We start from the raw sequence: 115,343 nt of genomic DNA on the forward strand, positions 1-115,343 counted from the left end.
TGCTGCTCCTGAGACGTGAGCGTATAGGGGTCCGTCGGGTCGACGGTGGGGAAGTCGTTGGTCGTGAGCGGCCACACGCTGCCGTCGGCGAGCGTGACCGTGCCGGTGTCGTGGTCGATCTTGTCGAGTAGCAGGCGGTCGGTCATATCGAACTCGGGGTGGCGCTGGATAATCTGACCCTCGAGCTTAAAGAGCAGAACGTTGATGGCCTTGATCAGCGGGGTGATGGACTCACCGGCGGTGTAGGTGGCATCAGCAAAGGCGACAAGTTCACGCAGCGAGATGCCGTAGTCGTTCTCGAGGATCTCGTAGTTGTCGTAGCGTAGGTTGTTGCGCAGCACCGTGGCGATGCAGGCAGGTTCACCGGCCGCAGCGCCCATCCACAGCAGGTCGTGGTTGCCCCACTGGATGTCGAGTGAATGGTAGGTGAGCAGGCGGTCCATAATCTTGGCCGCGCCGCCGCCGCGGTCGAAGATGTCGCCCACCAGGTGCAGGTGGTCGACGGCCAGGCGCTTGATAAGCGAGGCGAGCGACTCGATAAAATCGTCGGCGCTTGCGGTCTCCAGGATGGACTCCACGATGCGCTCGTGATAGCGCACGCGATAGTTGTTCTCGTCCGGGTGCGTGTGCAACAACTCGTCGATGATATAGGCGTAATCGCGCGGGATGGCCTTACGCACCTTGGAGCGCGTGTAGCGGCTTGAAAGCGAACGCGCGACCATGATGAGCTGGTCAAGCATCGTCTTGTACCAGGTGGGCGAGTCCTCGCGCCGGCTGCGGACCAGGTCGATCTTCTCGCGCGGATAGTAGATGAGCGTGCACAGCTCGCCCTTCTCGTCAAAGGAGAGCGTGTCGCCAAAGATCTCGTCGACATGCTCGCGCACGACGCCCGAGCAGTTGTTGAGGATGTGCATAAAGGCTTCGTACTCGCCGTGCACGTCGCTCATAAAATGCTCGGTGCCCTTTGGCAGATTGAGGATGGCCGAGAGATTGATAATCTCGGTAAACGCGGATTGTTCGGTGGGAAATTGTCTCGACAGCAGGCGCAGATACTTAAAGTCTTGCGGGTTGCGATCGAATGCGACCATGAAACACCTTCCGATGGGGCTGGTAAAACTGATAAACAGCGTCAAACGTTTATCAGTATGCGCCGCTTTTGTTTCGATTTTGCGCCAGCGGCTGAATTGTCGGCTGAACGGTTTGGTAAATCGATTTAGTGAAGGTAGATATGGCGGTTGGGTGGAGACGATAGAGGGTGTTTTCTCAGATATTTATGCGTGGGGTCGGTGGAAACGATGGTGGTAAAGATGTTCGCTATTTTTGGTTCGATTTGGTAAATAGTGGACATATGTACCGTATGTAGGCTCACTGTGCGATAATTTGCGCAGCAATGAGTAAGGAGCCTCATATGAGTGATTTTGTCCTGACCTGTGAATCCGCCGCCGATCGAACTCGGGAGTTCTTTGAATCGCGCAATATCCCTGTCGTGTGTTTTCATTACGAGATCGACGATGTTGTCTATACGGACGATCTGTATCAGTCGATTACGCCGGACGAGTTTTTTGCCCAGATTGCCGCAGGCGCCATGTCCAAGACGTCTCAGGTGAGCGTGGGTGAGTACGAGGAGTTTTGGGAGCCGCTTGTTGCCGAGGGTAAAGACGTGCTGCACCTGACGTTGTCGTCGGGTATTTCGGGTACGTATGGCTCGGCTTGCGTTGCGGCGCAGATGCTCGCGGATCGCTATCCCCAGGGCGGCAAGGTGCGCGTCATCGATTCGCTGGCGGCGTCTTCGGGCTTTGGCCTGCTGGCGGAATGTGCCGCCGACGTGCGCGATAGCGGGGCTTCACTCGACGAGACGGCTGCCTGGATCGAGGAGCACAAGCTCAACCTGCACCACTGGTTCTTCTCGACCGATCTGTCGAGCTACCTGCGCGGCGGTCGCATTTCGGCTGCGAGCGCGATCATCGGCACGGCGCTTAAGATTTGCCCGCTTATGACAGTCGATTGCGAAGGTGGGCTGTCGCCACGTGAGAAGATTCGCACTAAGAAGCGCGCGATTTCCGAGATGGCTAAGACCATGATGGCACACGTGCAGGACGGTGCGGATTATTCGGGTAAGTGCGTCATGTCGCACTCGGCGTGCCGCGAGGATGCCGAGGCAGTTGCGGCGCTGATCGAGGAACAGATTCCGCAGCTTAAAGGCAAGATTGAGATCAATAACATCGGTACTCTGATTGGCTCGCATACCGGACCTGGTACGGTGGCGCTCTTCTTTATGGGCGACAAGCGCGTGAATTAGTTTGCCCCATCACATCGCTGCATGATTGCTCAAACGAAAACGGCCCGCCTCACGTTTGTGGGGCGGGCCTTGCTGTTGGGGTTAGCGTTTCTTTCCGCGGAAGAAGAAGCCGTGCAGTGACGGCTTGAGGCCGCGGTTGGCGCGATGCTCCTCGACGCGCTCGTGGATCGAAGCGACGCGCTCGATGACTTCGTCGGGAATCGGCACGTCGGGATTCATGTTCTCGACTTGGCTGACCTCGGCGGCGGAGACCTGGTCGATAATGGGCACATCGTCGTGCGAGATGACAGGTGTGGCGTCTTCCTTCATCTTGCGATAACGCTGCATCATGTCGGTCTGCAGCTGCTGGGCCGAAGGCGGCGTCCAGATGATGGCGTTGGCGCCGGCGGCGATGGTTTCACGGATGCTCTCGGGCGTCTTGCCGCCCGGCGCGATGAGCGGCAGGTTGGGATAGTGCTTGCGCAGCTCGCGTAGGACCTGGGGCGTGTTCTTGCCGGCGGCGATGTTGAGAATCTTGGCTCCAGCGCGCACCTTGGCGTGGGCATCGTCGTCGCAGCGAACGACCGTAGCGATGACGGGGATGTCGGCGATGTTGGTGATGTGCTCGACCATCTCGGCGGTGGCGGGGGAGTTGACCACACAGCCCGCCGCGCCCTGCATCTCGGAGACGGCTGCCATCTGAACGGAGCGCTTGCCGGTGGTGGTGCCACCGCCCACGCCTACGAAGACCGGGCACTCGGCGACGGTCAGCAGCGCCTGCGTAATGGCGGGCTGCGGCGTGAAGGGGTAAACGGCAAAGACGGCATCGGCGTTGGAGTTGCGGATGACCGCGACGTCGGTGGTGTAGATGAGCGATTTGATACGACGGCCGAAGAGCGTGAAGCCGCTGGCCTCCTCAATCTCGTCAGGCATGCGAAGGGCCGCCTTGCGCAGGCGCCCGTCGATGGGCAGCGGCTCCATGGGAAGCAGTCCGTTGGGGGTCACGGCTACCTGGGGTTCGGTGAACTCGTCTGCGAGCTCGACCTCGGAGAAATCGACCGAGGCGACGATGTCCTCGTGAACCTCGGCGGGCACATCGATGGGGGCTTGGTCGTTTGCCGCGGCAGGCGTGTCGAAGGAGCTGGTGCCGACGAAGGCGTCGACGCGCTCATTTAGATCGTTGAGGGTATCCATGGAAGCTCGATTCTATGTGATGACGGCCGGCGCGATGCAGCCGGAATTGCGAATGCTAAATCGTTTGACGAGTTGATTTTTCCCCGCCGCGCCATCCGTTAGACCGAAGGGCCGGCGAACGTGAAGGAGCTGTGGTGGCGGGTATTGAGGTGCTATCTTGAATGTCCCGTTTAAAAGAGAGGTGACGCGGTATGGAATTGACAGCAATGTTTAGCTCGATTGGCCTGTGCGTGGGCGCAATCGTTGCCGCCGCGGTCATCTACTTTGTGGTCACGGCCATTAAGGGCAAAAGGGCCGAACGCAAGGAGCGCGCGACGCTTAAACAGCATCGCGACCAGCAGAGCAAACGCGCACGGAGATAGCTTGTTGAGTTTTGGATCCGTGCGCTAGCTGCGTTTTCGGATCAGGGCAATGTAGAAGCCCTCAAAGTCGCGGCTAGGCGGAATGGTGAGCGTGCCGGGCAGGCCGTTGGCGATGGCCGATACCTGACCCGCGGCAATGGCCTCGGTCAGGGCGTTGGACTCGATGCGCGGCTCCTCGCCAGCTTCCTGGGCGCGGCGTGCCTCACTTTCGCTTGGCGTGCCGTCGAGGGGGATGAGCTCGCAGTCCATATGCTTGTCGAGGGCCTTTTGCAGGGCGTCCTCGTTTTCCTGCGGCAAGATCGAACAAGTCGAATAGACGAGCGTGCCGCCCGGTTTGAGGGCTCCCATGGCGCGGTCCAGAAGCGCACGCTGCGAGCGGGCACACTTGCTCAGCAACTGCTCGGTCAGGCCGCGCAGGCTTTTCTCGTTGCCGCTGATAACGGTGCCCGTGCCGGTGCAGGGAGCGTCGAGCAGGATGCGGTCAAAGCGGAAGAACTCGTCGAGCTCGCGTGCGTCGGTGCGCATGACGGGCACGTTTTTTGCGCCTTGGCGGTGGAGGTTGGCTTCGAGCTTCTCGGCGCGGGGAATGCTCATCTCGCAGGCGGTAAGGTGCGCCTGCCCCTGCGTGAGGGCGGCGATCTGCGTCGTCTTGCCGCCAGGGGCTGCGCACATGTCCAGGATGTCCTCGCCTGCCTGGGCGCCCAGGACCAACGGCGGCATCATAGACGACAGACTTTGCAAGTAGATCTTGCCGTCGCGGTAGATGTCGAGGTCCCATAGGTCGGAAACCTGTGCTTCGGGCAGGATGAAGGCGTCTGGGTACCAGGTGACGGGGTTGTGAGCGATGCCGGCGGCATCGAGCGCCGCAGCGATGTCCTCGGCGGTTGCCTTGAGCGTGTTTGCGCGCAGCGTGACCGGGCGTGTGGCCGCGGCGCCGAAGCCCTCGATCATGAGCTCGGCATCGGCGGGCGCATAGGCGCCGGCGACCGTGTCGACCATAAAGCGCGGCAGGTCGGCGGCGGAGTGTTGGGCGGCAAGCTGGTCGGAAAGCTCGGTAGCAGCAAACTGCCTGAGCTTGAGCTCGGCCTTGACCTGCTTTTTCTGCTTACGACGACGCGGCTTGGACATCCGTCTTTCCTTCCCATTCCATTACATGTCGAGTGTTTAGTACTGGCTCTCGTGCTTGCTAAAGAAGTCGAAGCGCGGGGGCAGCGGCTTCACGCGGTGCTCGCCGGGCTTCTCGCCCAGGCTCTCCACAAACTCGTCCGTGGAGGCAAAGATGTTATCCCAGCTAAAGAACGCGACCGGGTCGACGTCAAAGTACTCGCAGATGAGCTCGCAGCCGGCCGGCACAATACCGTGCATGAGCACGGTCGCCACGCGCAGCTCGGTAAAGGCGTCGACCAGGGCCTGCGTCATCGCGGCGTTGGCTGGCTCGCCCTCGAGCTTGTTGGCGGCCTTGGAGGCGTCGCTCCAGCGCTTGTTGGCGGCGCGCAGGTAGTCGTCGCACACAGCGAGTGCGCGGTGCGTCTCGAACTTGTACATGGCCTGCTCAAAGGCGAGGGCAGCCTGCTCGGCGGCCTCGACCACGGCGGCAGAAGCCGCGCCGGCGGGGATACAGCCGTTGCGATAGGGGCTCTCGTCGCCCTCCTTGACGGCGACGCCGTAGAAGCAGCTGCGGGCCAGACGGTTGAACACGCCGGTCAAAAGGGCGCTCTCCTTAAGGGCCGGATCGATGACGCGCTTGTCGTCGCAGGCGCGCACCTCGTTGCCGTCCTTGTCCTTGCCAGTCACACGCGTGTCGTATGCCTTGGGGCTAAAGCTCACTGGCTTCTCGGACAGGCCGAGCGACAGCCAGTGCGCGCGCATCTGCTCGCAGGTGTAGTGGTTGAGCAGGTCGTCTGCCGGCGGGGGAGGCGTCTGCGAGGACGAGCTGGCCTTTTTGCCCATGTAGAGCAGGTGGTAGCAGGCGCTGACGGTGCTCTGCGTGAGGTCCCAGCCCAGGGCCTCCCACATGGCGGTCTGCGCGATGCAGTAGAAGTAGATGTTGTCCTGACCGATAAACTGGTAGATCTGTGCGTCGTCCGAGCACCACCAGTCGCGCCAGTCGAGCGAGCTGTGCTGGTAGGTGGGCGCGGGCACCTGCGTGGAGTCGGCAGCGGGCTCGCCCATGAGGGCGGCGTCCTGGGCGGCGACGCCCTCGGTCACGCCGGCGGCCTTGGCATCGCGCGCGAGCACGGTACGCGTATAGCTGATGGGCGCCCACAGGCTCTCGGGCCAGCACCAGCAGGTGACGTCCGAGACGCCATCGACCTCGGGCACCGGAACGCCCCAGTCGATGTTGCCGGTGATGCGGAAGGGCACGAGTGCCTTGCCGCTGCGGAAGCGCACGCCACCGTTGGCGAGCACCGCGTGGGCGTCGTCGCGCTCCTTCCAGCTGGGGAAGGTGACGGTAAAGCTGCTTTTGTTGCCCTCGGGCTCCAGCACGGTGTGCTCGGGGAGCTGGTCCTCGACGGCATCGAAGGCCTCGCGGAACTTGTTCTGGATGTAGAGCTGAGCCGGCAGCAGCCACTCCTCCATGGTCTTGGAGACTACGGAGCGAACCTGCGGGTTCTGGGCGAGCTTGGCGGTATAGGTCTTCATAAAGTCGAGGTAGGCCGGCAGGTCGAAGTAGAGGTTGTCGACCGGGCGCAGCTCGGGCACCTCGCCGGTGAGCTGGCTTTTGGGCGCGATGAGCTCCTCGGGCTCAAACTGGTGGCCCAGGTCGCACTCGTCGGCATAGGCCTTCTCGGACTTGCAGCCCTGGATGGGGCAGCGGCCGATCACCTGACGGCCGTTGAGGAACGTGCCGGCCTTGGCATCGTAGAACTGCAGCGTGGAGCGCTTGGAGATGGTGCCCCGCTCGTGCAGGCGCTTGATAATCTCGGCGGTCACCTCGTTGTGAATCTGCGCAGCCGGCTCAAGGCCCGAGCCGCCGTAGATGTCGCAGCTGATGTTGTAGTTGTTGAGGGTCGCGGCCTGGCGGGAGTGATTGGACTCGACATACTCGCCGATGGACTTGTCGTAGCCTTCGTTCTCCTTGAGCTTGCGGTAGCTCTCCATGATGGGCGAGCCGTAGCAGTCGGTGCCCGAGGTGAAGATGACGTTCTCGCGGCCCAGGCGGTCGCGCAGGAAGCGGGCGAAGAAGTCGGCCGGGACAAAGACGCCGCCAACGTGGCCAAAGTGAAGGCCCTTGTTGCCATAGGGCTCGCCGGCGGTAACGATGGCGCGGCGAGGCCAGCTGGGACGGTCGTTCATGGAGTATTTGGATGCCATGGGACTCCTTCGCATATGGTGGGAGCGCAGCCGGGCGTGGGGCTCGGCGACGCGGTGGTCAATTCGTGCATATCGTTCGACATTATCGCACATGCGGACGGGTACGTGGCAGGGGCGCTATCCTAAGATGCTATGAATGAGATTTCCAACATACATGCGTTTGAGGACGAGGATTTTCTGCACGCTTGCTTCGTGTGGGGGATGGCCGTGCTTGTGGTGTTTGCCGTGTGCCTGGTGCCGGTGTTTATGCTGCTGGGCGGGCCTGCAGACTTGGATGCGGCTGACGCGGGCGGCTGGATGGCTGTTGTGGGCTGGATAGTCGGCTTGACTGCGGTTTCGGCGGCTTCATTTGCCGTGCACGAGCTGGTGCACGGTGTGTTTTTTAAGCTGCTGGCGCCTGCGGGCGCGAAGGTGACCTTTGGGGCGAATCGCGAGAAGGCGATGATCTATGCCTGCGCCGAAGGCGTTGTGTATTCGCACCGGCGCTACATGGCGGTTTGCCTGGCGCCGACGGTTGTTGTGACGACAACGCTTGCCCTGGGGTTTGCGTTTTCGGGCTATCCGCTGCTGTGCTATCTGGCTGCCGGCTTGCATTTGTCGGGCTGTGTAGGCGACTGGTATTACGTGCGGACCATTTTGCGCGACCGCCGCATTGTCGCCTGCGAGGATACGTCCTTTGGCGTGCGCTTTTTTGGGTGAGGAGATGTCGATGAAGCCGTTGTTGCTGCATGCGTGCTGTGCACCATGCTCGCTTGAGCCGGTTCGCCTGCTGCGCGAGGAGGGGTTTGAGCCCACGATTTGCTGGACCAACCCCAATATTCAACCGCGCGATGAATGGCAGCGCCGCTTGGACGAGCTGCGCCGGTGGTGTGCCGATGGCGACATCGAGCTCATCGAGGCAGGGGAGGACCGTGAGCGCTGGGAGACCGGCGTGGCACCGCTGGGCGCCGATCGGCCTCGTCGCTGTCGCGCGTGCTATGCCCTGCGCTTGGCCGAGGCATGCCGCGTGGCCCAGGAGCGCGGGTTTGAGTTTGTGGGCACGACGCTCGCCGTCTCGCCGTACCAGCTGTTCGATACCTGCAATGACGTGCTTGAGCGCTTGGCGGCGGCACATGGGCTCACCCCGGTGATTCGCGATTTTCGCCCGTATTACCCCGAGGCGACACGCCGTTCGCGCGAGCTTGGCATGTATCGGCAGAACTACTGTGGTTGCCGCTTCTCGGCTGTCGAGGCGGCCATGGACCGCGCCCGCATCCGCGACGAGCGCAAAGCGTCCAAAAAGTAGTTCTTTTGGGCTGGCAGCCTGCTAGGATGTAGGGCGGACTTTAGCTATATAAGGAGTATCCGACGTGTCTATGCGTACCGATGATTTTGACTATAACCTGCCCGAAGAGCTCATCGCTCAGGCGCCTGCCGAGCCGCGTGACTCCTGCCGCCTGCTGGTGGTTGATCGCAAAGGTTCCGAGGCGGGGACGCCGCTGGAGCACGGCGGTACCGTTGAGCACCGCATCTTCCGCGACGTCATCGACTATATCGAGCCGGGCGACGTGCTCGTCATCAACCAGACGCGCGTGATGCCGGCCCGCCTAATTGGCCGCAAGGCAGGCTCGGGCGGCGTGGTCGAGACGCTGCTGCTCAAGCGCCGCGAGGATGTTGACCCGCTGGGTCACGTTTGGGAGTGCCTGGTCAAGCCGGGCAAGCGCCTGAAGCCCGGTGCTCAGATTGAGTATCGTGCGGGCGGCGCTCATGCGCCCGAGGGGGCTCCCGTGGTGCTGACGGCCGAGGTCATCGACTTTGTCGCCGATAGCCGCGGTGGCCGTCTGGTGCGTTTTGAGCCGGCCGGTTGCAATGCCGCGGGCGATCCGCGCACGCTCGACGAGGCCATCCACGCTGCCGGCCACGTGCCGCTACCGCCCTACATTACCGATTATGAGGGCGATCCCGAGAAGTACCAGACCGTCTACGCCATGAAGGAGGAGCACTCGGCTGCCGCTCCTACGGCTGGTCTGCACTTTACTCCCGAGCTCATGGCCGCTATCGAGGCCAAGGGTGCCAAGTTTGCCGCCGTCGAGCTCGAGGTGGGCATCGATACCTTCCGCTTGGTGGAGGAGGACGACCCTACGCAGCACGTCATGCACACCGAGCGCTACCACGTGTCGCAGGAGGTTGTCGACGCCGTGCATAAGGCCAAGGCCGAGGGCCATCGTGTGATCGCCGTCGGCACTACCGCGGTGCGCTCGCTCGAGAGCGCGTTTGACGCGGACGCGCCGGTGTCCGATCCGGCCGTGACGGCGCGCTATTTTGAAGGCCGCGAGGACGGGGCCGATACGCTTGGCCGCGGCGACATCGTGGTGCGCGAGAACGCCACGACGCAGCTTTACCTCATGCCCGGCTCGACCTATCACGTGGTCGATGCGCTGATCACGAACTTCCACGTGCCGCGCTCCACGCTCATGATGCTCGTGAGCGCGCTTGCCACCCGCGACCAGATCATGGATGCCTACGCCGCCGCCATCGAGGAGCGCTACCGCTTCTTCAGCTTTGGTGACGCGATGCTCATTTGTTAGTTACGCGGTTCTACGAACCGCGTAACTACTCGACGCTGCGCGGGCCGCATTTGGACAATCTGACGTTCAACTTCAAGGGCGCGACCAGAAGGTCAGCGCCCTTTCGTTTCACGTCACCTTGTCTCAAATGCGGCCCGCTCGCTGACTCTGCCATAACATCGGCATTTCTTTGGTTGTCAAGAGATTGGTGCAAAGGGGTCAGGTTACTTTGCACCAGGTTGGTGCATGTTAACCTGACCCCTTTGTAGTCATTGGGGACGTTCTTAAACGACTACTTGCTTGCGAACAGCCAGATTGCGATGATCACCAGGATTGCGGCGACGATGCAGACGATGGCGCCGGTGAATTTGATGCGTGAGTCGCGGGTACGCTCGCGCACCGCGTCCTCGGTGGCCTCGAGCTGGGCGACTTCTCGCTCGGTCTCGGCGTGTTCGGCTTTGTCTCGGGCCAAGGATCCTGCAAGCGACTCAGTGATCTCTGGGTGGTCGTGTACTTCGGTCGCCTGTTCGATGATCGACTGCGCATGTGCGGCATCTGCTTGGGCGTTGGCGATGGTCTGCTCCTGGTCGCGGCGTGCCTTGTCCTCGGCAGCGATCTTCTCGCGCAGTTCGCGCTGACGAGTCGCGGCGGCAGTCTTAGCCGTCTGCAGCTCGTCGCGCGCGGCATCGGCTTCGGTCGTCACGGCTTGGTGCGCGCGTTTTGCGTCGGCGATAGGGGCTTGAGCCTGCTCGACGGCCTGCTCGGCTGCGGCAAGTGAATGCTCAAGGTCGGCGGTGATGCGCGGGACATCTTCTTCGGCTTTACGCAGGGCATCTGCCGTGTCGGAAATTTGCATCGAGAGCTCGCTGGTGCGCACCGTATAGTTGGCGGGATTTGCCGAGGGATTGCGTTGCAGCTCGGCATACTCATGACGCAGCGTCTCGAGCTGGGCGCGCGTGGCGTCGACGGTTTGTTGTGCGGCGGCAATGCCGGCGTCTCGCTCTGCCTTCACCTTGTCGCGGATGCGCTTGGAATCCTCAAGACGTCGAACGAGGCGGTTGCCGGTCTCGCGCGAGCTCGCCTCGCGGGCCTCCACGGCATCGAGCGCGGCCTTCAGACGGAGCTCAGTCGCGTCATCCTCTGTCTTCATTTGTTCGAGCTGACCCTTGAGCTCTGTCGCTTTGGAGGCGTGGGCATCACGGTCAATCTCGGCGGCCGCTGCAGTCTTTTGGGCCGTGGCAATCGCCTGGCGCTGGTCGGCGACAATCTGGTCGTAGCGGCCTGCGATATCCTGGCGCGTCTCGAGTTCCTCGGTCTGGTCAGCAATGCGCTGCTCAAGTTCGGCCAGGTGGGCACGGGCATCGGCAAGTGCCTTTTTCGCGGCGTTCATCTCGCGCATGGCTGAGGCGCCCTGGGCGATAAAGGTGCCCACGGCGTTCGCGGTGTTCGAGACGGCGGTCCCCAGATCGCGGCTCGCGGCGGGGGAGTGCGGGGCGGTCGGGCGAGCGGTGTCGGCAGCGTCCGCATCGGCAGCCTGCGGCACGGCGATATTGCCGGTACCGCCCTCGATCACAGAAAAGCCTGCTGCGTGCGGGTCGACCGCATCGGTGCCAATCGTGGGGTGCTCGAGCTGCAGAAACGAGGGCATGGTGCTGCCCTGGTCGGCAACCGGAGTCTCGCCGGGTACAAAGCTCGAGGCCGCCTCGGCGGCCTCCTCTTCCTCGGCGTCAACGTCAGCGTCGGCCACGGCGTCTTTCATCGCTTTGACGGCATCCATCATGGAGTCCATGACGGCGTCGAGCTCTTCTTCCGAAGACACCTCGATAGGGCCCGCAGCTTGCGGAGCGGCATCCTGTACGGGGTCGTCGTCCTGAGCGGGCGCATCGTCGTTTTGCTCGCCTGCATCTTCGGCGCCAGGGGTTCCCGCCGTAGCGCTTTCGTCCAAGATGGGGTCGTCGAGGCCAATATCATCGCAGGTCACAGCGTCAGCATCTGCGGTGACGTCTGCGGAATCATCAATATGCTGTTGAGTCTGGGGGTCCAGCTCGTCTGTCATAGGCATGTGCTCCTCATCGTTGTTCGTCACCCTATGATAAAGTCTCGCGTCGACATCCCGCGCGCTGCAGCAAAGTTTCAAAACGTGTTCGATGGCTCGCGTCGATAGCAAAAACTCGGCCACTTTATCCAGTTTGTACTTGACAATCCCTTCGCCGAAAGACGTTATGCCGTTCGCCTGCCGAGGCCTTTTCTTTTCACTTGAACCCGTTAAAGTTGCATTCCAGCTTTTGTCGCGTTTATTTGGATGCGCGCAGTCGGCGGGTGCGCCCGTCGCGATTTGAAAGGACTTTATATGGGACTTTTCACTGGTAAGACCGTGATCGTCACCGGCGGCGGCAAGGCCACGCTCAAGGACGGCTCCGCTGGCTCCATCGGCTACGGTATCGATATCGCTTTTGCCAAGGAGGGCGCAAACCTCGTCATTACCGGCCGCAACGTTGCCAAGCTCGAGGCTGCCAAGGAATCCCTCGAGGCCGAGTACGGCGTCAAGGTTCTGCCTGTTCAGGCCGATGTCTCGGCTGGTCAGGACAACGAGGCCGTCGTGCAGAACGTTATCGACAAGGCGATTGAGGAGTTCGGTCGCATCGACGCCGTCGTCAACAATGCTCAGGCCAGCGCTTCGGGCGTGACGATCGCCGATCACACCATGGACCAGTTCAACCTCGCCATTTACTCCGGTCTGTATGCCACCTACCTGTACATGCAGAAGGCCTACCCGCACCTGAAGGAGACCAAGGGCTCCGTGGTCAACTTTGCTTCGGGCGCCGGCCTGTTTGGCAACTATGGCCAGTGCAGCTACGCCGCTGCCAAGGAGGGCATCCGCGGTCTGACCCGCGTCGCTGCCAACGAGTGGGGCAAGGACGGCATCAACGTCAATATCGTTTGCCCGCTTGCTTGGACCGCTGCGCTCGAGAACTTCCAGGATGCCTATCCCGAGGCGTTCAAGGCCAACGTCCACATGCCGCCGGCTGGCCACTACGGCGACGTCGAGAAGGAAATCGGCCGCGTTGTCGTTCAGCTCTGCGGTCCCGACTTTAAGTATATGAACGGCGAGACCGTCACCCTCGAGGGTGGCATGGGCCAGCGTCCCTAAGAGTTACGGCGTTTTACCAAACGCCGTAACGGGCCGACGCTGCAAACCCGCCAGAGCGGCAATCTGCCTTTCAACTTCGGCGGCATGATCAAAAGATCAATGCCGCCTTGTTTCAAGGCACCTTGCTCGCTCTGGCGGGTTTTCGCTCATATGACCCAATCCGCTGTCAAGAGCCACAATGGCCCCGCCGACCGCTTGCAATCGGTCGGCGGGGCCTGCCGTTAACCCGTCCCGGTCCGCCCCCGGCATGTCATCGACGCCTTCGGCTCAGTCTCATATCCGCGGATACCGTTCTGTCGGCCCGCACTCCATTCCTTCGGCGGGGTTCCCCAAGTCTGTCGAGGCGCATGCGGAGGGCTCCGCGCGCACAGCGAAATAGGGGGTATCCCCGAAGGCCGCCCGGCTCGCCGGGACGGGGGCTATGTCTATTCCGCGCCCTCCCGGCACATCATCCCGAGGGCCCAGAGCCACCTCACGAGCTCGGCCGCGGTGGCCGCGTTGGCCTTCGCCGCGGGCATGCCGCGGGCGAGCATCTCCTCGCGCCGCCGCAGGAGCCGCTCGGACCCCTTCCTCCCGTGCACCCTTATCTCGAGGGGCACGCCCGTGTCCCTCGGCATGAGCTTCGGCTGGTGCCGTGCCGCGGCGTAGCACCATGAACCCTCAACGGCCAGCTTCCTCACGAGCGCGTTGCCCGCACCGCTGATGCCTCCGAGCCGGACGGAGTCGCCGCTCGACCTCTGGCTCGGCGCGAGGCCGAAATAGGCCGTGACCTGCCTTCCGGAGCGGAACCTCGCGAAGTCGCCGACCTCGGCCGAGAAGGCCGCGGCCAGCGCGAAGGCGCAGCCCTTGATCGACTGGAGGGCGGCCACCTCCGCGGCGATCGGGCTGGCATCCACGGCCGCCCTGTACTCGGAGAGCAGGTCCGCCCGGGCCTCCGCCGCGGCCTCGACCTCGTTCCTCAGGGCGGCGAGCGTCCGAGCCCCGCCATCGTCCTCCGGCCTGACCTTGTCGAGCCACCTCAGGAAGTCGTAGGTCCAGTACTTCCTCGGGTTGCCGGCGGGCGTGGTGCCGCCGTAGACGAACCCCCGCCTTGCGAGGAAGGCGAGCAGCCGCTGCTTGGCGGTCGCCAGGCGCGCGGTCGCCCCGTCGTAGGCGCCGGCGAGGTCCCTGATGCCTTCGACCTCGGGGGAGGGGACCCATACGGGGGAGATGTCGTGGGCGAGTATCGCCTTGGCCATCCTGGCGGCGTCGTTCCTGTCGTTCTTGGAGGCCGAGTCGGCGGCCGACCTGGGGATCTTCGAGACCGCGGCGACGACGCACTCGACGCCGAGCCCGGCGAGCTCCCTTTGCGGGGCGAAGCCGAGGTAGCCGCTCTCGTAGGCCGCGAGCGACGGCCCGGGGAACCCATCCATCCACCCGGCGATCTCGCCCCAGGGGTTGCCGGGGAACCTCCTCGTCACGGCCTCGCCGGTGTCCGCGTCGAGGGCGCAGACGGTGGTCGACCTCAGGTGGACGTCCATCCCGAACGCGGTAGAATACTTTGGCATGGGAGCCTCCCAACCTCGTTGCGGCGCGGCTGCGCCTATGGCACTTCAACATCATTGTCGCAGCCCCGACCCGCGGTCACGAGCGGGGGCTCCTATCTTTTCAGTGCCCTTGGATTGGGTCATAGTGTCTGTCGGTGCCATAGCATCGGCGTTGCTGTGGCTGTCGGAAATGATCCGTTGGGGACGGAGGAAAACGGATCATTTTTATCCTGGTGCATTGGTGCAAGTGGGCAGGTTTCCTTTGCGCCAGTTTCTGTCGAGTCGGTGCTTCTTGCGGGTTGCCCGTATAATGGTTTGCGTATGAACCGCAACCAAGGAGTTCCAGTTTATGGACCAGAGCCTTTTTAAATTCGACCTGATCGCCGAGGACCCGACGACGCATGCGCGTGCCGGCGTGCTGCACACCCCGCACGGCGACATCGAGACACCGATCTTCATGCCCGTGGGCACCAAGGCAAACGTCAAGGGCATTCCTACCGAGACCGTCAAACAGCTCGGCGCCCAGATCGTGCTTGCCAATACCTATCACCTGTCCATGCGTCCCGGCGAGGACACCATCGCCGAGCTGGGCGGCCTGCACAAGTTTATGAACTGGCACGGCCCTATCCTCACCGACTCGGGCGGTTTCCAGGTCTTCAGTCACAACGATGCCGTCAAGCTCACTGACGAGGGCGTGCGCTTTATCGTCAACGATTACGACGGCCGCCACGTGTTCTGGACACCCGAGGACAACATGGAGATCGCCATGAAGCTCGGCTCCGACATCTGCATGCAGCTGGACCAGTGCCCGGGCTATCCCGCCACGCGCGCCTACGTTGAGCGCGCCGTTGAGCTGTCGAGCATGTGGGCCGAGCGCTGCTATAAGGCGCATACCCGCGACGACCAGGCACTCTTTGGCATCGTTCAGGGCGGCATGCACCTGGACCTGCGCTTGCGCTCGCTGCGCCATCTGGAGGAGTGCGGCGACTTCCCCGGTTACGGCATCGGCGGCTACTCGGTGGGCGAGGACCACGAGACCATGTTCGAGACCCTGGCACCGCTCGTAAGCGAGTACATGCCCAAGCACAAGCCGCGCTACCTGATGGGCGTCGGCAACCCCACCACCCTCGTGCGCGGTGTGGGTGTGGGCATCGACATGTTCGACTGCGTGCTGCCGACGCGCACCGGCCGCATGGGCACGGCATTCTCCAGCGAGGGTCGCCTCAACTTCCGCAACGCGCGCTTTGCGCACGACGACGGTCCCATCGATCCCACCTGCACCTGTCCGGTGTGCACGGGTGGCTACAGCCGCGCGCTCATCCGCCACATGGTCACGCAGAAGGAGATGCTCGGCGGCATTCTGCTGTCAATGCACAACATCTACTACCTGCTCAACCTTATGCAGCGTGCCCGCCAGGCCATTATCGAGGGCCGTTACGGCGCGTTTGTGAGCGATTGGATGAACAGCCCTGCGGCGGTGGATTACTAAGAGCTGCAGGCGAGCTTGCGGGGCGTATGCGGCCGGCGCTGAGCGTCGTATTCGCTAACGCCGCCTGCACGACCGCTGACCGATAGCTTGCAAGCACTTGATGCATCGTGGGTACCATACCGAATAGTTGATGTTCGGGCGGGTGTTTGGCGCATGGCGTCGACCCCGCCCGTTTTTCTTTTTCTCGATAGGAGTACCCATGATTAAGAACGAGAATGTCGAGGGCGAGCTTGCCTACGACGAGACGTACCGCCGTGGTCCCGTGGTCATGCGCGGCCCCATGATTCCTAAGGACAACACCTACGCCAACCTGCTGGCGCCCGAGGAGTCGACCGACTGGCTGCATGCCGATCCTTGGCGCGTACTGCGCATCCAGGCCGAGTTTGTCGATGGCTTTGGCGCACTTGCCGAGTTAGGGCCTGCGGTGACCATCTTCGGTAGTGCCCGTACGCCCAAGACCGATCCGCTCTACAAGGCGGCGCGTGCCGTCGGGCGCAAGATCGCGCAACGTGGCGTGGCGGTCATCACCGGTGGCGGCCCCGGCATCATGGAAGCGGCCAACAAGGGAGCGGCGAGCGTCAACGGCAAGTCAGTCGGCCTGGGTATCGAGCTTCCGCACGAGCATGGGCTCAACAAATACGTGAACCTCGGTATGGACTTCCGCTACTTCTTTGTGCGCAAGACCATGTTCGTCAAATACAGCTCGGGCGCCATCGTGTTTCCCGGTGGTTTTGGCACGCTCGACGAGATGTTCGAGGTGCTCACGCTGGTGCAGACGCACAAGGTCAAGCGCATGCCGCTCGTGCTGGTGGGCAGCGAGTACTGGCAGGGCCTATTCGATTGGCTTAACGGTCCGGTGATGGGCGCCGGCATGATCAGCCCGCTCGATCCGGATCTGGTACACATTACCGACGACCTCAACGAGGCCGTCGACATCGCCCTGAGCGGGCTGATGTAGATCAATCGTGCCCACGCGACATGAATATGCATGGCAATCTGATGTTATTTAACATCAGATTGCCATTTATATTGGGTATACTGGTGTAAAAGACGAGAGCGAGGAGGTCGCAAATGTCTACAGCAACAGTTAAGCCTACGACGGTTCGAATCGAAGAGGGGCTCAAGGAGCAGGCGACTGAGTTCTTGGATTCGGTCGGCCTCAGCCTCAATTCCTATCTCAATCTTGCCGTTCGGCAGCTGGTAAATCAGCGAAAGATTCCTTTTGAGATTGTAGGAAGGGCGGAGGTGCCCAACGAGGCGACGAGACGCGCCATGGTGATCGCCGAGGCTCATGAGTTGGGGATTTTGCCGGACGACAGCCCGTCATTCAATAACGCTGGTGAGCTTATATCGTTCCTCGATGAGGACTAGCGATGTTTGAGATTAAAGTCGAGGCTCAGTTTAAGGTGGATTACAAACGGACGATGCGCATCCATCCGCAGCTAAAGAGCGAGTTTAAAGCGGCGGTTGCAGAGCTTGTGGCCCATGGGTCGCTTCCAGCGGAGTACGGCGCCCACGAGCTCTCAAACCCGGGCGGAAACTACAACGGCCACATTGATTTCCACCTATCCGATGGCTTGGTCGATGTGGTCGTTCTTTATCTTCCCCATAAGACTAATCCTGTGATCCGACTGGTCAGAATGGGCTCGCATGAGGAACTGTTCCAGGGCCCACTGAGCTAGCCACTCGCTTTTAACTTGCGGTGGAATAGGGATTGATTGGCGGCTGATACGCCAAAAAACAGTCCCTATTCCACCGCAAATGGTGGGGATGTCCTGCCTGTTGACGTGGCATCTGGCTTTCCCTTGTGGTTGATTTCGTCTAAGAGCTCCGCTGCGATCTCGCTGTTTTTGAACCTGATGCTGCAGTCTTCTTTCTTGGGGAAAGCTAGTAGCGGGATCGTTCCGTACCAGATAGTTTCTTCGTCAATTATCGCTGCACACAAACGTCCTTCTGCTCTAATGGCATGCTCGACGTTCATTTCTGCCAAAGTCTCGCTTGCATCTTCGCGCGGAGTCGAGGCAATGAAAAACTCAAGAGCAATCCCTCGGGCAGTGGCAGCTTTGATTGCGTCGCCGAGCTTTGCGAGGCAGGCGGCGGATGCGTAGGGCGCGGCAATGAAGATACTCTTGGCGGCGCCAACGATGTCTTCAACCAGAGTCTCTACGGCATTAGCCGGTTCTATGAGAATGTTTTGATCGGACTGCTCGCTGCCTCCGGTCACGTAGACTTCGTACCCGAGCTTGGCGTAGGTCTTGAGTCTCTTCTGGTACATGCGGGCGAGCATGGGTATAGATAAATCAACGTAGTCGAATATCTCAACCCGTCGCTTGCCCTCGTGGCTTCTATGGAGCCTGCCCGCCTGCTGTGTGATGCTGCCGTCCCACGATATCGGCGTGGCAATGAGTAGAGTGTCAAGGTAGGACAGATCGAAGCCCTCGCCCAAAAGGCTTTCGGTGGCGACGATGATTCGATGTTCATGCTCGAAGCGGGGAAGACTGCTCAGTATCGTTTTTCTTTCTTTGGCGTCGATTTCCCCGGTCAGGAGAACGGGTTCGTGTCCTTGGTTTTTGAGCATCCCGAACAGCTCCTCGGCATGCTTTTTCCTTTTAGTCAGCACGAGCGGATGCCGGCCGTTTGACGCAGCTTCAATAGCGTCGTTGACAATCAATTCGTTTCTAGCTGCATGCGTGCACAGCAGGTCGAGAATCTGATTGAAGTTTGCACCTGGCTCGTAGGCGGGTAGTCGAATTCCAGTAAAACGAGGCCGTACGATGCGCTGGATGCCCTGCTGAATCGCTTGCGCTTTTGGATCGATAACATAACGGAGCGGGCCGCAGAGCATGGAGAGCGCCCGCGTAAGGCCGTCGGATCGTTCTGGCGTCGCAGAAAGGCCGTATACGTATTTGGCCGGGGCGGACTTGAGAATAAGCTCGAGCTGTGGTGCGGCGGCATGGTGGCATTCGTCGCAGATAATGAGGCCGTAATTACGAACAAGGCCCTTAACTATCGGCTCTCCGGTTTGGCGGTCTTTGCCAGATAACGACTGGAACGAAGCGATGTCGACGAGGCCGCTTACGGCCATTTTGCCTCCTCCTATTTGTCCGATGACCGGAGGCTGCCTTTTGCTGATTCGTCCTTTTGGGGTTCGGACGGGCTCCCTGTTGTCCGTAATGTCGATAAATCGCTCGAGCTGGGATTTCCATTGGGTTATGAGTGCGGTTTTGGGAACGATGACGAGCGTTGGAAGACCAATGGATGCAATAAGATAAGCTCCGACGACTGTTTTACCGAAGCCTGTCGGTGCGGACATGATTCCGTCTTCGTATATGAGCATCTGATCAGCGGCGATTTGCTGCTCAGGGCGAAGGACTCCTTTAAATGCCATAACAATCGGATTACCCGATTTGCGCTCGTCTGAATAGTGGGCGGTAACGCCGGTCTCTTGAACTAGCTGCTCAAGTTGAGTTTTGCAGCCCCGGGGAATTGCAACATGACCATCTCTCAGTTCGCTAAGGTCTATGAGTCGCGGTTTGCCGAATACTGATTGATGCATGGACTGCGCGCGATAGAATGCCGGATTGGCAAATGTCGCAAGTCCGCGGATTTCCATTTGAGCTGCTGGACTCAGAGACTTCTCGGGAATGTACAGCATATCGGCTTGAATAACGGGCAGCGATGAGGGAAAGTCCCGCGATGTGAGTGGTAGTCGCTTTCGTGGTCTTTGGGCATACCGTTTGCCCTTGTTTGCCACCGTAGTTGTTGCTGGTCCGTGTGGGTTGTTTCCAGGGGCCTCAATCAGATCTTGCACCGTCGAGCGCGGAATCAGCTGGACTTGTGATAGATAGAGCCATTGGTCGGGAAAGGGCTTGAATTGTTCGTCTACAAATACACTATTTCCTTCACGTTGCGCCTTGCCTTGAAAGGGGAGTGCGATGAGGTTTCCGAAGCCTCCATCGGGAATAGTGGCCTGAGCGGGTAGCATTCGATCAAAGGCCTCGAACGTGATTGTCTTATTATGCGCCGCAGCTTCGGTTATGAGGCAACTTCCAAACTCTCGGGCAGCCTTTGCGCTGATTGGCTCGAGGAAGAAAAACCAGATGTGGGCGCCGTTGCCGGACCTTGAGCGCTCAACGGCGGCGTTAATGCCCCGTCGCATTGCAACAAGCCGTACGGCATTTGTTGCCTCTTTCCAGTCCGCTTTGTCAAAATCGATGACGAGAACTTTCGTGTTGCAGTTCCTATCGAGAACATATTGCCCGAGGACATCGCGGAACCGGTCATCGTTGCCTTTAAAGTGAGCAATGATTGCGGCATCGCTTAATTCCGGGAAGACGCGATTGCTGCATTCTACACATTTAACTCTTTGATGGGCTGCTTTGGGGCAAATTCCTGGCTCCCACTCATTAGCACAAGCAGGCGTATAGCCAATGCCCCCGTCCTTTCTGCGATATCCATGAGCGTAAACATCTTTGCGCCCGGTAAAGAGACTGCGAAAGAGCTCGAGTTTATCGCGTGCTGGGCTCGCGCTGGTGACGATGCCCTCGATTTGCGCTCGTTCATCGAACAAAGCGCCAGCTTCTTCCCACTCTTCTAGCGTTGCGTAGCGTACGTCTGAACCGTTGTTGCAAATGACGATTTGTCGGTGTTGGTCCGATATATGTGTGATCGTCTGATCGTATTTAAATTGTGCGGTCCCAAAGAGGGCGTATTGATGCATGGCGTTGCCCATTTGAATGCCGTCCTTGTATTGGAGTTGTTGAGACGAGGGTACGGCATTACGGCTTTTTGGGATATGTAATTTCGATTCAAGTTTGCTAATGGCAAGGGATTATTCTGCGAGCGGCTTTCGTTCGATACCAAGGCGCGCGACGGCCCTTGATAATCAGGGTTTGCGGTCATATGGGTAGCCGGAGGCGTAAAGAGCGGACATTCAGACCCGGTGGGCAAAAATGGCAAATATGAGTACTGTTGCTCGGTTAGTCTCATATCATTTGAGAAGTATCTAAGACCAATTGACTGAGTTTTAGTATATTCACCCCCCCCTAAACACGACAATTCGGGGCTTTATGGAGCTTGAAATCGGTGGGAGCGGGCAATTCAGCGAAATTTTGCTGTTACTAAATTTATGACAGTACTCATATTTGCCATTTTTTGCCCACCTGGTACCGCTAGGGGCTAGTCGAAGCTCCCCCAAACAGCTGGGAATGCGCCGATCGTCTGCATATCTTGTATATGGATGGCTCAGCAAAAGAAGTTGCGGTGAAATAGGGATTGATTTGTGGCCATACGCCAAATACAGTCCCTATTCCACCGCAACTGATGTGGGCGTCCCTAGTGAGTTGGCTGGTAGCGGGGGCAGTAGCTGATGGCGATGGCGTCGACGCCTACGTGGGTGGCGATGGTGCAGCCGATGGGGCCGGTGCCGGCGTCTACGTAATCCTGACCCGCGAGTGCCTCGTTGACAAGCTCCTGCTCCTCGGCGGCGCCGGTCGTGAGCACGCGCACGCTTGAGCCCGGGTGCTCGTCCAAAAACGCGAGGCAATCTGCCATGGTGTTGGCGACGATGCGCTTGGCGCCGCGGCCCTTTTTGATTGCCTTGATCTCGCCCGATTTCCACTCCGGCGAAACGGCCAGGCGAATGTTGAGCATTTGCGTGAGCTGGCCGGCGAGCTTGGGCGCGCGGCCGTTCTTAACGAGATTCTCGAGCGTGCGGGGAATCAGCAGCAGGTGGGCGTCGGGCAGCGTCGCGCGGATCTGCACCTCGGTCTCGTCCAGGCTGCGGCCATCTTCGCGCATGGCCCGCGCGTACTCCACCAGCAGGCCCTCGGCGCCCGAGCCAGTGCGCGAATCGATGCAGCGCACGTCGAGCTCGTGGGTCTCGGCGACCAGGCATGCGTTGGAATAGCAGGCGGACCATTCGCTGCACAGCGAGATAAAGATCGCGCTGTCGTGGCCGTCAGCACGCACGCGGTCAAAGAGTGCCTTGAACTCGCCGGCACTCGGCTGCGAGGTGTGCGGCAGCTGCTCGGAGCCGGCCATGCGCGCGACGTACTCCTGGGCGGTAATCTGTACCTGGTCGAGCAGGTCCTCGCCCTCGATAATCACATGCAGCGGAATCACGTAAATGCCGAGTTCTTGAGCGCGGGCGGGGGAGATGTCCGACGTGGAGTCGGTTATGATGGCAAAAGACATAATTGCACCTTTCGTTGGGGCGCTTGCGCGCCGCCTTCTTAGAGCAAAGTGCGACAAGTATAGTTGAGTTGCTCTACATTGCTAGGTTCAATTGTTGAATAGTCAACAGTTTGAAGTGACGGTGTGGAAATCATCAACTGGGGAAGAGGGATGCCGATGGCGGCATTACAGCTATGCGAGCGGCCGATTGTGTTGTTCGATTTTGACGGCACGGTGGCCGATACGGGTCGGGCGGTGATGACCTCGACGCGCAAGGTGTTGGCCGCGCGCGGGTTTTCGGAGGCGCAGATGGGTGACCTGCGCCGCATGATCGGGCCGCCCCTGTGGAAGAGCTTTCACGACTTTTATGGCTTTTCCCGCGAGGAGTCGCTTGTGGTGGCCGACGAGTACCGTGCCTTTTTTGATGAGCTGGGACCGGAAGAGTATCCCGTGTTCGATGGAATCCCCGAGCTGCTCGATGGCCTTGTCGCGCAGGGGCATCGCTTGGCCGTGGCGACGTCACGCATGGAGGCAAAGTGCATTGACATGGTGGGCGAGCTGGGGCTTTCACAGTTTGAGGCGGTGGTTGGCATGAATCCACCGCAGGGGCGCGAGACCAAGGCCGATTCGGTCCGCGATGCCCTGGCGGCGCTCGGCGCGACGGCCGACGATGCCGTGATGATCGGCGATCGCTTTAACGATGTGGATGGCGCGCACGCAATGGGCGTACCGTGCATTGGTATCTATTCGGGCGCGGCGGCGCCGGGCGAGCACGAGGCGGCGGGTGCCGATGCAGTGGTGCACTCGGTGGCCGAGCTTGCTAAACTTTTCGCTATATAAGTACTTGATGTGAGGGGCGGCACACTTGCCCCTCATTGGTAAGGAGGTCGTCCATGAATCAGGTGGAGCAGAGCGTTACCGAGTATGTCGACGAGGTCTGGGAGGATGTCGTCGCCGATATCGAGCAGCTGGTGAGTTATCCGTCCGTGGCAGTTTCTGCCAATGCGGAGCCTAGCGCGCCGTTTGGCCGCCCGGTTCGTGATGCGCTCGATTGCGCGCTCGGCATTGCGCAAAAGCTCGGCTACCAGACGAGCGACGACGAGGGCTATGTGGGAATCGCCGATATCCCGGGTCGCGGCGACAAGCAGCTCGCGACCATCTGCCACGTGGACGTGGTGCCCGCCGGCCCCGGCTGGAACACCGACCCGTTTGCGATGGAGCGTCGCGAGGGCTGGCTGCTCGGCCGCGGCGTGATCGACGACAAGGGTCCGGCGGTGTTGTCGCTCTACGCCGGCGCCTACCTGCTCAAGCACGGCATTGTGCCGCGCTATACCTTCCGCGCGTTGCTGGGCTGCGATGAGGAAGTGGGCATGTCCGACGTTCACCATTATCTGGAGGACCACGCAGACCCCGACTTTTTGTTTACGCCCGATGCCGAGTTCCCGGTCTGCAATGCTGAGAAGGGCCAGTTTGGGGCGACGTTTGTGAGCCCCAAGATCGACGGCGGGCGCATTGTGTCCTGGAGCGGTGCCGAGGCGAGCAACGCCATTCCGTCGCAGTCCATCTGCGAGCTCGCGATTGCCGCCGATGAGCTGCCGGCGCCCGTTGAGAACGCCGACCGCCTGGAGATCACGGCGCTCGATAACGGGCACGCGCAGATTTTTGCCCATGGCATTGGCGGTCATGCCTCGATGCCCGAGGGAACGATTAACGCCGTCGGCCTGATCGTGGCGTATCTGCGCGAGGCCGAGGACGCGTTTGGTGCACGCGACGAGCGCCTGCTGACGCCTGCCGAGCACGAGTTCGTCAAGTTCCTGGCCTTTGTGCATGCGGATGCCTATGGCCGCGGCCTGGGTATCGATGCGACGAGTCCGGCGTTTGGCCCGCTTACCTGCAACGCTGGCGTCATCCGCGTGGCGGATGGCCATATTGAGCAGGTCATCGACGTCCGCTTCCCCGATAGCACCAGTGCCGATACCATCCGCGAGCAGCTCGACCCGCTCGTGGGCCGTTTTGGCGTGACGTGCCAGCTGGGTCGGGCTAAGGTGCCGTTCTCGGTGTCTGCCGACGATCCGGCCGTGAAGGCGCTTATTGATACCTATAACGAGTTTACGGGCAAGCATGCTGAGCCCTTTGCCATGGGCGGTGGCACCTATGCGCGCAACTTTGCCCGCGCCGTCTCGTTTGGCCCCGAAGAGACCGGCCTGGAGCTGCCCGCGTGGGGCGGCCAGATGCACGGCCCCAACGAGTGTGCCAGCGAAGAACAGCTCAAGCAGGCGCTCAAGATTTATATCGTGGCGATCCTTCGTTTGAATGAATTAGAGCTTTAAGGTTTCGCGGTTTCCCAATCTAAGTTGCGGTGGAATAGTTCCTAGAATGGGCCATTTGATGGCCAAACAGGAACTATTTCACCGCAACTTTGTTTTTATTGGTGTAAAAGGTGCGCCATGTTCGGCGCTGGATTGTTATCCGTTTGTAAAGGCTGGGCAGAGCTTGCGGTAAGGGTCTATCAAATGACCGTAAGAAACCGCAGTTGGCGCGGGCACTGCCCGATCGAGGCCGTATCTTTCCAAACAGCAAAGCGGGCAGGGTGCCCGCGAATCGCATGTATGAAAGGAAGATCATGCTCGATCAGGCTTATTCTCGTCGTCAGTTCCTCGGCCTCGCTGGTGGTCTTGCCAGCATCGTCGGTCTCGGTCTCGTTGGGTGCGGCGGCTCCGGCGCATCCGATGCCGCCGACAAGGGTAGCGCCGCTGCTGCCGAGTCCGTCTCCGGCGAGGTGACCTACGACGGTGCCTCTTCGTTCCAGGCTCTCGTCGAGGCCGCTGCCGAGAAGTTCATGGACGCCAACCCCGACGTCTCCGTCTCCGGCTCGGGTAACGGTTCGGGCAAGGGCCTGACCGCTGTTGCCGCCGGCACCGTCACCATCGGCAACTCCGACGTCTTCGCCGAGACCAAGCTTGAGGCCGATCAAGTCAAGAACCTCGTCGACCACGAGGTCGCCGTCGTGGGCATGGGCCCCGTCGTCTCCAAGAACGTCAAGGTCGACGACCTGTCCCTCGAGCAGCTCAAGGGTATCTTCTCCGGTCAGATTACCAACTGGAAGGAGGTCGGCGGCGACGACGCCACCATCGTCGTCCTCAACCGCAAGGCCGGCTCCGGTACCCGCGCCACCTTCGAGGCCGCCGTCTTTGGCGACGAGACCGTCGACTTTAAGGGCGACGCCGAGCTCGACAAGTCCGGCGACGTCCAGACTCAGATGGGCAGCACCGACAACGCCATCTCCTACCTCGATTTCTCGCACTTTGATGACTCCAAGTTCAACGCCATCAAGGTCGAGGGCGTCGAGCCCAAGAGCAAGAATGTCACCGACGACTCCTTCAAGATCTGGGCTACCGAGCACATGTACTGCGCTAAGGATGCCGACGAGGCCACCAAGGCCTTCCTGGAGTTCATGCTTTCCGATGACGTCCAGGGCAAGCTCGTCGAGGAGCAGGGCTTTATCCCCGTCTCTGCCATGAAGGTCGTCAAGGACGCCAGCGGCAAGGTCTCCGCTAAATAAGTAATCGCCCCGGAAAGGTTTGCAATGGCAAAACAGCTGCCAAAGCGCGACCTTGAGAACGTGGGCCTGGGCGTCACGGGCGCGTGCGTTGCGCTCGTGACGCTTGTCGTTGCCGCGCTCATCTTTATGGTCGCCCAAAAGGGCCTCTCGGCTTTTCTCAAGGACGGCGTTTCGGTCGTCGAGTTCTTCACCGGCACCAAGTGGGACCTGGCCAACACAGCCGAAAGCGGCCTGCCCTACACCGGCGCCCTGCCCCTGATTGTCACCTCGTTTGCGGTCATGGTGCTCTCCACGCTCATCGCGCTGCCCATCGCCATCGGCTCTGCCATCTTTGCGGTCGAGATTCAGCCTAAGTTTGGTTCCAAGGTCTTTCAGCCGCTTATTGAGCTTTTGACCGGCATTCCCTCGGTCGTCTTTGGCCTGATCGGCTTTCACGTTGTCGTCGGCCTTATGAAGAGCGTTTTCCGTGTGAGCACGGGCCTGGGCATCTTGCCCGGCTCCATCGTTCTGGCCGTCATGATCCTGCCGACGATGACCACGCTTTCGGTCGATGGCCTGCGCGCCGTGCCCGACAGCTACCGTCAGGGCTCGCTTGCGCTGGGCTACACCCGCTGGCAGACCATCTGGCACGTGGTGCTCAAGTCCGCCATGCCGTCGCTCATGACCGCAGTCATCCTTGGCATGACCCGCGCCTTTGGCGAGACGCTCGCCGTGCGCATGGTTATCGGCGGCATCGAGGCCATGCCGACGTCGCTGCTGTCGCCGGCCTCGACCATCACCACCACACTCACCACGTCCATGGCGGTCTATGCCGAGGGCTCGGCCCAGGACGATGTTCTGTGGGCGCTCGGTCTGCTGCTGATGGGCATGAGCCTCATCTTCATCCTGATCATCCACCTCATTGGCCGCAAGGGGGCGAAGGCTCGTGGCTAGCACGCACATCCATATCGACGAGGCGAGACTCGAGCGCGTCCAAAAACAGGACCGCATCGCTACGGGCGTGTTGACGGCAATCGTCGCTATCGTCATGCTCATCGTCATCTCCATGGTGGCCTATATCCTGTTCGAGGGGGTCTCGACGCTGTTCCAGCCGGGCTTTCTCACGCAACCCGCGCGCGCCAACGGGATCCAGGGCGGCGTACTCTACCAGCTATTCGACTCGTTCTATCTGCTACTGATCACCCTAGTCATCTCGGTGCCCATCAGCTTGGGTGGCGCGGTCTTCCTGGTCGAGTACGCGCCGGACGGACCCATCCGCGATATCGCCTCCACCGCCATCGAGACGCTGTCCTCGCTGCCTTCCATCGTCGTCGGCATGTTCGGCTTTCTGGTGTTCTCGGTGCAGCTGGGCTGGAAGTACTCCATCATCTCCGGTGCCGTCGCGCTCACCATGTTTAACATTCCCATCCTGGTGCGCGTGATTCAGCAGGCGCTCGAGGACGTGCCACAGGCCCAGCGCGATGCGTGCCTGGCCATGGGCCTTACCCGCTGGGAGGCCACACTGCATATCCTGGTCCCCGAGGCCATGCCTGCCATCGTGACCGGCATCGTGCTTTCGGCCGGCCGTGTGTTTGGCGAGGCCGCGGCGCTGCTCTTTACCTCGGGCATGAGCTCGCCGGTGCGTCTGAACTTTTTGAGCTTTAACCTGTCGAGCCCCACCTGCGCCTGGAACGTGTTCCGCCCCGGCGAGTCGCTTGCCGTGCACATCTACAAGATTTACGGCGAGGGCAGCCCCGAGGCACAGCAAATCGTCTGGGGCACCGCGGCACTGCTGATGATTTGCGTGCTGTTGTTTAACGTAGTCGCCCGTATCGTGGGCAAGCAACTGGCAAGGAAGATGACGGCCGAATGAGCGAGATGAATGCAACGCCCGCAACCGAAGTGGCATCGTCCGAGACCCAGGACTTTCTGTCGAGCGTGGGGGAGAGCGAAAAGCGCGTGCGCGTGAGCGGCAAGGCCGTGAGCGACGAGGTCGTGCTCTCCACCAAGGACGTCAACGTGTACTATGGCGACCACCATGCGCTGCACGATACGTCGCTCGACTTTCACAAGGGTGAGATCACGGCACTCATCGGGCCTTCGGGCTGCGGTAAGTCGACCTTCTTGCGCAGCCTCAACCTGATGAATCGAGAGATTCGCGGCTGCCGCGTGGAGGGTGAGATCAACTACCGCGGGCGCAACGTGAACACCAAGGCCGAGAACACCTATGAGCTGCGTCGCTCCATTGGCATGGTGTTCCAGCAGCCCAACCCGTTCCGCAAGTCCATTCGCGACAACATCACGTTTGCGCCTAAGCGCCACGGCATCACCGACTGTGACGAGCTCGACCGCATGGTCGAGGAGAGCCTGCGCGGCGCGGCGCTGTGGGACGAGGTCAAGGACAAGCTCGACAAGAGTGCCTATGCGCTTTCGGGCGGTCAGCAGCAGCGCCTGTGCATTGCACGCACGCTGGCGCTCAACCCCGACGTGATTCTGTTCGACGAGCCCTGCTCGGCGCTTGACCCCATCTCGACGCTGGCGATCGAGGACCTTATGTCGTCGCTTGTGGCAGAGCGCGCCATCGTCATCGTGACGCACAACATGGAGCAGGCGTCGCGTGTGTCCAACCGCACGGCGTTCTTCTACATGGGTGATATGGTCGAGTACGACGAGACCGACGAGATTTTCCAGCGGCCCAAGGATAAGCGGCTGAACGATTACCTCACCGGCATGTTCTCCTAGTCCGGGACATGCTTGAGGCCCGCGGCGGCCACGGTCGCCACGGGACTGATTGGAGAGGCGGGTCATCTCTTATGGGAGATGGCCCGCCTTTTTGTGTCGTGTGCGGCCTGCCTTTTCGCTGCTATCATGGACAACGTTGAATTTCTACGAAGGAGCAGGGCATATGGCGATTCTTTTGGGATGCGATTCCGTCAGCCTAGAGTTTCCCACCAAGCATATTTTCGATAGCGTGACGCTCGGCGTGGGCGAGGGCGACCGCATTGGTATTGTCGGTAAAAACGGCGACGGCAAGTCGACGCTGCTGAGCGTGCTCGCCGGCACGCTGGAGCCCGACGACGGCCGCGTGACACATCGCCGCGGCACCACGATCGGTCTGCTCGGCCAAAAGGACAACCTGGCCGATACCGACACCGTGCATCATGCCGTCGTGGGCGACACGCCCGAGTACGAGTGGGCCTCGAGCCCTCGCACGCGCCAGATCCTTGCGGGCCTCATTAGCGATGTGCCCTGGGAGGGCACGGTGGGCGAGCTTTCGGGCGGCCAGCGCCGCCGCGTGGACCTCGCGCGCCTGCTGATCGGCGACTACGACGTGCTCATGCTCGACGAGCCCACCAACCACCTGGACATGCGCACCATCAACTGGCTCGCGCGCCATCTTAAGGCCCGCTGGCAGCGCGGCCAGGGCGCCATGCTCGTGGTCACGCACGACCGCTGGTTCTTGGACGAGGTCTGCACCAGCATGTGGGAGGTCCACGACGGCCAGGTCGATCCCTTCGAGGGCGGCTACTCGGCATACATCCTGCAGCGCGTGGAGCGCGACCGAATGGCCGCCGTCACCGAGGAGCGCCGTCGCAACATGGCGCGCAAGGAGCTCGCATGGCTGAGCCGCGGCGCCCAGGCCCGCTCCACCAAGCCCAAGTTTCGCGTGGAGGCCGCCCGCGAGCTGATTGCAGACGTGCCGCCCGTGCGCGACGAGCTGGAGCTCAAGCGCCTCGCCGTGAGCCGCCTGGGCAAGCAGGTCATCGACGTCATTGGCGTGGACGCCGGCTATGCGGACACCGACGGCACGCCCAAGCAGGTGCTCTCCGACGTGACCTGGCTTATCGGCGCGGGCGACCGCTATGGTCTGCTGGGTGAGAACGGCGCCGGCAAGTCCACGCTGCTCGATGTGATCCAGGGCAAGATCGCACCCCTGCGCGGCCGCGTGAAGATTGGCCAGACGGTGCGCTTTGGCGTGCTGTCGCAGCAGCTCGAGGAGCTCGAGCCCTTTATGGGTGACACGATTCGCGAGGTGCTCAGCAACTACAAGAAGTACTACGTCATCGACGGCAAGGAGACCTCGCCCGAGAAGCTCTGCGAGCGCCTGGGCTTTACGACGCAGCAGCTCTGGAGCCGCATCGGTGACCTTTCGGGCGGGCAACGCCGTCGCCTGTCGCTGTTGCTGACGATCCTGGACGAGCCCAACGTGCTCATCCTGGACGAGCCCGGTAACGACCTGGATACCGATATGCTCGCGATTGTCGAGGATCTGCTGGACGGCTGGCCCGGCACGCTGATCCTGGTGACGCACGACCGTTTCCTCATGGAGCGCGTGACCGACCAACAGTGGGCACTGCTTGACGGCCACCTGACGCATATGCCCGGCGGCGTCGATCAGTACCTGCGCCTGTGCAACGCCACCGCCGAGGGCGAGCCCGTGGGCGCGCCGAGTGCCAAGACCGGCACGTTCGACACCGGTGCCGCAGCGGTTGCGGCCGAAAAGCCTAAGACGAGCGGGCAGCCCAATGGCCTTTCCAACGCCGAACGCCAGAAGCTCCGCCGCGAGGTGAGCTCGCTCGAGCGCAAGATGGAGACGCAGCGCGCTCGCGTGGAGGAGGCCGAGGCCGCCATGGCCCAGGTCGATCCCACCAACTACACGGCGCTCGGCGAGCAGCAGGCAAAGATCGACGAGGCCCACGCCGCCATGGACGAGCTGGAGATGGCGTGGCTCGAGGCGAGCGAGAAGCTCGAGGGCGAGGAGTAGGCGAGGATGATCAAGGCCGCGTTTTTCGATATCGACGGCACGCTGCTGAGCTTTAAGACGCACCGGATTCCGGCGTCGGCGCAGCAGGTGCTCGACAGCTTTCGCGAGCAGGGGATTGCGTGCGTGATCGCCACGGGTCGCCCGACCTACCAGATGCCCGATTGGCTGCTCGACTTGGGCTGGGATGCGTACATTACGCTTTCGGGCCAGCACTGCTTTGATGCTGAGGGCGTTTACCGTAGCTGCCCGATCGATCCGGACGACGTCGCGGTGATTGTGGACCAGGTGGCGCAGGGGCGCTATGATTCGCTGTGTATGCAGGGCGAGAACTCGTTTGTGAACCGCCTGTCCGAGCGCGTGGTGACGGCTGGCAGCAACGCGGGAATCGTCTACCACGAGGAGCCGTTTGAGCACGCCTTTGACGCACCGGTCTACCAGTTTTGCGCCTTTGTGGACCCGGCCTACGAACATATCGTGACCGACGCCGTGTCGCATTCGCTCACCACGCGCTGGTGCGACCTGTTCTGCGACATTATTCCCGCTAACGGCGGCAAGGACCTGGGCGTGGCGGCGACGCTCGAGCGGCTTGGTATCGACGCGAGCGAGGCGATTGCCTTTGGCGACGGCGAGAACGACCTGTCGATGTTTGCCGCCGTGGGCACGAGCGTGGCCATGGGCAACGCACAGGACACGGTGAAAGCTGCGGCGACCTATGTGACGACTGCCGTGGACGACGACGGCATCTACAACGCCGCGAAGCACTTTGGATTGATGTAACTGCGGGTCGGCACCCGGCGCCTGGGGACACTCCTTGTGGGGCGTCCCCATTTTGTTTTCGTCCCGCACGTTTTGTGAAACACGGCTAACTTTTAGACAAAGTAGTAAGACATGGGCAACTTTTGCGGTAAAGTTAGCCGTGGAAAGTATCCAAAGGCTAACTAGCAATCATCGCGAAAGGCGGCCCATGGCCCTACGTGAATCTGGAGAAGACTATCTCGAATCGATCTACGTTCTGTCGCAGCGCCAAGGCACGGTGCGCTCAATCGACGTCGCCGAATACCTGGGCGTAACCAAGGCAAGCGTCTCTAAAGCTATGGCGGCCTTGGAGAACAACGGCTACGTGGAGATGGACAAACGCGATGTGCATCTGACGGAACGCGGTCTAGAAGTTGCCCGTCAAATGTGGGAGCGCCATTGCTTTTTTGTGGGGCTGCTAGAGGACGCCGGCGTAGCGCCCGAGGTTGCCTCGCAAGAGGGCTGCCACATGGAGCATTGCCTGAGCGAGGAGAGCTTCGAGAAGCTGAGATCGATGCTGAGACGGGACAGCGACCGGGACCAGTAGACCCGCCAACTAAGTCCAACTCAGACAAGGAACCCTGCCAGCAAGTGATGCCCAAGAACCGCCAGCTGTGTCGCCGCAGGCCGGGGCCGGGCTTGGTTTTGAAAACATTCCGCAGACCAGAAGCGCCCCCGTTCGTAGCTCCGAAGGAGCAGAACGGGGGCGCTTCATTGGTCGAGGACGTTTTCAAAACCAAGCCCGGTCCCGGCCGGACAGCCCACGAACGCTACAGGTTCTTGACACCCATCGCGCGCATGGCATTCAGGATGGCGATAATCGCCACGCCTACGTCGCCGAACACGGCAAGCCACATGTTGGCGATGCCCAGTGCCGCAAGCACCAGAATCAGCAACTTAATGCCCAGCGCAAAGATGATGTTCTGCCAAACAATCGACATGGTCTTGCGCGCCACGCGGATCGCGCGGGAGATGTTGGACGGCTTGTCATCCATGAGCACGACGTCCGCCGCCTCAATTGCGGCGTCCGAGCCCATAGCGCCCATGGCGATGCCAACGTCTGCGCGGGTAAGCACGGGTGCGTCGTTGATACCGTCGCCGACAAAAGCGAGCTTGCCCTTGCCGCTTTCGCCCGCGAGCAATGCCTCGACGCGCTCGACCTTGTCGCCCGGCAGCAGCTGCGCGTGGAACTCGTCGAGCCCCAGCTGCTTAGCCACAGACGCCGCAACCTCCTCGCGGTCGCCCGTGAGCATGACGGTGCGCTTGACGCCGGCGGCGTGCAGGTCGCGGATCGTCTGCTCGGCGTCGGCCTTAACGGTGTCTGCAATCACGATGTGGCCGGCGTAAACGCCGTCAACGAGCACATGGAGGATCGTGCCGACAACCTCGCAATTGGGAGCGTCGATACCGGCCGCAGCAAGCATCTTGGCATTGCCAACGACGACGTGCTTGCCGTCGATGGTCGCCGATACGCCGTGGCCCGCGTTATTAGCGGAATCCGTCACGCGCTTGGGGTCGAGCTCACCCTGGTAGGCGGCGCGCACCGACTGCGCGATAGGGTGATCGGAGAACGACTCGGCAAGGGCGGCGATTTCGAGCAACGACTGCTCGGTATGGCCGGCCTCGGGGTGCACCGCGACGACCGAGAACGTGCCGTTGGTGAGGGTGCCCGTTTTGTCGAAAACGACGGTGTCCACGTCCGCGAGCGTCTCGAGGTAGTTGGAGCCCTTGATGAGAACGCCCAGCTTGGACGCGCCGCCGATGCCGCCAAAGAAGCTCAACGGTACGCTGATCACGAGGGCGCACGGGCAGCTGACGACCAGGAAGGTCAGCCCGCGCAGAATCCAGTCGGACCAGGCGCCGGTGACCAGGCCGCCGCCGAGCGCGAGCACCGCAGCCGCGCCGGTGACGGCAGGTGTGTAGACGCGGGCGAAGCGCGTGATGAAGTTCTCGGTGCGCGCCTTCTTTTCGCTGGCATTCTCCACGAGCTCCAGGACGCGCGCGACGGTGGACTCGCCAAACGGCTTGGTGGTGCGCACGTGGATGAGGCCCGTCATGTTGATGCAACCGCTGATGATATCGTCGCCGGACTTGGCGGGGCGGGGGACTGACTCGCCCGTGAGCGCGGCGGTGTCGAGCTGGGTTTTGCCTTCGACGATGACGCCGTCGATAGGCACGCGCTCGCCGGGCTTGACCACGATCACGGTGCCGACGGCGATGTCATCGGGAAAGACCTGTTCGAGCGTTCCGTCGGCTTGCTCGACGTTAGCGTAGTCGGGCGCGATGTCCATCATGGCACTGATCGACTTGCGGCTCTTGCCCACGGCGTATGCCTGGAATAGCTCGCCGATCTGGTAGAACAGCATGACGGCGGCGCCTTCGGCCATGTGCGGGTCGGTATCGGGGAAGAGCACCATGGCAAACGCGCCGATGGTCGCGACTGCCATAAGGAAACTCTCGTCGAAGGCCTTGCCGCGGCGGATGTTATTGAATGCCTTTTGCAGTACGTCGTAGCCGGCAATCAAAAACGGCACGAGGAACAGCACGAAGCTGGCGTAGATGTCGCCCGGGGTGCCGAATGCGGCGGCGAGGACGCCGAGCTCATCGAGGGCGTACACCACGGCAAAAATGCCCAGCGCTACCAAGATGCGGTTGCGCTTATGCTCGAGCGACTCTTTTTTCTTGCGCTTTTTCTTTTTCTTCTTGGGGTCGGCGGTGGCCATGACTCGTTTCCTCCCATTTGAATGTATGAACACTCGCTCATATAATTTCGCGAGCAAAGGCCGCGTCAAGCGCGGCCTTGCAGGTTGGCGTAAACCTGGGCTAGAGAATGATCTCGCAGTCCGGCTCGGCGTCGGCCGTAAACTCTACAACGCGGTTGAGCACCTCGTCGAACTCGGCGTCATCGGCCTCGAGCGTCAGCTTCTGGGTCATAAAGTTGACGGACACGGATTTGACGCCCTCGAGCTTGGCCAGCTCGTCCTGAAGCTCGCGCGCGCAGTTGGCGCAGTCGATCTCGTCGAGCTTAAACTGCTTTTTCATGGTGGGTTCCTTTCCCTGTATTTGCGGCTTGGGTGCAGGCCGCGCTGGTACCGTGGTTGGTTGCTATTCGCAGATATGGCTCATGCCCTGGTTGAGCATGGTGTAGACGTGATCGTCGGCAAGCGAGTAGAGGATGTTGCGGCCGTCGCGGCGGAACTTGACCAGGTGCGACTGCTTAAGCGTGCGCAGCTGGTGCGACACCGCGGACTGCGAGGTCTCGGTCGCTTCGGCGATGTCTGCCACGCAGAGCTCGCGGCCCATGAGGGCGTAGAGAATCTTGATGCGCGTGGTGTCGCTGAAGACCTTGAACAGGTCGGCAAGGTCGTACAGCAGCTCCTCGTCGGGAAGGTCCTCGGGCGAGCAGGTGGTGGGAACGATCGGCTCGGTGGCCTCGATGCCAGTCTTTGTTTCATCAGCGTGGTCGCTCATTGCACCATCCTTTCATATGAACATTCGCTCATATAACTTAATTCCGATTATATGAGCGCATGTTCATATGTCAATATAATTCGTGAAATATTTTGCTATCGAATGACCCTTGTGGCGGCTAAGGGCATCGGTGGGTGCGGATAAGGTCGCCGATGCCAACGTGGGTACCTTGGCGACGTGCAAAAACGGGCCGATATCCACTTGGATATCGGCCCGCATTGCGTCGCTTGAAAAGGACGCCTCGGCGTATTGCTTTTGCACAGGCGCTATGGCTCGGAAGGTATTGCTCGCGAATGGCGCCTCTGCTTGGCAATCTACTTGGCAAACAGGTTCTTGAGGTTGAACTCGGCCTGAACCGTGCGGAGCATGAGATCGGTGTCGTCCAGGCCCAGATGCTGCTCGTTGGCGTCGGCAGCGAGGGTGCCGCGGCGGCGGGCCCAGTTCTCGAGCGCGGCGGGCGCGGATTCGCGGGGGAGCGAGCGGACGTCGGCATCCAGGCTGCGGCAGATCTGGCGTGAATCGATGATGATGATCTTGCCGGCGCGGCGTGCCTCGGCGTAGCCGTCCAGGTGGATCTTGAACCAACTGTCCTCAAAGGCGGCGTTGTGCGCCATGTACGGGTACTTCTTCATAAGCTTGAGCAGCTGCTTCTGCAGTTCCTTGTTCTCGCGGAATGGCTTTTTGCCGTCGATGTCGTCCCAGGTGATGTGGTGGATATTCGACAACGGCACATCCTCGCCGCGGTAGATGTCGGGCAGACCGCAGTAGTGCGCCTCGGCGTCGTGCGGGACGGCGTCGCTGGTGAGCTCCATGATTTCCCAACCCACATTGATGATATAACCGCGCTCGGGTGCACGGCCGGTGGTCTCGATGTCGATACCGAGCACGGTGCCCTGGATGGGCTTGCGGGCGTAGGCCACGCCGAGCGCGTCGCGGTCGCCGCGGATCTCGCGCATGACCGACGCGGCGGTGCGCTTTTGCATCTTGCCGATGGCGGCGCAGGTGTCGGCATCGGACAGGCCGCGCGAAAGCGTCGCGGGCGTCACGTTGCGCAGGCGCGCCTCGCCAATCTGGTCGCACAGGTCGCGGTTGCGGTCAGCCAGGTCGCGCACGGTGGCAAAGTCGAAGCTGGGGTCGCCCTCGGCGGTAAAGTACTCGGTTTCGAGCACCTTAAGGGCCTCCTCGCCCTTCTGGCGCTCGGACTCCATGGCGCCGTGATCGCCATAGATAAACATGGGAATAAACGGCTGGCGCTCGTATTCGAGTGCTTGTGAAACGTTCATATAACTGCTCCTTGGACGGGCCGTGTCGCGCGGCTCGGTGGCATTGAGTTATGGCGAGATGATAGTTTACCATGGGCAACTATTGGCATCGCGCCTAGGACAACTACAATACCCTAGTTGACCGCTAGGACTTTTACAATGCTGCCGAAAGACATGAAAGGTTCCATCCGTCATGGATTTGCTGATTGATATTCTGCTCGACGCCGGCAAGGACACGCTCTCGCTGGCGCCGTTTTTGTTGGTGACGTATCTTGCTCTCGAGACACTTGAGCACGTTGCGGGCGACCGCGTCAACGGCGCTATCAAGCGCGCCGGCGCTGCGGGTCCCGTGGCTGGCTCGCTGCTGGGCATTGTGCCGCAGTGCGGATTTTCGGCCATGGCAGCAACGCTGTACGCCGGCCGTGTCGTGACGCTGGGCACGCTGGTCGCCGTGTTCCTCTCGACCTCCGATGAGATGCTGCCGCTGTTGCTCGCCGAGCAGGTGCCCGTGCAGACCATGGCGATGCTTTTGGCTTCGAAGGCACTGATCGCGCTGGTCACGGGCTTTATCGTGGACGCGGCTATCCGCGGCCTTCGTCGTAATTCCCGCGCGCATGCGGCGATTCGCCGTACCGTGCTGGGGACCGCTGCCAATCCGGCTCATGTGAACTGCGCGCACGACGACCATACCGGGGGCGACATCATTGATGAAGTGGCCGAGGCGGGCGTGAGCGCCGACCACATCCACGAGTTGTGCGAGCGCGACCATTGCGGTTGCGATGATGATGAAGATGAACACGAGCGCGACCACGGACACAGCCATGACCACGGTCACGCAGGCGAGCATGAGCACCACCACGGCCATGGGCACGACCACGGTCACTCCCACGAAGGTGCGCCCGTCCTGTCGATTATCCGCAGCGCGATCTCGCACACCGTGCAGGTTTCGGTTTTTATTTTCCTGGTGACGCTGATTCTAGTTGCCGTGCTCGAGACCTTCGGAGAGTCCGCGATCGAGCAGTTCCTGCGTGGCAACGAGACGCTCGCCGTCTTGGGCTCGGCACTCGTCGGCCTGATCCCCAACTGCTCGGCCAGCGTGGTCATTACGCAGCTGTACCTGGAGGGCGCGCTACAGCTGGCGCCGATGCTCGCCGGCACGCTCATTTCCGCCGGCGTGGGCTATCTTGTCCTGTTCCGCACCAACCGCAGCGCTCGTGAAAACGCCGTGTTCCTGGTCATGATGTACGTCATCGGCGCCGGCTGGGGCCTTATCCTATCCGCCTTCGGCCTCTAAGTAGGCCTAAAAAATGGGCTTCAAATAGCCATGCTCGGCGCCTGCGCAATGCGGCGACGCATGGCATTTTGAAGCCCGTTTTTTGTTGAGCCATGGATTCCGAGCGCTCACACCGCGCAAAACAAAAAGGTAGATTTCCGGGCATGTCCCGAAAATCTACCTTGGTTAGCGCAGCAGCTCGGTGAGGTTGCGCTTAAAGCGGGCCCGGTCTTCGCTGGTAAATGCCGCCGGACCGCGAGTGCGACCGCCGGCGCGGCGCACCTTCTTTTCCTCGTGGCGAATAAACAGTTGCATGTCGATGGTCGCCTTATCGTAGACGCGCCCGCGCACGCCGATGGCGGCGGCATCGCGCCCGAGCACCATGCTCGCCAAGCCAATGTCCTGCGTCACGACTACATCGCCCGCCTGCAGGCGTTCGACAATGGCAAAGTCGGCGCTGTCGGCGCCCACGCTCACATCGAGCGTCGTGACCCAAAATCCGCGTCGCGCATGCTCGACGTCGCGCGGATCGTCGCGGCGAATGTGGCGTTCCAGGTTCTGTGTGCTGTTGCCGGCGATAACGACGGCGACGCCCGCCCGCCGCGCGCAGTCAATCGACTCGCGCGTGACCGGGCAGGCGTCTGCATCAATAAAGAGCGTTCGCGGCATCTAGTGCACCAGTTTGCCAAATTGAATAGCGCGAACAATCAGCGTTACGCCAAACACCAGCAGTGCGGCGCCGCTAAAGATGACGAGCATCTTGGCCGACCACAGCGGATAGATAAACACGAACATGCCGGCGATGATGGAGAGCGCGCCGCTCAGGATGGCGAGGGCACGGTTGGACGAAAGCTCGGACTCCAGAATGGACATGACACCTTCGACGATCCAGCCAAAGCCGGCCACGATAACCACCATCGTGGTGAGCGTCGCGGTCGAGAAGGCCTGGTTGCGCAGGATTATGACGCCGCCCAAGATAATGAGTAGGTTGGAGATGATGCTCGTCACGCGCCAGCCGGTGGGCAGCAGTGGCTCAAAAATGGCAGTGAACAGTCTGATGGCAGCAGTGATTACAAAGTAAAAACCCAGGACAGTCGTCAAAAAGACGAGGGACTTGGCGGGTGCAAAAAGCAGCGCGATACCAGCAATGAGCGCTAAGACGCCCGTGATGGCGTAAATCCAGCGTACGGCCTTGACGGCTTTGCCCGCCATGCTTTTCTCGTCAAATCCAAACTGGCTCGATTTTTGGTCATCGTTCTTAAAGATGCCCATAATGTCTCCTTTCCGTGCGGCGTAAGCCTTGATCATTACGACCAGTATCGCCTAAAGGCGCTGGCGTATGGGTCGGGGAGGGCGGAACGTAACCCAAAGGCCCCGAATTGTTTCCGTTGTTCCCCACGTCGCGATTTTCTATTCAACAGGTGTAGAACATTGCAGCCCTGTTCGTTATTGCCTACGTTTTAGGTTAGATTTTCCTAAGAACAATTGCCCGAAATTGGGGGTCCCTATGAACGAAGCAGTTCCCGCAGCGCCGGTAAGCGCTGAGTCGATGGCAAAGCAGGGTTGCGAAAAGCTCGGCTTGGACGCGTTTGATGCGTTGGTTCGCTGCGCCCGCACGTGCCGTCGCTTTGACGAGTCCATGCGCGTGCCGCGTGAGCTTTTGCTTGAGCTGGCGGAGCTGGCGCACCTGACTCCCTGTGGTGCCAATGCTCAGCGTCTGCGTTTTCATGTGGTAAGCGGTGCAGAGGACTGCGCGCGTGTATTTGACGAGCTTGCATGGGCCGGTGCGCTCAAGGATTGGCCGGGTCCCGATGAGGGCGAGCGCCCGACCGGCTACATCGCGATTCTTGCCGAGCGCGCCGTTCCGGGTAAGCCCGCCGCTCCTATTACTGAGGTCGACACGGGCATTGCCGCGCAGACGATGATGCTCGCCGCCCGCAGCGCCACGCCCGAGGTGGCTGCCTGCATGTTCAAGGCCTTTACGCCCCACGCGATCGATGCCATGGGGCTCGATAGCGACAAGTATGAGCTCAAGCTGATCATGGCGTTTGGCGTTCCGGCCGAGACGCAGGTGATCGATGCGATCGATTCCAACCCCGACGGCTCAATTAATTACTGGCGCGACGAGGCGCAGGTGCACCACGTACCCAAGCGCCCGCTTGCCGACGTACTGGTGTAGCTGAGCGTCACCGCGGTGTGATCCGGCGGTAAACCACCACAAAGGTACCTGTCCCCTTTGCGGTGGTGCGAGGGGAGGACGTGTGGCAGATTTGTATTTGGTGCGGCATGGGCAGACTGAGCTCAATGTGCAGAACATTTTGCAGGGTGGGCACGATTCGCCGCTTACGGCGCGCGGGCGCGAGCAGGCGCTGGCGACGCGCGCGGCGTTTGAGGCGCGTGGCGTGACCTTTGACCGTGTGTATTCCTCGCCGTTGGGCCGGGCGCGGCATACGGCTGAGCTAATTGCTGGTGAGGGCCGCTCGATAGAGCTGGTCGATGACCTGCGCGAGTGGCATTTGGGCTCGCTGGAGGGTACATCAAATCGCGAGATGCCGCCGCAGCCCTGGGGTGATTATCCGGTGGCCTTTGGTGGCGAGTCTGAAGGCGAGCTCCAGTCGCGCATGGTCGCGGCGCTGTCCCACATCATGGCCAGGCCGCAGCACGACTGTGTGCTGGCAGTCTCCCACGGCTCTTCCTGCCAGGAGTTTCTTGAGTATGTGACTGGCAGGGGAGAGCTACCCGACAACGGTGCCGTGCTTCATTTTGGCTATTGCGACGGTGCGTTTTCGCTCCTTGATTGGTAACGAACGAAAGGACCCCTATGAATAAAGACCTGTATCTGGTTCGTCATGGGCAGACAATATTCAACCTTAAGCGCATTATTCAGGGTTGGAGTGACTCGCCGCTCACGCAGCTGGGATGCGACCAGGCGGCGCGTGCCGGCATGTTCTTACGTGCGCGCGGCATTGAACCCGATCATGCCTACACCTCCACACTTCATCGCACCGAGCAGACTATCGCCAACCTGTGGCCGGGCTTGGCGTACGAGCGCCTGGACGGTCTGCGTGAGTGGTTCTTTGGCGACTTTGAGGCCGAGCGCGTGATGCTTATGCCCGAGCGCCCGTGGCGAGATTTCTATCGTCAGTTTGGCGGCGAGGGCCAGATGCAGGTGCGCGAGCGCATGGCGGCGACGATAACCGATCTTATGCGACGTCCGGACCACGAGTGCGTGCTCGCGGTGAGCCACGGTTCGGCTATCAAGGAGTTTTTGGACCACGTGCGGGGCGCGGCGGCCGACGAGCGCGAACGCGTGCCGGGCAACTGCTCAGTGCTGCATTTTGCGTTTGACGATGCGGCCGATACGTTTGAACTGGTCGAAGTCTTTACGCAGGAAGACTACGCGCGCGAGCTGGGGCTTGAACCGCTCGTGGCTACTGCGGGTCCGCAGCGCGGATAACGCGAGCGCGGCGGCACGGGTCGTCGGCATAACTTCTCGACGCAAAAGGGGCGGAGATGCATGTACCTGCTGCATCTCCGCCCCCTGTTTGTTGGGCTGCCGATTTTTGTGCTGGACGGTCTGGTCTTGCTAGAACCGCGCGACCTGGTGCGTGAGCAGACCCGTCGGAACCTGCGCCGCGCCGCCGCTGACCTGCGCGGCGGGGAAGAGCGCAGCTACGGCAAAGTTGAACGGCTCTTTGCCCGTGTAGGTGCCGGCGGCACGTGCATCGTCGGCCAGGAGCTGTGATGCCTCGACTAGTGCGACAGCGTAGGCAGGGTCGTCGGCCAGTGCCGGCTCCGGCGCCTGGTCGAGCATGGCGCGGATGGCCCCGACGGCGTCCTCGCGCTTGACCTCCCACACGCGGTGCGTAATGCCGGCGGGGTCGGTGACGGCATAGAGTGAAGCGCCCTCTTTTGCGGCGCCGAGGATGATATCCATGACGGGAGAGGCTTCGTAGACAAGCGTTACGGGACGGGGCTGTACCTTGAGGTCGGCGATTGCGCGCGCAGCGGCGGTCGTATCGGCGGCAACCGCGTCGCCGCCCGCCAGCGCACCAACCGGGCAGATCGCCACGACACCCGTCACACGTCCCGGCTCGCCCGAGCATTCGTACACGTAATACGCCGCACCCGGGTCCTTGAGCATCAGACCATCGGCAAGGGCTCCGCGCAGAGCATCGTTGCCGCTCAGGATGCTGCCCATTGCAGGCAGCGCCTCGAGCACGCGGTCCTGAGCCGGGCGGATGCAGGGAAACGGAAGTGCTTTCATGGGCGGTCCTAACGCACGAGTCGGTTTGTTCGCGGCTTATTATGCCCCAACTTGGCCGCTCGCGTCCCAGAGCACGTTATCGGCGAGCGCGATTAGCACCTGCTGACAACGAACGATATCGGCGTGGGGCACATATTCGTTGGGCTTGTGCGCGAGCGCGAGCGACCCGGGACCGTAGCTCATGCAATTGCGGTTACCTGTCTTGCCGGCAATGACGGCGGTGTCGGTGTAGCCGGTAAAGAAGCCGACGGTCGTGTCCGCGTCCGTCACGTCATCGGCGGCACGCTTGAGCGCTGCTAGAAGGGGAGAGTTCGGGTCGCGCTCGATGGCGGGGCGGTCGCCCGTCACGGTGTAGCTGCCATGGCAACCGGGGACCGCGGCTTCGGCGCCGGCGATGGCCAGCTCTACCATGCGCTTCGCGGCGGCCGTATCGGTCGGAGGCGTCAGACGCATGTCGACCCAGACTTTGGCGCGGTCGGGCACGACATGGGGGCGATATCCGCCCTCGATTTGGCCAAACGTGATGGTCGAAGGCCCCAGCTCATTATGCACGGGCAGCGCCGCAAATGCGCGGCGAAGCGAGCACACGGCCTCGGCCATGGCGGCGACGGCATCCGCGCCCTTCCAGGGCTGGCTCGCATGCGCCGTCACGCCAGCCATTTCAATCTCGAACCACGTACGCCCCTTGTGCGCCACCTGGATCTGTCCGTCGGTGGGCTCGGTGTCCAGCATCCATTCGCGCGAGCCGACCCAGCCAGCATCGATCGCGGCCTCTGAGCCGCGCATAAAATCTTCCTCGTCGACCGAGCAGATGAGCGAAAAGCCGCGACGCGGCAGCGCGCCATCCGCCACCACGCGCTCGAGCGTATGGACCAGCGCGGCAATGGCGCAGGCCAGGCCACCCTTCATATCGCAGGCACCACGGCCGTAGAGCTTATCGTTGCGCACGATCGCTCCGAGCGGCGGAATGTCCGCGTCCCAGCCATCGCCCAAGGTGACGGTATCCAAATGGCAGATGTAGACGAGCCGTGGCTCGTCGCTTTGGCCCGGCACGGTGACCATTAGATTGCGGCGTCCGGGGAGTACTTCGTGCTCTGCAATCTGCACGGCATCGAGTACCGGATAGCTCAGCTGCGCCAACCGTTCCTCAACCAACGCTTTGATATAGCGCTCAATCTCGTCCTCATACGCACCCGGGTCTGAACTGTCGATCCGCACGAGCCCTTGCGTAAGCCGCCAAGCAAAATCTGTATCAACCATAGGCACCTCACAGATAGTTAGGTCAACATACAGATTGTATGCCAAGAAGCGGCTCAGTGCATTTAATGGAGCGCTCACAAAAATGGGGGCGCCTCTCGTGCGAAAGGCGCCCCCGCGGGCATTCAATGTCAGCGACGGGCAGGCCACATGGGGAACTGCCCGTCAGGTCAGTCGGCGCTACTTGATCACGCGCACGCGATACATCGACGGAATCTGCTTGAGCGCCTCGATGGTGCTGCTGTCTAGGTGTTCGTCGGTGTCGAACATGGTGTAGGCGTTCTCGCCGGCGGACTCGTTGGTCATACGCTGCACGTTGGCGTTGTCCTTGGCCAGGATGGCCGTGATCTGGCCGATCATGTTGGGCACGTTGGCATGCAGGCAGGCAATGCGGCTTGCAGCGCGCGCCTTGCCCATGCTGCAGGCGGGGTAGTTGACGCTGTGTGCGATGTTGCCGTTCTCCAGGTAATCCTTGAGCTCGCTGATGGCCATGTCGGCGCAGTTGGCCTCGGCCTCGCCGGTGCCGGCGCCCGAGTGCGTGGTGATAAACGTATTGGGCATCTTGACCGTCTTGGGCGTGGCGAAGTCGCAGCTAAACCAGCTGAGCTTGCCCTCGCGCAGGGCGGCGTCGACGGCGTCCTCGTCAATGATGGTTTCGCGCGCGTAGTTGATGAGCACGGCGTCCGGTGCCAGCAGGTTAATCTGTTCGGTGCTGATCATGCCGATGGTGTCGGCCTTGCTGGGCACGTGCACGGTGAGGTAGTCGCAGCCGCGGCAGAGATCCTCGAGCGTGCCCACGCGCTGCACCTCGCGGCTCAGCACCCACGCGTGCTCGACGGAAATGAACGGGTCGTAGCCGTAAACGTCCATGCCCAGATCGACGCAGGCGTTGGCGACCTTGGAGCCCACGTTGCCCAGGCCGATGACACCGATGCGCTTGCCCTTGAGCTCGCGGCCCACAAAGGCCTTCTTGGCCTTTTCGGCATCGACCTGAATCTCGGGGTCGTCGGCGTTGTCACGCACCCAGTTCATTGATTGCACCACGCCGCGGCTCGAGAGCACCAGCATGCCTAGGACGAGCTCCTTAACGGCGTTGCTGTTGGCGCCGGGGGAGTTAAAGACGACGACGCCCTTCTTGGCGTACTCCTCGACGGGGATGTTGTTGACGCCGGCGCCGCAGCGGGCGATGGCGCGGATGCCCTCGGGCAGCTCGTAGCCGTGCAGGTCGGTCGAGCGCATCAGAATGGCGTCGGCCTCTTCGGCGGTGCTCACAAACTCGTAGCCCTCACCAAACTCGACCTTGCCGTCTTTGGTGATGTCGTCGATGGTTTTGATCTTGCGCATGAAAAACTCCTTAGCAGGTTTGGTTTAAACAGGTGGTTTGAAGTGGCTGGTCGGCCCGCGGGTTGCGGGCTAGTTAGATCGCGGGCTCAAACTACGCTGCGTTTCGAAGTCCTTCATGTACGAGGTCAGTGCCTGCACATCTTCCATGGTTACGGCGTTGTAGACGCTGGCGCGCATGCCGCCCACCAGGCGATGGCCCTTGACGTTTTGAATCTGGTGCTCGGCCGCGCCTGCGACAAAGGCGGCGTCGAGGTCGGCATCGCCGGTACGGAACGTGACGTTGGCGATGGAGCGGCTGTCCTCCTGCGTGGTGCCGTGGAACAGCTCGCTGTGCTCGAGCAGGTCGTAGAGCAGGTTGGCCTTGGCCCAGTTGCGCTCGGCCATGGCGGCAAGTCCGCCGGTCTCCTCGACCCAATGGAACACCTTGCCGCACACGTAGATGCCAAAGGTGTTGGGCGTGTTGAGCATGGAGCCCTTGGCGGCCTGGGCCTTAAGGTCCATGTACTGCGGTGTCTGCGCAAAGGCGGGGCCGTCGGCGATGAGGTCGTCGCGCACGATAACCACGGTCACGCCCGCGGCGCCGGCGTTTTTCTGAGCGCCGGCGTAGATGAGCCCGTAGCGCTCGACGTCGAGCGGCTGCGACAGAAAGCAGCTCGAGACATCTGCGACCAGCGGTACGTCGCCGCAAGCGGGCAGCTCGTGGTACATGGTGCCAAAGATGGTGTTGTTCTGGCAGATGTAAACGTAGTCGAGCCCGTCGCCCGCGGCCTCGGCGGCAATGCGCGCGTTGATGTCGGCCATGTCGGGGATGCGGTCGAAGTTGGTGTCCTCGGAGCTCGCGAGCAGCACGGCCTCGCCGTACTTGTCGGCTTCTTTGTATGCCTTGTTGGCAAAGTTGCCGGTCACGACGTAGCCGGCGCGGCCGCGGCGCATGAGGTTCATCGGGATGCCCGCAAACTGTAGCGTGGCGCCGCCCTGCAAAAATAGGACGTGGTAGTTGTTCGGGATGCTCAGCAGGCGACGCAGGGTTGCCTCGGCGTCGTCGATGATCTGCTGGTACATGCTAGATCGATGGCTCATCTCGAGCACGGACATGCCGCAACCGCGGTAGTCCATCATCTCGTCGGCGATCTCGGCGAGCACGCTTGTGGGCAGTGCGGCCGGGCCAGCTGAGAAGTTGTGCACACGTGCCATCTTCTAGTCTCCCTCGTAGTCGTTTGAACGTTCGGGATACTTTAGCACAGTGGAGCGCCAGGCGCGACCGCATCACGGTAAAACTCGACTGCGCCGCTATGATTTACAGTATGGTTACATGGGAGAGGGGCGACCTTACTCCTCAGGCAAATCCAAATCTGCGAGCGAAGACATGAGGTTCTCTAGGCGCTTGATCTCTTCGTCCTAAATTAGCTACCTCCTAGTTAGTACGATGCTAGCGTGGCGATGACGACTTCGTCGCCGGCGTATATTAGGGTGTTGCCGTCGGGGATGATCGTTTGGCCTTCGCGCTTGAGCATCACCACAATAAACGGATGCTTGCCTTGTGGCACATCGCGCAGGCGCTGGCCGGCCAGGCGACCGTGGGGCGTCACGGTGACCTCGCGCAGCGTAACCTCGGCACGCTCTTCGAACGTTGGGGCGGCCATCACCAGCAGATCGCCTTCCTGGATCACGGTATCGCCGTTGGGCAGCACCGGATGGGCGCCGTCACGCAGCACCAAGACCACCAGCATGTCCGTTGCGCTGCCAATGTCGGCGAGCGAGCGTCCGGCAAACGGATGTCCAGCGCCTACTTTGAGCTTGACGAACGACATGCCGTCTTCGTCGCGGTAGTCGTTAAAGGTGCGACGCACGTCGCCGGTCGCATCGATCATATCGAGCTTCTTCGCCACCGCCGGCAGCAGCGAGCCCTGCACCACAATGCTCGACACGGCAATCACAAACACCAGGTCAAACAGGTCGTGTCCGCCGGGAACGCCGGCCACCACGGCAAAGAGGCTAAACACGACCGAAGCTGCTCCGCGCAGGCCCGCCCAGCTTACGAGCGCGACCTGGCGGGGGTTCGTCTTAAAGGGCGCCAGGAGCACGCCGACGGCGATGGGGCGGCTCACGTAGAGCATAAACGCCATGAGCGCCAGGCCCGGCAGCAGCATCTGTGGTAGGCGTGCGGGCGTGACGAGCAGGCCGAGCAAGAAGAAGATCGTCATCTCGGCCATCTCGGTGAGGGTGTCAAAGAAGTGCGCCATCTCGACCTTGCCGGTGATGTCGCTCGCACCCAGCACAATGCCGGCCAGGTATACAGCCAAAAAGCCGTTGCCGCCCAGGTAGCTCGGCAGCGCGTAGGCGACGATGGCCACGGCGAACAAAAAGATGGTCTGCGCGTCCTTGGCCGTTGCGTGCGCGCGTTCAATCAGGCGGCCCGCCGCCCAGCCGATGGCAAGGCCCAGGCCCACGCCCAGGATAATCTGCTTGGTCAGCAGTGCGGGAATGTTGATGTCGCCGCCGGCCGCTAGTGTGGCGAGCACGGCGGTGAGCATGTAGGCGACGGGGTCGTTGGAGCCCGATTCGACCTCGAGCAGCGAGTCGGTGCCACCTCTCAGCGACAGGCTGTGCTCACGCAGTACGCTAAAGACGCTTGCCGCGTCGGTGGATGCCACGACCGATCCCAGCAGCAGGCCACCGATCCAGTCGAACCCCAGCGCGAAGTGGGCGAACACGCCGGTGATGCCGGCAGTGATGACGACGCCGAGCGTGCTCAGCAGCACCGCCGGCGCAGCGACGGGCTTGGCGCGGTCGATATTGGTGTTAAAGCCGCCGTAGAACATGATGAACAGCAGCGCCGTGCTGCAGACGGTTTCGGTGAGTGCGTAGTCGCTAAAGTCGATATGCGTCGGGCCGTTGACGCCCAACAGCATGCCCAGCGCGATAAAGATGAGCAGGGTGGGGAAGGGGAGTTTTTTGCCGACGGGTTTGATGGTCAGGCACAAAATGATGGCGAGGCCGATAAAGAGAAGGATCTGGTTCATGGATAGTGTCCGCTCCTGGGTGGTTGGCGTGGCACGGTCAGTTGTCTGCGGTTATTTGTACCCAAAGATGGTGGGTTTATGGGGTTGGATTGCGGGCGTGCGCGATATCGTCATAGATGGCTGCCGTCTTTGCCTCTGCTCGGAAACCCTTTCCAGCTTTATTGCAACGGAGTACAATGGGTAACGTTTAAGTTCAACTTGAAGTTTTAGTTGCGGCACCGGGCTTCGGCCGCAATGCAAGGAGAGGCGTACCATGGCGATCTATGTGACATCTGATGCTCACGGGCACGTGCGTGCGCTTGACGAGGCCCTGTCTAAGATCTCTTTGACGTCCGACGACACGCTGTACGTGCTGGGCGACATGATCGATCGCGGGCCCGATCCGGTCGGCGTTATTAAGCTCGTGCGCTCGCTGCCCAACGCCCACGTGCTCAAGGGTAATCACGAGCAGATCATGCTCGATGCCATCATTGGCCAGGATCCGCTCGATGCCGAGACCTGGGATATCAACGGTGGCTGGACGACGCGCGAGCAGCTCAACGACATGGAATTTGAGGCATACGAGGAGCTCGTGCGATGGATGGCCGCGCTGCCGCTCTACGCGGTGGTCGAGACTGCCGAGCGGCCGTACCTGCTGGTGCACGCCGGCATTCAGACCGAGGCGGCGCGTGCGTTTTTGCTTGAGCATGGTGTCGATTGCGGCGACGGCAGGGGAGCGGTCGATGCCGATCGCGAGCTGCTGCAGCAAATGCTCGCCGTACAGTCGTCCGATGACTTGCTCTGGATTCGCCATGGCTATTGGGATGCCCCGACGGGGCTGCTTTCTGCCGAGGGCAAGGGTTCGGTCGTGGTGAGTGGCCACACGCCAACGGTGTCGCTCGGGCGTTATTGCGAGGTCGGTGGTCTTGCGGGGCTCGATGAGGAATCGGGACGAGGGCAGATCGTGCGCTTGGGCGGCGAGGACACTGCCGGCGTGCCCGATCGCATCGATATCGATTGCGCCGCCGCCACCGGCTCCGAGTTCGGTCGCGTGGGCATCCTGCGGCTCGATGATGGGGCGGAGTTCTACGCGAATATCAACCCGGGCGAATAATCGGTGCAAGGGGTAGCTAATTTTGGACGGGGCCTTTTTTGACTACTTTTGCCCTTCTGCCCGCAAATTGATTTTTCAGGGACGGGGATTAAATAATCATTTGGCTGCCCGCTGGCTAAGTGAGTAGACTTTTTTGGAAATGCCGAGCACCCAACAAATTTGCCTCAATAAAACCGCTGGTCACGGACTTGTGCTTTGTCGGTGTGGTCCGGGATTCGGTAAAAGTCTACTCACTTAGTTTTGCGTGTCCGCAACGAGACTCCAGCCGGGGTGATTCCACCGCAAATTAGCTTCTCCCATCGCCGCAATTAGGCGCCGTACGGATTCCGGTCCCTCTCTATGCGTTGGCGGATGTGGGCGTACTCGATAATCAACAGTACCAGCAGTAGGGCCATGATGGCTAGGTAGCTCACGACGGCGCCCATCAGGCCGAGCAGATTGATCAGAATCACCGGGAGCACCACGCTCACGGCAAAGCAGATCAGGTAGATCTTGGTGACATCTCCAGCGTGGCGCAGCACCGTGATGATGGCGTAGATAAAGTCGATGGCCGCGGTGACGCCGCCGGCGACGACCATCAGCAGCGCCAGCGTACGGTAGCGTTCAAAGCTGAGACCGTACATAAAGCTCATGAGGGGAATACCGGGACCTGCCATAAATGCGGCGCACACGCCGGTGATGACCACGATCAGCGCCATAACGGCAACAATAATCAGGTCAAAGCGGCGACGCTTGCGCGGATTCGCCCAAATGCTCGACAGACGCAGGAGCTGCGGTTTATAGATAAATCCAATGCTCAACAAAATTCCCTGCGCCGGAAAGAACAGGGCATTAAAGTACAGCTGATACTTGTAGGCCAGCGCGCCTTCCATCACGAACTTGGGCATGCTCTCGATAAGGTTAAACAGGAACAGTGCGCCAAAGAGCGGGGCGCACTGGATAAACAGGTGGCCAGCCTCGCGCAGGCTCATGCGGCGTGATTTTTCGGTCTCGAGCAGGGCGAGCGGGGCGGTGACCAGCACGAGCGAGGCAATCGCGGCGATGCCCATGGCCATGGCCGCGATGGGCATGCTGCGCGTGAGGAACAGTGCCACGCTAAAGACCGCGATGATGCCGGCGGAACGCAGCGTTTGGCTCATGCCGGCCAAATAGAGCTTGTCGGCCTGCTGCAGGCGGCCCTCGTACACGTCGGCGATGCCGTCGATCACCTTATAGAGGTAGACGCCCAGGCCGATCGTGGCCATCTGCGCATCGTAGCCGCGTGCGCTGCTGTACGTGAGGCCGCAGCCTAGTGCGAGCGCTCCGCAAAGCCAACGGTTGAGCTGGTAGGAGGCGAAGGAGGTTTTTTCGTCGATGTCCGAGACCTGAAAGTTGCGCACGCCGTAGTTGCACGCGATCATGATGAGCGTGCCGGTAACAAAGGCGATGGAGAACTTGCCGGCCTCCTCGGCGCCCACGAGCTGCGTCGACACAATGGTGAGCAGCGGAAACGCCATGCCCCATACGGCGGTGCCCAGGGTGTTCCAAAGATAGTCGCGACTGGTGGCGTGCTCCTCGTATTCCGCTTCCTGCATGGAGAAGCCGCCGCCGTAGACGGCGCCGAGCAGACGGTTCCACCAAGCGTTGACCATGCGGCGGACGGGGCCGGGCTCCCGATCGCGTTCGCGCCGGCGACGTGTGGCTTGGCTGCTATCGGGCCCGCCGGCGTTGCGCTGACTCAGCTCTTGGATGCGTGCGAGTTCCTCGGCAGTGTGCGAGGCAGGGAAGAGGCCGTTCTCGATGCGGCCGCCCTGGGCCTTCGCGGCGCCGTCCTTCGATGCAGCGGGGTTGGAGGTGCCGTTGCGGCGGGCGATGGCGCGGCGAATGCTATCGAGGGGCGTGATACTCAAAGCGGAGTCCTTTCTATTGCTGCGCTTTAGTATAGACGCGACGGTGTTCGCTCGTGTTTTTGAACGGATTGTTCAATAATTTCGGCGGGCGGCTGTAATTTGTCGGTAAACGTGCGGTATCCTGTTAAAGTTTTGTGACACCCCCGATGCCGCCCACGCGGTACCAAGGAGCTTCTACCTATGGACGTCGCCGCATTCTTACTGGCTCTTGTGCCGATTATTTGGCTGGTCGTGATGCTGCTGTGCTTTAAATGGCCAGCTTGGAAGGCCGCTATCGGATCGTTTGTCCTTTCGTGCTTGCTTGCCTTCGCATGGTGGCACCTGCCGGCAGCGCAGATCGCGACCGCCTCGCTCGAAGGTTTTTTGATGGCTCTGTGGCCCATCGTCCTGGTGATCATCGCCGCGGTGTTCACGTATAACCTGTGCGTTCGTACGGGCGCCATGGACGTGATCGGCAGCATGATCACCTCCATCAGCAGCGACCGCCGTCTGCTGGCGCTGCTCGTGGCTTGGTGCTTCGGTGGCTTTATGGAGGGCATGGCCGGCTTCGGTACCGCTGTCGCCATTCCCGCCGGCATGCTCGCGGGCCTGGGCTTTGAGGCCGTGCCTGCCGTGCTCATCTGCCTGCTGGCCAACGGCGTGCCCACGCCCTACGGCTCCATCGGCATCCCCACGGTGTCCGTTGCCGACCTGGTGGGTTTGGATTCCCTTCACCTAGCGACCGTTCAGCTGGTGCAGCTCGCGCCGTTCTTTGTGGTGATGCCGCTATTTATTGTGCTGGTTGCGGGCCGTGTTGCCGATGACCAGGGCAATGCCGCGAGTGTGGGCGAGCGTCTGCACGGTGTTGCCGGCGTGGCGTTGCTCTCCGGCGTGTCGTTTGTCGGCGCGGCTCTGGTCGTTGCCATGTTTGTGGGCCCCGAGCTGGCCGTGGTCGTAGGATCCATCGTTTCGCTCGCGCTGACAGCTGCGCTTGCCATGCGTGCCGAGAAGTCGGGGCGTCTGGACGCACGCTTTCACATGAATATCGAGGCGGGGGAGAAGCTCACCGTTAAGTCGGCGCTTTCGGCCTGGTCGTGCTTCATCCTGATCTTTGTGTTGCTGCTGGGCACGTCTAACCTGGTGCCCGCTGTACATGCCGCGCTCGCGCCGTTTGCGAGCCACGTGCAGGTGTATTGCGGTGAGAATCCCGGTACGCTTACGTTTTCGTGGATCAACACGCCGGGCGTCTGGATTTTCCTGGCGGCGTTTGCCGGCGGTGCCATTCAGGGTGCTTCGCCACGCATGATGGGCGAGGTGCTGGCCGCGACTGTGAAGCAGATGATGCCGACGGTGATCACGATGCTTTCGGTGCTGGGCTGTGCCAAGGTGATGGGCTATGCGGGCATGATCTCTTCGATCAGCGCGTTCTGCATCGCCGTCGCCGGTGGGCTGTACCCGATTCTGGCTCCGTGGATCGGCGCAGTCGGTGCGTTTGTGACCGGCTCGGGCACGTCCTCGGGCATGCTGTTTGGCCCCATTCAGAGCCAGGCTGCCACTGCGCTGGGTGTGAGCGACTACTGGATGGTCGCGTTGAACGCCCTGGGCGTCGCCGCCGGTAAGATGATCTCGCCGCAGACCCTCGCCATTGGTCTTGCCGCCGTGCTCGTGCGCGGTAAGGATGCCGAACTCCTGGGCGCCGTCCTGCCCTACGCCGCCGGCATGCTGGTCCTGATGAGCGCCATAGCCATGCTCGGCCAAGGCCTGCCGCTGTAGTCGGCACTTAGGGACGTTCCTTATGTGCCGGCACTTTGGGAACGTCCCTAAGTGCCGGCATCCGGGGACACTCCTTGAATGTTGTCTGTTCAAGAGTGTCCCCAATGACTAGTCGTTTAAAAGCGTCCCTAACGACTAGGCCGCTTGCCTGCGATTTTTGACCGTTGGGCGGGCGCTTCGCCGTTGCCGCAAAAACGTTTTTGCATATCGGGTACAACGGGCTTTACGTGAGTAAAGTGCGCGCCGCGTCCACGTGTCGCGCTTTTAAAGGAGGCCCCATGCCTGGTGTTACCCCTGCAGAAGTTCTGTCCAACTTTGGTATTGCGCTGGTCGAAGATCCCGCCGAGAATCAGCCCCGTCTGCTGGTCGATCTATCCGCCGCGGAGCTCGTCGAGCACGCCATCCGCCGCGAAGAAGGCCGCATGGCATCCAACGGCGCGCTGGTGATCGAGACGGGGGAGCGCACTGGTCGTTCCCCCAATGACCGCTTTATCGTTGACACCCCCGATGTTCACGACAAGATTGCCTGGGGTGCCGTCAACCGCCCGCTTTCTGCCGAGAGCTACGAGGCCATCAAGGCCGGTATCGTCAACTACCTCAACGAGCGCGATGTGTTCGTCACTCGCGGTATGGCCGGTGCCGATCGCAACCATACGCGTCGCCTGCTTGTCGCCTGCGAGCGTGCCAGCCAAGCGCTCTTTATTAAGCAGATGCTCGCCCGCCCGCTTGCCCGTGAAATCGCACGCACCGGCGAGCCGGACTTCTGCGTGCTCGCCGCTCCCGGCTACCAGTGCGATCCCGCCATTAAGGGCCTCAACTCCAGCGCCGCCGTGGTCATCAACTTCCAGGAGCGCGTGATTTTGGTTGCCGGCACCGGTTACTCCGGCGAAATCAAAAAGTCCATCTTCAGCGTCATGAATTACCTGCTGCCCGTCGAGGACGACGTGCTACCCATGCACTGCTCGGCCAGCATGGATCCCGTCACGCACGAGACCGCCGTGTTCTTTGGCCTTTCGGGCACGGGCAAGACCACGCTTTCGGCCAACCCCACGCGGCTGCTGATCGGCGACGACGAGCACGGTTGGTCCGACATGGGCATCTTCAACATCGAAGGTGGCTGCTACGCCAAATGCGAGGGCCTGGACGCGTTCCACGAGCCCGAGATCTTCAACGCTGTCCGCTTTGGCGCGATCTGCGAAAACGTGGTGCTCGACGAGAACCGCAAGCCCAACTACGACGACATCTCGATCACGCACAACACGCGCGTGGCATACCCTGTGGAGCACATTCCCAACGCGTGGACCAAGGGCATGGGCACCACTCCAAGCGTCGTGCTCTTCCTGACCTGCGATGCCTTTGGCGTGCTGCCGCCCATCTCGCGCCTGACGGCCGACGCCGCCATGTATCACTTTGTGACGGGCTTTACGGCCAAGATCCCCGGCACCGAGGTCGGCGTCACCGAGCCCACGCCCACGTTCTCTTCGCTGTTTGGCGAGCCGTTTATGCCGCTCGACCCCATGGTCTATGCCAAGATGCTCGGTGAGCGCATCGCCGACGGCCGCACGCGTGTGTACCTGGTCAACACCGGCTGGATCGGCGGCGGCTACGGCGTGGGTCATCGCATCGAGCTTGCCTACACGCGCGCCCTGGTGGCCCGCGCCCTCGACGGTACCATCGAGGACAGCGAGTTCGTGCACGACGACATCTTTAACGTCGACATTCCCACCACGTGCCACGGCGTACCCGACGGCATCCTGGTGCCGCGCCAGTATTGGCAGAGCACCGCTCGCTACGACGAGGCCGCGCACAACTTGGCCGTGATGTTCGAGGAGAACTTCGAGAAGAAGTACTCGCACCTGCCCGAGTCCGTCAAAGCCGCCGGCCCGCACGCCCAGGTGTCCGCCGAGGCCCGTCATCACGGCCGCGGCCTGCTGGGACTCCGCCACTAGCTTCGCCGTGAGTCCATATCCACCACAAAGGGGACAGGCACCTTTGTGGTGGTTTTGCTCGTGTGGATGACTCGGGTTACAATACGCCTGACATATCGTTCCCTTCTCCGGATGGGGACAGCGCAAGCGTTCTTGTGACGGCACCGTAGGACTTTGAAGGTGGCCGTTGTAAGGGCGCTTTTTGTTTAGGCGCCCTCACTCGGGCGCGCACAATGAAGGGAGAGCGTATGAAGAGCTTTATTGCCGAGGATTCATTCTGGGAGCTGTTTCCGCAGGCAGCGGTCGGTGTTGTGGTCGTGGAGGGCATGAAGCCCACGGCTCAGATTCCTCAAGAGGACGTGGATGCGATTGCGGCGTTGCTCGACCGCGCCAATATCGATGCGGAGCGTCATCTGACCAGCGACACTATCAGCGAGAACGCACCGGTCAGGGCATGGCGCGAGGCCTATCGTCTGTTCAAGACCAAGAAAGGCGCGCGCTGCTCGATCGAGAACTTGCTCAAACGCGTGCTCAAAGGCAAGCCGGTGGGCCACATTACGCCCGCGGTGGATATTTACAACACGGTGTCGCTGACCTACGCGCTGCCCGTGGGAGGCGAGGATCTGCATGCGATCGAGGGGGACCTTCGCCTGAAGGTGACCGACGGTGGCGATGCGTTCTTGCCGCTTGGCGAGGAGACGGACGATCCGACGCTGCCCGGCGAGCTCGCCTACATCGATGATGCGGGCGCTGTGTGCCGCTGCTGGAACTGGCGCGACGGCGTTCGCACGGCGCTGTCCGATGATTCGGCCGATGCGTTCCTAGCGATTGAGTGCGTGGAGCCCGAGCGGATGGGGGATTGCCAGGCTGCGATCGATCGCTTAGCCGAGCTGCTTGAGCGCTATCTGGGAGCGACGGTTGTCATTAAGACGCTTGTGACCCGCGACAATCCTTGCGTGGAGCTGTAGCGGCGCCTAGAACCTATTGATGCCCCAAACCACCACAAAGGTGCCTGTCCCCTTTGTGGTGGTTTTTATGTTGATGGGTTAACAAATGGGGTATTTGGGTACGGGTGTCGCCTTATGCGACTAAGATGTTTACCCGTTAGCATTATGCAAGCGAAAGGCGGTCGTCTCCCATGCAGCAGAGCGACGAGACACGTTTCGAGGACTTTGTCGGACTGATCAGCGGTCTCTACAAGGAGATCCAGCGCATTAAGACGTCTGAGGGCGCAAGGCTGGGCCTCAAGGGCTCCGACGTTATGTGCCTGTACTATCTTGAGCGCAGCAAGGACGGCCTGACTGGTGCCGACCTGGCTCGCATGGCAGGCGTGACCCGCGCCGCCGTCTCGCGTACGCTCGCGCATCTGGAGGAGGGCGGCTACGTCGAAGTCGATGATTCGGGCGATGCCGCCGTTAAGTATCGTGCTCCGGTTCGCCTGACCGCTCTGGGCGGCGAGAGCATGAGCGAGGCGGACCGCATCATTCGCGAGGTGCTCGATACCACCGGTAAGGCTATGGGTGTGGAGCAGCGCGAGCAGATGTATGCATCGCTGCGTACGATTCTCGACACCCTGCGCGAGATCTAAGGCCGCCAAGGCATTTGCTTCCCATTAACAACTGCATAGTCCCGTTTGAGCGCGTATACCGTGCCGGGGCATTGCTGTCAAAATTCCCCGCGCGAGCTCCGCGCAAGAAAGGATTTGTTATGTCCATTCGTATTATTACCGATTCCGCAAGCGATATGTCGCCGGCGGAGCACCCCGCTCTGCGTGTTTTGCCGCTGTCCGTCACCTTTGGCACCGATGTGTATATGGATGGCGTCGACATCGATCATCAGCGCTTTTACGAGATGCTCGTGGAGCGCGATGAGCTGCCCAAGACCGGCCAGGTCAACCCGTACGCGTTTTCGCAGACGATTGCCGAGGCACGTGAGGCCGGCGACGAGGCAGTGATTATTACCGTGGGCGCCAAGCTTTCGGGCACCAATCAGAGTGCCCGTACCGCACTTGCCGAGGCGCCGGGCGGCGACGTGTTCGTGGTGGACAGCAATAACGTCACCCTGGGCGAGCGTGTCCTGGTCGAGTATGCGTTGCGCTTGGTGGACGAGGGCCGTAGTGCGGCCCAGATCGCGGCGGCCGTCGAGGCAGTCCGTGACCGCGTGGTGGTTATCGGTCTGCTTGAGACGCTGGAGTACTTGGTGCGCGGCGGTCGCCTGTCTGCTGCGGCCGGCGCTGTGGGCACGTTGCTCAACGTAAAGCCCGTTGTGGCCGCCGAGGACGGCCTGATCGTGCAGCTGGGCAAGGCGCGCGGTTCCAAGAACGGTCGTAACCTGCTCAACCAGAAGGTAGAAAAGGCGGGCGGCGTCGACTTTTCCATGCCGCTGGCGCTGGGCTATACAGGCCTTTCGGACGCCGTGCTCAAGAAATATATCGAGGACAGCGCGGCACTGTGGGCCGGTCACACCGAGGGCGAGCTGTCCATCCACACCATTGGCGCCACCATCGGCACCCACGTGGGCCCCGGCGCCGTAGCCGTAGCCTTCTTCCGCCCCGCCAACTAGCTTTCCGGTCAAAACCACCACAAAGGGGACAGGCACCTTTGTGGTGGTTTATGCTTTTCCGGGTGGAAGGGAGCGAGCAATGGCGTCTGAGGGCTTTTTTGAACGGGTGTACGAGGTGGTCGAGCAGATCCCCGAGGGGATGGTCGCCACGTATGGCCAGGTGGCGCTGCTTGCCGGTCGTCCACGAAGTGCGCGGTACGTGGGGTATGCCCTGCATAGTAATCCGCGCCCCGGCGAGATTCCCTGTCACCGCGTGGTGTTTGCCGACGGGCACATATGCGAGGGCTTCGCTTTTGGCGGTCCCGATGCTCAACGTGAGCTTTTGCTAGGGGAAGGTGTGGCGTTTAAGGACGACATGCACGTCGACTTGGCCGCCTGTCGCTGGCCTGCCGGGCTCTAGCGGTTCTTCCGTGGCGAAAACCACCACAAAGGCGCCTGTCCCCTTTGTGGTGGTTTTACACTGTAGGTTTACCAGAGCTAACTTATGGAGAAGGTGTGGCGGCGTACTTTGCCGTCAGAAAGTAAACCACGGTGAACTATATTGGTTTCAGCAAGGGAGCAGGCAATAGGCGATGAAAAAGCCTGCCCTGTTGAGTTTGATTCGCATCCCTCCCCTCTGTGCGATTCAACGGTGTACTTCGGGAACAGGCCCGCTGGCAGCTAACTGCCGGCGGGCCTGTTCCTGTTTGTCGAGGGGGTGCGATGGACGGAGCCGAAGCGGTCCGGCTCCAAAAAAGGCGGACGCCGCAGCGCCCGCCCTAAAGCAATCGAAAGCTCAAGCCAGTAGATCGGTCTAGTACACCATGCCCATGGCGTCCTGAACCTCTGCCAGGGTCTGATCGGCGATCTCGTTGGCGCGACGGTTGCCCTCGTGCAGGACGTCCTTCACATAGTCCAGATCGTTCTCGTAGCGCTGGCGACGCTCGCGGATCGGTGCGAAGTACTCGTTGACGGCCTCGGTCACGTACTTCTTGAGCTGGCCGGAGCCGCCCATGCCGATCTCCTCGGCAATCTCGACCTCGGAGCGACCGGTGCAGATGGCGGCCGTCGAAAGCAAACCGGACACGCCGGGGCGGTTCTCGGGATCGAACGTGATCATGCGCTCGGAGTCGGTCTGGCTCTTTTTGATGCGCTTGGCCGTTTCCTCGGCGGTCATCGAGATGTTGATGGCGTTGCCGTAGCTCTTGCTCATCTTGCGGCCGTCCAGGCCGGGCAGCAGCGGGGTCTCGGACAGCAGCGCGTCGACCTCGGGGAACACCTTGCCGTAGCGGTTGTTAAAGCGGCGGGCGATGGTGCGGGTGAGCTCGATGTGCGGCAGCTGGTCACGACCGACGGGCACCACGTTGCCCTTGCAGAACAGGATGTCGCAGGCCTGATGCACCGGGTAGGTGAGCAGAAGGCCGGTAAGCTCATGGCCCGAGGCCTCCATCTCGGCCTTGACGGTGGGGTTGCGCGCCAGCTCGGCCTCGGACACCAGCGACAGGAACGGCAGCATGAGCTGGTTGGCGGCGGGCACGGCGGAGTGCGCGTAGATCATGGTCTTGTCGGGATCGATACCGCAGGCAAGGTAGTCCATGACCATGTTGTACACGTTGTCCTGGATGTGCTCGGTCGTGTCGCGGTCAGTGATGACCTGGTAGTCGGCGATGAGCACGTTGGTCTTGGCGCCCATGTTCTGCAGCTCAACACGGCCCTTGAGGGTGCCGAAGTAGTGGCCCAGGTGCAGACGGCCGGTGGGGCGGTCGCCGGTGAGCATGGTGAACTTCTCGGGCGTCTTGGTCAGGCCCTCGCGAATGGCGTTGCTCTTTTGCAGCGCGACTTCGTAGCTGTTCTCGTTTGGCATGATTGCTCCTAACGTATGTTCATGGGTCAAGATGATAACGCGTTTATTGGAGGGGTGGTGCGTAAGTAGGCGAGGGGCGGGAGAGGGACGCGCGTGGTGCGGCATGTGCGATGGGTGCGGCGCGGCCGTGCTTGGCTAACGGTGCCTTGGCACATCCTCGGCAGCTTGCCCTAGAGCTTGTGGTGGCGCTCTTCTTTGCGCTCCTCGGCTGCCTGCTCCTCCTGCTTAAAGGCGGGGTCGTCGGGGGTGACCAGTTCGTCCTCGTGCGTGCGCTTGTTGTAATGGTGGCGCAGCACGGGTTCAAACAGGTGCAGGTGCTTGGCAAAGGCCGCCGAGCCAATGGCAAGCACGGTAAAGATGAGCACGCGCATGGGCACCTCGACCTGATTGATGGCGGCGGCGCCGGCCGAAAGCATAATGCACCAGGCATAGATGAGCAGCACAGCCTGTTTTTGGTTGTAGCCTTCTTGGATCAGGCGGTGGTGGATGTGGCCCTTGTCGGCCTGCCCGATGCTAATGTGGGCGCGCTTGCGGCGCACGATGGCGCTAAACGTGTCGATGATAGGCACGCCGGCAACGATGAGCGGGATGATAAGCGAGGTGAGTGCGGCGGTGCGGCTCACGTTGAGCAGCGAGATGGAGCCCAGCGCAAAGCCCAGAAGCAGCGACCCCGAGTCGCCCAAGAAGATGCTTGCGGGGTTGAAGTTGTAGCGCAAAAAGGCCAGACAGGCGCCAAAGAGCGCAATGGAGAGCGCGGCGGCGTCGATGCGGCCCGAGAGAACGGCCATCGAAAACATGGTGAACGAGGCGATGCCGCAGATGCCCGTGGCCAAGCCGTCGAGGCCGTCGATGAGGTTAATGATGTTGGTGAATGCCACCAGATAGATTACGGTGATGGGGTAGGCGAGCCATCCGAGCATGATCTCGCCGGGAGCAAACGGGTTGACGATGACGCCGATTTTTAGGCCGCCCATGCAGGCGATAAGCGCGGCGAGGACCTGTCCGGCCAGCTTTTGCTTGGGCGTGAGCTGGAAGACGTCGTCGATAGCGCCGGTCGCAAAGATGACGGTAAAGGAGAGCGCCAGCATGGGATAGCTAATGTGAAGGCGCGGGTGCGGCACCAGGACGGGTGGCCAGCCTAGGTACCAGGTGCCTAGGATTTGCACAATGCAGGCAACGACCAGGCCCAAAAACACCGCCGTTCCGCCCAAACGCGGGATGGGCTTGGTGTTGATGCGGCGCTTAGAAGGATAGTCGACGGCATCGAGCTTAATTGCCAAGCGCTTGACCAGGGGCACCGCGAGGAAGGTCGTGATAAAAGCCGCCGCTGCCACGCATAGGTACGGTATGTAGCTCGGGGATGAAGCCATGAATCTAAAAACCGCCAAGCGTCGAAGGAAAAGGTCAAAGGTTGCTACGCGGAAATGGCATAGCTGTCCCATGATACTCGACCGAGGGGGGTGCGGAGGTTTGCACCGTGCGATTATCACGCGCATACCAGATATTGGAATGTTGTCGATGGCTTGTCGGGATGCCGGCGGGGATCCATATGGACTGTATGGTGATTTTCGGCAAAAGAAAACCACCCCCCACGTTACGAAAATGAACCCACCTAAAACAGGTGGGTGCCCTCATCGACTGTTCCAGCGTCCTTAACAACGAAGGATACCTGTACTAGGCACGACTGTGTGGGCTCCCTAAATAAACGCGACGGTTCACCCAGTTGCTCCGCGGGGGGCGGAATAACTACATCATAAAGCGGCACTTTATCGATTCCAGTCTTGACATTACAAAAATCGTGTCGGACGATTACGGCGCCTTAGGGACGGAGCCGTCTACCCGGTCTGGCCCTTTACGTTTGAGCTGCTGAATCGTTGTTTTGGAGCATGTTTTTATGCCGACGTCGTTGACCGAACTTTTTTCGCCCGCCTGCCATTTGTGTCCGCGCCGTTGCGGTGCGGCGCGCGATGAGGGCGCGCACGGCGTCTGCGGTGCTAACGACACGCTCAAGGTGGCCCGCGCCGCGCTTCATATGTGGGAGGAGCCGCCTATCTCGGGCGAGGCCGGTTCGGGCGCGATCTTCTTTAGCGGTTGCTCGCTTAAATGTACCTACTGCCAGAACCACGAGATCTCGACCGGCAATTTTGGCCTTGAGATTTCGCCTGAGCGCCTGGTCGAGATTATGCTGGAACTGCAGGACCAGGGTGCCAACAACATCAATTTGGTGACGGCGACGCACTATGCGCACCTGTTGCCTGCCGTGATTGCCGCGGCACGGGCGCGCGGACTGGTTATCCCGATCGTCTACAACACGAGTGGTTACGAGCGCGCGAGTGCCGTGGCGGCGCTGGGCGACCTGGTCGATGTGTGGCTTACCGACTTTAAATATGCCAATGCCGGGCTTGCGCAGTCGCTCTCTCATATAAAGGACTACCCACGTGTGGCCGTGTCAGGCCTGGCTCAGATGGCGCGCGAGATCGAGCGCCGCGGGGGAGAGATGGTGGATGAGGGCGGGCTCATGAAGCGCGGCATGATTGTGCGCCATCTGGTACTGCCGGGACATGCAGACGATTCGTGTCGCGTGCTGGACCTGGTGTGGCAGACGGTGGGCGACGTGCCGATCTCGGTCATGAACCAGTACACGCCCAATGCGCTCATGCGCGAGCAGGGCGGCGAGTTGGCGCGCGCCGTGACGCGCGAGGAGTACGAGCAGGTGCTCGACCATGCCGACGACCTGGGCTTTACGACAATGTTCTGGCAAGAGGGCGGCGCGGTAGACGAGAGCTTCACCCCCGCCTTCGACACCACCGGCGTCCTCACCAGCGCAAAGTAGAGCGCACGCTGATGATTTTTCTGGGACGGGGATTAAAAAATCATCGAGAGGATCGCCTGTTCGAAAAGTTGTCAAAATAGCCGCGTCCCAAAAAGACTGGTTATTGGGCGTTGACAGTTGGCGAGCCGTAGGTAAAATATCGACTTGTCCTGGGGACGTAGCTCAGTTGGGAGAGCGCTGCCGTCGCATGGCAGAGGCCGAGGGTTCGACTCCCTTCGTCTCCACCCATGGATTTGATAAGCCGCTGACATTGTGTCGGCGGCTTTTTTTAAAAGAAAGGGCTATACCATGGCCGAGCTTGAGTCCCAACCATTGTCCGACGAGGAGCGCGCCGAGTTGGAAGAGCTCCGCGCTGAGAAGGCCCGCCGCGAGGCTCGGGAAGAGGCCCGTCGCGAGCGTGAGGAGCTGGCTGCCCTGCGTGCCGAGCGTGCGAAGGCCGAGGAGGCCGCCGCGAACGCCGCATCCGCATCGGCGCCCGCGCCCGCACCCAAGCCCGCTGCTGCGAAGCCTGCACCTGCCGCGCCCAAACCTCAGCCTAAAAAGGCCGCCCGTCCCAAGTCCGTCGAGCCCAAGCCGAGCCGTGACGAGATGACCTTTGCCCAGCGCATGGTTACCTCCAAGGAGCCTATGGGCGAGAACGAGATCCCTGGCATGGCGCCGGCTCAAAAAATCATCATTGTCCTTGCCCTCATCGCGTTTGTCATCTTTATGGGCTACACGATCCTGACCAGCATGGGCCTGCTCTAACCGACTCGCATCGGGCGTCATGTCCGCATGCTCTGCTCTCGTCCAACCCTCAAATTCTGCACCACACATCCGAAAGGTCGCCCCATGGCTTTGACCGACATCTCGCATCCCACCGACATTGCAATGCTCACCGATCTGTACGAGCTCACTATGGCCCAGGGCCTGTGGGAGAGCGGCAAGGCCAATGAGCAGGGTTGTTTTACCGCGTTTTACCGCGACCATCCCTTTGGCAGCGCCTATGCCGTCATGTGCGGCACCGCCGAGCTGCCCGAGCTCGTCGAGAACCTGCGCTTTACGCCCGAGGATATCGACTACCTCGCCTCGCTTGAGGCCCCTGCCGGCGGCGCGATGTTCAAGTCCGCATTCCTCGACTACCTGCGCGATTTTCGTGCGCATGTAAATATCGACGCCGTCCCCGAGGGCGAGCTCGTCTTTCCGCGCGAGCCCATGGTGCGCGTCACCGGTCCTGCGCTCGAGTGCCAGCTGCTTGAGACGGCGCTGCTCAACATCGTCGGGTTCCAGACGCTTGTCGCCACCAAGACGGCGCGCGTGGTGCTCGCCGCCGACGGTCGCCCCGTGGCGGAGTTTGGCCTGCGCCGCGCCCAGGGTCCCGATGGCGGCCTGGCCGTTGCGCGCGCGAGCTACGTTGCCGGCTGCTCCTCTACGTCCAATGTGCTCGCCGGCCGCCGCTATGGTATTCCCGTCTTTGGCACGCATGCGCACAGCTGGGTGATGAGCTTCGATTCCGAGCTCGAGGCCTTCCGCGCCTTTGCCAAGTCGAGCCCCAAGAACTGTACGCTGCTCATCGACACCTATGACGTGCGCGAGGGCTGCGAGCATGCCATTACGGTTGCCAAGGAGATGGAGGCGGTGGGCGAGCGTCTGTCGGCTATTCGCATCGACTCCGGCGACCTCGCCAAGCTCTCCAAGTATGTTCGCGGCCGTTTTGATGCCGAGGGCCTGCCCTATGTGGGGATCTCGGTTTCCAACGATCTTGACGAGTACACGATTCAGTCGCTGCTGGACCAGGGCGCGCCCATCGATAGCTTTGGCGTGGGTACCAAGCTCGCGACCTGCTATGACCAGCCGGCGCTGGGTGGCGTGTACAAGCTTTCCGCCCGCCGTGCGAGCGAGGCAGATCCATGGACGCCGGTGGTCAAGCTCTCCGAGCAGCCCTACAAGCGCACGATCCCGGGCGTGCAGCGCGTGCGCCGTTATTACGACGGCTTTGGCGGCCCGGTCTGCGACATGATCTACGACGAGGACCATCTGGCGGGGGAGGGCGCCGCGCGCGGCAATACCCTCGTGGCCGTGAATGATGCCGCCCTGGTGACCGATGTGTCGGAGCTTGAGTATCGCGAGCTGCTGGTGCCGATCGTGCGCGATGGCAGTGCAGTGGCTCCGCGTGAGAGCATCCAGGACGCGCGCGAGCGCTGTGTTTGGGCGCTCGATCATCTGGACGCAGCTTTCAAGCGCTTCCTGTACCCGCAGACCTATGTGGTGGGCATGGAGCAGGGCCTGGCTCAGGTACGCGACGAGCTCGTGCGCAAGAACATGGCCGCGGCCTCTGCCTTTCCCTGGGCAAAATGATCCGCATGCGACGGAGGAAAACGGATCATTTTTCTCGCTTGCCCGTTCGTCCGTTCGCTGAACAGTCGATTGGTTTGACGTATGACGACTTCTTATAAAACGATGGTGGTAAAGATCGGTTCGTCCACGGTGGTGGGCGCCGACGGCAAGGTCAACCGCACCTTTATCGGCGGGCTTGCCGATCAGGCCGCAGCCCTGCGCAAGCTCGGCTGGCGCCTGGTCGTGGTGAGCTCGGGCGCTATCGCCTGCGGCTATCCCGTGTTGGGCTTCGACCGCAAGCCGGTCGGCGACCTGCCGAGCCTGCAGGCCTGCGCCTCGGCTGGTCAGTGCATCATCTCGTCGGCCTACGACGAGGAATTCCATGCACGGAATCTGCTCACCTCGCTCGTGCTGCTCACGCGTCACGACACGGCGCGTCGCACGTCCTACCTGCACGCGCGCGACGCCCTGCTGCGCCTGGTGGAGCTGGGCGTGGTGCCGGTCGTCAACGAGAACGACACCGTTACCGTCGACGAGATCAAGTTTGGCGACAACGACACACTGGCGGCGCTTGTGAGCTGCCTGGTTTCTGCCGATCTGTGCGTGACGCTCTCGGACATCGATGGCCTCTATACTGCCAATCCGCATGAGGACCCCACGGCCGAGTTTGTTCCTGTCGTGCATAAGATCGATGCCAAGATTATTGCCTCGGCGGGCGATTCTTCCACATCGGTGGGCACGGGCGGCATGATTACCAAGATTCGCGCGAGCCGCATCCTGATGACGGCGGGCATTCAGAGCGTGATTTGCTCGGGCGAGGAGCCCGATGCGCTCGTGCGCCTCGCCCGCGGCGAGAGCGTGGGCACGCTGTTCGATCCGCCGGCGGAGCGTCTGGACATCGCACCCCGCAAGCTGTGGATCGCACTGGGCGACAAGGCGCATGGCTCGGTGACGGTCGATGATGGTGCTGCGAAGGCGCTGGTCAGCCGTGGTTCTTCCCTGCTTGCGGTGGGTATTCGCGAGGTCGATGGCCAGTTTGCCGAGGGCGATGTGCTCGACGTGTGCGACCCGAGCGGTATGGTTGTCGCCCGCGGTATCGCCGAGGCCGATTCGGACGTGCTGGAACTTGCTGCCGGTCGCCGCCAGGACCAGATCGCCAGCAACCGCCTGCTCGCTAACCTGGCCGAGAAGCCGGCGATACACAGGGATAATTTAATCGTCTTCGCATAACCAATTGACGCTGCAAACGCCCCTAAGCGGCAATCTGACGTTCAATCGTCGGGCATGACCAAAAGGTCAATGCCCTCCTCTTTCACGTCACCTTGCTCGCTTAGGGGCGTTTTCGCTTTCCGTTCTCTACCTGCGGCATTGTCGTTGCCGGCACTTGTTCGGCACTTGGGGACGTTCTTTTTGTGCCGGCAGGTGGGGACACTCCTTTGCTAGAAGATCTGGCGCAGGTCTCCTCGGTTGAGGGCTTCGTTGAAGAGGTGCTTGAACACCACGCTGCCGTGCAGGCCATCGTGTTCAAACTCGTTCGTCACCCAGGCATGCGAGTTGCCCACGCGACTGAGCGTGTCGAGCTGCAGACCCGAATCCACGTACATGTCATCGAAGTACACGGCGGCCTGGAGTGGCACTTCGTTGCAGGCCAGGCGCTGCGAGTCGTAGATCTTGTCCCAGCTGGTGTCTTCCATCAGCAGGTCCATGGCGGGCTTGAAGGGCTTGAGCTCGGGCATCTGCTCAAACATCCACGGGAACATGGCCTCGCCGGTAAACATGAGCGGGCGCGCGAGCGTGTCGAACTCGGCGCGGTGTGCCTTTTCCTCTGCCGCGGCCCAGCGAATGGGCATGGTGTCGCCGTCGGCGTAGATGAACTCCTGCAGCGTCCAGTACAGCGGATTCGTGCGTGTGTTGGTGCGCTCGAATGCGCGCATCAAAAAGCCGTCGGATACCGAGGAGCCGCAGCTCAGCGTGCCATCGCCATCAACAAACGCGTGGTCGATAATCCAGTGCATGCGCTCAAAGCTCGGCTTCATACCAAAGTCGCTGCCCATGAGCTGTAGGCGCTCGACCGTCATCGGCGAGCCGTCGGGCAGCACGGGCTTCTGTGCCTCGAGCGCATCGGCCAGGGCTGCCACGCGCTCGACGTCGGCGGGGTAGCGGTCGTAATACTGCTGCGTCTTGGCGGCCATGCGCGGGAAGGTGTGCGCGTAGACCTCGCTGGCGCTCGCCGGCACGTGGGGGATGCCGCCGCAGGTAAAGCTCGCCGCCACGCCCTCGGGGAAGAGCGACAGATAACTCAGCGTCAAAAAGCCGCCGTAGCTCTGGCCGAGCGTGACCCAGGGCTTACCGCCAAAGCCCACCAGGCGCAGGTACTCAAAATCGCGCACGATGGAGCTGACGAGGTGGCGCTTGAGGAAGTCCGCCTGCGAGCGTGCGGCATCGGAGCCGGCCGCCGTCGCGCGCTCGCCCAGAGCCGCGATCGTACGCCCGTCTACACAGCTGCTGCGCCCCGTGCCGCGCTGGTCGGGAAGGACCACGCGGAAGTGTTTGACGGCTTCCTCAATCCAGCCGTCGCTCGTGGGTGAGAGCGGACGCGGGCTCTCGCCACCAGGGCCGCCCTGCAAAAACAGGAGCAGCGGCAGATCGTCGTTGATGCGGTCGGGCGCGCAAACCACGCGGTAGAAGAGCTTGATGCTCTCGGGCGCGCCGGCGATTGGTGCCGGCATAGCGCCGCGGCGCATGGTGTTGCCGACGGCCAGGAGCATCGGCTCCAGGCCGCGCCAGTCAAGGGGGACGTCGATGCTGTGGTCCTCGACATAGAGGCCGGGGACGTTGTATGAAGTGATGAGGGCCATGCGGTACTTCCGTTCGTTGCGGTGTTTCGGGTTGACCAATTCTACCGCCGCGGGCGAGGCCATGCGCAAATCGGCTACCATGGTTGCAAACTTCTAGGAGAAAGGGCCGCCCATGTCGGTCGATATAGCCACGTATGTCCACGATCTTGCCGTTGCCGCCAAGGCAGCGTCGGTCTCGCTTGCCACGGCGAGCGATGAGCAGCGCCAGGAGGCCGTGCGCGCCATGGCCGCAGCACTGCGCAACGGTGTCGACTCCATCGTCGCCGCCAACGAGCTCGATATGTCCGCCGCGCGCGATGCGGGCACTTCGGCCGGTCTGCTCGACCGTCTGCTGCTGACGCCTGAGCGCGTCGAGGGCATGGCCGCCGGTTTGGAGAAGCTCGCCGAGCTGCCCGATCCCGTCGGCCGCGTGCTCGACCACCGCGTGCTTGCGAGCGGTGTGGACCTGACCCGCGTGAGCGTGCCGTTGGGCCTGGTCGCCATGGTCTACGAGGCGCGCCCCAACGTGACGGCCGACGCCGCAGGCATCTGCATCCGTACCGGCAACGCCTGCATTCTACGCGGCGGCTCGCTGGCCTATCACTCGTGTGCCATGATCGCCGAGCTGCTGGCCGATGCGCTCGAGGCCAAGGGCTTCCCGCGCGAGGCCGTGTCGATGATCGAGTCCACCGACCGCGAGGCCACCGGCGAGCTCATGAAGCTCCGCGGTATTGTCGACGTACTCATTCCGCGCGGAGGTGCAGGCCTGATCCAGCGCTGCGTGCGCGAGTCGCTTGTGCCGGTGATCGAGACGGGCACGGGCAACTGCCACATCTACGTGCATGAATCCGCCGACTTTGATAAGGCGCTCAACATTATCGTTAATGCCAAGACCCAGCGCGTAGGCGTGTGCAATGCCGCCGAGTCGCTGCTGGTCGACCGTGCTGTGGCCGATGCGTTTTTGCCCGCGGTCGTGACCGTGCTGCATGACCACGGCGTGCTGATTCACGGCGACGAGGCAACCTGCGCCGCATGCGCCGATGCCGGGCTTGTGGAGGGCGATGACTACGTCGCCGCGACTGAGGAGGACTGGGGTCGCGAGTACCTGGCGCTCGAGATGAGCGTGAAGGTCGTGGCAAACGAGGACGAGGCCATCGCACACATCAACCGCTACGGCACGATGCACTCCGAGGCCATCGTTGCCGAGGATACGGATGTTTGCGAGCGCTTCCTCGATGCTGTCGATGCCTCGGCCGTGTACTCCAACGCCAGCACTCGCTTCACTGACGGCGGCGAGTTTGGCCTGGGTGCCGAGATCGGCATCTCGACCCAAAAACTCCACGCCCGTGGCCCCTTTGCCGCCGAGGCCCTCACCACCTACAAATACAAGCTCCGCGGCACCGGCCAGGTCCGTCCCTAACGCCCGCGCAAACAAAAACCACCACAAAGGTGCCTGTCCCCTTTGTGGTGGTTTTAGGTGGCGTTGACGGTTAGGCCTGGAAGGTATCTCGGTCGGGGGCGAAGGACTGCATGGCCGCGATGGTGCGGTCAAAGAGCTCGGGGAGCTCCCAGCCCAACATCTCGGCGCCCTGCGAAATCACGTCGCGCGAGCAGCCGGCGGCAAAGCGTTTGTCCTTGAACTTCTTCTTGAGCGACTTAGTCGTAAAGTCCATAACGCTCTTGCTCGGGCGCATGATGACGGCAGCGCCAATCAGGCCGGTGAGCTCATCGCAGGCAAACAGGATCTTTTCCATCTGCAGCTCGGGCTTGGGCAGTGAGGTGTTGAAGTCCGACGTGTGCGTCTGGATGGCGCGAATGAGCTCGGGAGACGCACCTTCGCCCTCAAGAATCTCGGCAGCATAGATGGTGTGGTTAATGGGGTCGTCCTCATGCTCCTCCCAATCCAGGTCGTGCAGCAGACCGACGATGCCCCAAAACTCCTCGTTCTCGGGGTCGAACTCGCGCGCAAAGTAGCGCATAGTGCCCTCGACCGTCTCGCCATGGGTGATATGGAACGGGTCCTTGTTGTGCTCATTGAGCAGTTCGAACGCGCGGTCGCGGGTGATTCCGGCGGTAAGCGGCTCTGCCATAAGAGACTCCTTGTGCTCGTGGGTATCGATAAGAATGAATACTACTAGAACAAGAAAACCACCACAAAGGTGCCTGTTCCCTTTGTGGTGGTTTTTGGCGCGGATGGGTTAGTTGAGGGCGGCTTGGGCTAGGCGGGCTTCGGCGGCCTCCTCGGTGACGCCAAGGGCCACGGCGAACTCCTCGATGGAGCGGCGTTTGGCCTCCTTGAGTACGCGCATGTAGTAGGAGCTGGGTTTTTTATCAGCTTCCTCGGCCTGGCGAATGCGGTGCATCATGGTCTTTGCCACGCGGACCGTCTCGGGCGCGCCCAGCTTGAGCTGCTGCTTAAAGTGTGTCTCCTCAAGCGAGCTGTTGCGCTCGGTAAAGGTGTCGCACTCCAGCTCGTCATAGTGGCTCAGCAGGTGCTCGGCATCTTGCTGAGAGATGGCGGCGTGCAGACGGTCGGCCTGCGCCACGGGGTACATGAGGATCGTCTGCGCATGTCCCTGCTTGGTCTCGAGCAGCAGCATGGGCTGCGGTGTGTCGTCCCTAAAACCGACGACGGTGCAGACTCCCTGGCCCGGATGAATGACGTGTTGACCGATTGAGAACATGCTACCTCCAACTTATACGAATTTACGTATGTCTAGAATAACACGCTGACGTGCGCAAACCCGTACTTTATGCAGGAAAAGCACACAACTCTGATAGGTAAGAGTATTCGATAACAGACGCAGCTCATTCACACCTTTATGCATTTTCAACGCCTGCATAATCTGCAGGCAGACCGGCATCTTTGAGTGACTCCATACAAGCTGTAGTCATTTTTGTGCATATGCAATATCTATTAGCTTTACCCTGCGACAGTGCCCGTCGCTTGTGATAGAGTGCTACAAACTCTGGCTTTTGCCCTACGAGTGACCAAGAGCTCGGGGGCTTTAACACAAGGAGGATCTATGCCCGAGAAGATTGAAGAGCTGGTACGCGCTGCGCTTGCTGCGGCCCAGGAGGCCGGCGACCTTTCCGCATTTGAACTTGACGATTGCGCTATCGAGCGACCGGCTGACACTTCTCATGGCGAGTGGACCTCTACCATGGCCCTGAAGTCCGCCAAGCTGGCCCACTGCGCCCCGCGCAAGATCGCCGAGGCCATCGTTGCCCATATGCCCGAGGACCCCGCGATCGAGAAGGTCGAGATCGCAGGCCCCGGCTTCATCAACTTCTACCTCTCCGTTGCCGTCAAGAATGCCATCTTTGGCGAGGCTCGCGAGAAGGGTATGGACTTCGCTAAGTCCAACGTCGGTGGTGGCCTGAAGACCCAGGTCGAGTTCGTTTCCGCCAACCCCGTCGGCCCCATGCACATCGGCCACGGCCGCTGGGCCGCGCTGGGCGACTCGCTCTGCCGCGTTATGGATCACGCCGGTTACGACATCCAGCGTGAGTTCTACATCAACGACCACGGCTCTCAGATGAACACCTTCGGCAACTCCATCAGCACGCGCTATATGCAGCTTGCCGACATCATCGCCAAGCAGGGCGTGGATATCGACGAGGCTCACAAGCTGCTGATCGCCGACCGCGACGCCTTTGTTGCCGACGAGAACGACGAGCATCCCGAGACCCATCCGTATCAGGACAACTTTGCCGAGACCCTGGGCAAGGACTCCTACGGCGGCGACTACATCATCGACGAGGCCGCCGAGTTCTGGCGCACCGACGGCGATAAGTGGGTCAACGCCGATCCGCAGGAGCGCATGGAGAGCTTCCGCGAGCGCGGCTATGTAAAGATGGTCGACAACATGCGCGACCTTTGCCATGCCGTTAACTGCGACTTCGATCGTTGGTTCTCCGAGCGCTCGCTGTATGTGAAGGACACCGAGGGCGAGACCGCCGGCACCTCCGCCGTCGACCGCGCTTTTGAGAAGCTCGACAAGATGGGCTATCTCTACACCAAGGACGGCGCCCTGTGGTTCCGCTCCACCGACCTGGGCGATGACAAGGACCGCGTTCTGATCAAGTCCGACGGCGAGTACACCTACTTCGCCTCCGACGTCGCCTATCACTGGGATAAGTTCCAGCGCGTCGACCACGTCATCGACATCTGGGGCGCCGACCACCACGGCTACATCGAGCGCGTCCGCTGCGTCTGCGACGCTCTTGGCTATCCCGGCAAGTTTGAGGTTCTGCTGGGCCAGCTCGTCAACCTGCTGCGTAACGGCAAGCCCGTCCGTATGTCCAAGCGCAAGGGCACCATGGTGACCCTGCAGGAGCTTGTCGACGAGGTCGGCTCCGATGCCGCTCGCTACACGCTCATCTCCAAGAGCTCCAACCAGATGGTCGACTTCGATATTGAGGCCGTTAAGAAGCGCGATAACTCCAACCCGGTCTATTACGTGCAGTATGCTCACGCCCGCGTGTGCTCCATCCTGCGCCGTGCCGCCGACGTTACGCCCGAGCAGGCTGACGAGATGGGCATGAAGGCCGTCGCCGCCAAGGCCATCGGTGAGAACGTCGATTACTCGCTGCTGACCGACCCGACCGAGCTCGCCCTTTCGCGTAAGCTCAACGAGCTCACCGACCTGATTGCCAGCTGCGCTCGCGACCGCGCCCCGTTCCGTCTGACGCACTTTGCTGAGGAACTCGCCGGCGACTTCCACAGCTTCTACGCTGCCTGCCAGGTTCTGCCGAGCGAGGGCCGTCCCGTCGACCCCGAGCTTTCGCGCGCCCGTCTGGCCGCTTGCGACGCCGTTCGCGTGACGCTCGCCCTGGTGCTCACCCTCGTTGGCGTTTCCGCGCCCGAGCAGATGTAAGCTACGGATCATTTGACCGTGTAGGTTCGGCTTTGCTGAGCCCTATAAGCCCGATCTCCATGCGGAGGTCGGGTTTTTTGCGTTTGGTGAGACTATTTGGTTTGCTGGGAAATGCTACCAAATTGCAACTATACCGGTTTACGGGGCTGAATCGCCAACTGGCGACCATGGTGCCAATAGTGAAATTAAACCCGCAGGTAGATGGCTTATTGTTTCTTGATAATGCAGGGTATGGTTGGCTTGCAGCATCCTGGCCCCGTAATCCGGCGTAGTTTTGAAAATTGTCCCTTGGGGACGGAGGAAAACGGATCATTTTTGTCTCGAAGAGGGGTGGCGGGATACCGTCCGTCACGAATTGGGCTCATCTCCTACGTTTGGACGCATATCCCGAACCATGCCGAAAAGTACGATATTAAAACCGCAGGTAGCAGACTCGTTGTTTTTGAAAAAACAAGGGTATGGTCAGGGGCTCGGGGCAAACGTAGCAGATGGGCGCGATTCGTGGCGCGGCTATTCCAGGTGCCACGGCTTCACTCCTCTGGCGCGACATTTCAAGGCGCTTTTGAGGAGGAGTGTCCCTGATGACTGGGCGTTTAAGAACGTCCAATGACTAAGTTGCAGGTGGCGGCGGTTGTGTTACACTAAAGCTGCGTATATGACGCAAATATCTCGATACAGATCAATGATGTCCGTCGGTATTTGACGGAGCTAGACTGTTTAGCCGCCCTGAAGGTTTATGCAGGGAGCATGTGATCACAGGGCTTGAAAAGAAAGTTGAGCAAACACTGTGTCTGATCAACAGCAAGAAAACGAAATAACGACGACGCAAGCCGCTCCCGCTGCACCGGTTGCGTCGGACCAGGTCGCGGCGCCCGCGCAAGCCTCGGCTCCTGAGACGCCTAAGGCTGCTTCGACGCCTACGCCTGTAGCGGCTGAGAAGGCCGTGTCTGCAACTGGTGAGGAGGCTGCTCCGGCAAAGCCCAAGCGTACGCGCCGCGCGGCCAAGCCTGCCGATGACGGCGAGGAGGTCACCAAGCCCAAGCGCCGTACCACGCGCACGACGCGCGCCAAGCGTACCGCTGCAGCTGACTCCTCGGCGCCGATTTCCGATGAGGTCGCGCAGGCACGTGCGTTGGCGCAGATTAGCGAGGCTCAGGTGGTGCGCGCCCGCCGTCGTGCTGCCGAGCGTGAGGCCGCGGCTCTGACCGAGCTTGCAGCTCCGTTTGTGCCCGAGACGCCTGCCGCCACCGAGACCCCTGTCGCCGACCAGCCAACCGAGAAGCCGGTACCGCGCACACGCCGTCGCACGGCTGCTAAGGCCGAGCAGGTTGCCGATCAGGTAACCCCCGAGCTCGCTGAGGCTTCGGTCCGTTCCGCGGCAGGGGAGGGCACATCGCCTGTTGAGCCCGCTGCGCCTGTCGAGGCCAGCGAAGTTCCCGTTGTCGATCCGGCTTTGCGCCCGCACCGTCGCGGTCGCAAGCCCAAGGCTTTCGTCGAGGCCGAGAAGGCCGCAGCCGCAGCCGCCGCCGCTCGGGATGCTGCGGCGACCGCCGAGCCTGCAACCGCTGCCGACGCGCCCGTCCAGGATGCTACGACTTCCGAGGCCGTTTCTGCCGATGTCGAGCCCGCCGACGTCCGTCCTGGTCGCAGCCATCGTACTGCTGCTAAGCGCACGTCCAAGGCCAAGGCTGCCAAGAAGGGTGCGTCCGAGGTTTCCGCCGAGACGACCGCCGATGCATCGACTGATGCCGCCGAGCCCCAAGACGTCGAACAGTCTGCGTCCGAGAAGCCCAAGCGCGGTCGCAAGAAGTCCGCTAAGGCCAAGGCCGTCGAGCAGCATGCCGAGGCCGAGCCGCAGGGCGATTCCAATGCCGAGGCCAGCGATGATGCTTCGGCTAACGAAGACGCCTCCGCAACCGATGGCACCGCCCCCGTCGAGACCGAAGAGAGCGCTCGCCCCAACCGCCGTCAGCACAAGCGCAACGACGAGCGTAATGACCGCAACGAGCGCAAGGACGAGCGTAACAACGATCGCCGCAACCGTCAGCGCGACCGCAAGCAGCGCAATAAGGAGCGCAATGCCGCTCCGACTGAGCCCACGCTTTCGCGCGAGGAGCTCGCGGCCATGAAGGTCGCCGAGCTGCGCGAGAAGGCCAAGGAGTTCGAGATCGAGACGACCGGCAAGAAGAAGGCCGAGCTCGTCGAGGAGATCTACACTACCGCCGCAAAGGCCGAGGGTTTCCGCGATATCAAGGGCATTCTGCAGATTCGCCCAGACAGCTCCGGCATCATCCACGCCCATGGCTACATGAAGTCCAACGACGACGCCTTCGTGCCCGCATACCTCATCCGTTCCGCGCGTCTGCGCACGGGCGATGTCATCGAGGGCTCGCTGCGTCCTTCGCGCGGCGGCGACAAGCGCGCCGGCCTCGCCAAGATCACGACCGTCAACGGCATGGATCCTGAGCAGATTCGCAATCGCCCCAAGTTCGGCGACCTCACCCCGGTCTATCCCAACGAGCCGCTGCGCATGGAGCATGGCAAGGATTCCATTACCGGTCGTGCCATCGACATCGTGTCGCCGATCGGCAAGGGTCAGCGTGGCCTGATTGTGTCCCCGCCTAAGGCCGGCAAGACGACGATCCTCAAGAAAATCTGCCAGTCTATCTCGATTAACAACCCCGAGGTGCACCTCATCTGCCTGCTCGTCGACGAGCGCCCCGAAGAGGTCACCGATATGCAGCGTTCCATCAAGGGCGAGGTTGTGGCGTCGACCTTCGATATGCCCGCCGACAACCACACTCGCGTGGCAGAGCTCGTCATCGAGCGCGCCAAGCGCATCGTGGAACTGGGCGGCGATGTTGTAGTTGTGCTCGACTCCATCACGCGTCTTGCCCGCGCCTACAACTTGGCGGCGCCCGCCTCAGGCCGCATCCTTTCGGGCGGCGTTGATTCGGCGGCACTGTATCCGCCCAAGCGTTTTCTGGGTGCAGCCCGCAATATCGAGAACGGTGGCTCGCTCACCATCCTGGCCTCCGCACTCATCGATACCGGTTCCAAGATGGACGAGGTCATCTTTGAGGAGTTCAAGGGTACCGGCAACATGGAGCTCAAGCTCGACCGCGACCTGGCCGATCGCCGCATTTTCCCGGCCATCGACCCTGTTGCCTCGGGTACGCGCAACGAGGACCTGCTGGTCGACGAGCAGATGCGCCCGTTTGTCTTTGGTCTGCGTCGCATCCTCGCCGGCATGAACAATACCGAGCGCGCGGCCGCATCGTTTATCAAGGGCCTCAAGGGCACCAACACCAACCAGGAGTTCCTGGTGCGTTCGGCCAAAAAGCATAGCGACTACGAGCAGACGTTCTAAGTCGTCAACCGCACGCGGCGTTATTGCCGGCGCGATGAAGGGTCGGGGCTTGCGCCTCGGCCCTTTTTATATCGCCACTCGGCGCCAGTTATCGACCATAAGACTGGCAAGCAGCAGGTTTCCCGTTTCAATCCGACATCGTCGCTTGCAATCGACAGGGCGGTTTCGCATAATAGCTTTTAAGCTTCGCGACGGAAAACGCAGATGAAACGAACCATATACCGTTGCTTTGGGGCATAGCCCCGCTTCATCTTCTCTCGCGCAGCCAACTGAATGATGCGATTTGGGTGCTGGAAGATGGGGAGAGCTCATGGCTTCTTCTGATGCAACACAACGAGCAGTCCTTGCCGGACTTTCGTGCGGGATCGGCCTGGCCGCCCCCGTGGTTATGTATGCCGCGACGCTGCCGTTTTCGTCGGTGAACGAGACGGTCGTGGCGGGTGCGGTTCCCTTCGCCGTGGGCGCGGTGGCGGGCGTGGGTATCTATGCCGCCTCGCTGGGCATCTCCGAGTACCGTGCGCAGCGTGAAGAGCGTCTGTTCCAGCCCGATGCCATGGGCGGTGCTGCCAATCTCAATCAACATCAAAGTGAGTTCAAGACCGCCTCGATTCCGGCTCAGCAGCAGGATGCGACTCCTTACGCTGCGGCTTCTGCTTCTCAGGCTCAGGCGGAGCAGTCTACCTCGGCATACCTTTCCGGCCTGACTGGTGCGTTCCAGCGCCGTCATGCCGATGATGGTGTCCCTACCATCGCTCGAGCCGCAGATGCTATGGACGAGGCCGAGGCTTGGTCCATGATCGACAGTATGCTCGACGACGATTCGCCGGTGAGCTGCGACCCTGCACACTCGCGCGACGTCTATCAAGTCGCCATCGACGAGCTTACCAACGGCGGGCAGACCGGCTCCTTCAATCGTGACGACATCGCCGCCGCGGCGCGCGCCGTGTCGGGCTCCCAGGCCGCCCCTGCGGGCAGCACGGCGGCTTTCGTGGCACTCGTTGCCAACGCGGCAGCCAATAACGCCTACAACGCTACCTCGGGCGACGCGAACGCTTCTGCCGATTATTCGTACGTTGATGAAGCCATTACCGCGGACGAGGAGGCCGTTGCCGCCCGCCGTGCCGCCGAGAGCTCGCTTTGGGGCGCTCCTGCTCAGCAGCAGGCGGCTGAGGCTGCGCCGTACAACGCAAACCTCGCCAGCATGCCTATCATCTCCGGTGCCGCGGACATCGATCTTGACGACCTCGATGAACCTGCAGCCATCACCGCATCGATTGATGCCCAAGATCGCATCGACACCGGCGACCTTCCGGACGCCTCGCTCGAGGTCGATGTCCCCATGGCCGATTACTCGGGCCACGAGGACATGTGGGCCGCCGCCACCGCGATTCTGGATGAGATTGACGAGCCCGCTCCTGTTGCAGTCCCCACTCCCGTCGCTGCCCCTCAGCCTGCTGCTCCCGCCTATGTCGGCCGTCACAGCGCTGTGTTCCCCGAGGATACCGCCCGTATCTCGCGCGAGAGCATCGAGCGGGCCGAGGCTATTGCCGCCGGCATTATGGAAAATCGTCGTCACGAGCGCGTCAATCAGATCCTCGAGGAAGAGATCGAGCGCCTGCAGTCCTCTACCGCCAAGCGTACGGGCCGTGCCTATCTGAGCGTTATCGAGGGCGGTACCGCCAGCTTCGCGCCGCTCCGCGCGGAGGCATAACTTCTGCATGGTTAAGATGAATCGAAAATGGGCGGTCGTGACCTGCCTGATGGCGCTCTTGATCTGGGGCAATTCGCTGGTTCCCGGCTCGGGGTCGGGCTCGCTGAGCCTAACGGTCATGGAAGCTATCCGCGGTTTCCTGCACGGCGTGGGACTTCCATATGAATGGGTGACCAACTTTGTTGTTCGCAAGTGCGCGCATTTTACCGAGTATATGGTGCTCGGCATCCTGGCAACGCACGCTTTTGATTTTGAGGGCCGGCACACCTTTGACGTGCTGCTGCCCACGGCGGTGTTCCTGCTGCTGATTCCCTCGATCGACGAGACGATTCAGCTCTTTGTGCCGGGACGCGCCGGCATGATCACCGATGTGATGATCGACTGCTGTGGAGCGGCAATGGGCGTTGTGCTCCGATATCTCTTACGGTCGCTGATGTACGCCAAAAAGGCCGCCTAGGACGTATTGTTTGGTCCTAGGCGGCCTTTTTTATTTGAGGGCTTATATGAGGCGTGGTGGCGTCGTTCCATTGGTCGGATTTGCTGGGCGCGCCACGCCCCGTGGGTGCGTCTGTTACTGAAGCGCCTGTGCGCCCAGGGCAAGGCAACCCATGATGCCCTGCTTGCCCTCGAGGCTGTTGTTGACAATGTAGGTATCGATGTCGTTGACCTCGGGCGTGACGATATAGCCGTTGAGCATTTCGGCACATTTCTTGCGTGCGAGCGGCACGATGGGGGTGTGGTCGGCCACGCCGCCGCCGATGATGATCTTTTGCGGCGCGTAGCACAGCGTGTAGGTCATGAGCGCCTGTGCCAGATAGCCGGCGAGCAGGTCCATGGCCTCCGGGTCATCGGCCATGTCTCCGGCGCTCTTGCCATCCCAGCGCTTTTTAACGCCGGGGCCGGCGATGAGGCCCTCGAGACAGTTGTCGTGGAAGGGGCAGGCGCTGTGCTCGCCAATGGTGTCGCGCGGGTCGCGCGTGACCAGGATGTGGCCGGCCTCGGGATGCATCATGCCGTGCACGAGCTTACCGCCCGAGAGCACGCCGGCGCCCACGCCGGTGCCGATGGTCAGGTAGACCACGTCGGTGAGGCCCTTGGCGCAACCAAACGTGACCTCGCCCAGGCAGGCGACGTTGACGTCGGTATCGTAGCCGCAGGGGATATTGAGCTCGTTTTGGATAGTGCCCAGCAGGTCAAAGTAGCGCCATGCCGTTTTGGGCGTCTCCAGGATCTTGCCGTATTGGGGCGAGGCAGGGTTGACTGCGGTGGGGCCAAAGGCGCCGATGCCCAGCGCGGCGATGCCCTTGTCGGCAAACCATGCGTTGACGGCCTCAACGGTCTCCTGCGGGGTCGTGGTCGCGATCTGCTCGCGCTCTAGGACCGTACCGTCCGCATAGCCCGTGGCGCAGACCATCTTGGTGCCACCGGCCTCGAGCGCTCCGATAAGCTGCTGCTCTGCCATAGTATTCCTCTCTCTGGGACGAGTTGCTCCGTGACTAAAGTATAGAGCTCTAAACTATTTAAGAAAGCGCTATAGAAAGAAGCCTCGCAACGCGGCGGGCGGTGCGGGGCTTCTTTGGTTGCTTTAGTTGCCGGGCCGTCCTTACCCGCGCGGCTTGATTTTATCACGTAGCGACTTGAGGTTCTCCAGCGCCGCGTTAAGCGTCTCGTCTCGCTTGGCAAAGTGGAAACGAATCAGATGGTTGACGGGCTCGCGGAAGAAGCTCGAGCCGGGCACGGCGCCCACGCCCACCTTAGACGCGAGGTCCTCGCAGAATTCGAGGTCGCTGTCATAGCCAAACTCAGAGATGTCCATCATGACGTAGTAGGCGCCCTGCGGCACGTTGTGCGTGAGGCCGATGCTGCCGAGTCCCTGACAGAACAGGTCGCGCTTGGCGGTGTAGAGGTCGAGGACCTCCTGGTAATAGCTGTCGTCGAAGTTGAGGGCGGTGACGACAGCTTCCTGCAGGGGAGCGGCGGCACCCACGGTGAGGAAGTCGTGGACCTTCTTGATGCGCTCGGTGATCTGGGCCGGGGCAATGGTGTAGCCCAGACGCCAGCCGGTGATGGAGTACGTTTTGGACAGCGAGCTGCAGCTGATGGTTCGCTCGAACATGCCGGGCAGCGTGGCCATATAGACGTGCTCGTGGGGCGCGTAGACGATGTGCTCGTACACCTCGTCGGTGATGCAGTAGGTGTCGTACTTTTTGCAGAGGTCGGCGATAAAGGTGAGCTCCTCGCGCGTAAAGACCTTGCCGCAAGGGTTGGAAGGGTTGCACAGGACGATGGCCTTGGGGTCGTTGTCGCGGAAGGCCGCCTCGAGTGTCTCGCGGTCAAAGTCGAATGTGGGCGGGTTGAGCGGCACGTAGATAGGCTCGGCACCCGAAAGGATCGTGTCGGCGCCGTAGTTCTCGTAGAACGGCGAGAAGATGACGACCTTGTCTCCGGGGTTCGTAACCGTCATCATGGCGGCCATCATGGCCTCGGTGGAGCCGCAGGTGACTATGATATTCTCGTTGGGGTTCACCGGCATGCCCATAAAGTGCTCCTGTTTGGCGGCGAGCGCCTCGCGCATGGCCTGGGAGCCCCAGGTGATGGAGTACTGGTGATAGAGCGGCTTGGGGTCGCTGGCGATGGTGCTCAGGCTATCGAGCAGCTGCGCCGGGGGATCGAAGTCGGGGAAGCCCTGCGACAGGTTGACGGCGCCATACTTGTTGGAGATGCGCGTCATGCGGCGGATGACGGAATCGGTAAACGTTGCCGTGCGGTTGGAGAGTTCTTTCATGCCGGTCCTTTCGAGCATTTGCAGTGGGGCAAGTTTACTCCTATGAAACCGGTGGGATTTGCTCGAAATGGTCTCGAAAAACTCTTTTCGGTTGATTTCCGATCTCAGCCGAACACATTAGGCGGACAGGCCGTTCCCGCAGCTAGCCGAACGCCCCCGAGGCCCCATCCGGGCCCCGGGGGCGCCGTTTTCCCAGTTGAAGGAACGGTGGAGATGTGTTTCGATGGGTCCGGTGGCCATGCTCCGCCCTCCGCCCGGCACCTCTTCCCAGACTCAGCCGGACGGTCGGTCCGCCTATTCCTTTTTTCCCTTCAGGCTAGGCCAGCGGGGCATCGCCCCTCTCTGCGCGCGCCCTCTCGATGAGTCCCGGCGTCAGGTCGAGCTCGGCCAGAGGCACATCCTCCACGCCGTAGGCGTCAAGCAGCGCCGCCGCATCGTCCCCGAGCATCGCCCTGAAGGCGCGCGCGGGCGTCGAGAAGCCGAGCGCGCCGCGGGGCTCGGAGTTCACGTGCGACATGGCGAGCGCCATGTCGGCCGGGGAGAGCCGGTCGAACCTGAGGCCGGCGCCCTTGGGCAGCAGCTTCCTTATCTCGACGTGGTTGCGCTCGCAGGCGCCCTTCTGGTCGCTCCGCCTGGGGTCGCAGTAGAACAGCCTCGTCTCGCCGGGCCCCTCGCCGAGGAGGGCCGCGACCGCGGCCTCGTCGGCGAACTCCGCGCCGTTGTCGGTGAGCACGGCGCGGAACACGCGGCGCGCCCCGTCGGCGCCGAGGACCGCCCGGACGCCCTCCAGGGCGGCCGCGACGCACCCGGCGGTCTTCCCGCCCAGCGGCAGCGCGAGCTGCAGCCTGCTGGGGCGGTGCAGTAGCGTGAGCAGGCAGGCCGAGTCCTCCCGGGCGCCCTCGACGGTGTCCATCTCCCAGGCCGCGGCGCACGCGTCCTCCCCGAGGGCGAGGAACGCGGCATACGACCTGCGGGCGGAGTGGCGCGTGGCCGCCCGCCCGGCGGCGCGCCTCCTCGGCCTGTAGCCGACCTTGCGCCTGAGCTCCATGTTCGTCATGCCGTCGTAGCCCGCCGAGACCCAGCGGTAGATGGTCGAGGGAGACAGGTCCACCGGCCCGCCGTTGCGCGCCGCCATCTGCTCGGGCGACAGCCCCCGGCGCAGGCAGTCCCTGATGGCCTCCAGCCTCGCCGCCGCGGCGGGCTCGTCGGCGTCGATCCCGCGCCTGGACGAGACGAGCACCGAGTCGGCGCACAGCTGCGCGGCCCGGGCCTCGTAGAAGACGTGCGGGCGGCGCTTGCAGCCCACCGCGCGGTAGCGGCCGCACCCGTTGCAGCAGCGCGGCCACGCCGCCAGGCGCGGGCAGGCCGCCGACAGGTCGGTGCCGGCGTCCACGCGCTCGCCGCGCCTGGGCTTCGGCGCCGTCACGAACCTGTGCGACGCCACCTCGGCGCTCACCGTCGAGGGCGACCTGCCCAGCTCCCTCGCGATCTCCCTGCACGAGGCCCCGCGCTCCAGCATCCTCTGGACTGTGTCCCGCTCGTGCCTCGTGAGCCTTCCGTAGGCCCTCGGGACCGCCCTCGCGGAGCCCCTTTTCTTCTTTCCGGACATGCCGTCCTCCGATCTCCCGGGGCCGGCCGGTCCGGCCCTCAGGGTATCGGGTTCCCACATTCATCCGCACATGTGCGGATGAATGTGGGAGGTGTTCGGATGAAGTCGATAATCAAGGAAAAACTCTTTTCAAAATTCTTGAAAATTGGGGCTTGCATCGCGTGGCGTTCCTTGCAATAATAGTCGAGCGCGAAGCGCACAGGACACGGTGGGTGTAGCTCAGTTGGCTAGAGCGACGGGTTGTGGTCCCGTAGGTCGAGGGTTCGAGTCCCTTTACCCACCCCAGTTCTTGCTTCGTGTTGATATCGGGTCGTTAGCTCAGTTGGTAGAGCAGGGGACTCTTAATCCCAAGGTCCAGGGTTCGACCCCCTGACGGCCCACCACACGATATCTCCTCTAAAGTCCGCCACAACGGACTTTAGCTTTGGGTCGTTAGCTCAGTTGGTAGAGCAGGGGACTCTTAATCCCAAGGTCCAGGGTTCGACCCCCTGACGGCCCACCCAAAGATTGTAAAAGCGACTGGCTTCGGCTGGTCGCTTTTTTGTTAACCCCGCATAGGGTCCAACCCGTCGGGGCGTGGAGCGCCGCAGCGTCTGTGCAGCGAAGTACGCTTGGACGGACGCAATCTTCGGTTTGCTTGCATTGCCGTTCTGCGTTTTAAAACAGCATACGTGCCGTGCCAGCTCATGATCCTTAGCGGCGCGGGTGGCGACACCGGCAGCTCCCATTTTCGTGACACCACGAAAATGGGAATCAACTGGCGTTTAGTTCCCTGCGTGCTTCAGACTACGCCTTCTCGTTCATATGTTTCACCATTAGTTCAAAGTCGTTCTCGTAGGTCTTGTCCTGGAGCTTTTGGAATTCGTGAAATCGCTCCTTGGCGATTTTGTCCGCCGTCTTCTTGTTGCGGTTGCCGAGGCCCTTGAGCACCTCGCGCCCGCTGAATGTCAGGAAGCCGTCGAGCAGGCGCTCGCAATCCTCCATGCTCGTAAGGACGTGCCGCTCGGCCCTGTCCTCGAGCGTGTCGAGCAACATCGTGACGAGGCGGTTCAGCTGTCTGATCTCGTCCTCTGACAGATAGTTCTTGGCCACGGTGACGTCCGAGGAGTGGATGCGGCCCTCGGGGCCTTCCTTCCACGACGTGAGTCCCATGTTGGGCTTGGATGGGTCGGAGCGCCCCTGGACGATCTCGGCCGCGGTATGTCCAGTAACGGCGTAGTGCATCTTGTTCTGGACCGCGGCGTAGAAGTTCTTGGCCATGGTCGAGTCCTTGTCGTAGTCGAAGCTGCATTCCTGGAAGATGTCGGTGATCTTGAGCCACACGCGGCGCTCGCTCGCGCGGATGTCGCGGATGCGGGCGAGCAGCTCGTCGAAGTAGTCTTTGCCGAAGGGCCGGCCGTTCTTGAGCATGTCGTCGTTGAGGACGAAGCCCTTGGTGATGTACTCCTTGAGGGTCGCCGTGGCCCATTGGCGGAATCGGGTTGCGCGCATCGAGTTCACTCGGTACCCGACAGCGATTACCGCATCGAGGTTGTAGTAAGTTTTCGGTCTGCCACCTTTGGAAGAGGTTTTTCCGGAAAAACCGGAAAAACTAGTTGAGCTGGCCTTTTGTAGTTCCCCGCTGGCGAAAATGTTAATGAGATGTTCGGAAATCGTCGAAACAGAGACATCGAACAGATCGGCCATCGCCCCCTGTGAGACCCAAAGGGTCTCATCCTTGTAGTAGACCTGGACCGGCACGTTTGCCCCCTCGGACTGGTACAGAATGATCTCGGCCTGAATGGGGTCTTCCATATCTCTTCCTCTCTGGTCGGTGGGTTACGCGTTATTCGCCTTCATCATGTGGTAACTACATGCCTAAAGAGGATACGCGACCGCGAGGACATAAAAGCGTCTATATCACGGATATGATGGCGTTTCTTTTCTAACACTATTTTGATGGCGTTAAAGTGCGCCGTTGGGCTCAATCATTATCGAGAAGTTGCGTTCTGCTCTAGGTAAGTGCTCGGCTTAGTCCGCTCGATAGTGCGATCCGAGGCTTTCGGTTCGCTTACGCATGGCTTTGACCATTTCGGTCGCCAGCCGAATCTGCGATTGCAGGCGGGCGAGGGCTGCGATTTCGCTATCTTGTGCGTCTGCCGTGCTCAGGGCTGAAGACTCGGACTTTAGGTCTTCAAGTTCTTGCGACGCTATGGATAGGCCCGCCTCGGTGCGGTTGATCATGCAGTGGGTGCTCATCGTGTGCTTGAGAGTGCGTGTCAGGCGCTCGGCGTCTGTTGCGGTGATGCCGCGCTGGGGGAGGGCGATATCCGTCTTCAAGGGCGTCTCAGGGGCGTCCTGCGCCGCCCGTGCCGCCGATGCGCCGGCGATGTGCCCAAAGACGATGCCGTTGGCACTCGACAGGCCGCCGATACGGTCGGCGCCGTGCATGCCGCCTGTCGCCTCGCCACAGGCGAAAAGGCCCTTAACGCCCGTGTACGCGGTCTTATCAATCTTGATGCCTCCGTTGGCTGCGTGGGCATACATCGCTACGCGCATCTCGTCGGTTGGGGCGATGCCGTGCTCGTCTTGCAGCCAGGTGGCAAAGGTCTGCACAAACTCGGGAACATCCTCGCGTGGGAAGTCGTAATGCAGCGCCAGACCCTCCGCGCCTGCCCGGTCGATAGCAAGGTCGATAGCACGAGAATCCAGACGCGAAGTGAAGGGGCCGTATCCGGAGCGCTGCTCAAGCAGGTCGCCCAGCTTGTCGTCAGCAATATCGACCGGCTGATCTAACTTGACGTAGCGCCAAGTCTTCTCGTTAAAGACAAGGTTGCGCTTGGGCTCGATGAAGCCGGGCATCATCTGCATGAACTCTATATTAGTAAGGGAGGCGCTGTGCGCCAGGGCGATGGCCTGCGAGGAGCTGAGTACATCGGTCGAAGTGAGGCTGCGCTCGAACAGCCCACCCGTGCCGCCGGCGGCAATGACCGTTGCCTTGGCAGCGATGGATACGAGGCGTTCGCTCGTGCGGTTATAGAGCACGGCTCCGGAGATTCTGTCGTTTGCGCCCTCGATAAGGTCGATAAGCTCATGGCGGGGGAGCAGACGGATGCCAAGTGACTCAATCTGGGCTGTCAGGGCGTCCTCAAGGGGCTTGCGGGTGAGACCGCGCCACATACGCGTCTTGTGGTCAAAGCAGGGGATAAACTGCTTTTGCTGGGCGCTCTCGGCGCTTTGCGGACGCTGAAGCTCAACACCCAGGTCCTCCTCGAGCCATTGAATAGCCTGAGGAATGCCGTGGACAAAGGTCTGGACGAGCTCGGGGTCGGCGACGCCACCGCCGATGGCCTGGATGGTGTCGATGAGATCCTGCTCATCTTTTGCGTCGATGGGCCCGATAAGGCCGAGGCCCCAGGTGCCCGGGAAGAAGCTCGATCCGCTCATAGTCTTGCCGGCGCTCGCCACGGTGACTGTTGCACCCGCGCGTGCCGCCTCGATGGCAGCGCAAAGGCCTGCAATGCCAGATCCAATTACCAGTACATCAGTCGATTCCATCGGATTCCTTTCTCGTCCGGCGCATTGTCGCACGAGCGCTCGCCAAAGGCACCGGAAAGATTCCGTTAATCGGTAAAGGGCTGATATCGCAGGTGGGCGTCGCGGACACTTAGACGCTCCATCGCATCCCCTCAATAAGTTGCGGTGGAATATGGACTGTTTTGGCTTGTATAGGGGCTAATAAGTCCGTATTTCATCGCAACTGATATATCGACATTAGCTACCCTCTGGAATAAAAAAGAGCCGCTATCCGGGTGGATAGCGGCTCGTAAGCTCAACTATATGAGCATCGCGCGGGCGCGATTAGGCCTTGAGGGCCTCCTCGACGGCGACAGCGCAGGCGACGGTGGCACCGACCATGGGGTTGTTGCCCATGCCGATGAGACCCATCATGTCGACGTGCGCAGGCACGGAGGAAGAACCGGCGAACTGGGCGTCGGAGTGCATACGGCCCATGGTGTCGGTCATGCCGTAAGAGGCGGGGCCGGCGCCCATGTTGTCCGGGTGCAGGGTACGGCCAGTGCCGCCACCAGAAGCGACGGAGAAGTACTTCTTGCCAGCCTCGATGCGCTCCTTCTTGTAGGTGCCAGCGACGGGGTGCTGGAAGCGCGTGGGGTTGGTGGAGTTACCGGTGATCGAGATGTCGACGTTCTCGTGCCACATGATGGCAACGCCCTCGCGGACGTCGTCGGAGCCGTAGCAGTTAACGGCAGCGCGGGGACCATCGGAGTAGGGGATGGTCTCGACGACCTTGAGCTCGCCCGTGTAGTAGTCGAACTGGGTCTTCACATAGGTGAAGCCGTTGATGCGGGCGATGATCTGAGCAGCGTCCTTGCCCAGACCGTTGAGGATGACGCGCAGCGGCTTCTTACGAGCCTTGTTGGCGTTCAGAGCCAGGCCGATAGCGCCCTCAGCGGCAGCGAAGGACTCGTGGCCGGCCAGGAAGGCGAAGCACTCGGTGTCGTCGGAGAGCAACATAGCGCCCAGGTTGCCGTGGCCCAGACCGACCTTGCGGTCCTCGGCGACGGAGCCGGGAACGGTGAAGGCTTGGATGCCCTCGCCGATGATGGCGGCAGCCTCAGAAGCGGACTTGGCGCCACGCTTGACAGCGAGAGCGCAGCCGAGGGTGTAGGCCCACTCAGCGTTCTGGAAGGCGATGGACTGGGTGTTGTTGACGATCTCACGCGGGTTGAAGCCCTTGTCGGTGCAGATCTGCAGAGCTTCCTCGAGGGAGGCGATGCCGTTGTCGGCGAGGCACTTGTTGATCTTGTCAGCGCGGCGCTCGTAACCTTCGAACGTAACAGTCATAGTTATTTCCCTCCCTTTCTACTCGTGAACCGGGAACACGCTGGCGACGGAGTGAGTCTCCTCGTCGGTGCGCGGGTCGATGTACTTGGCAGCGTTCTCCCACTGACCATAGTGGCCCATAGCGCCAGCGATGGCCTCCTCGGGGGTCTTGCCGGCCTTGACGGCGTCGGTGAACTTGCCGAGGTTCAGGAACTCGAACGCGATGATCTCGTTCTTGTCGTTGAGAGCCATGCGGGTGACGTAGCCCTGAGCGAGCTCGAGGTAACGAGCGCCCTTGGCCTTGGTGCCGAACATGGTGCCGACCTGAGAGCGAAGGCCCTTGCCGAGGTCGTCGAGGGAGGCGCCCACGGGCAGGCCGCCCTCGGAGAACGCGGTCTGGCTGCGGCCGTAAACGATCTGCAGGAAGATCTCGCGCATAGCAACGTTGATGGCGTCGCAGACGAGGTCGGTGTTGAGGGCCTCGAGGATGGTCTTACCGGGAAGGATCTCGGAAGCCATGGCGGCAGAGTGGGTCATGCCCGAGCAGCCGATGGTCTCAACGAGGGCCTCCTCGATGATGCCGTCCTTGACGTTCAGCGTGAGCTTGCAGGCGCCCTGCTGAGGTGCGCACCAACCCACACCGTGCGTAAGACCGGAGATGTCGGAAATCTCCTTAGCCTGGACCCACTTGCCCTCCTCGGGGATGGGTGCGGGGCCGTGGTATGCACCCTTGGCAACGGGGCACATGTTCTCCACTTCCTGTGAGTACTGCATGCCTCTCCTCTCTATCGTGTTGGCGTCCCGTCTGGGGGTCGTGGCTGGCGATTGCCGGGCGACCCTTCGAAAGGGACATGACATGCAACCCCTATAATACCGCGAAATGCACGGAATATTCGGCGAACGGCTCAGTTTTCGTAGCGAGAAGTCCGGAAGTTTTAATTGAAACGGTTTAGCGCTATGTTCTGTAGTCGCGAACTTCCGTAGAGGGGGTCCGTCTTGGGCAAGCTTTTGGTCGGCTTTTGTAAGTGTTGCAGGGGTTGACCTGTTGCAACGGTGCCGTTCGCCGCCTGTTTGCTGCCTTTGGCCGCGCGAGTGCATTGTTTTGCGTGAATGTTTTGATGGCACGCTTCAATCGTGCTGTATTGGATGGCAAGCAGATCCCGGCGAAGGGAGCGCTATGCAGCGCGTTTGGAGAACGGTTACCGGCTTTTACCATGTCTGTGCTCGCGGTGCGGGCAAGCAGCTCATCTTTGAGGGCGATGAAGACCGGTGGGAGTTTTTGGAGCTGATGCGCGAGTGCTGCCGCGAGGAGGGCGTGACGGTTATCGCCTGGTGCCTTATGGGCAATCACGTGCATTTGGTGCTTGCAGATTACGAGGACAGGATGAGCGCGGCGATGCACCGGCTGCTTTTGACGTACGCGCGGCGGTTCAATAAACGCACGGGTCGCACGGGCCATCTGTTCCAGAACCGTTTTGACCGGCGTTCGCTCGATACCGACCGTTATCTAATGGCTGCCATTCGCTATGTTCACGCTAATCCGCAGGAGGCGGGTATCGCCCTGATCGAGCGTTATCCCTGGAGCAGCTTTGCCGAGTATCTGAGAGCGTATGACAACGATACGACGAGGGGATTTTCGGACCCTTCTTGTGTGCTCGAGCTCTTTGAGTCTGCCAAGGGGTTTCTGGATTATTCTCTGTCGATGCCCGATGGTTCCGATCCGGTGATTCACGATATGGATGAGACGGAGTGGGAGCGGCGTGCGTTTGCCGACAAGATGGCGAAGCGCCTGGGTGTGCCGCTCAACGAACTCAAGACCGTAGCACCCGCGCGGCGAGACGGAATCATTTTCGCCCTGCACGATGTCGGCTACACGGTGCGCGAGATCGAACGGTATACGGGAATCAGCAAGAGTACCGTCTCTCGTATCGTGCGCGCTTATGCGCGGGTGAAGGCTCAGGCTGAGGGCTCGGAATAGAAAATGGCCGAACCACTCTTGTCAAGCGATTCAGCCAACATAATTCTTAAGATTTGGGACAAATACTACTGATTATTTTGTCCCGTGAGCATGCCGTCGAGGGTGCGCCAGGCGAGCTCGGCGCATTTGACGCGGGCGGGCATGTGCGAGATGTCCTGGAGCTGGGCGGCTTCGTCTAGGTCTTCCAGGTCTTCCTCGGAGAGCTGCTCGCCGCGGATCATGGCGAGGAAGAGTCCCGCCAAGCGACGTGCCTCCTCGACGGTCTCGCCGGTGATGAGGTCGGCCATGATGTCGGCGCTGGCCTGGCTGATGGCGCAGCCATGACCGGTAAAGGAGGCCTCCTCGATCACGCCCTTCTCGACACGCAGCTGCAAGGTGAGCTCGTCGCCACAGCTGGGGTTGATGCCGTCGTGCTCGTGCGTGGGGGCATCCATCTCGTACTTATAGTCGGGGTGCGAGTTGTGCTCCATAAACGTGGTGGAGGTGTATAGATTACCCATTGAACGTGCTCCAAACGTGATGCAGACCGGCGATGAACTTGTCGATGTCGGCCTTGTCGTTGTAGAAGGCCACGCTGGCGCGGCAGCAGGCAAGGTTCTCGACGCCCAGCCAGGTGAGCAGCGGCTGCGCGCAGTGGTGGCCGGCGCGGATGCAGACGCCGTCCATGTCCATGATGCTCGCGACGTCGTGCGGATGGATGCCCTTGACGTTAAAGCTCACAACGCCGTGGTGGTTGTCCCAATAGATGGAGCCGATGATCTGGACAAAGTCGAGCTGCATGAGTTCGCCCATCAGATAGTGGACGAGTGCCTGCTCGCGGGCCTGGATGTTCTCGTAACCCACCGTGTTGACCAGGTAATCAAGGGCGGCGCCCGTGGCGAAGATGCCGGCGGCGTCCTGCGTGCCGGCCTCGAACTTCTCGGGGACGGGCGCCCAGACGGCGTCCTGCTCGGTGACAGAGTCGATCATCTCGCCACCGGTGAGCATGGGCGGCATGGCGTTTAGCAGGTCCATCTTGCCCCACAGCACGCCGATGCCCATGGGGCCCATGGCCTTGTGTGCGCTAAAGGCAAAGAAGTCGGCTTCCAGGTCGGCCACATCGACCGGCATGTGCGGCAGCGACTGCGCGCCGTCGACGACCAGATAGCCGCCGTACTTGTGGACGAGCTTGCCGAGGTTCTTGACCGGGTTCTCGACGCCCAGCACGTTAGAAACCTGACCCACGGCCAGAATCTTGGTCTTGGGACCAACCTTGGCAAGAACCTCCTCGGTGGTGAGCTGGCCGGTCTTGGTGGGGTAGAGGTAGACGAGCTTGGCGCCGGTCTCGCGGCAGACCTGCTGCCACGGAATCAGGTTGGAGTGGTGCTCCATGATGGTGATGACGACCTCGTCGCCCGGTTCGAGCACTGTGGGCGCAAAGCTCTTGGCGACCAGGTTGAGCGACTCGCTCGTGTTGCGGGTGAAGACGATCTCGTTGGCCTGTGATGCGCCGATGAGGTCGGCGATCTGTTGGCGGACCTTCGCGATGGCGTCGGTGGCCTCGACGGACAGCGAGTACAGGCCGCGCAGAGGGTTGGCGTTCATGCGCTGGTAGAAGTCGCGCTCGGCGTCGAGCACACAGGCAGGGCGCTGCGCGGTGGCGGCGCTATCGAGGAAGGCGATCTCGGGGTGCTGCTGGAACAGCGGGAACTGGCCCTTGTAGGGGTTGGTCTCGATGTCCACGGTGGGCCAGCCGCGCGAGGCCTCGTCGCTGGCGTCGAGCTCCATGGGCTCGGGGGCAGTACAGGTGTCGCATTTAACGTGCTCGGTGTCGATCATGCGAGCTCCTCTTCAAAGTTGTCGATCAGGTTGTTTCCCAGGCGGACGACGGCTGCGCGGGTGCGCTCGTCGGTGGCGGAAAGCGCGGCGTCCTCCAGCTTGGCGCGGATGAACAGGTCCTCGGCGGCGTTTTGGTCAAGGCCGCGGCAGGCGAGGTAGAACAGCTGCTCGTCGCGGACGTGACCGATGGTGGCGCCGTGGTTGCCGGCGACGTCGTCCTCGTCGCAGAGAATGACGGGAACGGTCTTGTTGTCGACGCCCTTGTTGGCCAAAAGCACCGTCTCGCGCTCGGTGCCGGTTGCACCCTTGCAGCCGTGCACGAGGTCGATGGTGCCGCGGTAGACCTTCTTGGACGTGCCGGTCAGCACGCCGTTGGCGTCGATCTCGCACTCGGTCTTGCGACCGCGGTGGCGCAGCTCGTAGTTAAAGTCGCGCACCTGCTCGCGGGCGCCCAAGTAATCAGTATCGATGGTGACCTTGGCGGTATCGCCCAGCAGGTCGCCGGCAAGGCCGGTGGCGCTGGCGCCGGCACCCAGAACGGTGTGCTGCACGTTGACGCGCGCGCCCTCGTCCAGGAACAGGCCGGTGTCGTCGAGCGCGATCCAGCTATCGTCGAGCGTCTGCGTGCAGGTCACGTTGACGGTGGCGTACTCGTGGGCGCACACGCGTAGCACGGAGCCCACGACGCCTTGGCCGGCAACGGGGGAGTCTAGGGCAATAAGCAGATCGAGCGTCGACTGGGGACGGGCGACGACGTCGATGGCGGCGATGGCTGCGGCGGCATCGACACCGCTCACGCGCACGGTAACCGTGGCGTGCTTGTATGCGGGCACATCGATGACGATGCGCTTGGTGGCGTGCTCGGCCAAGTAGGCGTAGGCAGCCTCGCCCATGCCGGTCTCGAAGGCTTCAGCAGGGGAGAGCTCCTCTTCGAGCTTGATGGCGCCGGCCTGGTAGACGGAGGTGGCGGGCACGTCGAGCTCGGTCTCGGGCGTGATGCGGGCGCGGTCGGCTGCATCACCGGGGGCGGAGGCGCGGCGCTCGGGGAAGCGCTCGGCCATGGCGTCCATGGCGGCTTCGAACGCGTCTGCCACACCAGTAAACTGCTCGTCCAAGCCCTCGACCTCAACGGCCTCGGTGGGAGCGGCGGCAAGCTCGTTAGAGAGTTCGAGCTTGGTCTGGTTCATCTTGAGCCAACCCCAAGTGGCAGCCGGCATCGCATTGACCTGCTCAAGGGTGGTAGCAGCGGTGTTGGTGGTCTGTTTCATTATCCGATCGCTCCTTCCATCTCGAGCTTGATCAGGTTGTTCATCTCGACGGCATACTCCAACGGCAGCTCCTTGGAGACCGGGTTGGCAAAGCCGTTGACGATCATGGTGCGGGCCTCTTCCTCCGAGATGCCGCGGCTCATCAGGTAGAACACCTTGTCGTCGCCGATGCGGCCGATGGTGGCCTCGTGGCCGATGTCGACGTTCTTGGCGCGGATGTCCATGGCCGGGATGGTGTCGGATCGGCTCTGGTCGTCGAGCATGAGCGACTGGCAGCTCACGGTTGCCTTGGAGCCCTCGGCCTTGGGCGTGGCCACGATGGAGCTGCGGAACGTCTGGATGCCGCCGCTCTTGGAGATACCCTTGGTCTCGACCGTTGCCGAGGTCTCAGGCGCGTTGAGCACGACCTTGCAGCCGGTGTCGAGGTTCTGACCGGCGCCGGCAAAGGTGATGCCGGTAAAGCTCGAGCGGGCGCGGCGGCCATTGAGCACGCTCATGGGGTAGAGGTAGCCCACGTGGCTGCCGAAGGAGCCGCTGATCCACTCGATGTCGCCGTCCTCGTCCACGCGCGCACGCTTGGTGTTGAGGTTGTACATGTTCTTGGACCAGTTCTCGATGGTCGAGTAGCGCAGGTGCGCACGCTTGCCCACAAAGAGCTCGACGGCGCCGGCGTGGAGGTTTGCCACGTTGTACTTGGGCGCGGAGCAACCCTCGATAAAGTGCAGGTCGGCATCGTCCTCGACGATGATGAGCGTGTGCTCAAACTGACCGGCGCCCTTGGCGTTGAGACGGAAGTAGCTCTGCAGCGGAAAATCGAGCTTGGTGCCCTTGGGCACGTAGACAAACGAGCCGCCCGACCACACGGCGCCGTGCAGGGCCGCAAACTTGTGGTCGGTGGGCGGGATGAGCGTCATAAACTTCTCGTGGATGAGCGGCTCCCACTGCGGGTCGTGCAGGGCCTCCTCGATGCCGGAGTAGACGATGCCCATCTTGGAGGCGGTGTCCTGCATGTTGTGGTAGACGAGCTCGGAGTCGTACTGCGCGCCGACGCCCGCCAGGTAGCTGCGCTCGGCCTCGGGGATACCTAGGCGCTCAAAGGTGTTCTTGATGTCGTCGGGCACCGACTCCCAGTCGTGCTTTTGGTCGGTGTTGGGCTTGACGTAGGTGACGATGTTGTCCATGTCCAGGCCCTCGATGGAGGGGCCCCACGTCGGATCCGGGAAGCGGTTGAAGATTTCGAGGGACTTTAAGCGCAGGTCGAGCATCCACTGCGGCTCGTCCTTTTTGGCGCTGATCTCGCGCACGATGTCGGGCGTGATGCCGGCGTCGAGGCGCTCGAATCCCTCCTCGCCATAGGTGAAGTCGTAGAGGCTGCGGTCGATGTCCGCGACCTCGGTGCGGTTCTTGGTCATTGCGTCGCCCCTTTACGCCTGCTGCTCGGCAGCGGCGGCCTCGGCCTGGGCGCGCTGCTCGGCGGCCTCGCGCTCGAAGGTCTCAAAACCGTTCTTGTCGATCCAGGGGATGAGCGAGGCGTCGTCCTCGCGCACGATGTGGCCCTTGACCATAACGTGGACGCGGTCGACATCCAGGTGCTCCAAGATGCGCGTGTTGTGTGTGATGATGAGCATGGAGCCGTCGCAGCTCTTGCGGTAGGCGTCCATGCCGTGGCTGACGGTGGACAGGGCGTCGACGTCTAGGCCCGAGTCGGTCTCGTCGAGGATGGCGAGCTTGGGCTGCAGCAACAGGAGCTGGAGCATCTCGACCTTCTTCTTCTCGCCGCCCGAGAAGCCCACGCCCAGCTCGCGGTTGAGGTAGGCGGTATCCATGTTGAGCTCTGCCGCGAGCTCCTTGACGCGACGGCGGAACTCCTTGCCCTTCATCTCCGGGCCGGGGCGGCCGGCGATGCTGGCGCGCAAAAAGCTCGACAGCGGCACGCCCGGAATCTCGACCGGGGCCTGGAAGCTCAGGAACAGGCCGGCGCGCGAGCGCTTGTCGGTGGTGAGTTCAGTGATGTCCTGGCCGTCAAAGACGATGCGGCCGTCGTTGACCGTGTAAACGGGGTCGCCCATGACCAGGTGGCCGAGGGTGGACTTGCCGGCGCCGTTGGGTCCCATCAGAACGTGGGTCTCGCCGGCGGCGACGTTGAGGTTGACGTTGTGGAGGATGGTCTTCTCGTCCACGGAGGCGGTCAGACCTTCGATGGAAAGCAGCGGATTTGCGCTCATGCTGTCCCTCTCTGTATATGGTGTACTCATAGGTGTACTAAACCCTAGGAATCTTCTCGGAATAAAGTTACTATGGGTTCGGCGTTAGTCAAGGGAAAACCCGACTAATCCACTCGACTTTTTAGATGTGGGACATAATAATCAGGCTTGTTTGCCCCGCGTGCATAAGATTTGGGACAAACAAGCCTGGTATTTTGTCTCGGCTACGATGAGAGGGTAGGTATGCTCATTTCTTCTAAGGGCCGCTATGCCCTTCGTCTGATGATCTATATCGCAGCGCTTGGTGACGCCGAGGGCAAGATTGCCCTTCGCGAGGTCGCTGACCGCGAGCATATTTCACAAAAGTATTTGGAGCAGCTGGTTCGTCCGCTCATGAAGGCGGGCCTGCTTAGGAGCGTGCGCGGTAAGGGCGGCGGCTACATGATGGCGAAGGACCCGGCCGAGGTGCGCGCCGGCGACATCCTGCGTGCCGTCGAGGGCAGCACGGCTCCGGTGGCGTGCGATGGCATCGACAACAGCTGCACCCGCAGCGATTTGTGCTCGACCGTCAAGTTCTGGCGCGGTTTGGACGACGTGATCGAAAAGTACGTCGACGGCGTGACGTTGGCCGACCTGGCCGCCGTCCCCGAAATCAACTTTGACATTAAGCTGTAGGGGTGCAAATGGCATCTCTCGACAAGGTGTACAAGCAAATCGAAGTTTTTGCTCGGGAATGTGACGCCGAGAAGGTCGTGTTGTTTGGTTCTCGTGCTCGAGGCGACAACTTGCCCAAGAGCGATATTGACATCGCCGTAGCAGGTTGCCGGGATTTCGGCCGTTTCTCATATTTGATCGAGGAACATCTTGATACTCTTTTAGATGTAGATGTCGTCAATCTCGACGAGTCCCTCTCGCAGCAATTGCTCGATGAGATTGCCAGGGATGGTGTGATTCTGTATGAAAAAATATGAGAACTTTGTTAGCGCCTTGGCGAATCTTGAGGATGCGCCCAATCAGGATCTCAACAATGATTTTGTTCAGAGTGGATTGATTAATAAGTTCAATCTTCAATTTGAACTGAGCTGGAAGCTCCTTAAGCGTCTGCTCGAGTATGAGGGCGCCACGCTTGCCGCGTCGGGGTCTCCTCGTGCCATCGTGAAGGAGTCGTACCGATTCTACGACTTTATTGATGAGGCGGCCTGGCTAGACATGCTCAGAGACCGCAATACGAACGTCCATATCTACGACAACAAGCTCGCTCAAGATTTGATTCAGCGCATCTTGAACGTCTATATCCCCGCTTTCTGTCAGTTGAGGGACGGGCTGATGGAGCGATACGGCGAGCTTCTGATGGCGCCCGACGACCAGTTTGTTTAATTCCTTAAGATTTCGCGGAGGGTTGTTGCCGTTTACCGAGGGGTTGTTGTGCAACAACGGGCGAGCTGCAATACTTATTTTTATCTTTGCAAACTGAACTTTAACTACACCAATGCAGGGAGGATCTTATGCAGCCCAAGCATTCTGCTATTGTCGCGGGCCTGACGTTGGCGCTTTCGTTTGGCGCCGTTTCCGCGCCGGCACCCGCCGCTGCCGAGGAGCCCACGCCGGGCGTTGCCTCGGATGCCACCGATATCGATAAGGGTCTCTACACCCAGCAGTCCTTCTCAGGCGTGCTGAGGTCGGTCCAGGGCGTTTCGTTTGTCAACGTGACTCCCGAGATGAAGTACTTTACCAAGTACGAGAGCCATGGTAACTACAACCAGGGCTTTTCGTACGGTGACGGCTATAACGCGTTGGGCTATTACCAGTTCGACCGCCGCTGGTCGCTCATTCCGTTTATGAAGCAGGTCTACAACTACAGCCCCGAAAAATACAGCATGCTCAAGGATGCGATTGATCGCGGCAGCGAGATTTCCAACACGAGCAATGCCATGTACGAGAACGGTCAGCTCACCGAGTTGGGCCGTATTGCGCAGGAGGCCTTCCAGGGTGCTTACAACACCGATCCTGTTGAGTTTCAGCACTTCAAGATGCTTATGCGTACAACTCGTACTATGCGGTGACCGAGGCGTGGCTCAAGAGCGGCCTGGGTATTGATATTTCGGGCCGCGCCGACTGCGTCAAGGGCATGGTATGGAGCATTACCAACATGTGCGGCACTGGTGGCTGCAGGGACTTTTTCCGCTGGGCGAATCTTTCCAACGATATGTCCGACCGCGAGTTTGTGACGGCGCTCTCCAACAGCGTGGTCAATAACGTGGCGACCAAGTATTCGAGCCAGCCCCAGTATCATGAGGGCTGGAAGAACCGCTACCGCAACGAGCTAAAGGACTGCTTGGTTTATATCGCTGAGGACGAGGCAGCCGCTGCGACGCCCGTGCAGCCCGAGCCTACGCCGGCGCCCTCGCCGACACCTGATTCGAATGACGACTCGAGTGACGATGCCAACGATGACAGGATGGATGCGCCCTCGACCGATGCTGACGGTAATGGCTCTGCTGGTGGCACTACCAACGACGGCTTTACCTCGAACGGCTCCGATTCGAACGGCTCTGCTGCGGGCGATTCGTCTTCAAGCTCTGCCGGCAATACGGACAGCGACGCTTCTGGTTCGACCGACGCTGGCACCTCTAACTCATCCACCGGCTCGAGCGATTCGTCCGTTGACACCGGCTCTAACAACGGCTCCGGCTCTGACGCAACCCCTGATTCCGACGCTTCCAAGGACGACTCGAATAAGGCGCCGGACGCTCCCGTTGCTTCGCCGGACAAGAAGCCTTCTTTCTCCGTGCAGCTTGGTTCTACGCTGGGCTCTTCGCTGATGGCTGGCGTCAATAATGGCTCGACCCAGAACAAGGACAATTCTGATCAGGTTTCCACGGAAAAGACCGAGGCCGCAAAGGGCGACTCCAAGGACAAGGCTTCCGAGAAGACCGAATCTGATAAGGGTTCTAGCTCTGAGGAGAAGGACGACAAATCCGCTCAGAAGAAGGACGAGAGCAAGACCGAGGGCGAAAAGAAACAGCCCGAAGACGACGACAAGAGCGGTGCTGACAACCAGGTCCAAGAGCAAAATGACTCCAAGACGGTGACCACTACAACCACGACGACTACAACGACCAAGTCATCTGGCGGTAACATGCCCAAGACGGGCGACCTTATCGTTATGGCGAGCCTTGCCAGTGCAAGCTTGGCCACACTGGGCGCTACGTCTATCGTAAGTGGTAAGCATAAGCTCGATCAGCAGAAGAAAGCTTCTGGGGAGGACGGCTCGGAGGAGTAGCCTCTTGGTTGCTAGATAACTAAAGAGTTGGGACGGGGTCCGGTGCGAATGCGTCGGGCCCCGTTTTGTTGTGCAACGATTAGTTGTGCCCCCTCACGCCTCTTGTTGCTACCGTTGCCCGATATGTTTGCGCGGCGTCATCGGTACATGCGATGCGGTCATTACAATTGGCATCGTGCTGCGATTTAGGGGGAACGCTTTGGTGTCTGAACAGGCAAATGTTGATTGTGCTGCTGGCTTTGGCGTGCGCTTGATCGGCTGTGCCGACGATGCGGTTTTGCCCATTGGCATGCACGACTATGCGGAGGCCCTTGGTTGCTGCATGCTGGTTGACAAGACCATGTTTATTGCTGATGTGTTGGACTGCGACGCGTCCGTTGTGGTGTGCTGTCGACCCGAGGGTTTTGGCAAGAGCATGAACTTGTCGATGCTCAGGGCTTTTCTGGAGCGTCCGGCGGTCGGTCGCGCCGGTCGGATCTCGTTTGCCGATGCTCAGATTTGGGATGCGAACGGCGGGCGCTATCGGGATGAGTATGCTTGCTATCCGGTGATATCGCTGGACTTTTCTGGCGCTGCGAGGTGTGGCCCCGCTGTTGCCGGCGTCGTGCGCGATGCCCTTTCGGGCGAGTGCGCTCGCTTGTTGGCGCTCTTGGAGGCTCCGGATTTAGCTCGAGATAAGGTGCGTCACATCGAACGTGTCGCGCGTGGCGTGGCGAGCGCGGACGAGGTTGACTCGGTGCTCGGTGTGCTCATAGAGCTGCTGGAGATTGCCTGCGATGAGCAGGTTGTATTGCTCGTTGATGGGTACGATGCGGCGTGGTCTCGCCGTGCGAGCGCGAGGGACGCTTCCGACGCCGATCCGGCAGAACTACTTGACCGTGTGTTGTTCGACGCCATTGCCACTGCGCGTGATTCGTTGCGGCTGACGTGTCTGATGGGGGAGCGTCCCAGTCCTGCCGAAGTGGCGCTTTCTTCGCGCGGCTGCTCGTATTGTCTGACGACGCCGCTGTCGGCGTGGTGTGACCGATGTTTCGGTTTTTCGGATGCCGAGGTCGAGGCTCTATTGAATCATACTGGACGCGAGGAATACCTGGATGATGCGCGTGAATGGCTCGAGGGATATCGGTTTGGTAGGGCCTATTGCTCGAGTCCAGCGCGTGTGATCGGTTTTCTGGACCGAGGCTGCACGGCGCCTGTGCGCGCCGATCTGTATGGGTATGCGGATTGCCTGAGTAGGGTAGTTGCCGGGTGGAATCTCGACCGCCTTTCGGTCTTGTTTGATTTGCTCGAGGCCCATGGGTGCGCTGAGGTCCCGCTTTGTTTGGGCACTGCAGAGCCAGATGTCTCGCCTGACGATGGCATGTGGACAGCGCTGTATCTGTCTGGTTTTCTCACGACGGATATGACTGAGGAGCCAGAGCGTGGCGATCGCCTCCGTGCCTTGCGATTGCCCAATAAAGAGCTTCGCCGGGCCTTGCGTCTAGTGATTGTTGAGTGGTTTGAGTGCGCTGCCGAAGACATTCGAGACGTCGATGCGTTTCGCGACGGGCTGTGCCGTGGGAACGAGGATACCGTGAGGCGGGCGCTAAGCCGCATCCCGGGGGATGCGGGTATCGGTGAGACCGACCCAGATAAGCCGCTGCCATATCATCTGCTCTTGCAGGGGCTCTGCTTTGGCTTGCCAGGCTATGCCAATCCTGCTTCGAGGCGAAAGTGTGGCGCGGGTCGCTGGGACATCCAGGTTTTTCCTACGGGCTCTGTGTTCGACGTAGCTGACACGATCGGCATGCTGGACGAGCGCCCGCTTATAACGATCAATATGATGTATGACCCCGATGTGGATGCGCTGGGGTTGGAATTGCTGGCCGTGCAGTCGCTACTCGACATAGAGCGCGACGGCATCGACGAAATCCGTGTACCACGCCCCGGCGTGGGTCGCATGCGCTGGGGGTTCGGTTTTGATGGGCAGCATGTGGCTACGGTGTGCCAGCGGCTTTAAGCGCCGAGGTGTTTCCGGCTTCCGTTACTCGGCGTCCTTCAGGGGCGGCATGGGCTTCCAGTTGGGGTCCTTAACGATCTTGCGGGCGTCCTTCATGCCACGGCGCAGCGCCGGAATACCGGTCTTAAAGCATTTGTCGACTGCTGCCAGACGAATGAACTCCTTGCAGAAGGTCGCGGCATTGCCCAGACGGAACAGCACGGGGTGGTAGTCGCCGTAGATCTGCATGTAGCGTGCCAGATAACCGCGGTTGCGCATGATGTAGTAGCGGTTGGTGTCGCTCGTGGAGTTGAGCTGTCGTTTGCCGGCGATGTCCCAGTTGGAGACGGCGCGGGCGCGCTTGAGCACCACGTCGGCGACCACGGCGGCGGGGAAGTGCTGGCTGGCCACGTAGCCGTAGCAGGCATCGTCGCCGTAGATAAAGAAGCGCGCATCGGGCAGGCCAATCTTGTCGACCACGCGGCGCGAGAACATGCCGCCCTCAAAGCACAGCTGGTTCATGGCGCGGTAGCCCTCGGGGCCCAAGTCCCACTTGGCGACAGGGTTGGGAATGCCGAGCGAAAGGATGAGTTGGTATTGCCAAAAGAAGGCGCCGCCGTCAAAGTCCAGGCGCGAACCCTGGATAACATCGTAGCGGTCGGTCCACTTGGCAAGACGCTCGATGCCTTCGGGGATGACGAGCACGTCGTCGTCCATCACCCAGAACCACTGGGCGCCCAGGTCGTAGGCGCATTTGGTGCCGGCGGAGAAGCCACCTGCACCGCCGCCGTTTTCGAGCTGCGGGGCGTAGATGACGCGGTCGGTGCCGCCCTGCGCGTCGGGCTGCTCGGTGTCGATGCCCCACAGGTTGGCCAGGCGCTCGTTAAATGCGGCGCACATGGCCTCGGTCTCGCGCGAATTCTCGTTATCGACAATCACGATGCGCCAGGGCGTTGCCGTGAGCTCGGTCATGGAGTCGAACAAGTTGGCCAGAAGTTCCTGGCGCTTGTACGTAACGACGACGATGGCGAGCTTGTCGATGGGGGCGGGAAGGGTTGAAGGCATGGGGCAATATATCCTTTCACGCGCGGCGGGCGAGTGCTGCGCGGAAGCTATCGAATACGTCCTTGAGACTGTCCTATTGTAAAGGCTCGGCGCACCTTGACGGCAAGCTTTGAATAAAACGCAGGAACCTGTCACGGCTGTAGCGGCTTTAGCGTCTGACGGCAGCGTGTCTATTGCCGCTTGGGCTTGCGAGCGATAAGGCTTCTAGCTGCGTCGATGGTGAGAAGCGTCAGGGCAAAGACGATGCTAATGACGGTACCCGTGACGATACATATAACTGCCGGGCTGTTTTGGCTGACCAGTATGTTTGCGAGCAACGTATTGAAGACGGGACGCCACAGGCTACTGGTGAGCGACTGCATCACATAGAAACCGAGCGTGGCGGTCGAAAGGGTGACGATGACGCCTGCGGCTCGTGGATTGTCCGAGGCGCTGCGTCGGGTAGCCGCAAAGAGCAGGGAGGTGGCAGCGAGGACAAACGAGATCAACGAGGTCGATTTGTAGGAGAGGGCTGCCATTGCTGTGAGGTTGCCGGTGAAGGAGAGTTCGCCTTCCAGGATGGTGGTGAGCACCAAAACCGCTGCGAGCGACCGCATGCCTAAGGCGCCCGCCCTGTCCGAATCCATGACATCGGTAATGTCGCGGAGCAGCCCGCCGATCAAAAATGCGACTACGTACGTGGTAGCGCTCATGGACTTCTGGAGCCAAGAAAACTCGCCGGCGCTTGTCGCACTCATGGCGGCTAAATACCCGTTAACAACAAATGCGAGGATTCCAACGACGATGACCGCTGCCGTGTAGCTCCTCTTAGAGAGTCGACTCTTGGCCAGGCCAAACAATGGCGCCATGCAGACCGTGGCAGCGTAGACCCAGATAAACTCGAGCCCCAGGGTGTACCAATAGTGCGTGGCAAGGGAAACGTCGGGAATGGGGAAGACGACCGTGGACCATGCGAGCGCCGCCAGACAGTAAAACGCGGTTGGAAAGACAACCTTGCCAAGACGCTGCACCGTCCGCTGCATCTGCGACGTCCAGGTCGCCCCTTCATTCCAAGCCCGCGTGGCCGAGGCGATGAGAAAATACCCCGAGATCATAAAGAAGACTTCGTTGGCCCAGCAGCCCAGCAAGTTAATAAAACCGAGGATGCCGGAATAGGGGAAGACGGCAAGTGGTGCATATTCCGGCATGCCGGCGCAGACTGCCTGGAAGGCCCACTGAAAGGTATGGAACACTGCGATTCCGGCGACCGCGACGAGGCGCAGCGCTTCGATGGATATATTACGTGCGGCTTTGGGCTGCATGTCTTCCTTTCGTCTCTGGGTGCTCCATGGGCTCCATAGATTATATAAACGCCCGTCGGCGTGCCGACCCTTTGATACCATGAAACGACAGGTATTTCCTAAGGAGCACATTTGTCTACTAACGCCTCTGGCAGCCCTGTTCTGTCGCTGCTTATCCCCATCTATAACGTTCAGCGCTATCTGCGTGAGTGCCTCGATTCCGCCGTGGCGCAGACGCTCAAGGACATCGAGATCATCTGCATCAACGACGGTTCGACCGATAACTCGCCGGATATCATCCGCGAGTACATGGAGCGCGACGCACGTGTGAAGATGATCGATAAGGCCAACAGCGGCTACGGCGACTCGATGAACCGCGGCCTGGAGATGGCGCGCGGCGAGTATGTGGGCATTCTAGAGTCCGATGACTTTATGGCGCCCGACGCGCTGGAGAAGCTCGTGTCGGCAGCCGAGGGCTGCAACGCCGACTTTGCGAAGGCTAACTTTGACTTTTACTGGTCCAAACCCGAGGAGCGCCGCTCGCTGCACGAGATGTTTAGACCTCAGGACTGCGGCAAGCCGGTGCACCCAAGCGATACGACACAGTTCTTTAAGCAAAAGCCCTCGATTTGGTCGGCTGTGTACCGTCGCGATTTTCTTGAGCGCAACGGCATCAAGTTCTTGCCGACTCCGGGAGCATCCTTTCAGGACACGTCGTTTGCCTTTAAGGTGATTGCCTGCGCCGACAAGGCCGTTTACCTGCACGATGCCGTGCTTTCGTATCGTCAGGACAACGAGAACTCCTCGGTCAATTCTTCGGCTAAGGTCTTTTGCGTCAATACCGAGTATGCCGAGATTGAGCGTTGGATTCGTGAGGATTATGCCCGCGACCACGTAAGCGGCGATGTCGCGCGCATGCTCAAGTTCAATCAGCTCATTAAGTACGATTCGTACATGTGGAACTACGTGCGCCTGGCGCCTAAGTTCTATAAGGAGTTCCTGGTTCAGATGGCCAAGGAGTTCCAAGCGGCCTTGGACGCCGGGGACTTTTCGCTTGACGACCTCAAGCCGTGGAAGCGCGCGAATCTCGCTGCCATCCTCAAAGATCCTGAGGGCTGGGTTGACGAGCATCCGAGTTTTGCGACGGATGGTGCCTTGGGGCGTGCTAAGTATTACGCCTCGGTTGGAGGTCCAGGCGTGGTCGCCGCCTTCCTCTTCGAATCGCTGAGGGGGTAGGTCGGCATGGGAGAGGCCTCGTGTCCTAAAGCTACCATTGTCGTTCCCGTTTACAACTCTGCGCGCTCCATTCAGCGATGCCTCGATTCGCTGCTGGCCCAGTCCGAGCGCTCGATTCAGGTTGTCTGCGTCAACGACGGTTCGACTGATGATTCGTTGAACGTGTTGCACCTGATCGCGCAGGCCGACGATCGCGTACTGGTGATTGACCAGGAAAACGCGGGCGTCTCGTGCGCTCGAAATGCCGGTATCGATGCCGCCGAGGGCGAGACCGTCTTCTTTGTGGACGCTGACGATTACATTGATGCCCAGACGGTCGAGCGCGTGCTGCATGCCATGGAGTCTGCAGATGCCGAGGCCGCCGTCTTTGGCGGCGTCTGTGAACCTGCCGATGCTGCCCCCAAACGCGTCCAGCAACTCATGAGCCCCAAAGCTGGTACCTTCGGCGCCCGTGATCCCCAACTGCTGTTCCATTCGAATGCGCAGCCCTATGCCTGCCGTGCGGCTTTTTCGTGCGAGCTGCTCAATCGCGAAGGCATTCGCTTCGCCCCCGGTTTGGCTTTGGGCGAGGACGTCGTCTTCCAATTTGCGGCTTATGCGCTTGCCCGCAGGACCGTCGTCATACCGGACAAGTTCTACCACTACGTGATGGAGAGCGAATCGGCGACGCACGAGTTCAACAGTGCCGAGGCTCGTGCCAAAAAGCTTGACGCCCACATGAGGATGCTCGAGGAGGTCTTGGAGGACTGGGCGGCCTACGGTCTTTTAGACCTGTGTCCCGGCGAGCTGATAACTTGGATTTTGGACCTAATTGTGTTCGACCTGGCGCGTTTGGATGCCGATGACTTCCATCGCGTGGCGGCTCGCGTCAACATGGACCTCGCGACGTTTTTGGGAACGGCGTGGGCGGATGTGCCTGCTAAGGGCGCCGTTCGCCGTGTTGCCCACAAGCTCGTTGCGGCGACCTCGGGCGTTTCGATGGCAGACGCCACGCTGTTCTATCTTTCGACTCGCGGTCTCAAAGCCTGCCTGGAGCGCTTTATCTAATTCCAAGCGCTGCCGCCCGCCGCAACTCGGCTGCTAAAATAACCCTGTTACACGCTATTCAACAGGAGGTTCTCTTGCAGAACTCTGATAACCCTAAAGTTTCGCTGCTTGTCCCTATCTGCAATGTCGAACGCTACCTGCGCGAGTGCCTCGATTCCGCCGTGGCTCAGACGCTCAAGGACATCGAGATCATCTGCATCAACGACGGTTCTACCGATAGTTCGCCAGATATCATCCGCGAGTACATGGAGCGCGACCCCCGTGTAAAGATGATCGACAAGGCCAACAGCGGCTACGGCGACTCGATGAACCGCGGCCTGGAGATGGCGCGCGGCGAGTACGTGGGCATCCTTGAGTCCGACGACTTTATGTTTGAGGATTCGCTCCAAAAGCTGGTCGCCAAGGCCGATGCTGAGCATGCCGATGTCGTTAAGGGCGACTTTTACCTGTATTGGTCCACGCCCAGCGAGCGCCGTGAGCTGTTTGGAATTATCGACGAGCATATGACGGGCGCCGCGTATCGCCCCGTCGATCGCCCGGGGATCTTCTACCGCAAGCCTTCCATTTGGTCTGCCATCTATCGGCGCGAGTTTCTCAACGCCAATCAGATTCGCTTTCTCCCCACGCCGGGTGCCTCGTATCAGGACGCAGGCTTTAACTTTAAGGTTTGGGCTTGCGCCGAGCGTGCCGCGTTTATTGCGGACCCCATTTTGTGCTATCGCCAGGATAACGAGAAGAGCTCCGTTAATTCGCCCAACAAGGTGTTTTGCGTGTGCGACGAATATGCCGAGATGCAACGTTTTTTGGACGAGCGTCCCGAGCTCAAGGCTCAGCTCCAGGGCATTTTAATGCGCATGAAGGTCGATACGTACCGTTGGAATGATGAGCGCCTGGTCGATGAGCTGCGTGAGCAGTTTTGGAAGAAAGCCTCGTCCGAGCTCAAGGCCGATTGGGATGCCGGTCGCTTTGACCTGTCGCTGTTTGATCCGCGTGGCGAGACCGACTTGCGTCTGATGGTCAAGTCGCCCCGCGCCTATATCGATTCGCGCTTTGACTTTAAGAAGCCGGGCAAGCTCAATACGTTTAAGCATTACTTTAAGATTGGCGGCCTGTCGCTGGTCTGGCGCGTGCTGACGTATCAGCGCACCTACGGCGACAACCCGCACCCCGATGACGTTCCGGCCGCACAGTAGGAGCGAGTGACTATGGCTAACCCCAAGATTTCCGTTGTCGTTCCCATCTATAAAGTGGAGGAGTGCCTGGCCTGGTGCCTGGACTCCCTGCTTGCGCAGGACATGCCCGATTGGGAGGGCGTGCTGGTCAACGATGGCTCGCCGGATGGCTCGCGCGATATTGCGGCCGCCTATTGCGAAAAAGACGCGCGCTTCACGCTGGTCGATAAGCCCAATGGCGGCCTGTCGAGTGCGCGTAATGCAGGCATCGCTGCGTCCACGGCGCCTATCGTCGCGTTTTTGGATTCCGACGACCGCTTTACGCCCGATGCATGCCGCGTGATCGTCGATGCCTTTGAGCGCGAGCGCTGTGATGTTTTGACCTTTGGTGCGAATCCGTATCCGCTGGAGGCGGGGTATCCGTGGCTTAACTATGTGCTGAGCCCGCGCGATGTGTCGTTTGAAGGCTATAGCTCCGACCTACTGTTTAAGGAAGCATCTCGCCCCTTTGCATGGCGCACCGCCTGCAAGCGTGAGTTTTTGCTGGGTAACGGGATCGTGTTCGACGAAACCGTTAAGTATGGCGAGGACCAGGTCTTCGATTTTGCCGTGTACGGTCGCTCGCGCAAGACCGCGCTTATTTCGAACAAGCTGTATGACTACCGCGTGGCGCGCAAGGGTTCGCTCATGGACACCATGCGCTACGACGACGAGACGCGCCTGCTGGAGCACGTGAAGATTTACTCCGCGGTGCTGGCTGACTGGCAGCGCGACGGTCTCGATGTCCAGCATGCCGAGGACCTGGCGTACTTCCTATGCGATCTGGTGCTGTACGATGCGCTCAGGTTGCTGGGTTCGGACTGCGGCAAGGTGTTTGCTGCCGTTGCCACAGCGCTTGCCGGTTCTGCTGTGGGTAGCGATGCTGCGCTTGCACAATGTGCCCCGTCTGTTGCCGCTATGGTGCGCGCGGCGCTTACCAGTAAGGCCCCCAATGCCCGTGCGTGCAAAAAGCTCATGTTCGATTACGACGTCTTGAGGTTTGGGCGTCTGGGTGCCTGCAAGCGCATGGCGGCGAACGCCCTGGGAAAGCGAGAAGTGTAGATGAGTATCAAGCGTTTGGCACTTTGCCGCAGTCAGGGCCGTCTGTTTGTGCTGCTTCGTTTTGCCGGTCAGGATGTCGCTGCGCTTATTGAGCAGGAGGGTTCTCAAGCGTTTGCCCATGCGACGACGAGCGGTTCTTGTGTGCCGTCGCTGGTGCTCCCGGTCGATCATGGCCGTGTGCTGGCGCTTTGCCCTTCCGTTTCCGATTACGAGCGCGAGCTCGCTGTCTTGGTGCTTCCGTTTTTGGATGACTCGTCGATGGATGTCGTTTTTGCATCCGATGGCCAAAGGTTGGGCTCCATTCGCCTTGATAGCCGCGTGGCCAAGCTGGAATCCAAGATTAACTACAAAGCAAAGCCTTCGCTGTGCGCGCTTATCCGCGATGCGCAGCGTGGCGAATGCTGCGGTCGCTACGAGATCGATGCCATTCGCTATTTGCCGGCAGACGCCGGCGCGGTGTGGCGCTATGAGGTTACCTGGGCTGGAGACCCCCAGTGCGCACCTGAGCTCCAGATCTTTGATACGCATATGAATGCCATCGATGTCACCGTGCATGTGTTTGAATCGCAGGTCGATGTTCCCCAGCGCAACGGTTGCCGCGTCAATAAAACGTATCTGAGTGTTGAGATGCCTCAGAATATACGAGATTTTGTCGCGATCGTGAACGATCCCACAGAGCGGATCCAAAGCGGGTTTTGCGCCATGGATGGTCGCCTGTACAACGGCATGTTCGATGACAGCTGGAACCGCATGAAGGACGCGCGTGCAGACGACGCAGCTTATCGACGTTGGTTTGAGCAACATCGCGCAAAGCCGGGCGATTTGGCGTGCCAGCGTGTCGCTTCGGCGGCCTTTGCCTATAGACCGCTCGTGAGCATTGTGGTGCCGTGCTACAAGACTGATCGGGTCTACCTGCGCGAGCTGCTGGACTCGGTGCTAGCCCAGAGCTATGACAACTGGGAATTGCTGCTTATGGACGCCTCGCCCGAATGGGATGCGGTGGCCAATCTTGCGGCTGCCGCCAATGACGAGCGGGTTTGTCGTATTCAGCTGCCTGGCAACGGCGGCATTGTGGTCAACACCAACGCAGGTATTGAGCAAGCGATGGGCGACTACATCGCGTTCTTGGACCACGATGACATTCTGGAGCCGGACGCGTTATTCCAGTATGTTTCCGCGCTGAATAAGGCGGCCGAGGGCGAGCGCCCCCAGGTCCTATTCTGCGACGAGGACATGTTCCAGAAAACGGGGGAGTGGGGCCAGCCGGTCTTTAAGACCAAGCTCAACGTCGACCTGCTCTATAGCCATAACTGCGTAACGCATTTCCTGATGGTAGAGAAGGCACTTATCGATCGCATTGGCATGTCTCCGGAAGATGTTGCGGGCGCCCAGGACTACGACTTGACGCTTCGCTGCCTTGCAGCCGGCGCGCGCTTTGAGCACGTTGCGCATGTGCTGTATCACTGGCGCGTGCATCCGGGATCGACCGCCGACGGTTCTGCCGATAGTAAGCCGTATGCTATTGAAGCCGGGCGCCTTGCGCTTCAGCGCCACTTTAACGCGCTGGGCATTTGCGGAACGGTCGAGGAGACCGAGACGCCGTTTGTCTACCGCATGCGCTATGCGCTGCCGGAGTCTGCGCCGCTGGTGAGCATTGTGATCCCCACCAAGGACCACGTTGAGACGCTCGATGCCTGTGTGATGTCGATCGCCCAGAAGGCCACGTATACAAACTACGAGATCGTCTTGGTGGAGAACAACAGCGAAGCCCCGGAGACGTTTGCGTATTACGAAACCCTGCCGGAGCGCGTGATCGCTGCGTCTGACGGTAGGGGTAGCGCACGTGTTGTGTACTGGCCGGGCGAGTTTAATTATTCGAAAATCATTAACTTTGGCGTTGAGCATGCTGGGGGCGACTACCTGCTGCTGCTCAACAACGATACCGAGGTCATAAGCGCTGGCTTTATTGAAGAGATGATGGGCTATCTGCAGCGTTCCGATACGGGCGTGGTGGGCGCCAAACTCTACTTTGCCGATCATCTGGTGCAGCACGCTGGCATTGTGGTTGGCGTGCGCGGCGCACTTGCCCATGCCAACCAGGACTTTTCGGCTAAGCGCGAGGGCTATCTTGCCCGTGCCGTGCGCCCGGGCAACTTCAGCGCCGTAACGGGTGCCTGCCAGATGGTCCGACGCGACGTATTTGAGCTGGTCGGCGGCTACAACGAGGAATTCGCTGTCGGCTTTAACGACGCTGACTTTTGCCTGTGCGTATGGGAGGCGGGCTACCGCACCATCTATACGCCCTATGCCGAGCTGTACCACTACGAGTTCACCTCGCGCGGCAGGGAAGAGGCCAACGAGGAAAAGCTGCGCCGCTGGAAGCGCGAGCAGGCCCTGTTTATGCAGCGCTGGCCTGAGTTCTTCCTCGATGGCGATCCGTGGTTGGGACCAAACCTATCTGCCGAGAGTGAGTATTTCTCGGTCTAAGGCAATGGGTTTAGGAAGTCCTGAACTTTCTTTCGCTATGAGCTTGGAAGAAAGCAATGGTGGACTACTAACTAAGTCATATTACGAAAGCTCGATACTTCCGCGATAAGTTTATACAAGCTTATACAGCTCGATATTATTCGATATAAGTAGATATCGCACTTGCCTTTGCCGGCTTACCCGCCGGCGTTATGGATCTTATTAACGGCAAGGCGCTTACGTTCTTGCGCCGTGCCCTCTCCGAAGATCTGGCGCCTATCAACCAGGTGGAGGTAGCGCTCTCTATGGGCGATAGCTTTGTCGCGACTGGTTTGACCATAGAGGACGATCTTCTGTCGAGAGCCGCTAAGGCCACTAAGGGCTATGCCTATCTGGTGCAACTGGTCGGTTACTCCATTTGGCAACGCGCCAACTTGCATCGTGCCAAAAGTGCCATTGTGAGCGAGGGCGACGTCACCGAAGGCATTGCGCTGGCAGAGGCTCGTTTTCACGATGTTGTTCACGAGCCCGCGATTTCTGGACTTGGACTCAACGATATCAAATACCTTTTGGCCATGTGCGAGGATAAGCAGCAGTCCAAATCATCTGAGATTGCTAAACGCATGGGTAAAAAGACCAATGAGGTCAGCTCTATTAGGGCTAAGCTGCTTCAAAGAGAGGTTATTCAAGCTCCGCAGAGGGGCTACGTGCAGTTTGCCGTGCCGGACCTAGATATCTATCTGCGAGAGAACGCCGCGGAGATTCTCGAGCTGTTCTAAATCGAGGCATGAATAGCCGCCGGTTAACTGCCCTTGTCGACTTGGCTCGCGTCCCCCCAATCTAGTAGACTCTGAACCGTTGCTAGAGTGGGGGGATTTTCCATGAAACGCTCCATGAAACGAGTTTTCGGGGCCGTTCGGATGCCGTGGCGCAGCAGGGACTTGAGCTTCTCGGCGAACACCTGCTCTTTCGAGTTCGCAAGCAGGCAGACGCCCTCCTGCCGGTGTGCCACGTCGAACCACAGCTTGTCCTGCTCCATCGCAGCGCTCGCGTGGACCCCCAGGTCGAGCTTCGTGTCGAACGTGCTGCGCCCGTCGCTGACCTTGAGGTTGACGCGCCTGCCCTTGTAGTCCTGCTGCGACAGCTCCTCTATCTCGCCGGCGATGCGGACGGTTACGCCGTCGCCGAGGTTCGAGAGGGCGGACACAAAGGAGCGAATGGAGGCGTCGGTCATCGGGTACCGCACGAAGTCGAGGTCTATGTCCTGGGTTGCGCGGCGCCCGCTCCCCGACAGCGCGCACATCAGGACCCCTCCCTTGACCGTCACTCGGTCGCGCATGCCGGATGCCGCCAGCTTTGAGAGGATCACGTCCTGGCAGACGCGCGCGGTCGCGTTGAGGCAGGAGTAGCCCTCCTCGCGCTCGTAGCGCGCCCTCATCTCGTTCAGGTCCATCAGAATACCTCCTCCATGGCGCGCTCGAGGTGTGCCTCGCCGTGCGGGATTGCCTCCGCGTAGTCCTGCAGCCTGTATATGTCCAGCCGCTCCGACCGCCTGCGGAACGAGGCGACGGCCTCCCGGTAGAGGTCGTAGGGCAGCTTGTTGCGCGAGCGCATGAGCTCGAGGAGCATGCGCTCGGGGTCGTAAGCGGCAAGCTCGGTCCCGTCCACCGAGACGGTCGACCTCCCGACGCCCAGCCATCCCTCCGGGATGAAGTGCTGGCGCACGGCGGCGTCGCGTATCTTGGTCCCACCGCGCTTCGTGGCTAGGTCGATCCGGTCGGGGGGCGCGGTCACGAGCCCGTGGGCGTAGAGCGCGGTCTGCCCGGTCAGGATGCCCCCGGGGTAGCGCTTCGCGATCACGGCGAGGGCGTCCTCGTCCCGGTTGGTCGAGTACATCCCTCGGCCGACGGGGTGGAGCGTCCCTTCCGACACCGCCTTGCGAACGCGGTACCTGCTCCCGAGTTCAGCCAGCGCCTCCCGGTAGGTGATCACCATGCCGACCTCCCCTCGAAAGCCATATAAGCCTACATCTGATGACAATTGTAGGCTTATATGGCTTTTCATGGAACGACTCATTGCGGCACCTCCCTCGCCATGACGGTGCCTTACTTTGATGGCCCTTTCCTCGTTTGCATCTGCTATATGAAGGAACGTCGATTCTGGTGCTCGGGCGAAGGCGCTACGCGATGAAATTCTCCACCAGCGTAACCATGGAGTCCTTCTCGCTTGGGTCAGAGAGGGCAATCATGAGCGTCATGGCCGCGAGCGCGTTGCCCTCCACGCGGAGTCTTTCGCCGTTGCGCAGTATCCCGTTCTTGTCGAGGAAGTGAATGAAGAGCGCCGCTGCAGAGCGCTTGTTGCCATCCAAGAATGGATGGTCCTTCACTACGAGGTAGAGAAGGTTGGCGGCCTTTGCTTGAACGGAGGGATATAGGTCTTGGTCGCCAAAGCCCTGATAGAGGGCGCTGATGATTCCGGCGAACTGGTTGTCCCGCTCTCGTCCGAACAGGGTGGACGACGAGTAGAACGGTAGGCTGCGGACGACTTCGAGGGCTTCGGTGTAACCGAGCTCCCAGTTGGGCTCGTTGCCCTGGGGCGCCTTCATCCTTCCCGTGTCGTATTCATCGAGCAGAGTCAGGCTCGGAAGGTACTTCTGTAGAATTTCTGCCGCACCGGAGAGTTCCGGAGTACTCGACCTCTCGAGGACCTTGAAGACCGTTCCGAGCGCCTCGAGTCTCTTTTGGTTGATGGAGTATCCCTGGAGTAGATGCTGCTTGAGCACGCCATTTGCCCACCGGCGGAAGTACACGCCCTGCTGAGACTTCACGCGGTAGCCAACCGAGATGATCATGTCGAGGTTGTAGTGCTCGACCTGACGTTTGACCGTTCTTGTTCCCTCTAAGCGAACTATTTCAAAAAATGAAATAGTTCGAATTCCGGCAAGCTCTTCCTTTGCTGCGGAATGAATGTGCTTGGAGATAGTCGGCACTCCGCGCCCGAACAACGTCGCCATCTGCTGCTGGGTTAGCCAGACCGTATCGCCGTCGACGCGCACGTCAAGGTGGACTGCGTGGTCGGGGTCCTCGTACAAAGCGATCTGCTGGCTTGCGTTGGAATTGTCCATGATGTATGCCCCTTCGGTTTAGTCGACATGCTATGATCCGCACGCCGGAGGACGAGTGGTTTCAACATGCCGGTATTGCGTAGCTTCAACCGGCATCCCGCCGGTCAGTCGGCGTCGCGTGCGCCGGCTAAGCCAGGGTCGGGGCAGCGGGGATCCGCGGCGCCGGCGCTTCGTACCATTGGGGGCCTCCGAAGCGACTTTCACTCTGTCTTATTCTGGTAGATACAGTGTACCACGAAACGCGAACATGCGTACGTATTTCTGTTTAAATTTTAGCTGGACGCGGCGGTGTGTCGTCCTCTGCCTTGTTCTCCGAAGCCAGCTGTATTCCGGGCCGCGGTTCTACAAGGCAGGGGGTAGTCAGATGGATAGGATTATCCTTCTCCTACTTCTCTTGACCTTCCTGGTCATCCTGAGCAAGTAATGGGCTTTAGTGGGTGCCAAGCTCTACTTTGCTGGCCATCTGGTTCAGCTAGCTGGCATTGTGGTCGGCGTGCGCGGCGCCCTTGCCCATGCCAACTGGGACTTTTCGGCAAAGCGCGAGGGATATCTTGCCCGTGCCGTGCACCCGGGCAACTTCAGCGCCGTTACGGGCGCCTGCCAGATGGTCCGTCGCGACGTTTATGAACGGGTTGAAGGCTGCGACGAGAAGTTTGCCGTCGGTTTTAACGATGCGGATTTTTGCCTGCGCGTATGGGGGCTACCGCACCATCTTTACACCTTATGCTGAGCTGCACCACTACGAGTTCACTTCGCGCAGCAGGGAAGAGGCCAGCGAGGAAAAGCTGCGCCGTTGGAAGCGCGAGCAGGCACTGTTTATGCAGCACTGGCTGGAGTTCTTCTTGACGGGTGATCCGTGGCTGGGGCCGAACCTTAGCAGCGAGTGCGTGTATGGTGCGCTGAAAATTACTGTGCTTGTTCTGGCTTGTTGCTAGGCGTAGCGCGCGTCCCGCCGGTTGAGAAGCTCGCAGTAGTTCGACACCGCCTCTACCTGCGGCGCCTGCTCCTGCGGCTCCTCCGGCTGCCCTTGCTGCCCTGCGGCTTACCATCCTACTCACCCACGTATGACTCCCGTGCCCCGAGCGGGCAAAAGGAAATGCCCACAACGTCTCCGTTGCGGGCATTCTCCGGGCCGGCCACAAATAGCTTTATCGAATCCGATTGCTCTTCATCATCCGGATCGTTGGCGTCTCGTCGGCAAAGTCATCGTCTATTTGAAGTTCTAGGGGCACCGTAATGGAGCTCCCCAGCGCGGTCGCGGTTCCCGGGGCGAAAGCGGGAAGGCGCATGACCTGGCCATTTGATATGGAAGGGACATTGCGGCGAACGTAATCGAGGTCGTAAGAGTTCTGGATGCGGTGGATTATGAAGGCTCCCGTCTGAGAGAGTACGACGCGGGAAAGCTCGCTGGGGATTTGGCTGATGACGGTAAGGTAAATACCAAACTTGCGGCCCTCCCGTGCAATTCGATTGAACACTGAGTCGTCTGTCAGGTCTGCATCCCTGATATAGCGATGCGCCTCGTCAAAAATGAGATAGACGGGTGTTGAGGAACCTCTTCCCGCATCTAGACTAGCCTGAAAGAGTGTACGCGCAACGTAGTGGGAGAACAACTTCAGTCCCGACTCGTCGATTATCTGAGAGACGTCTAGCACAAGAATGCCACGCCACTTGTTTAAGAGGGCTGCAATTGACTCGCCCCGCTCAAGTGAGAAGAGGTCATGCGAATACCTTTCCCTAAGGTTTCTAAGCTGAGTAACCAGCCCCTCTGAATACGACCTTATCTGACGGTTGCCCCGCACTTCTTCTTCATCGAACACGAAGTCAAGCGCATCGACGACGTCAGAGATTGAGACCTCCCTTTCGGGTTTCTCGTAGCTGCACAAGATGCGCTCGACATTGGGAAGGCCGTTGGACATGTATTCATCCTCGATGAACTCCTTCAAAAGGGACTCAAGCCCTTCGACGACATCTTTCGATATGTTTCCGTAATCCAAATTGAAGGACGCTAGCAAATTGTGAGCAATCCGAGCACGAGAGTGGGGCTCAGATCGTTGTCCGCGAATCGCGTCAAGGTCTTTCTCGATCGGCTGGTAATACTTTGAGACCTGAAACTTCCTCGCTGCGTGGCTATCGATGCTCGTGTCCCGAATTGCGGTATATGCGAAGGCTGCAAATAGCTTCTTCTTGCCCTCCTCGTTGAGGTGGGAGTATCTCACGGCCCTCTCAAGCAGAGGTTTCTGGATGCGTCGCGAGGGGTCGAGAATAGCTGACCAGTCATCCATCGACAACTCTCCAGGCGCGAGGTGGTACTCATCGGCATCGATTCGTCTCGTGCAGCCGTAACCGCCGCGCGTGAGAAAGTCATAATCACCGTGCAGGTCGAAGACGATGAATCGGGGCTCTGCATCGAACGCGTTCTCGGCATCTAAGAGCGACGCTACTCTATCAAGCAGGAGCCGCGCGGTTGAGGACTTTCCCGAGCCGGTATTACCGAGAATAGCGAGATGACCAGAGAACAGAGAATCGATATCAAAAGTGGGTCTTACCGAATCGTATCCAGCGAGAGACCCAATCTCGACTCCTTCCCGTACGCAAAAGACCTTCTTGAGGATTGATTCATCGCAAGCGTAGACATTGGAACCGACCATAGGGAGGTCTACTACGCCGGGAACGTAGGTGGACTTCTCAATCTCCCCAATGGGGGTGGCTGTGAAGATGTAGCTCGTACTAAACCTCGACGACGGCTGGTCGGAATACGGTCTCTCGGCCTCTTCTGCGGAAACCACGCGGAAGATAACCTTGGTAGATATGGAGAGGTAGGCGAAGAGGTACTGGTTGAGCCCGTTCAAATGCCTGGGCTTGCCATTGAGCATACGATCGGAAAAGTCGGAACGCGACGCGCGGAGCCTTATCTTCTCTTGGTCCATGTAGCAAATAGTGCCTATCAGCCAACCCGGCTTGGGGACTCCGTTATTCATTCCCGTCACCAAGCCCCAGAGATCCAGATGCAGCATCGTCTCCGAAGGTGATTTCAGGCCCGATAAAGTCAGCGAATTCCGAGAAATACAGCGGACGCTTGGGCTTCGGATCCCTTTCGCTTGGATATACGAAATAGGCGTTCGCGCCACCTGCTCTGTCGTAGAAATCCCGTGTGGGGGAACCAATATCGGTCTCTGCTGGGTTGCCGACGAAGGCGAGAAGAGTGAAGTCAGGCCTCGCAAGAGCCTGCCTGATTAGGTTCGATATATGCGAGTCTGCAAAGCTGAATCCGCACGTCAGAAGAACGGTGTTGGGAACGGCGAGGATGTTTACGAACTCGCGAAACATATCGCTATAAGGAGTGCCTTGCGTTAGGGCATATTTGGAAGTCATCGGGGCAATAAGCTGTTTGTCGCCTTGGTATTCGTCGGCGATGTCGGGAAACTTTGGGGCCCTTACGACGTTACCGTCATAGACCCTCCAGTTGATGGAGCCGTGCATCTTGTAAAGGCGGAAGAAGGGGTTCACCGGTTCGTAGTGGTCTCTGAACCTCTCATCGAGGTCAATCGGCCTGCGATGGTATTCCCGCGGGCTGAATGTGGGCATCAGCGCGTTCGAGAACCCGTCGACATAGGCGTAGTCGCTCGATTCAAGGGCCATCTCATGGAATAGGTCGTAGTTCGTGGTGAAGAGGTTGACAACATCGAAGGCAGCCTGCCCTCCGCGCGCAAGAATCTGGCGGGATATACCAAGTCCCTGAACGAATCTGCGGTAGCTATCGAGGACGTCTGAGTGTTCTGTGTTGTATTTTATATCGACGGACTCGAGAAAGGCCTTGCGAACTGCATCGGAAACCCTCTTGTCTTCATCGGCGCTATCTAGAGAGCCCTCGATGCGCTGACTCAGCCACGAAAGGAGGTTCTCGATGTTCGAGTACTTCGCAGGGTCTTCGTTATCTCGACGTGCAATTTTGGTTATTCGACTTTCCAGAAGGGTAGATAGCTCGGGATCTTTGAGCTTGAGGTCCGCTCGCATGTTCCTGAAGGTTTCACCCATCAGGGGAATAGCCGGAGTAGATGCGCCTGAGCCGATAAGCGTGGCCAGGTTGATCGACCTGGAAAGAATGCCTTGGACAAAATGTCGGGCTTCCGAGGCGTTTACCTCACGCCTTGTTGCACCCCTCTGCAAGATAAAAAGGGACGTGGGGGATTCCTCCTGCACATCGGAGGGTGCGTCATCCGGTATATTCATCGCGTTGTCAGACATGGTGTGCTCCCTATAAACTCAAAAACCTCTGCTCGAACGCGCCCGGGAACTGGAACATTCGCTCCTTGCCCCAGATACTCACCCACGTCATCACCACGCCGTCGTTGCAGACGTACTTGGTGTCCGCTGACGGCTCGATCCACTTACTCATGTCGTCTTCCGTCGCGTCGGGGTCATCGTCGTTGCGACCCTTGTACCCGCGCTCTGCAACTGCGTAACGTTCGAGGGACGGGAATCTTCTGCGATCGCCTAACTATTCCGTCGCCGTGTATCATGTCCCTGTAAGCGGACTCGATAGGATTCATCCGTGCACGCCAGCGATGCCCTCATACAGACGCTCGCGACCGTCTGGGTTCCCATAACCCACATCGGGCCGGCCCTGGGCAAGGTCCCCAACTACATCAACAACTTGATCTCGCGCGGGCCGACTCCGCGCTGCGACACCATGGCCGCCATGCTCGGCGTCCGTGGCTACGCTCTCTGCGTGATCCTGCGCGAAGATGTTCCCGAGACGGTACTGTTTATTGATTATGGATTATCGTCATCGGGTACAATCGAAGAGCCTTTATACAAACAGGAAGGGTATCTATGCAGCTTTCTGAGCAGCTTCTTCATACGACGATACGAATTGAAGCATCGCTTCCCTCAGGAGAGTGCTCGGTTGGAACTGGTTTCTTTTTCAAATTCTGCGATGACGGCAAGACATTTGTTCCTGCCGTCGTGACCAACAAACATGTGGTCAAGGGCGGATATGAATACCGGGTCATCTTCTCGCGAGCCGACGAGAACGGCAACTTGCTCAATATAAAC

99 protein-coding genes and 4 tRNA genes (2 of these 103 only partly in view) are annotated in these 115,343 nt (G+C 60.7%); 58 read left to right on the plus strand and 45 right to left on the minus strand.

Annotation, left to right across the window (positions count from 1 at the left end; translation table 11 throughout):
* Positions 1-1,088 carry the 5' portion of a fructose-1,6-bisphosphatase gene (locus tag OIL77_08115; GenBank protein ID HJI45364.1) on the minus strand. The gene continues 829 nt to the left of window position 1, outside the view, so the window shows 1,088 of its 1,917 coding nt (coding positions 1-1,088); its start codon is at positions 1,086-1,088; its stop codon lies off the left edge, out of view.
* 320 nt (positions 1,089-1,408) lie between these two features.
* Here OIL77_08115 and OIL77_08120 point away from each other — a divergent pair, with 320 nt between their 5' ends.
* Positions 1,409-2,299 carry a DegV family protein gene (locus tag OIL77_08120; protein ID HJI45365.1) on the plus strand — a complete coding sequence of 297 codons (891 nt, stop codon included), beginning with the start codon at positions 1,409-1,411 and terminating at the stop codon, positions 2,297-2,299.
* 81 nt (positions 2,300-2,380) lie between these two features.
* Here the strand turns inward: OIL77_08120 and OIL77_08125 are convergent, their stop codons facing one another.
* On the minus strand, positions 2,381-3,472 hold the full coding sequence (locus OIL77_08125; protein ID HJI45366.1) for a hypothetical protein: 1,092 nt from the start codon (positions 3,470-3,472) through the stop codon (positions 2,381-2,383).
* 191 nt (positions 3,473-3,663) lie between these two features.
* Here OIL77_08125 and OIL77_08130 point away from each other — a divergent pair, with 191 nt between their 5' ends.
* The gene (locus tag OIL77_08130; GenBank protein ID HJI45367.1) at positions 3,664-3,834 is read left to right on the plus strand and encodes a hypothetical protein; all 171 of its coding nucleotides are present in this window, start codon (positions 3,664-3,666) and stop codon (positions 3,832-3,834) included.
* A gap of 24 nt (positions 3,835-3,858) precedes the next feature.
* Here OIL77_08130 and OIL77_08135 read toward each other — a convergent pair whose 3' ends face one another.
* Together OIL77_08135 and OIL77_08140 are read right to left on the minus strand one after the other, a co-directional pair.
* Positions 3,859-4,962: an RsmB/NOP family class I SAM-dependent RNA methyltransferase gene (locus OIL77_08135; protein HJI45368.1), complete on the minus strand. Its 1,104-nt coding sequence runs from the start codon at positions 4,960-4,962 to the stop codon at positions 3,859-3,861.
* A 36-nt stretch (positions 4,963-4,998) separates the two neighbouring features.
* Positions 4,999-7,149 (minus strand): class I tRNA ligase family protein, encoded by a 2,151-nt coding sequence (locus OIL77_08140; protein ID HJI45369.1) that lies wholly within the window; start codon positions 7,147-7,149, stop codon positions 4,999-5,001.
* A gap of 132 nt (positions 7,150-7,281) precedes the next feature.
* Between OIL77_08140 and OIL77_08145 the strand changes: the two genes are divergently transcribed.
* The 3 genes from OIL77_08145 (at position 7,282) to queA (ending at position 9,716) form a co-directional block, all read left to right on the plus strand.
* Positions 7,282-7,848, plus strand: a complete 567-nt coding sequence (locus tag OIL77_08145) for a DUF3267 domain-containing protein (GenBank protein ID HJI45370.1) — start codon at positions 7,282-7,284, stop codon at positions 7,846-7,848.
* Between the two features lie 10 nt (positions 7,849-7,858).
* Complete coding sequence (locus tag OIL77_08150) at positions 7,859-8,434, plus strand: epoxyqueuosine reductase QueH (protein HJI45371.1); 576 nt, start codon at positions 7,859-7,861, stop codon at positions 8,432-8,434.
* Positions 8,435-8,504: 70 nt separating this feature from the next.
* Positions 8,505-9,716 carry a tRNA preQ1(34) S-adenosylmethionine ribosyltransferase-isomerase QueA gene (gene queA, locus OIL77_08155; GenBank protein HJI45372.1) on the plus strand — a complete coding sequence of 404 codons (1,212 nt, stop codon included), beginning with the start codon at positions 8,505-8,507 and terminating at the stop codon, positions 9,714-9,716.
* A gap of 271 nt (positions 9,717-9,987) precedes the next feature.
* Here the strand turns inward: queA and OIL77_08160 are convergent, their stop codons facing one another.
* Positions 9,988-11,751: a hypothetical protein gene (locus OIL77_08160; protein HJI45373.1), complete on the minus strand. Its 1,764-nt coding sequence runs from the start codon at positions 11,749-11,751 to the stop codon at positions 9,988-9,990.
* Positions 11,752-12,045: 294 nt separating this feature from the next.
* Between OIL77_08160 and OIL77_08165 the strand changes: the two genes are divergently transcribed.
* Positions 12,046-12,846: an SDR family oxidoreductase gene (locus OIL77_08165; protein ID HJI45374.1), complete on the plus strand. Its 801-nt coding sequence runs from the start codon at positions 12,046-12,048 to the stop codon at positions 12,844-12,846.
* Positions 12,847-13,271: 425 nt separating this feature from the next.
* On the opposite strand, the gene OIL77_08170 is transcribed toward OIL77_08165, so the two are convergent.
* Positions 13,272-14,393, minus strand: coding sequence for an IS110 family transposase (locus OIL77_08170; GenBank protein HJI45375.1), 1,122 nt, complete (start codon positions 14,391-14,393; stop codon positions 13,272-13,274).
* Between the two features lie 328 nt (positions 14,394-14,721).
* Between OIL77_08170 and tgt the strand changes: the two genes are divergently transcribed.
* From tgt to OIL77_08190, 4 genes are all read left to right on the plus strand, one after another.
* The gene (tgt, locus tag OIL77_08175) at positions 14,722-15,861 is read left to right on the plus strand and encodes a tRNA guanosine(34) transglycosylase Tgt (protein ID HJI45376.1); all 1,140 of its coding nucleotides are present in this window, start codon (positions 14,722-14,724) and stop codon (positions 15,859-15,861) included.
* 199 nt (positions 15,862-16,060) lie between these two features.
* Entirely contained in the window at positions 16,061-16,819 is a 759-nt protein-coding gene (locus OIL77_08180; GenBank protein ID HJI45377.1) for a TIGR00730 family Rossman fold protein, read from the plus strand.
* A 113-nt stretch (positions 16,820-16,932) separates the two neighbouring features.
* The gene (locus OIL77_08185) at positions 16,933-17,232 is read left to right on the plus strand and encodes a type II toxin-antitoxin system RelB/DinJ family antitoxin (GenBank protein ID HJI45378.1); all 300 of its coding nucleotides are present in this window, start codon (positions 16,933-16,935) and stop codon (positions 17,230-17,232) included.
* A gap of 2 nt (positions 17,233-17,234) precedes the next feature.
* Positions 17,235-17,543: a type II toxin-antitoxin system YafQ family toxin gene (locus tag OIL77_08190; GenBank protein HJI45379.1), complete on the plus strand. Its 309-nt coding sequence runs from the start codon at positions 17,235-17,237 to the stop codon at positions 17,541-17,543.
* A 65-nt stretch (positions 17,544-17,608) separates the two neighbouring features.
* On the opposite strand, the gene OIL77_08195 is transcribed toward OIL77_08190, so the two are convergent.
* Both OIL77_08195 and OIL77_08200 read right to left on the minus strand, forming a co-directional pair.
* Positions 17,609-20,593 (minus strand): DEAD/DEAH box helicase family protein, encoded by a 2,985-nt coding sequence (locus OIL77_08195; protein HJI45380.1) that lies wholly within the window; start codon positions 20,591-20,593, stop codon positions 17,609-17,611.
* A 602-nt stretch (positions 20,594-21,195) separates the two neighbouring features.
* Entirely contained in the window at positions 21,196-22,056 is an 861-nt protein-coding gene (locus OIL77_08200) for a DegV family protein (protein HJI45381.1), read from the minus strand.
* A 123-nt stretch (positions 22,057-22,179) separates the two neighbouring features.
* Here OIL77_08200 and OIL77_08205 point away from each other — a divergent pair, with 123 nt between their 5' ends.
* The 9 genes from OIL77_08205 (at position 22,180) to OIL77_08245 (ending at position 31,683) form a co-directional block, all read left to right on the plus strand.
* Positions 22,180-22,875, plus strand: coding sequence for an HAD hydrolase-like protein (locus tag OIL77_08205; GenBank protein HJI45382.1), 696 nt, complete (start codon positions 22,180-22,182; stop codon positions 22,873-22,875).
* Between the two features lie 53 nt (positions 22,876-22,928).
* Positions 22,929-24,365 carry a M20 family metallopeptidase gene (locus tag OIL77_08210; GenBank protein ID HJI45383.1) on the plus strand — a complete coding sequence of 479 codons (1,437 nt, stop codon included), beginning with the start codon at positions 22,929-22,931 and terminating at the stop codon, positions 24,363-24,365.
* Positions 24,366-24,658: 293 nt separating this feature from the next.
* Positions 24,659-25,597, plus strand: a complete 939-nt coding sequence (locus tag OIL77_08215; protein ID HJI45384.1) for a phosphate ABC transporter substrate-binding protein — start codon at positions 24,659-24,661, stop codon at positions 25,595-25,597.
* Positions 25,598-25,621: 24 nt separating this feature from the next.
* Positions 25,622-26,530 (plus strand): phosphate ABC transporter permease subunit PstC, encoded by a 909-nt coding sequence (gene pstC / locus OIL77_08220; GenBank protein HJI45385.1) that lies wholly within the window; start codon positions 25,622-25,624, stop codon positions 26,528-26,530.
* Complete coding sequence (gene pstA / locus OIL77_08225) at positions 26,523-27,449, plus strand: phosphate ABC transporter permease PstA (protein HJI45386.1); 927 nt, start codon at positions 26,523-26,525, stop codon at positions 27,447-27,449. Before pstC ends, pstA begins: the two co-directional genes overlap by 8 nt.
* Complete coding sequence (gene pstB, locus OIL77_08230) at positions 27,446-28,318, plus strand: phosphate ABC transporter ATP-binding protein PstB (protein HJI45387.1); 873 nt, start codon at positions 27,446-27,448, stop codon at positions 28,316-28,318. The genes pstA and pstB overlap by 4 nt, the downstream gene beginning before the upstream one ends.
* A gap of 163 nt (positions 28,319-28,481) precedes the next feature.
* On the plus strand, positions 28,482-30,341 hold the full coding sequence (locus OIL77_08235; protein ID HJI45388.1) for an ATP-binding cassette domain-containing protein: 1,860 nt from the start codon (positions 28,482-28,484) through the stop codon (positions 30,339-30,341).
* A gap of 6 nt (positions 30,342-30,347) precedes the next feature.
* A complete protein-coding gene (locus OIL77_08240) occupies positions 30,348-31,118 on the plus strand; it encodes a Cof-type HAD-IIB family hydrolase (protein ID HJI45389.1) in 771 nt (256 codons plus the stop codon).
* Between the two features lie 187 nt (positions 31,119-31,305).
* Positions 31,306-31,683, plus strand: coding sequence for a metal-dependent transcriptional regulator (locus tag OIL77_08245; protein HJI45390.1), 378 nt, complete (start codon positions 31,306-31,308; stop codon positions 31,681-31,683).
* Positions 31,684-31,906: 223 nt separating this feature from the next.
* Here the strand turns inward: OIL77_08245 and OIL77_08250 are convergent, their stop codons facing one another.
* From OIL77_08250 to OIL77_08265, 4 genes are all read right to left on the minus strand, one after another.
* Entirely contained in the window at positions 31,907-33,859 is a 1,953-nt protein-coding gene (locus OIL77_08250; GenBank protein HJI45391.1) for a heavy metal translocating P-type ATPase, read from the minus strand.
* A 100-nt stretch (positions 33,860-33,959) separates the two neighbouring features.
* Positions 33,960-34,178: a heavy-metal-associated domain-containing protein gene (locus OIL77_08255; protein ID HJI45392.1), complete on the minus strand. Its 219-nt coding sequence runs from the start codon at positions 34,176-34,178 to the stop codon at positions 33,960-33,962.
* A 63-nt stretch (positions 34,179-34,241) separates the two neighbouring features.
* A complete protein-coding gene (locus OIL77_08260; protein HJI45393.1) occupies positions 34,242-34,607 on the minus strand; it encodes a metalloregulator ArsR/SmtB family transcription factor in 366 nt (121 codons plus the stop codon).
* A 314-nt stretch (positions 34,608-34,921) separates the two neighbouring features.
* The gene (locus OIL77_08265; protein HJI45394.1) at positions 34,922-35,890 is read right to left on the minus strand and encodes a 3'-5' exonuclease; all 969 of its coding nucleotides are present in this window, start codon (positions 35,888-35,890) and stop codon (positions 34,922-34,924) included.
* 172 nt (positions 35,891-36,062) lie between these two features.
* Between OIL77_08265 and OIL77_08270 the strand changes: the two genes are divergently transcribed.
* The gene (locus tag OIL77_08270; GenBank protein ID HJI45395.1) at positions 36,063-37,163 is read left to right on the plus strand and encodes an arsenic efflux protein; all 1,101 of its coding nucleotides are present in this window, start codon (positions 36,063-36,065) and stop codon (positions 37,161-37,163) included.
* A gap of 165 nt (positions 37,164-37,328) precedes the next feature.
* Here OIL77_08270 and OIL77_08275 read toward each other — a convergent pair whose 3' ends face one another.
* The gene (locus OIL77_08275; GenBank protein HJI45396.1) at positions 37,329-37,811 is read right to left on the minus strand and encodes a DUF188 domain-containing protein; all 483 of its coding nucleotides are present in this window, start codon (positions 37,809-37,811) and stop codon (positions 37,329-37,331) included.
* Entirely contained in the window at positions 37,812-38,414 is a 603-nt protein-coding gene (locus tag OIL77_08280; protein ID HJI45397.1) for a DUF308 domain-containing protein, read from the minus strand.
* A gap of 235 nt (positions 38,415-38,649) precedes the next feature.
* Between OIL77_08280 and OIL77_08285 the strand changes: the two genes are divergently transcribed.
* From OIL77_08285 to OIL77_08295, 3 genes are all read left to right on the plus strand, one after another.
* Positions 38,650-39,321, plus strand: a complete 672-nt coding sequence (locus tag OIL77_08285) for a nitroreductase family protein (protein ID HJI45398.1) — start codon at positions 38,650-38,652, stop codon at positions 39,319-39,321.
* Positions 39,322-39,403: 82 nt separating this feature from the next.
* Positions 39,404-39,946: a histidine phosphatase family protein gene (locus OIL77_08290; GenBank protein HJI45399.1), complete on the plus strand. Its 543-nt coding sequence runs from the start codon at positions 39,404-39,406 to the stop codon at positions 39,944-39,946.
* 17 nt (positions 39,947-39,963) lie between these two features.
* Positions 39,964-40,599: a histidine phosphatase family protein gene (locus OIL77_08295; protein ID HJI45400.1), complete on the plus strand. Its 636-nt coding sequence runs from the start codon at positions 39,964-39,966 to the stop codon at positions 40,597-40,599.
* A 129-nt stretch (positions 40,600-40,728) separates the two neighbouring features.
* Here OIL77_08295 and OIL77_08300 read toward each other — a convergent pair whose 3' ends face one another.
* From OIL77_08300 to OIL77_08320, 5 genes are all read right to left on the minus strand, one after another.
* Positions 40,729-41,409 (minus strand): DUF1015 domain-containing protein, encoded by a 681-nt coding sequence (locus OIL77_08300; protein HJI45401.1) that lies wholly within the window; start codon positions 41,407-41,409, stop codon positions 40,729-40,731.
* A 39-nt stretch (positions 41,410-41,448) separates the two neighbouring features.
* The gene (locus OIL77_08305; protein ID HJI45402.1) at positions 41,449-42,669 is read right to left on the minus strand and encodes a M20 family metallopeptidase; all 1,221 of its coding nucleotides are present in this window, start codon (positions 42,667-42,669) and stop codon (positions 41,449-41,451) included.
* 177 nt (positions 42,670-42,846) lie between these two features.
* A complete protein-coding gene (locus tag OIL77_08310) occupies positions 42,847-44,010 on the minus strand; it encodes a phosphoglycerate dehydrogenase (protein HJI45403.1) in 1,164 nt (387 codons plus the stop codon).
* 69 nt (positions 44,011-44,079) lie between these two features.
* Positions 44,080-45,204, minus strand: coding sequence for a 3-phosphoserine/phosphohydroxythreonine transaminase (gene serC / locus OIL77_08315; GenBank protein HJI45404.1), 1,125 nt, complete (start codon positions 45,202-45,204; stop codon positions 44,080-44,082).
* A 224-nt stretch (positions 45,205-45,428) separates the two neighbouring features.
* Entirely contained in the window at positions 45,429-47,033 is a 1,605-nt protein-coding gene (locus OIL77_08320; GenBank protein ID HJI45405.1) for a potassium/proton antiporter, read from the minus strand.
* Between the two features lie 253 nt (positions 47,034-47,286).
* Between OIL77_08320 and OIL77_08325 the strand changes: the two genes are divergently transcribed.
* A complete protein-coding gene (locus OIL77_08325; protein ID HJI45406.1) occupies positions 47,287-48,126 on the plus strand; it encodes a serine/threonine protein phosphatase in 840 nt (279 codons plus the stop codon).
* Between the two features lie 308 nt (positions 48,127-48,434).
* On the opposite strand, the gene OIL77_08330 is transcribed toward OIL77_08325, so the two are convergent.
* Complete coding sequence (locus tag OIL77_08330; GenBank protein HJI45407.1) at positions 48,435-49,757, minus strand: lipopolysaccharide biosynthesis protein; 1,323 nt, start codon at positions 49,755-49,757, stop codon at positions 48,435-48,437.
* A gap of 438 nt (positions 49,758-50,195) precedes the next feature.
* On the opposite strand from OIL77_08330, the gene OIL77_08335 reads away from it, so the two are divergent.
* The 6 genes from OIL77_08335 (at position 50,196) to OIL77_08360 (ending at position 56,657) form a co-directional block, all read left to right on the plus strand.
* Entirely contained in the window at positions 50,196-51,767 is a 1,572-nt protein-coding gene (locus OIL77_08335) for an L-lactate permease (GenBank protein HJI45408.1), read from the plus strand.
* Positions 51,768-52,045: 278 nt separating this feature from the next.
* Complete coding sequence (gene pckA, locus OIL77_08340; GenBank protein HJI45409.1) at positions 52,046-53,716, plus strand: phosphoenolpyruvate carboxykinase (ATP); 1,671 nt, start codon at positions 52,046-52,048, stop codon at positions 53,714-53,716.
* Between the two features lie 227 nt (positions 53,717-53,943).
* Positions 53,944-54,663 carry a phenylalanine--tRNA ligase beta subunit-related protein gene (locus OIL77_08345; protein ID HJI45410.1) on the plus strand — a complete coding sequence of 240 codons (720 nt, stop codon included), beginning with the start codon at positions 53,944-53,946 and terminating at the stop codon, positions 54,661-54,663.
* Between the two features lie 170 nt (positions 54,664-54,833).
* Complete coding sequence (locus tag OIL77_08350; GenBank protein HJI45411.1) at positions 54,834-55,283, plus strand: MarR family transcriptional regulator; 450 nt, start codon at positions 54,834-54,836, stop codon at positions 55,281-55,283.
* A gap of 119 nt (positions 55,284-55,402) precedes the next feature.
* Entirely contained in the window at positions 55,403-56,257 is an 855-nt protein-coding gene (locus OIL77_08355; protein HJI45412.1) for a DegV family protein, read from the plus strand.
* Between the two features lie 79 nt (positions 56,258-56,336).
* On the plus strand, positions 56,337-56,657 hold the full coding sequence (locus OIL77_08360) for an MGMT family protein (GenBank protein HJI45413.1): 321 nt from the start codon (positions 56,337-56,339) through the stop codon (positions 56,655-56,657).
* A gap of 393 nt (positions 56,658-57,050) precedes the next feature.
* Here the strand turns inward: OIL77_08360 and trpS are convergent, their stop codons facing one another.
* Both trpS and OIL77_08370 read right to left on the minus strand, forming a co-directional pair.
* Entirely contained in the window at positions 57,051-58,100 is a 1,050-nt protein-coding gene (gene trpS, locus OIL77_08365; GenBank protein HJI45414.1) for a tryptophan--tRNA ligase, read from the minus strand.
* A gap of 170 nt (positions 58,101-58,270) precedes the next feature.
* On the minus strand, positions 58,271-59,470 hold the full coding sequence (locus tag OIL77_08370; GenBank protein ID HJI45415.1) for an undecaprenyl/decaprenyl-phosphate alpha-N-acetylglucosaminyl 1-phosphate transferase: 1,200 nt from the start codon (positions 59,468-59,470) through the stop codon (positions 58,271-58,273).
* A 524-nt stretch (positions 59,471-59,994) separates the two neighbouring features.
* Between OIL77_08370 and OIL77_08375 the strand changes: the two genes are divergently transcribed.
* From OIL77_08375 to proB, 5 genes are all read left to right on the plus strand, one after another.
* A complete protein-coding gene (locus OIL77_08375; protein ID HJI45416.1) occupies positions 59,995-60,933 on the plus strand; it encodes a radical SAM protein in 939 nt (312 codons plus the stop codon).
* Positions 60,934-61,084: 151 nt separating this feature from the next.
* Positions 61,085-61,157 (plus strand) — tRNA-Ala (locus tag OIL77_08380).
* A gap of 64 nt (positions 61,158-61,221) precedes the next feature.
* Positions 61,222-61,680 carry a hypothetical protein gene (locus OIL77_08385; protein HJI45417.1) on the plus strand — a complete coding sequence of 153 codons (459 nt, stop codon included), beginning with the start codon at positions 61,222-61,224 and terminating at the stop codon, positions 61,678-61,680.
* An 84-nt stretch (positions 61,681-61,764) separates the two neighbouring features.
* A complete protein-coding gene (locus OIL77_08390; protein ID HJI45418.1) occupies positions 61,765-63,270 on the plus strand; it encodes a nicotinate phosphoribosyltransferase in 1,506 nt (501 codons plus the stop codon).
* 81 nt (positions 63,271-63,351) lie between these two features.
* Positions 63,352-64,479: a glutamate 5-kinase gene (proB, locus tag OIL77_08395; GenBank protein ID HJI45419.1), complete on the plus strand. Its 1,128-nt coding sequence runs from the start codon at positions 63,352-63,354 to the stop codon at positions 64,477-64,479.
* 209 nt (positions 64,480-64,688) lie between these two features.
* Here the strand turns inward: proB and OIL77_08400 are convergent, their stop codons facing one another.
* Entirely contained in the window at positions 64,689-66,188 is a 1,500-nt protein-coding gene (locus OIL77_08400) for an alpha/beta hydrolase (GenBank protein HJI45420.1), read from the minus strand.
* A gap of 31 nt (positions 66,189-66,219) precedes the next feature.
* On the opposite strand from OIL77_08400, the gene OIL77_08405 reads away from it, so the two are divergent.
* Positions 66,220-67,506, plus strand: a complete 1,287-nt coding sequence (locus tag OIL77_08405; protein ID HJI45421.1) for a glutamate-5-semialdehyde dehydrogenase — start codon at positions 66,220-66,222, stop codon at positions 67,504-67,506.
* 70 nt (positions 67,507-67,576) lie between these two features.
* On the opposite strand, the gene OIL77_08410 is transcribed toward OIL77_08405, so the two are convergent.
* Both OIL77_08410 and OIL77_08415 read right to left on the minus strand, forming a co-directional pair.
* Positions 67,577-68,176 (minus strand): HD family phosphohydrolase, encoded by a 600-nt coding sequence (locus OIL77_08410; GenBank protein HJI45422.1) that lies wholly within the window; start codon positions 68,174-68,176, stop codon positions 67,577-67,579.
* A 108-nt stretch (positions 68,177-68,284) separates the two neighbouring features.
* A complete protein-coding gene (locus tag OIL77_08415; GenBank protein ID HJI45423.1) occupies positions 68,285-68,770 on the minus strand; it encodes a CarD family transcriptional regulator in 486 nt (161 codons plus the stop codon).
* A 342-nt stretch (positions 68,771-69,112) separates the two neighbouring features.
* On the opposite strand from OIL77_08415, the gene argS reads away from it, so the two are divergent.
* The 4 genes from argS (at position 69,113) to OIL77_08435 (ending at position 76,504) form a co-directional block, all read left to right on the plus strand.
* Positions 69,113-70,966, plus strand: a complete 1,854-nt coding sequence (gene argS / locus OIL77_08420; protein HJI45424.1) for an arginine--tRNA ligase — start codon at positions 69,113-69,115, stop codon at positions 70,964-70,966.
* A 943-nt stretch (positions 70,967-71,909) separates the two neighbouring features.
* The gene (gene rho, locus OIL77_08425; protein HJI45425.1) at positions 71,910-74,336 is read left to right on the plus strand and encodes a transcription termination factor Rho; all 2,427 of its coding nucleotides are present in this window, start codon (positions 71,910-71,912) and stop codon (positions 74,334-74,336) included.
* Positions 74,337-74,646: 310 nt separating this feature from the next.
* Entirely contained in the window at positions 74,647-76,047 is a 1,401-nt protein-coding gene (locus tag OIL77_08430; GenBank protein HJI45426.1) for a hypothetical protein, read from the plus strand.
* A 7-nt stretch (positions 76,048-76,054) separates the two neighbouring features.
* Positions 76,055-76,504, plus strand: coding sequence for a VanZ family protein (locus tag OIL77_08435; protein ID HJI45427.1), 450 nt, complete (start codon positions 76,055-76,057; stop codon positions 76,502-76,504).
* A 114-nt stretch (positions 76,505-76,618) separates the two neighbouring features.
* Here OIL77_08435 and OIL77_08440 read toward each other — a convergent pair whose 3' ends face one another.
* The 3 genes from OIL77_08440 to OIL77_08450 form a co-directional block, all read right to left on the minus strand.
* On the minus strand, positions 76,619-77,509 hold the full coding sequence (locus tag OIL77_08440; protein ID HJI45428.1) for an ROK family protein: 891 nt from the start codon (positions 77,507-77,509) through the stop codon (positions 76,619-76,621).
* A gap of 141 nt (positions 77,510-77,650) precedes the next feature.
* Positions 77,651-78,832 (minus strand): aminotransferase class I/II-fold pyridoxal phosphate-dependent enzyme, encoded by a 1,182-nt coding sequence (locus OIL77_08445; GenBank protein HJI45429.1) that lies wholly within the window; start codon positions 78,830-78,832, stop codon positions 77,651-77,653.
* 316 nt (positions 78,833-79,148) lie between these two features.
* Positions 79,149-80,441, minus strand: coding sequence for an IS30 family transposase (locus OIL77_08450; protein HJI45430.1), 1,293 nt, complete (start codon positions 80,439-80,441; stop codon positions 79,149-79,151).
* A gap of 208 nt (positions 80,442-80,649) precedes the next feature.
* Here OIL77_08450 and OIL77_08455 point away from each other — a divergent pair.
* The 3 genes from OIL77_08455 (at position 80,650) to OIL77_08465 (ending at position 80,940) form a co-directional block, all read left to right on the plus strand.
* Positions 80,650-80,726, plus strand: a tRNA-His gene (locus OIL77_08455).
* 22 nt (positions 80,727-80,748) lie between these two features.
* Positions 80,749-80,824: transfer RNA gene (locus OIL77_08460), tRNA-Lys, on the plus strand.
* Positions 80,825-80,867: 43 nt separating this feature from the next.
* Positions 80,868-80,940, plus strand: a tRNA-Lys gene (locus OIL77_08465).
* A gap of 287 nt (positions 80,941-81,227) precedes the next feature.
* Here the strand turns inward: OIL77_08465 and OIL77_08470 are convergent.
* The 4 genes from OIL77_08470 to OIL77_08485 form a co-directional block, all read right to left on the minus strand.
* Positions 81,228-82,235, minus strand: a complete 1,008-nt coding sequence (locus tag OIL77_08470; GenBank protein ID HJI45431.1) for a virulence RhuM family protein — start codon at positions 82,233-82,235, stop codon at positions 81,228-81,230.
* 216 nt (positions 82,236-82,451) lie between these two features.
* Positions 82,452-83,978, minus strand: a complete 1,527-nt coding sequence (locus tag OIL77_08475) for an FAD-binding protein (protein HJI45432.1) — start codon at positions 83,976-83,978, stop codon at positions 82,452-82,454.
* 303 nt (positions 83,979-84,281) lie between these two features.
* Positions 84,282-85,286, minus strand: coding sequence for a GGGtGRT protein (locus OIL77_08480; GenBank protein ID HJI45433.1), 1,005 nt, complete (start codon positions 85,284-85,286; stop codon positions 84,282-84,284).
* 18 nt (positions 85,287-85,304) lie between these two features.
* Positions 85,305-86,039, minus strand: coding sequence for a hypothetical protein (locus OIL77_08485; protein ID HJI45434.1), 735 nt, complete (start codon positions 86,037-86,039; stop codon positions 85,305-85,307).
* A 403-nt stretch (positions 86,040-86,442) separates the two neighbouring features.
* Between OIL77_08485 and OIL77_08490 the strand changes: the two genes are divergently transcribed.
* Positions 86,443-87,243 carry a transposase gene (locus tag OIL77_08490; protein ID HJI45435.1) on the plus strand — a complete coding sequence of 267 codons (801 nt, stop codon included), beginning with the start codon at positions 86,443-86,445 and terminating at the stop codon, positions 87,241-87,243.
* A 65-nt stretch (positions 87,244-87,308) separates the two neighbouring features.
* Here the strand turns inward: OIL77_08490 and OIL77_08495 are convergent, their stop codons facing one another.
* From OIL77_08495 to sufC, 5 genes are read right to left on the minus strand one after another with little or no spacing between them, the layout of a single operon-like run.
* On the minus strand, positions 87,309-87,743 hold the full coding sequence (locus OIL77_08495; GenBank protein HJI45436.1) for an SUF system NifU family Fe-S cluster assembly protein: 435 nt from the start codon (positions 87,741-87,743) through the stop codon (positions 87,309-87,311).
* The gene (locus OIL77_08500) at positions 87,736-89,061 is read right to left on the minus strand and encodes a SufS family cysteine desulfurase (protein ID HJI45437.1); all 1,326 of its coding nucleotides are present in this window, start codon (positions 89,059-89,061) and stop codon (positions 87,736-87,738) included. The genes OIL77_08495 and OIL77_08500 overlap by 8 nt, the downstream gene beginning before the upstream one ends.
* Complete coding sequence (locus OIL77_08505) at positions 89,058-90,329, minus strand: SufD family Fe-S cluster assembly protein (GenBank protein ID HJI45438.1); 1,272 nt, start codon at positions 90,327-90,329, stop codon at positions 89,058-89,060. The genes OIL77_08500 and OIL77_08505 overlap by 4 nt, the downstream gene beginning before the upstream one ends.
* Positions 90,329-91,741 (minus strand): Fe-S cluster assembly protein SufB, encoded by a 1,413-nt coding sequence (gene sufB / locus OIL77_08510; GenBank protein ID HJI45439.1) that lies wholly within the window; start codon positions 91,739-91,741, stop codon positions 90,329-90,331. The genes OIL77_08505 and sufB overlap by 1 nt, the downstream gene beginning before the upstream one ends.
* Before the next feature lie 12 nt (positions 91,742-91,753).
* Positions 91,754-92,554: a Fe-S cluster assembly ATPase SufC gene (gene sufC / locus OIL77_08515; protein ID HJI45440.1), complete on the minus strand. Its 801-nt coding sequence runs from the start codon at positions 92,552-92,554 to the stop codon at positions 91,754-91,756.
* A gap of 222 nt (positions 92,555-92,776) precedes the next feature.
* Between sufC and OIL77_08520 the strand changes: the two genes are divergently transcribed.
* The 6 genes from OIL77_08520 to OIL77_08545 all read left to right on the plus strand — a co-directional run bounded on the left by OIL77_08520 (position 92,777) and on the right by OIL77_08545 (position 97,815).
* A complete protein-coding gene (locus tag OIL77_08520) occupies positions 92,777-93,208 on the plus strand; it encodes an Rrf2 family transcriptional regulator (GenBank protein ID HJI45441.1) in 432 nt (143 codons plus the stop codon).
* A gap of 8 nt (positions 93,209-93,216) precedes the next feature.
* A complete protein-coding gene (locus OIL77_08525) occupies positions 93,217-93,504 on the plus strand; it encodes a nucleotidyltransferase domain-containing protein (GenBank protein HJI45442.1) in 288 nt (95 codons plus the stop codon).
* A complete protein-coding gene (locus OIL77_08530) occupies positions 93,491-93,910 on the plus strand; it encodes an HI0074 family nucleotidyltransferase substrate-binding subunit (protein ID HJI45443.1) in 420 nt (139 codons plus the stop codon). The genes OIL77_08525 and OIL77_08530 overlap by 14 nt, the downstream gene beginning before the upstream one ends.
* A 128-nt stretch (positions 93,911-94,038) precedes the next feature.
* Positions 94,039-94,596, plus strand: a complete 558-nt coding sequence (locus tag OIL77_08535) for a hypothetical protein (protein ID HJI45444.1) — start codon at positions 94,039-94,041, stop codon at positions 94,594-94,596.
* The gene (locus OIL77_08540) at positions 94,593-95,816 is read left to right on the plus strand and encodes a hypothetical protein (protein ID HJI45445.1); all 1,224 of its coding nucleotides are present in this window, start codon (positions 94,593-94,595) and stop codon (positions 95,814-95,816) included. The genes OIL77_08535 and OIL77_08540 overlap by 4 nt, the downstream gene beginning before the upstream one ends.
* A 202-nt stretch (positions 95,817-96,018) precedes the next feature.
* Positions 96,019-97,815 (plus strand): AAA family ATPase, encoded by a 1,797-nt coding sequence (locus tag OIL77_08545; GenBank protein ID HJI45446.1) that lies wholly within the window; start codon positions 96,019-96,021, stop codon positions 97,813-97,815.
* 24 nt (positions 97,816-97,839) lie between these two features.
* On the opposite strand, the gene OIL77_08550 is transcribed toward OIL77_08545, so the two are convergent.
* Both OIL77_08550 and OIL77_08555 read right to left on the minus strand, forming a co-directional pair.
* The gene (locus OIL77_08550) at positions 97,840-98,859 is read right to left on the minus strand and encodes a glycosyltransferase (GenBank protein HJI45447.1); all 1,020 of its coding nucleotides are present in this window, start codon (positions 98,857-98,859) and stop codon (positions 97,840-97,842) included.
* A 170-nt stretch (positions 98,860-99,029) separates the two neighbouring features.
* Positions 99,030-100,160 carry an acyltransferase gene (locus tag OIL77_08555; protein HJI45448.1) on the minus strand — a complete coding sequence of 377 codons (1,131 nt, stop codon included), beginning with the start codon at positions 100,158-100,160 and terminating at the stop codon, positions 99,030-99,032.
* Positions 100,161-100,271: 111 nt separating this feature from the next.
* Between OIL77_08555 and OIL77_08560 the strand changes: the two genes are divergently transcribed.
* The 6 genes from OIL77_08560 (at position 100,272) to OIL77_08585 (ending at position 107,940) form a co-directional block, all read left to right on the plus strand.
* Positions 100,272-101,375 (plus strand): glycosyltransferase, encoded by a 1,104-nt coding sequence (locus OIL77_08560; GenBank protein ID HJI45449.1) that lies wholly within the window; start codon positions 100,272-100,274, stop codon positions 101,373-101,375.
* A 6-nt stretch (positions 101,376-101,381) separates the two neighbouring features.
* The gene (locus OIL77_08565; protein HJI45450.1) at positions 101,382-102,422 is read left to right on the plus strand and encodes a glycosyltransferase; all 1,041 of its coding nucleotides are present in this window, start codon (positions 101,382-101,384) and stop codon (positions 102,420-102,422) included.
* Between the two features lie 74 nt (positions 102,423-102,496).
* On the plus strand, positions 102,497-103,615 hold the full coding sequence (locus OIL77_08570) for a glycosyltransferase (GenBank protein ID HJI45451.1): 1,119 nt from the start codon (positions 102,497-102,499) through the stop codon (positions 103,613-103,615).
* Between the two features lie 12 nt (positions 103,616-103,627).
* On the plus strand, positions 103,628-104,695 hold the full coding sequence (locus OIL77_08575; GenBank protein ID HJI45452.1) for a glycosyltransferase: 1,068 nt from the start codon (positions 103,628-103,630) through the stop codon (positions 104,693-104,695).
* Positions 104,696-107,182 (plus strand): glycosyltransferase family 2 protein, encoded by a 2,487-nt coding sequence (locus tag OIL77_08580; protein HJI45453.1) that lies wholly within the window; start codon positions 104,696-104,698, stop codon positions 107,180-107,182.
* Positions 107,183-107,373: 191 nt separating this feature from the next.
* Positions 107,374-107,940 (plus strand): hypothetical protein, encoded by a 567-nt coding sequence (locus tag OIL77_08585; protein ID HJI45454.1) that lies wholly within the window; start codon positions 107,374-107,376, stop codon positions 107,938-107,940.
* Positions 107,941-107,963: 23 nt separating this feature from the next.
* Here OIL77_08585 and OIL77_08590 read toward each other — a convergent pair whose 3' ends face one another.
* The 3 genes from OIL77_08590 to OIL77_08600 all read right to left on the minus strand — a co-directional run bounded on the left by OIL77_08590 (position 107,964) and on the right by OIL77_08600 (position 110,285).
* Positions 107,964-108,614, minus strand: coding sequence for a nucleotidyl transferase AbiEii/AbiGii toxin family protein (locus OIL77_08590; protein ID HJI45455.1), 651 nt, complete (start codon positions 108,612-108,614; stop codon positions 107,964-107,966).
* The gene (locus OIL77_08595) at positions 108,614-109,156 is read right to left on the minus strand and encodes a hypothetical protein (protein ID HJI45456.1); all 543 of its coding nucleotides are present in this window, start codon (positions 109,154-109,156) and stop codon (positions 108,614-108,616) included. Before OIL77_08595 ends, OIL77_08590 begins: the two co-directional genes overlap by 1 nt.
* A 184-nt stretch (positions 109,157-109,340) precedes the next feature.
* Positions 109,341-110,285, minus strand: coding sequence for a virulence RhuM family protein (locus OIL77_08600; GenBank protein HJI45457.1), 945 nt, complete (start codon positions 110,283-110,285; stop codon positions 109,341-109,343).
* A 433-nt stretch (positions 110,286-110,718) separates the two neighbouring features.
* On the opposite strand from OIL77_08600, the gene OIL77_08605 reads away from it, so the two are divergent.
* Positions 110,719-111,015 (plus strand): hypothetical protein, encoded by a 297-nt coding sequence (locus OIL77_08605; protein ID HJI45458.1) that lies wholly within the window; start codon positions 110,719-110,721, stop codon positions 111,013-111,015.
* A 418-nt stretch (positions 111,016-111,433) separates the two neighbouring features.
* Here OIL77_08605 and OIL77_08610 read toward each other — a convergent pair whose 3' ends face one another.
* From OIL77_08610 to OIL77_08620, 3 genes are read right to left on the minus strand one after another with little or no spacing between them, the layout of a single operon-like run.
* Positions 111,434-113,215, minus strand: coding sequence for an ATP-binding protein (locus OIL77_08610; protein HJI45459.1), 1,782 nt, complete (start codon positions 113,213-113,215; stop codon positions 111,434-111,436).
* 43 nt (positions 113,216-113,258) lie between these two features.
* A complete protein-coding gene (locus OIL77_08615; protein ID HJI45460.1) occupies positions 113,259-114,533 on the minus strand; it encodes an SIR2 family protein in 1,275 nt (424 codons plus the stop codon).
* 10 nt (positions 114,534-114,543) lie between these two features.
* Positions 114,544-114,684 carry a hypothetical protein gene (locus OIL77_08620; GenBank protein ID HJI45461.1) on the minus strand — a complete coding sequence of 47 codons (141 nt, stop codon included), beginning with the start codon at positions 114,682-114,684 and terminating at the stop codon, positions 114,544-114,546.
* A 437-nt stretch (positions 114,685-115,121) separates the two neighbouring features.
* On the opposite strand from OIL77_08620, the gene OIL77_08625 reads away from it, so the two are divergent.
* Positions 115,122-115,343, plus strand: the beginning of a protein-coding gene (locus OIL77_08625) for a serine protease (GenBank protein ID HJI45462.1). Its footprint extends 594 nt past the window's final position; 222 of the gene's 816 nt are visible here — the first part of the coding sequence; its start codon is at positions 115,122-115,124; its stop codon lies off the right edge, out of view.

This window comes from Coriobacteriaceae bacterium, assembly GCA_025993015.1.
Classification (GTDB): Bacteria; Actinomycetota; Coriobacteriia; order Coriobacteriales; family Coriobacteriaceae; genus Collinsella.

What these genes read in the sequence shown, in the direction of transcription:
- OIL77_08120 (HJI45365.1), top strand. Translation starts at nt 1,409, where the DNA reads ATGAGTGATTTTGTCCTGACCTGTGAATCCGCCGCCGATCGAACTCGG.
- OIL77_08125 (HJI45366.1), bottom strand. Translation starts at nt 3,472, where the DNA reads ATGGATACCCTCAACGATCTAAATGAGCGCGTCGACGCCTTCGTCGGC.
- OIL77_08130 (HJI45367.1), top strand. Translation starts at nt 3,664, where the DNA reads ATGGAATTGACAGCAATGTTTAGCTCGATTGGCCTGTGCGTGGGCGCA.
- OIL77_08135 (HJI45368.1), bottom strand. Translation starts at nt 4,962, where the DNA reads ATGTCCAAGCCGCGTCGTCGTAAGCAGAAAAAGCAGGTCAAGGCCGAG.
- OIL77_08140 (HJI45369.1), bottom strand. Translation starts at nt 7,149, where the DNA reads ATGGCATCCAAATACTCCATGAACGACCGTCCCAGCTGGCCTCGCCGC.
- OIL77_08145 (HJI45370.1), top strand. Translation starts at nt 7,282, where the DNA reads ATGAATGAGATTTCCAACATACATGCGTTTGAGGACGAGGATTTTCTG.
- OIL77_08150 (HJI45371.1), top strand. Translation starts at nt 7,859, where the DNA reads ATGAAGCCGTTGTTGCTGCATGCGTGCTGTGCACCATGCTCGCTTGAG.
- queA (HJI45372.1), top strand. Translation starts at nt 8,505, where the DNA reads ATGCGTACCGATGATTTTGACTATAACCTGCCCGAAGAGCTCATCGCT.
- OIL77_08160 (HJI45373.1), bottom strand. Translation starts at nt 11,751, where the DNA reads ATGACAGACGAGCTGGACCCCCAGACTCAACAGCATATTGATGATTCC.
- OIL77_08165 (HJI45374.1), top strand. Translation starts at nt 12,046, where the DNA reads ATGGGACTTTTCACTGGTAAGACCGTGATCGTCACCGGCGGCGGCAAG.
- OIL77_08170 (HJI45375.1), bottom strand. Translation starts at nt 14,393, where the DNA reads ATGCCAAAGTATTCTACCGCGTTCGGGATGGACGTCCACCTGAGGTCG.
- tgt (HJI45376.1), top strand. Translation starts at nt 14,722, where the DNA reads ATGGACCAGAGCCTTTTTAAATTCGACCTGATCGCCGAGGACCCGACG.
- OIL77_08180 (HJI45377.1), top strand. Translation starts at nt 16,061, where the DNA reads ATGATTAAGAACGAGAATGTCGAGGGCGAGCTTGCCTACGACGAGACG.
- OIL77_08185 (HJI45378.1), top strand. Translation starts at nt 16,933, where the DNA reads ATGTCTACAGCAACAGTTAAGCCTACGACGGTTCGAATCGAAGAGGGG.
- OIL77_08190 (HJI45379.1), top strand. Translation starts at nt 17,235, where the DNA reads ATGTTTGAGATTAAAGTCGAGGCTCAGTTTAAGGTGGATTACAAACGG.
- OIL77_08195 (HJI45380.1), bottom strand. Translation starts at nt 20,593, where the DNA reads ATGGGCAACGCCATGCATCAATACGCCCTCTTTGGGACCGCACAATTT.
- OIL77_08200 (HJI45381.1), bottom strand. Translation starts at nt 22,056, where the DNA reads ATGTCTTTTGCCATCATAACCGACTCCACGTCGGACATCTCCCCCGCC.
- OIL77_08210 (HJI45383.1), top strand. Translation starts at nt 22,929, where the DNA reads ATGAATCAGGTGGAGCAGAGCGTTACCGAGTATGTCGACGAGGTCTGG.
- OIL77_08215 (HJI45384.1), top strand. Translation starts at nt 24,659, where the DNA reads ATGCTCGATCAGGCTTATTCTCGTCGTCAGTTCCTCGGCCTCGCTGGT.
- pstC (HJI45385.1), top strand. Translation starts at nt 25,622, where the DNA reads ATGGCAAAACAGCTGCCAAAGCGCGACCTTGAGAACGTGGGCCTGGGC.
- pstB (HJI45387.1), top strand. Translation starts at nt 27,446, where the DNA reads ATGAGCGAGATGAATGCAACGCCCGCAACCGAAGTGGCATCGTCCGAG.
- OIL77_08235 (HJI45388.1), top strand. Translation starts at nt 28,482, where the DNA reads ATGGCGATTCTTTTGGGATGCGATTCCGTCAGCCTAGAGTTTCCCACC.
- OIL77_08240 (HJI45389.1), top strand. Translation starts at nt 30,348, where the DNA reads ATGATCAAGGCCGCGTTTTTCGATATCGACGGCACGCTGCTGAGCTTT.
- OIL77_08245 (HJI45390.1), top strand. Translation starts at nt 31,306, where the DNA reads ATGGCCCTACGTGAATCTGGAGAAGACTATCTCGAATCGATCTACGTT.
- OIL77_08250 (HJI45391.1), bottom strand. Translation starts at nt 33,859, where the DNA reads ATGGCCACCGCCGACCCCAAGAAGAAAAAGAAAAAGCGCAAGAAAAAA.
- OIL77_08255 (HJI45392.1), bottom strand. Translation starts at nt 34,178, where the DNA reads ATGAAAAAGCAGTTTAAGCTCGACGAGATCGACTGCGCCAACTGCGCG.
- OIL77_08260 (HJI45393.1), bottom strand. Translation starts at nt 34,607, where the DNA reads ATGAGCGACCACGCTGATGAAACAAAGACTGGCATCGAGGCCACCGAG.
- OIL77_08265 (HJI45394.1), bottom strand. Translation starts at nt 35,890, where the DNA reads ATGAACGTTTCACAAGCACTCGAATACGAGCGCCAGCCGTTTATTCCC.
- OIL77_08270 (HJI45395.1), top strand. Translation starts at nt 36,063, where the DNA reads ATGGATTTGCTGATTGATATTCTGCTCGACGCCGGCAAGGACACGCTC.
- OIL77_08275 (HJI45396.1), bottom strand. Translation starts at nt 37,811, where the DNA reads ATGCCGCGAACGCTCTTTATTGATGCAGACGCCTGCCCGGTCACGCGC.
- OIL77_08280 (HJI45397.1), bottom strand. Translation starts at nt 38,414, where the DNA reads ATGGGCATCTTTAAGAACGATGACCAAAAATCGAGCCAGTTTGGATTT.
- OIL77_08285 (HJI45398.1), top strand. Translation starts at nt 38,650, where the DNA reads ATGAACGAAGCAGTTCCCGCAGCGCCGGTAAGCGCTGAGTCGATGGCA.
- OIL77_08295 (HJI45400.1), top strand. Translation starts at nt 39,964, where the DNA reads ATGAATAAAGACCTGTATCTGGTTCGTCATGGGCAGACAATATTCAAC.
- OIL77_08300 (HJI45401.1), bottom strand. Translation starts at nt 41,409, where the DNA reads ATGAAAGCACTTCCGTTTCCCTGCATCCGCCCGGCTCAGGACCGCGTG.
- OIL77_08305 (HJI45402.1), bottom strand. Translation starts at nt 42,669, where the DNA reads ATGGTTGATACAGATTTTGCTTGGCGGCTTACGCAAGGGCTCGTGCGG.
- OIL77_08310 (HJI45403.1), bottom strand. Translation starts at nt 44,010, where the DNA reads ATGCGCAAGATCAAAACCATCGACGACATCACCAAAGACGGCAAGGTC.
- serC (HJI45404.1), bottom strand. Translation starts at nt 45,204, where the DNA reads ATGGCACGTGTGCACAACTTCTCAGCTGGCCCGGCCGCACTGCCCACA.
- OIL77_08320 (HJI45405.1), bottom strand. Translation starts at nt 47,033, where the DNA reads ATGAACCAGATCCTTCTCTTTATCGGCCTCGCCATCATTTTGTGCCTG.
- OIL77_08325 (HJI45406.1), top strand. Translation starts at nt 47,287, where the DNA reads ATGGCGATCTATGTGACATCTGATGCTCACGGGCACGTGCGTGCGCTT.
- OIL77_08330 (HJI45407.1), bottom strand. Translation starts at nt 49,757, where the DNA reads ATGGTCAACGCTTGGTGGAACCGTCTGCTCGGCGCCGTCTACGGCGGC.
- OIL77_08335 (HJI45408.1), top strand. Translation starts at nt 50,196, where the DNA reads ATGGACGTCGCCGCATTCTTACTGGCTCTTGTGCCGATTATTTGGCTG.
- pckA (HJI45409.1), top strand. Translation starts at nt 52,046, where the DNA reads ATGCCTGGTGTTACCCCTGCAGAAGTTCTGTCCAACTTTGGTATTGCG.
- OIL77_08345 (HJI45410.1), top strand. Translation starts at nt 53,944, where the DNA reads ATGAAGAGCTTTATTGCCGAGGATTCATTCTGGGAGCTGTTTCCGCAG.
- OIL77_08350 (HJI45411.1), top strand. Translation starts at nt 54,834, where the DNA reads ATGCAGCAGAGCGACGAGACACGTTTCGAGGACTTTGTCGGACTGATC.
- OIL77_08355 (HJI45412.1), top strand. Translation starts at nt 55,403, where the DNA reads ATGTCCATTCGTATTATTACCGATTCCGCAAGCGATATGTCGCCGGCG.
- OIL77_08360 (HJI45413.1), top strand. Translation starts at nt 56,337, where the DNA reads ATGGCGTCTGAGGGCTTTTTTGAACGGGTGTACGAGGTGGTCGAGCAG.
- trpS (HJI45414.1), bottom strand. Translation starts at nt 58,100, where the DNA reads ATGCCAAACGAGAACAGCTACGAAGTCGCGCTGCAAAAGAGCAACGCC.
- OIL77_08370 (HJI45415.1), bottom strand. Translation starts at nt 59,470, where the DNA reads ATGGCTTCATCCCCGAGCTACATACCGTACCTATGCGTGGCAGCGGCG.
- OIL77_08375 (HJI45416.1), top strand. Translation starts at nt 59,995, where the DNA reads ATGCCGACGTCGTTGACCGAACTTTTTTCGCCCGCCTGCCATTTGTGT.
- OIL77_08385 (HJI45417.1), top strand. Translation starts at nt 61,222, where the DNA reads ATGGCCGAGCTTGAGTCCCAACCATTGTCCGACGAGGAGCGCGCCGAG.
- OIL77_08390 (HJI45418.1), top strand. Translation starts at nt 61,765, where the DNA reads ATGGCTTTGACCGACATCTCGCATCCCACCGACATTGCAATGCTCACC.
- proB (HJI45419.1), top strand. Translation starts at nt 63,352, where the DNA reads ATGACGACTTCTTATAAAACGATGGTGGTAAAGATCGGTTCGTCCACG.
- OIL77_08400 (HJI45420.1), bottom strand. Translation starts at nt 66,188, where the DNA reads ATGGTAGCCGATTTGCGCATGGCCTCGCCCGCGGCGGTAGAATTGGTC.
- OIL77_08405 (HJI45421.1), top strand. Translation starts at nt 66,220, where the DNA reads ATGTCGGTCGATATAGCCACGTATGTCCACGATCTTGCCGTTGCCGCC.
- OIL77_08410 (HJI45422.1), bottom strand. Translation starts at nt 68,176, where the DNA reads ATGGCAGAGCCGCTTACCGCCGGAATCACCCGCGACCGCGCGTTCGAA.
- OIL77_08415 (HJI45423.1), bottom strand. Translation starts at nt 68,770, where the DNA reads ATGTTCTCAATCGGTCAACACGTCATTCATCCGGGCCAGGGAGTCTGC.
- argS (HJI45424.1), top strand. Translation starts at nt 69,113, where the DNA reads ATGCCCGAGAAGATTGAAGAGCTGGTACGCGCTGCGCTTGCTGCGGCC.
- OIL77_08430 (HJI45426.1), top strand. Translation starts at nt 74,647, where the DNA reads ATGGCTTCTTCTGATGCAACACAACGAGCAGTCCTTGCCGGACTTTCG.
- OIL77_08435 (HJI45427.1), top strand. Translation starts at nt 76,055, where the DNA reads ATGGTTAAGATGAATCGAAAATGGGCGGTCGTGACCTGCCTGATGGCG.
- OIL77_08440 (HJI45428.1), bottom strand. Translation starts at nt 77,509, where the DNA reads ATGGCAGAGCAGCAGCTTATCGGAGCGCTCGAGGCCGGTGGCACCAAG.
- OIL77_08445 (HJI45429.1), bottom strand. Translation starts at nt 78,832, where the DNA reads ATGAAAGAACTCTCCAACCGCACGGCAACGTTTACCGATTCCGTCATC.
- OIL77_08450 (HJI45430.1), bottom strand. Translation starts at nt 80,441, where the DNA reads ATGTCCGGAAAGAAGAAAAGGGGCTCCGCGAGGGCGGTCCCGAGGGCC.
- OIL77_08470 (HJI45431.1), bottom strand. Translation starts at nt 82,235, where the DNA reads ATGGAAGACCCCATTCAGGCCGAGATCATTCTGTACCAGTCCGAGGGG.
- OIL77_08475 (HJI45432.1), bottom strand. Translation starts at nt 83,978, where the DNA reads ATGGAATCGACTGATGTACTGGTAATTGGATCTGGCATTGCAGGCCTT.
- OIL77_08480 (HJI45433.1), bottom strand. Translation starts at nt 85,286, where the DNA reads ATGACTGTTACGTTCGAAGGTTACGAGCGCCGCGCTGACAAGATCAAC.
- OIL77_08485 (HJI45434.1), bottom strand. Translation starts at nt 86,039, where the DNA reads ATGCAGTACTCACAGGAAGTGGAGAACATGTGCCCCGTTGCCAAGGGT.
- OIL77_08490 (HJI45435.1), top strand. Translation starts at nt 86,443, where the DNA reads ATGCAGCGCGTTTGGAGAACGGTTACCGGCTTTTACCATGTCTGTGCT.
- OIL77_08495 (HJI45436.1), bottom strand. Translation starts at nt 87,743, where the DNA reads ATGGGTAATCTATACACCTCCACCACGTTTATGGAGCACAACTCGCAC.
- OIL77_08500 (HJI45437.1), bottom strand. Translation starts at nt 89,061, where the DNA reads ATGATCGACACCGAGCACGTTAAATGCGACACCTGTACTGCCCCCGAG.
- OIL77_08505 (HJI45438.1), bottom strand. Translation starts at nt 90,329, where the DNA reads ATGAAACAGACCACCAACACCGCTGCTACCACCCTTGAGCAGGTCAAT.
- sufB (HJI45439.1), bottom strand. Translation starts at nt 91,741, where the DNA reads ATGACCAAGAACCGCACCGAGGTCGCGGACATCGACCGCAGCCTCTAC.
- sufC (HJI45440.1), bottom strand. Translation starts at nt 92,554, where the DNA reads ATGAGCGCAAATCCGCTGCTTTCCATCGAAGGTCTGACCGCCTCCGTG.
- OIL77_08520 (HJI45441.1), top strand. Translation starts at nt 92,777, where the DNA reads ATGCTCATTTCTTCTAAGGGCCGCTATGCCCTTCGTCTGATGATCTAT.
- OIL77_08525 (HJI45442.1), top strand. Translation starts at nt 93,217, where the DNA reads ATGGCATCTCTCGACAAGGTGTACAAGCAAATCGAAGTTTTTGCTCGG.
- OIL77_08530 (HJI45443.1), top strand. Translation starts at nt 93,491, where the DNA reads ATGAAAAAATATGAGAACTTTGTTAGCGCCTTGGCGAATCTTGAGGAT.
- OIL77_08535 (HJI45444.1), top strand. Translation starts at nt 94,039, where the DNA reads ATGCAGCCCAAGCATTCTGCTATTGTCGCGGGCCTGACGTTGGCGCTT.
- OIL77_08550 (HJI45447.1), bottom strand. Translation starts at nt 98,859, where the DNA reads ATGCCTTCAACCCTTCCCGCCCCCATCGACAAGCTCGCCATCGTCGTC.
- OIL77_08555 (HJI45448.1), bottom strand. Translation starts at nt 100,160, where the DNA reads ATGCAGCCCAAAGCCGCACGTAATATATCCATCGAAGCGCTGCGCCTC.
- OIL77_08565 (HJI45450.1), top strand. Translation starts at nt 101,382, where the DNA reads ATGGGAGAGGCCTCGTGTCCTAAAGCTACCATTGTCGTTCCCGTTTAC.
- OIL77_08575 (HJI45452.1), top strand. Translation starts at nt 103,628, where the DNA reads ATGGCTAACCCCAAGATTTCCGTTGTCGTTCCCATCTATAAAGTGGAG.
- OIL77_08580 (HJI45453.1), top strand. Translation starts at nt 104,696, where the DNA reads ATGAGTATCAAGCGTTTGGCACTTTGCCGCAGTCAGGGCCGTCTGTTT.
- OIL77_08585 (HJI45454.1), top strand. Translation starts at nt 107,374, where the DNA reads ATGGATCTTATTAACGGCAAGGCGCTTACGTTCTTGCGCCGTGCCCTC.
- OIL77_08590 (HJI45455.1), bottom strand. Translation starts at nt 108,614, where the DNA reads ATGGACCTGAACGAGATGAGGGCGCGCTACGAGCGCGAGGAGGGCTAC.
- OIL77_08595 (HJI45456.1), bottom strand. Translation starts at nt 109,156, where the DNA reads ATGGTGATCACCTACCGGGAGGCGCTGGCTGAACTCGGGAGCAGGTAC.
- OIL77_08600 (HJI45457.1), bottom strand. Translation starts at nt 110,285, where the DNA reads ATGGACAATTCCAACGCAAGCCAGCAGATCGCTTTGTACGAGGACCCC.
- OIL77_08610 (HJI45459.1), bottom strand. Translation starts at nt 113,215, where the DNA reads ATGGACCAAGAGAAGATAAGGCTCCGCGCGTCGCGTTCCGACTTTTCC.
- OIL77_08615 (HJI45460.1), bottom strand. Translation starts at nt 114,533, where the DNA reads ATGTCTGACAACGCGATGAATATACCGGATGACGCACCCTCCGATGTG.
- OIL77_08620 (HJI45461.1), bottom strand. Translation starts at nt 114,684, where the DNA reads ATGAGTAAGTGGATCGAGCCGTCAGCGGACACCAAGTACGTCTGCAAC.